This is a genomic window from Marinicella pacifica, from assembly GCF_014636635.1.
Taxonomy (GTDB): domain Bacteria; phylum Pseudomonadota; class Gammaproteobacteria; order Xanthomonadales; family Marinicellaceae; genus Marinicella; species Marinicella pacifica.
This window is the reverse complement of the sequence record NZ_BMEO01000002.1, coordinates 115,343-230,685: the sequence shown is the minus strand read 5'-3', so window position 1 is coordinate 230,685 and position 115,343 is coordinate 115,343. Positions and strand designations below refer to the sequence as shown.

The 115,343-nt window shown below is 44.6% G+C and carries 108 protein-coding genes and 1 pseudogene (1 of these 109 cut by a window edge); 53 read left to right on the top strand and 56 right to left on the bottom strand.

What is annotated here, in order from left to right; all coding sequences use genetic code 11:
- The 3 genes in view from IEV16_RS03100 to IEV16_RS03090 are tightly spaced (each overlapping or abutting the next) and all read left to right on the top strand, a layout consistent with a single transcriptional unit that may run on beyond the window.
- Positions 1–526, top strand: the 3' portion of a protein-coding gene (locus IEV16_RS03100) for an HlyD family secretion protein (RefSeq protein WP_188364208.1). 425 nt of this gene lie to the left of the window's left edge; 526 of the gene's 951 nt are visible here — the last part of the coding sequence; its start codon lies beyond the left edge, outside the window; its stop codon occupies positions 524–526.
- Positions 523–1,719, top strand: coding sequence for an efflux RND transporter periplasmic adaptor subunit (locus IEV16_RS03095; protein WP_188364207.1), 1,197 nt, complete (start codon positions 523–525; stop codon positions 1,717–1,719). Before IEV16_RS03100 ends, IEV16_RS03095 begins: the two co-directional genes overlap by 4 nt.
- Positions 1,716–2,957 carry an ABC transporter permease gene (locus tag IEV16_RS03090; RefSeq protein WP_188364206.1) on the top strand — a complete coding sequence of 414 codons (1,242 nt, stop codon included), beginning with the start codon at positions 1,716–1,718 and terminating at the stop codon, positions 2,955–2,957. The genes IEV16_RS03095 and IEV16_RS03090 overlap by 4 nt, the downstream gene beginning before the upstream one ends.
- A gap of 136 nt (positions 2,958–3,093) precedes the next feature.
- Here the strand turns inward: IEV16_RS03090 and IEV16_RS03085 are convergent, their stop codons facing one another.
- Positions 3,094–3,864, bottom strand: a complete 771-nt coding sequence (locus tag IEV16_RS03085) for a hypothetical protein (RefSeq protein ID WP_188364205.1) — start codon at positions 3,862–3,864, stop codon at positions 3,094–3,096.
- Positions 3,865–3,984: 120 nt separating this feature from the next.
- On the bottom strand, positions 3,985–5,568 hold the full coding sequence (locus IEV16_RS03080) for a tetratricopeptide repeat-containing sulfotransferase family protein (RefSeq protein WP_188364204.1): 1,584 nt from the start codon (positions 5,566–5,568) through the stop codon (positions 3,985–3,987).
- Positions 5,569–5,940: 372 nt separating this feature from the next.
- Between IEV16_RS03080 and IEV16_RS03075 the strand changes: the two genes are divergently transcribed.
- Positions 5,941–6,477 carry a hypothetical protein gene (locus tag IEV16_RS03075; RefSeq protein WP_188364203.1) on the top strand — a complete coding sequence of 179 codons (537 nt, stop codon included), beginning with the start codon at positions 5,941–5,943 and terminating at the stop codon, positions 6,475–6,477.
- Positions 6,478–6,602: 125 nt separating this feature from the next.
- Here the strand turns inward: IEV16_RS03075 and IEV16_RS03070 are convergent, their stop codons facing one another.
- The 8 genes from IEV16_RS03070 to IEV16_RS03035 form a co-directional block, all read right to left on the bottom strand.
- On the bottom strand, positions 6,603–8,372 hold the full coding sequence (locus IEV16_RS03070; protein ID WP_188364202.1) for a tetratricopeptide repeat protein: 1,770 nt from the start codon (positions 8,370–8,372) through the stop codon (positions 6,603–6,605).
- A gap of 219 nt (positions 8,373–8,591) precedes the next feature.
- A complete protein-coding gene (locus IEV16_RS03065; RefSeq protein ID WP_188364201.1) occupies positions 8,592–10,274 on the bottom strand; it encodes a BatD family protein in 1,683 nt (560 codons plus the stop codon).
- Between the two features lie 2 nt (positions 10,275–10,276).
- On the bottom strand, positions 10,277–12,142 hold the full coding sequence (locus IEV16_RS03060; RefSeq protein WP_188364200.1) for a vWA domain-containing protein: 1,866 nt from the start codon (positions 12,140–12,142) through the stop codon (positions 10,277–10,279).
- The gene (locus IEV16_RS03055; protein ID WP_188364199.1) at positions 12,139–13,116 is read right to left on the bottom strand and encodes a vWA domain-containing protein; all 978 of its coding nucleotides are present in this window, start codon (positions 13,114–13,116) and stop codon (positions 12,139–12,141) included. Before IEV16_RS03055 ends, IEV16_RS03060 begins: the two co-directional genes overlap by 4 nt.
- Positions 13,109–13,609, bottom strand: coding sequence for a DUF4381 domain-containing protein (locus tag IEV16_RS03050; RefSeq protein ID WP_188364198.1), 501 nt, complete (start codon positions 13,607–13,609; stop codon positions 13,109–13,111). The genes IEV16_RS03055 and IEV16_RS03050 overlap by 8 nt, the downstream gene beginning before the upstream one ends.
- On the bottom strand, positions 13,606–14,559 hold the full coding sequence (locus tag IEV16_RS03045; protein WP_188364197.1) for a DUF58 domain-containing protein: 954 nt from the start codon (positions 14,557–14,559) through the stop codon (positions 13,606–13,608). Before IEV16_RS03045 ends, IEV16_RS03050 begins: the two co-directional genes overlap by 4 nt.
- A 4-nt stretch (positions 14,560–14,563) precedes the next feature.
- The gene (locus tag IEV16_RS03040) at positions 14,564–15,547 is read right to left on the bottom strand and encodes an AAA family ATPase (RefSeq protein WP_188364196.1); all 984 of its coding nucleotides are present in this window, start codon (positions 15,545–15,547) and stop codon (positions 14,564–14,566) included.
- A gap of 107 nt (positions 15,548–15,654) precedes the next feature.
- Positions 15,655–17,295 (bottom strand): AMP-binding protein, encoded by a 1,641-nt coding sequence (locus IEV16_RS03035; protein WP_188364195.1) that lies wholly within the window; start codon positions 17,293–17,295, stop codon positions 15,655–15,657.
- Positions 17,296–17,442: 147 nt separating this feature from the next.
- Between IEV16_RS03035 and sufT the strand changes: the two genes are divergently transcribed.
- Positions 17,443–17,991, top strand: a complete 549-nt coding sequence (gene sufT / locus IEV16_RS03030) for a putative Fe-S cluster assembly protein SufT (protein ID WP_188364194.1) — start codon at positions 17,443–17,445, stop codon at positions 17,989–17,991.
- Between the two features lie 7 nt (positions 17,992–17,998).
- Here sufT and gorA read toward each other — a convergent pair whose 3' ends face one another.
- From gorA to IEV16_RS03000, 6 genes are all read right to left on the bottom strand, one after another.
- Positions 17,999–19,333, bottom strand: a complete 1,335-nt coding sequence (gene gorA / locus IEV16_RS03025) for a glutathione-disulfide reductase (protein WP_188364193.1) — start codon at positions 19,331–19,333, stop codon at positions 17,999–18,001.
- A gap of 19 nt (positions 19,334–19,352) precedes the next feature.
- A complete protein-coding gene (locus IEV16_RS03020) occupies positions 19,353–19,859 on the bottom strand; it encodes a hypothetical protein (RefSeq protein WP_188364192.1) in 507 nt (168 codons plus the stop codon).
- A 272-nt stretch (positions 19,860–20,131) separates the two neighbouring features.
- The gene (locus IEV16_RS03015; protein WP_229728226.1) at positions 20,132–21,628 is read right to left on the bottom strand and encodes an aldehyde dehydrogenase; all 1,497 of its coding nucleotides are present in this window, start codon (positions 21,626–21,628) and stop codon (positions 20,132–20,134) included.
- Complete coding sequence (locus tag IEV16_RS03010; RefSeq protein WP_188364191.1) at positions 21,582–22,370, bottom strand: SDR family oxidoreductase; 789 nt, start codon at positions 22,368–22,370, stop codon at positions 21,582–21,584. Before IEV16_RS03010 ends, IEV16_RS03015 begins: the two co-directional genes overlap by 47 nt.
- Positions 22,367–22,573: a hypothetical protein gene (locus IEV16_RS03005; protein WP_188364190.1), complete on the bottom strand. Its 207-nt coding sequence runs from the start codon at positions 22,571–22,573 to the stop codon at positions 22,367–22,369. Before IEV16_RS03005 ends, IEV16_RS03010 begins: the two co-directional genes overlap by 4 nt.
- 129 nt (positions 22,574–22,702) lie before the next feature.
- Complete coding sequence (locus tag IEV16_RS03000) at positions 22,703–23,020, bottom strand: DUF4389 domain-containing protein (RefSeq protein ID WP_188364189.1); 318 nt, start codon at positions 23,018–23,020, stop codon at positions 22,703–22,705.
- A gap of 144 nt (positions 23,021–23,164) precedes the next feature.
- On the opposite strand from IEV16_RS03000, the gene IEV16_RS02995 reads away from it, so the two are divergent.
- From IEV16_RS02995 to IEV16_RS02985, 3 genes are all read left to right on the top strand, one after another.
- Positions 23,165–24,523: a hypothetical protein gene (locus IEV16_RS02995; RefSeq protein ID WP_188364188.1), complete on the top strand. Its 1,359-nt coding sequence runs from the start codon at positions 23,165–23,167 to the stop codon at positions 24,521–24,523.
- A 132-nt stretch (positions 24,524–24,655) separates the two neighbouring features.
- Entirely contained in the window at positions 24,656–26,461 is a 1,806-nt protein-coding gene (locus tag IEV16_RS02990; protein ID WP_188364187.1) for a M2 family metallopeptidase, read from the top strand.
- 147 nt (positions 26,462–26,608) lie between these two features.
- Complete coding sequence (locus IEV16_RS02985; protein WP_188364186.1) at positions 26,609–26,812, top strand: dodecin family protein; 204 nt, start codon at positions 26,609–26,611, stop codon at positions 26,810–26,812.
- Positions 26,813–26,881: 69 nt separating this feature from the next.
- Here the strand turns inward: IEV16_RS02985 and IEV16_RS02980 are convergent, their stop codons facing one another.
- On the bottom strand, positions 26,882–27,610 hold the full coding sequence (locus IEV16_RS02980; RefSeq protein WP_188364185.1) for a YebC/PmpR family DNA-binding transcriptional regulator: 729 nt from the start codon (positions 27,608–27,610) through the stop codon (positions 26,882–26,884).
- A gap of 138 nt (positions 27,611–27,748) precedes the next feature.
- On the opposite strand from IEV16_RS02980, the gene IEV16_RS02975 reads away from it, so the two are divergent.
- Positions 27,749–28,174, top strand: a complete 426-nt coding sequence (locus IEV16_RS02975; protein ID WP_188364184.1) for a DUF6491 family protein — start codon at positions 27,749–27,751, stop codon at positions 28,172–28,174.
- 123 nt (positions 28,175–28,297) lie between these two features.
- Here IEV16_RS02975 and slyD read toward each other — a convergent pair whose 3' ends face one another.
- Complete coding sequence (gene slyD, locus IEV16_RS02970) at positions 28,298–28,759, bottom strand: peptidylprolyl isomerase (RefSeq protein WP_188364183.1); 462 nt, start codon at positions 28,757–28,759, stop codon at positions 28,298–28,300.
- A gap of 111 nt (positions 28,760–28,870) precedes the next feature.
- Complete coding sequence (locus IEV16_RS02965) at positions 28,871–29,110, bottom strand: DUF7218 family protein (RefSeq protein WP_188364182.1); 240 nt, start codon at positions 29,108–29,110, stop codon at positions 28,871–28,873.
- A gap of 130 nt (positions 29,111–29,240) precedes the next feature.
- Here IEV16_RS02965 and IEV16_RS02960 point away from each other — a divergent pair, with 130 nt between their 5' ends.
- Complete coding sequence (locus IEV16_RS02960) at positions 29,241–30,257, top strand: isoaspartyl peptidase/L-asparaginase family protein (RefSeq protein ID WP_188364181.1); 1,017 nt, start codon at positions 29,241–29,243, stop codon at positions 30,255–30,257.
- Between the two features lie 66 nt (positions 30,258–30,323).
- Here IEV16_RS02960 and IEV16_RS02955 read toward each other — a convergent pair whose 3' ends face one another.
- Positions 30,324–30,725 carry a hypothetical protein gene (locus IEV16_RS02955; protein ID WP_188364180.1) on the bottom strand — a complete coding sequence of 134 codons (402 nt, stop codon included), beginning with the start codon at positions 30,723–30,725 and terminating at the stop codon, positions 30,324–30,326.
- A gap of 90 nt (positions 30,726–30,815) precedes the next feature.
- Here IEV16_RS02955 and IEV16_RS02950 point away from each other — a divergent pair, with 90 nt between their 5' ends.
- Positions 30,816–31,631: a class I SAM-dependent methyltransferase gene (locus tag IEV16_RS02950; RefSeq protein WP_229728225.1), complete on the top strand. Its 816-nt coding sequence runs from the start codon at positions 30,816–30,818 to the stop codon at positions 31,629–31,631.
- A 4-nt stretch (positions 31,632–31,635) separates the two neighbouring features.
- Here the strand turns inward: IEV16_RS02950 and IEV16_RS02945 are convergent, their stop codons facing one another.
- Positions 31,636–32,733 (bottom strand): murein hydrolase activator EnvC family protein, encoded by a 1,098-nt coding sequence (locus IEV16_RS02945; protein ID WP_188364179.1) that lies wholly within the window; start codon positions 32,731–32,733, stop codon positions 31,636–31,638.
- Positions 32,734–32,954: 221 nt separating this feature from the next.
- On the opposite strand from IEV16_RS02945, the gene IEV16_RS02940 reads away from it, so the two are divergent.
- The 3 genes from IEV16_RS02940 to IEV16_RS02930 are packed head-to-tail and all read left to right on the top strand — an operon-like array spanning position 32,955 to position 34,888.
- On the top strand, positions 32,955–33,380 hold the full coding sequence (locus IEV16_RS02940) for a rhodanese-like domain-containing protein (protein ID WP_188364178.1): 426 nt from the start codon (positions 32,955–32,957) through the stop codon (positions 33,378–33,380).
- Between the two features lie 36 nt (positions 33,381–33,416).
- Positions 33,417–33,902: a protein-export chaperone SecB gene (gene secB / locus IEV16_RS02935; RefSeq protein ID WP_188364177.1), complete on the top strand. Its 486-nt coding sequence runs from the start codon at positions 33,417–33,419 to the stop codon at positions 33,900–33,902.
- Complete coding sequence (locus IEV16_RS02930; RefSeq protein ID WP_188364176.1) at positions 33,902–34,888, top strand: NAD(P)H-dependent glycerol-3-phosphate dehydrogenase; 987 nt, start codon at positions 33,902–33,904, stop codon at positions 34,886–34,888. Before secB ends, IEV16_RS02930 begins: the two co-directional genes overlap by 1 nt.
- Before the next feature lie 41 nt (positions 34,889–34,929).
- Here the strand turns inward: IEV16_RS02930 and IEV16_RS02925 are convergent, their stop codons facing one another.
- Entirely contained in the window at positions 34,930–35,973 is a 1,044-nt protein-coding gene (locus tag IEV16_RS02925) for an SRPBCC family protein (protein WP_188364175.1), read from the bottom strand.
- Between the two features lie 46 nt (positions 35,974–36,019).
- Here IEV16_RS02925 and IEV16_RS02920 point away from each other — a divergent pair, with 46 nt between their 5' ends.
- Positions 36,020–37,393 (top strand): DNA recombination protein RmuC, encoded by a 1,374-nt coding sequence (locus IEV16_RS02920; RefSeq protein ID WP_188364174.1) that lies wholly within the window; start codon positions 36,020–36,022, stop codon positions 37,391–37,393.
- Here IEV16_RS02920 and IEV16_RS02915 read toward each other — a convergent pair.
- From IEV16_RS02915 to pyrF, 3 genes are all read right to left on the bottom strand, one after another.
- Positions 37,390–40,521 carry an efflux RND transporter permease subunit gene (locus IEV16_RS02915; RefSeq protein ID WP_188364173.1) on the bottom strand — a complete coding sequence of 1,044 codons (3,132 nt, stop codon included), beginning with the start codon at positions 40,519–40,521 and terminating at the stop codon, positions 37,390–37,392. The two genes, IEV16_RS02920 and IEV16_RS02915, sit on opposite strands and share 4 nt — an antisense overlap.
- The gene (locus IEV16_RS02910; RefSeq protein WP_188364172.1) at positions 40,518–41,705 is read right to left on the bottom strand and encodes an efflux RND transporter periplasmic adaptor subunit; all 1,188 of its coding nucleotides are present in this window, start codon (positions 41,703–41,705) and stop codon (positions 40,518–40,520) included. Before IEV16_RS02910 ends, IEV16_RS02915 begins: the two co-directional genes overlap by 4 nt.
- A gap of 87 nt (positions 41,706–41,792) precedes the next feature.
- Positions 41,793–42,599, bottom strand: a complete 807-nt coding sequence (pyrF, locus tag IEV16_RS02905) for an orotidine-5'-phosphate decarboxylase (protein WP_229728224.1) — start codon at positions 42,597–42,599, stop codon at positions 41,793–41,795.
- A 124-nt stretch (positions 42,600–42,723) separates the two neighbouring features.
- Here pyrF and IEV16_RS02900 point away from each other — a divergent pair, with 124 nt between their 5' ends.
- Both IEV16_RS02900 and msrB read left to right on the top strand, forming a co-directional pair.
- The gene (locus IEV16_RS02900; protein WP_188364171.1) at positions 42,724–44,079 is read left to right on the top strand and encodes a DegQ family serine endoprotease; all 1,356 of its coding nucleotides are present in this window, start codon (positions 42,724–42,726) and stop codon (positions 44,077–44,079) included.
- 5 nt (positions 44,080–44,084) lie between these two features.
- Positions 44,085–44,471 (top strand): peptide-methionine (R)-S-oxide reductase MsrB, encoded by a 387-nt coding sequence (gene msrB / locus IEV16_RS02895; protein WP_188364170.1) that lies wholly within the window; start codon positions 44,085–44,087, stop codon positions 44,469–44,471.
- Here msrB and IEV16_RS02890 read toward each other — a convergent pair.
- The 4 genes from IEV16_RS02890 to IEV16_RS02875 all read right to left on the bottom strand — a co-directional run bounded on the left by IEV16_RS02890 (position 44,451) and on the right by IEV16_RS02875 (position 47,633).
- Positions 44,451–45,470 carry a glycosyltransferase family 4 protein gene (locus tag IEV16_RS02890; protein WP_188364169.1) on the bottom strand — a complete coding sequence of 340 codons (1,020 nt, stop codon included), beginning with the start codon at positions 45,468–45,470 and terminating at the stop codon, positions 44,451–44,453. The genes msrB and IEV16_RS02890 overlap by 21 nt on opposite strands.
- A complete protein-coding gene (locus IEV16_RS02885) occupies positions 45,467–46,147 on the bottom strand; it encodes an SPOR domain-containing protein (RefSeq protein ID WP_188364168.1) in 681 nt (226 codons plus the stop codon). Before IEV16_RS02885 ends, IEV16_RS02890 begins: the two co-directional genes overlap by 4 nt.
- 62 nt (positions 46,148–46,209) lie before the next feature.
- A complete protein-coding gene (locus IEV16_RS02880; RefSeq protein WP_188364167.1) occupies positions 46,210–46,983 on the bottom strand; it encodes a biotin--[acetyl-CoA-carboxylase] ligase in 774 nt (257 codons plus the stop codon).
- Complete coding sequence (locus tag IEV16_RS02875; protein ID WP_188364166.1) at positions 46,980–47,633, bottom strand: alpha/beta hydrolase; 654 nt, start codon at positions 47,631–47,633, stop codon at positions 46,980–46,982. Before IEV16_RS02875 ends, IEV16_RS02880 begins: the two co-directional genes overlap by 4 nt.
- A 66-nt stretch (positions 47,634–47,699) precedes the next feature.
- On the opposite strand from IEV16_RS02875, the gene lptM reads away from it, so the two are divergent.
- From lptM to IEV16_RS02810, 13 genes are all read left to right on the top strand, one after another.
- Positions 47,700–47,888, top strand: a complete 189-nt coding sequence (gene lptM, locus IEV16_RS02870) for an LPS translocon maturation chaperone LptM (RefSeq protein WP_188364165.1) — start codon at positions 47,700–47,702, stop codon at positions 47,886–47,888.
- Positions 47,863–48,657, top strand: coding sequence for a diaminopimelate epimerase (gene dapF, locus IEV16_RS02865; protein ID WP_188364164.1), 795 nt, complete (start codon positions 47,863–47,865; stop codon positions 48,655–48,657). Before lptM ends, dapF begins: the two co-directional genes overlap by 26 nt.
- Positions 48,650–49,387 carry a DUF484 family protein gene (locus IEV16_RS02860; RefSeq protein WP_188364163.1) on the top strand — a complete coding sequence of 246 codons (738 nt, stop codon included), beginning with the start codon at positions 48,650–48,652 and terminating at the stop codon, positions 49,385–49,387. The genes dapF and IEV16_RS02860 overlap by 8 nt, the downstream gene beginning before the upstream one ends.
- Complete coding sequence (locus IEV16_RS02855) at positions 49,362–50,288, top strand: tyrosine recombinase XerC (RefSeq protein WP_188364162.1); 927 nt, start codon at positions 49,362–49,364, stop codon at positions 50,286–50,288. The genes IEV16_RS02860 and IEV16_RS02855 overlap by 26 nt, the downstream gene beginning before the upstream one ends.
- A 154-nt stretch (positions 50,289–50,442) precedes the next feature.
- Complete coding sequence (locus IEV16_RS02850; RefSeq protein ID WP_188364161.1) at positions 50,443–50,820, top strand: ATP synthase subunit I; 378 nt, start codon at positions 50,443–50,445, stop codon at positions 50,818–50,820.
- Between the two features lie 8 nt (positions 50,821–50,828).
- A complete protein-coding gene (gene atpB, locus IEV16_RS02845) occupies positions 50,829–51,698 on the top strand; it encodes a F0F1 ATP synthase subunit A (protein ID WP_188364160.1) in 870 nt (289 codons plus the stop codon).
- Positions 51,699–51,739: 41 nt separating this feature from the next.
- Positions 51,740–52,015: a F0F1 ATP synthase subunit C gene (gene atpE / locus IEV16_RS02840; RefSeq protein ID WP_188364159.1), complete on the top strand. Its 276-nt coding sequence runs from the start codon at positions 51,740–51,742 to the stop codon at positions 52,013–52,015.
- A gap of 39 nt (positions 52,016–52,054) precedes the next feature.
- On the top strand, positions 52,055–52,525 hold the full coding sequence (locus tag IEV16_RS02835; protein ID WP_188364158.1) for a F0F1 ATP synthase subunit B: 471 nt from the start codon (positions 52,055–52,057) through the stop codon (positions 52,523–52,525).
- 2 nt (positions 52,526–52,527) lie between these two features.
- The gene (locus IEV16_RS02830) at positions 52,528–53,055 is read left to right on the top strand and encodes a F0F1 ATP synthase subunit delta (RefSeq protein WP_188364157.1); all 528 of its coding nucleotides are present in this window, start codon (positions 52,528–52,530) and stop codon (positions 53,053–53,055) included.
- A gap of 45 nt (positions 53,056–53,100) precedes the next feature.
- The gene (atpA, locus tag IEV16_RS02825) at positions 53,101–54,648 is read left to right on the top strand and encodes a F0F1 ATP synthase subunit alpha (protein ID WP_188364156.1); all 1,548 of its coding nucleotides are present in this window, start codon (positions 53,101–53,103) and stop codon (positions 54,646–54,648) included.
- 36 nt (positions 54,649–54,684) lie between these two features.
- The gene (gene atpG / locus IEV16_RS02820; RefSeq protein WP_188364155.1) at positions 54,685–55,545 is read left to right on the top strand and encodes a F0F1 ATP synthase subunit gamma; all 861 of its coding nucleotides are present in this window, start codon (positions 54,685–54,687) and stop codon (positions 55,543–55,545) included.
- A gap of 13 nt (positions 55,546–55,558) precedes the next feature.
- Positions 55,559–56,971: a F0F1 ATP synthase subunit beta gene (gene atpD / locus IEV16_RS02815; protein WP_188364154.1), complete on the top strand. Its 1,413-nt coding sequence runs from the start codon at positions 55,559–55,561 to the stop codon at positions 56,969–56,971.
- A 10-nt stretch (positions 56,972–56,981) separates the two neighbouring features.
- Complete coding sequence (locus IEV16_RS02810; RefSeq protein ID WP_188364153.1) at positions 56,982–57,404, top strand: F0F1 ATP synthase subunit epsilon; 423 nt, start codon at positions 56,982–56,984, stop codon at positions 57,402–57,404.
- Positions 57,405–58,047: 643 nt separating this feature from the next.
- Here IEV16_RS02810 and polA read toward each other — a convergent pair.
- The 5 genes from polA to IEV16_RS02785 all read right to left on the bottom strand — a co-directional run bounded on the left by polA (position 58,048) and on the right by IEV16_RS02785 (position 64,321).
- Positions 58,048–60,717 (bottom strand): DNA polymerase I, encoded by a 2,670-nt coding sequence (polA, locus tag IEV16_RS02805; RefSeq protein ID WP_188364152.1) that lies wholly within the window; start codon positions 60,715–60,717, stop codon positions 58,048–58,050.
- An 84-nt stretch (positions 60,718–60,801) separates the two neighbouring features.
- Positions 60,802–61,731: a GT-B fold glycosyltransferase domain-containing protein gene (locus IEV16_RS02800; protein WP_188364151.1), complete on the bottom strand. Its 930-nt coding sequence runs from the start codon at positions 61,729–61,731 to the stop codon at positions 60,802–60,804.
- Positions 61,724–62,674, bottom strand: a complete 951-nt coding sequence (locus tag IEV16_RS02795; protein WP_188364150.1) for an NAD-dependent epimerase/dehydratase family protein — start codon at positions 62,672–62,674, stop codon at positions 61,724–61,726. Before IEV16_RS02795 ends, IEV16_RS02800 begins: the two co-directional genes overlap by 8 nt.
- Entirely contained in the window at positions 62,667–63,317 is a 651-nt protein-coding gene (locus IEV16_RS02790; protein ID WP_188364149.1) for a glycosyltransferase domain-containing protein, read from the bottom strand. Before IEV16_RS02790 ends, IEV16_RS02795 begins: the two co-directional genes overlap by 8 nt.
- Positions 63,314–64,321, bottom strand: a complete 1,008-nt coding sequence (locus tag IEV16_RS02785) for a hypothetical protein (protein WP_188364148.1) — start codon at positions 64,319–64,321, stop codon at positions 63,314–63,316. The genes IEV16_RS02790 and IEV16_RS02785 overlap by 4 nt, the downstream gene beginning before the upstream one ends.
- A 494-nt stretch (positions 64,322–64,815) precedes the next feature.
- Here IEV16_RS02785 and IEV16_RS02780 point away from each other — a divergent pair, with 494 nt between their 5' ends.
- On the top strand, positions 64,816–65,622 hold the full coding sequence (locus IEV16_RS02780; RefSeq protein ID WP_188364147.1) for a sulfotransferase: 807 nt from the start codon (positions 64,816–64,818) through the stop codon (positions 65,620–65,622).
- On the opposite strand, the gene IEV16_RS02775 is transcribed toward IEV16_RS02780, so the two are convergent.
- On the bottom strand, positions 65,616–67,175 hold the full coding sequence (locus IEV16_RS02775; protein WP_188364146.1) for an LTA synthase family protein: 1,560 nt from the start codon (positions 67,173–67,175) through the stop codon (positions 65,616–65,618). The genes IEV16_RS02780 and IEV16_RS02775 overlap by 7 nt on opposite strands.
- 379 nt (positions 67,176–67,554) lie before the next feature.
- On the opposite strand from IEV16_RS02775, the gene IEV16_RS02770 reads away from it, so the two are divergent.
- Both IEV16_RS02770 and IEV16_RS02765 read left to right on the top strand, forming a co-directional pair.
- Entirely contained in the window at positions 67,555–68,313 is a 759-nt protein-coding gene (locus IEV16_RS02770) for a hypothetical protein (protein ID WP_188364145.1), read from the top strand.
- 100 nt (positions 68,314–68,413) lie between these two features.
- Positions 68,414–69,187 carry a sulfotransferase gene (locus tag IEV16_RS02765; RefSeq protein WP_188364144.1) on the top strand — a complete coding sequence of 258 codons (774 nt, stop codon included), beginning with the start codon at positions 68,414–68,416 and terminating at the stop codon, positions 69,185–69,187.
- A 7-nt stretch (positions 69,188–69,194) separates the two neighbouring features.
- Here IEV16_RS02765 and IEV16_RS02760 read toward each other — a convergent pair whose 3' ends face one another.
- The 3 genes from IEV16_RS02760 to IEV16_RS02750 are packed head-to-tail and all read right to left on the bottom strand — an operon-like array spanning position 69,195 to position 71,688.
- Positions 69,195–70,013: a sulfotransferase family protein gene (locus tag IEV16_RS02760; RefSeq protein WP_188364143.1), complete on the bottom strand. Its 819-nt coding sequence runs from the start codon at positions 70,011–70,013 to the stop codon at positions 69,195–69,197.
- On the bottom strand, positions 70,010–70,828 hold the full coding sequence (locus tag IEV16_RS02755) for a sulfotransferase (RefSeq protein WP_188364142.1): 819 nt from the start codon (positions 70,826–70,828) through the stop codon (positions 70,010–70,012). The genes IEV16_RS02760 and IEV16_RS02755 overlap by 4 nt, the downstream gene beginning before the upstream one ends.
- Positions 70,829–70,863: 35 nt before the next feature.
- Positions 70,864–71,688, bottom strand: a complete 825-nt coding sequence (locus IEV16_RS02750; RefSeq protein WP_188364141.1) for a hypothetical protein — start codon at positions 71,686–71,688, stop codon at positions 70,864–70,866.
- 243 nt (positions 71,689–71,931) lie between these two features.
- On the opposite strand from IEV16_RS02750, the gene IEV16_RS02745 reads away from it, so the two are divergent.
- On the top strand, positions 71,932–72,549 hold the full coding sequence (locus tag IEV16_RS02745) for a class I SAM-dependent methyltransferase (protein WP_188364140.1): 618 nt from the start codon (positions 71,932–71,934) through the stop codon (positions 72,547–72,549).
- Complete coding sequence (locus tag IEV16_RS02740; RefSeq protein ID WP_188364139.1) at positions 72,546–73,424, top strand: sulfotransferase family protein; 879 nt, start codon at positions 72,546–72,548, stop codon at positions 73,422–73,424. The genes IEV16_RS02745 and IEV16_RS02740 overlap by 4 nt, the downstream gene beginning before the upstream one ends.
- A gap of 22 nt (positions 73,425–73,446) precedes the next feature.
- Here the strand turns inward: IEV16_RS02740 and IEV16_RS02735 are convergent, their stop codons facing one another.
- Both IEV16_RS02735 and IEV16_RS02730 read right to left on the bottom strand, forming a co-directional pair.
- On the bottom strand, positions 73,447–74,328 hold the full coding sequence (locus IEV16_RS02735) for a DUF4915 domain-containing protein (protein ID WP_188364138.1): 882 nt from the start codon (positions 74,326–74,328) through the stop codon (positions 73,447–73,449).
- A 42-nt stretch (positions 74,329–74,370) separates the two neighbouring features.
- Complete coding sequence (locus tag IEV16_RS02730) at positions 74,371–75,063, bottom strand: class I SAM-dependent methyltransferase (protein WP_188364137.1); 693 nt, start codon at positions 75,061–75,063, stop codon at positions 74,371–74,373.
- Positions 75,064–75,384: 321 nt separating this feature from the next.
- Here IEV16_RS02730 and IEV16_RS02725 point away from each other — a divergent pair, with 321 nt between their 5' ends.
- Positions 75,385–76,071 carry a hypothetical protein gene (locus IEV16_RS02725; RefSeq protein ID WP_188364136.1) on the top strand — a complete coding sequence of 229 codons (687 nt, stop codon included), beginning with the start codon at positions 75,385–75,387 and terminating at the stop codon, positions 76,069–76,071.
- 146 nt (positions 76,072–76,217) lie between these two features.
- On the opposite strand, the gene yoaA is transcribed toward IEV16_RS02725, so the two are convergent.
- The 3 genes from yoaA to IEV16_RS02710 all read right to left on the bottom strand — a co-directional run bounded on the left by yoaA (position 76,218) and on the right by IEV16_RS02710 (position 80,841).
- Positions 76,218–78,140, bottom strand: coding sequence for a DNA repair helicase YoaA (gene yoaA / locus IEV16_RS02720; RefSeq protein ID WP_188364135.1), 1,923 nt, complete (start codon positions 78,138–78,140; stop codon positions 76,218–76,220).
- Complete coding sequence (locus tag IEV16_RS02715) at positions 78,140–78,604, bottom strand: tetratricopeptide repeat protein (RefSeq protein WP_188364134.1); 465 nt, start codon at positions 78,602–78,604, stop codon at positions 78,140–78,142. Before IEV16_RS02715 ends, yoaA begins: the two co-directional genes overlap by 1 nt.
- Positions 78,605–78,798: 194 nt before the next feature.
- Entirely contained in the window at positions 78,799–80,841 is a 2,043-nt protein-coding gene (locus IEV16_RS02710) for a transglycosylase domain-containing protein (RefSeq protein WP_188364133.1), read from the bottom strand.
- Between the two features lie 105 nt (positions 80,842–80,946).
- Between IEV16_RS02710 and IEV16_RS02705 the strand changes: the two genes are divergently transcribed.
- From IEV16_RS02705 to IEV16_RS02680, 7 genes and pseudogenes are all read left to right on the top strand, one after another.
- On the top strand, positions 80,947–81,705 hold the full coding sequence (locus IEV16_RS02705; protein WP_188364132.1) for a hypothetical protein: 759 nt from the start codon (positions 80,947–80,949) through the stop codon (positions 81,703–81,705).
- A gap of 92 nt (positions 81,706–81,797) precedes the next feature.
- A pseudogene (locus IEV16_RS13590) lies at positions 81,798–83,474 on the top strand (glycosyltransferase); the annotation flags it as partial.
- A 912-nt stretch (positions 83,475–84,386) separates the two neighbouring features.
- Positions 84,387–86,438, top strand: a complete 2,052-nt coding sequence (locus IEV16_RS13585) for a glycosyltransferase (RefSeq protein WP_443093942.1) — start codon at positions 84,387–84,389, stop codon at positions 86,436–86,438.
- Positions 86,439–86,492: 54 nt separating this feature from the next.
- Positions 86,493–87,554 carry a S1C family serine protease gene (locus IEV16_RS02695; RefSeq protein WP_188364130.1) on the top strand — a complete coding sequence of 354 codons (1,062 nt, stop codon included), beginning with the start codon at positions 86,493–86,495 and terminating at the stop codon, positions 87,552–87,554.
- Positions 87,551–88,879, top strand: coding sequence for an MATE family efflux transporter (locus IEV16_RS02690; protein ID WP_188364129.1), 1,329 nt, complete (start codon positions 87,551–87,553; stop codon positions 88,877–88,879). Before IEV16_RS02695 ends, IEV16_RS02690 begins: the two co-directional genes overlap by 4 nt.
- A gap of 67 nt (positions 88,880–88,946) precedes the next feature.
- Positions 88,947–91,106, top strand: a complete 2,160-nt coding sequence (locus tag IEV16_RS02685; protein ID WP_188364128.1) for a patatin-like phospholipase family protein — start codon at positions 88,947–88,949, stop codon at positions 91,104–91,106.
- 103 nt (positions 91,107–91,209) lie between these two features.
- Positions 91,210–91,590, top strand: a complete 381-nt coding sequence (locus IEV16_RS02680) for a hypothetical protein (protein ID WP_188364127.1) — start codon at positions 91,210–91,212, stop codon at positions 91,588–91,590.
- Here IEV16_RS02680 and ligA read toward each other — a convergent pair.
- Positions 91,580–93,607: an NAD-dependent DNA ligase LigA gene (gene ligA / locus IEV16_RS02675; RefSeq protein WP_188364126.1), complete on the bottom strand. Its 2,028-nt coding sequence runs from the start codon at positions 93,605–93,607 to the stop codon at positions 91,580–91,582. The genes IEV16_RS02680 and ligA overlap by 11 nt on opposite strands.
- A complete protein-coding gene (locus tag IEV16_RS02670; RefSeq protein WP_188364125.1) occupies positions 93,608–94,231 on the bottom strand; it encodes a cell division protein ZipA in 624 nt (207 codons plus the stop codon).
- Between the two features lie 360 nt (positions 94,232–94,591).
- On the opposite strand from IEV16_RS02670, the gene IEV16_RS02665 reads away from it, so the two are divergent.
- Together IEV16_RS02665 and IEV16_RS02660 are read left to right on the top strand one after the other, a co-directional pair.
- Positions 94,592–95,005, top strand: coding sequence for a hypothetical protein (locus tag IEV16_RS02665; RefSeq protein WP_188364124.1), 414 nt, complete (start codon positions 94,592–94,594; stop codon positions 95,003–95,005).
- 179 nt (positions 95,006–95,184) lie between these two features.
- A complete protein-coding gene (locus tag IEV16_RS02660; RefSeq protein ID WP_188364123.1) occupies positions 95,185–96,537 on the top strand; it encodes a hypothetical protein in 1,353 nt (450 codons plus the stop codon).
- Between the two features lie 56 nt (positions 96,538–96,593).
- Here IEV16_RS02660 and IEV16_RS02655 read toward each other — a convergent pair whose 3' ends face one another.
- The 7 genes from IEV16_RS02655 to IEV16_RS02625 form a co-directional block, all read right to left on the bottom strand.
- Positions 96,594–98,546, bottom strand: a complete 1,953-nt coding sequence (locus IEV16_RS02655) for an ATP-dependent helicase (protein ID WP_188364122.1) — start codon at positions 98,544–98,546, stop codon at positions 96,594–96,596.
- 4 nt (positions 98,547–98,550) lie between these two features.
- Positions 98,551–101,313 (bottom strand): bifunctional diguanylate cyclase/phosphodiesterase, encoded by a 2,763-nt coding sequence (locus IEV16_RS02650; protein WP_188364121.1) that lies wholly within the window; start codon positions 101,311–101,313, stop codon positions 98,551–98,553.
- Between the two features lie 94 nt (positions 101,314–101,407).
- Complete coding sequence (mutM, locus tag IEV16_RS02645; protein ID WP_188364120.1) at positions 101,408–102,223, bottom strand: bifunctional DNA-formamidopyrimidine glycosylase/DNA-(apurinic or apyrimidinic site) lyase; 816 nt, start codon at positions 102,221–102,223, stop codon at positions 101,408–101,410.
- 26 nt (positions 102,224–102,249) lie between these two features.
- A complete protein-coding gene (gene nudC, locus IEV16_RS02640) occupies positions 102,250–103,134 on the bottom strand; it encodes an NAD(+) diphosphatase (RefSeq protein WP_188364119.1) in 885 nt (294 codons plus the stop codon).
- Positions 103,131–103,460: an iron-sulfur cluster insertion protein ErpA gene (erpA, locus tag IEV16_RS02635; protein ID WP_188364118.1), complete on the bottom strand. Its 330-nt coding sequence runs from the start codon at positions 103,458–103,460 to the stop codon at positions 103,131–103,133. The genes nudC and erpA overlap by 4 nt, the downstream gene beginning before the upstream one ends.
- Positions 103,453–103,854: a bactofilin family protein gene (locus tag IEV16_RS02630; protein ID WP_188364117.1), complete on the bottom strand. Its 402-nt coding sequence runs from the start codon at positions 103,852–103,854 to the stop codon at positions 103,453–103,455. The genes erpA and IEV16_RS02630 overlap by 8 nt, the downstream gene beginning before the upstream one ends.
- Before the next feature lie 38 nt (positions 103,855–103,892).
- Positions 103,893–104,672, bottom strand: coding sequence for a DUF6776 family protein (locus IEV16_RS02625; RefSeq protein WP_188364116.1), 780 nt, complete (start codon positions 104,670–104,672; stop codon positions 103,893–103,895).
- Between the two features lie 70 nt (positions 104,673–104,742).
- On the opposite strand from IEV16_RS02625, the gene IEV16_RS02620 reads away from it, so the two are divergent.
- The 6 genes from IEV16_RS02620 (at position 104,743) to IEV16_RS02595 (ending at position 109,428) form a co-directional block, all read left to right on the top strand.
- A complete protein-coding gene (locus tag IEV16_RS02620) occupies positions 104,743–105,168 on the top strand; it encodes a CopD family protein (protein ID WP_229728223.1) in 426 nt (141 codons plus the stop codon).
- Between the two features lie 68 nt (positions 105,169–105,236).
- The gene (gene glyA / locus IEV16_RS02615) at positions 105,237–106,490 is read left to right on the top strand and encodes a serine hydroxymethyltransferase (protein WP_188364394.1); all 1,254 of its coding nucleotides are present in this window, start codon (positions 105,237–105,239) and stop codon (positions 106,488–106,490) included.
- A complete protein-coding gene (nusB, locus tag IEV16_RS02610) occupies positions 106,463–106,960 on the top strand; it encodes a transcription antitermination factor NusB (protein WP_229728222.1) in 498 nt (165 codons plus the stop codon). Before glyA ends, nusB begins: the two co-directional genes overlap by 28 nt.
- The gene (thiL, locus tag IEV16_RS02605) at positions 106,957–107,868 is read left to right on the top strand and encodes a thiamine-phosphate kinase (protein ID WP_188364113.1); all 912 of its coding nucleotides are present in this window, start codon (positions 106,957–106,959) and stop codon (positions 107,866–107,868) included. The genes nusB and thiL overlap by 4 nt, the downstream gene beginning before the upstream one ends.
- A 10-nt stretch (positions 107,869–107,878) precedes the next feature.
- On the top strand, positions 107,879–108,352 hold the full coding sequence (locus IEV16_RS02600; protein ID WP_188364112.1) for a phosphatidylglycerophosphatase A family protein: 474 nt from the start codon (positions 107,879–107,881) through the stop codon (positions 108,350–108,352).
- Positions 108,349–109,428, top strand: coding sequence for a saccharopine dehydrogenase family protein (locus IEV16_RS02595; RefSeq protein WP_188364111.1), 1,080 nt, complete (start codon positions 108,349–108,351; stop codon positions 109,426–109,428). Before IEV16_RS02600 ends, IEV16_RS02595 begins: the two co-directional genes overlap by 4 nt.
- 52 nt (positions 109,429–109,480) lie before the next feature.
- Here IEV16_RS02595 and IEV16_RS02590 read toward each other — a convergent pair whose 3' ends face one another.
- The 4 genes from IEV16_RS02590 to IEV16_RS02575 all read right to left on the bottom strand — a co-directional run bounded on the left by IEV16_RS02590 (position 109,481) and on the right by IEV16_RS02575 (position 112,348).
- On the bottom strand, positions 109,481–110,089 hold the full coding sequence (locus tag IEV16_RS02590; protein WP_188364110.1) for a hypothetical protein: 609 nt from the start codon (positions 110,087–110,089) through the stop codon (positions 109,481–109,483).
- 17 nt (positions 110,090–110,106) lie between these two features.
- Entirely contained in the window at positions 110,107–110,748 is a 642-nt protein-coding gene (locus IEV16_RS02585) for a hypothetical protein (protein ID WP_188364109.1), read from the bottom strand.
- Between the two features lie 18 nt (positions 110,749–110,766).
- On the bottom strand, positions 110,767–111,366 hold the full coding sequence (locus IEV16_RS02580) for a hypothetical protein (RefSeq protein ID WP_188364108.1): 600 nt from the start codon (positions 111,364–111,366) through the stop codon (positions 110,767–110,769).
- Between the two features lie 292 nt (positions 111,367–111,658).
- A complete protein-coding gene (locus IEV16_RS02575; RefSeq protein WP_188364107.1) occupies positions 111,659–112,348 on the bottom strand; it encodes an SDR family NAD(P)-dependent oxidoreductase in 690 nt (229 codons plus the stop codon).
- A gap of 294 nt (positions 112,349–112,642) precedes the next feature.
- Here IEV16_RS02575 and IEV16_RS13370 point away from each other — a divergent pair, with 294 nt between their 5' ends.
- The gene (locus IEV16_RS13370; RefSeq protein ID WP_229728221.1) at positions 112,643–114,889 is read left to right on the top strand and encodes a peptide MFS transporter; all 2,247 of its coding nucleotides are present in this window, start codon (positions 112,643–112,645) and stop codon (positions 114,887–114,889) included.
- Positions 114,890–114,943: 54 nt separating this feature from the next.
- On the top strand, positions 114,944–115,276 hold the full coding sequence (locus IEV16_RS02560) for an FmdB family zinc ribbon protein (RefSeq protein ID WP_188364106.1): 333 nt from the start codon (positions 114,944–114,946) through the stop codon (positions 115,274–115,276).
- Positions 115,277–115,343 lie beyond the last annotated feature (67 nt).

Below are 115,343 nucleotides of genomic sequence, written 5' to 3'. Positions count from 1 at the left end.
TGCATTGGCAAAACTACAACACCAACATGCACTGGATGACCTGGCACTGACGCGCGAAAAAATCGATACCGAAGAAGCCATTTTAAATGCCAATATTGCCAAATTGGAGGCTGAAGTGGAAGAGTTAAACGAAGCCATTGCCAGCATGCGTATTATCGCCAAAAGACGTGGTATCATCATGCACCAGAGCGATCACAATAACAATAAATACGCCGTGGGTGATCAGGTGTGGGGTGGTGCGCGGGTGATTGAAGTGGCCGATATGGACAACATCATCGCCCGATTGGAAATTAAAGAAAACGATTTATCACGGGTGCAACAAGGTCAGACCGTGACCTTTCGTATGGATGCTTATCCGGACATTGAATTCAATGGTGTGATCAAAGAATTATCCAAAGTGGTCCGCATCAAATCACAGAATCAGCCCTCAAAAATTCTAGACGCCCAGGTGGAAATCAGCAATTCGGATAAAGCCATTATGCGACCAAATATGAGTATTAAGGCAGAAATCAGCAGCGAATCATGAAAAATACACTGCTTCTTTTAATGGTTTGTGGATTACTGGCTTGCAGTGATCAGACAGAACAGAAACAACCCTTACCGACACTTACCCTGGAGAAAAAGGCGGTGACTTTATCGGTGCATGTCGGTGGCGAACTGGAAGCCACCCAATCGACGCCACTGACCGTACCCAGCGGTTCGCGGCGGCCACAAACCCTGGCTTGGATTATGCCGCAATTCAGTCGGGTTAACAAAGGCGATGTGGTGGCCCGTTTTGATGGCACTGATTTCCAGATTGAATTGGATAAAACCACCTATGAAATCCAAAAGCTCATGTATGACATGATGGCCAAAGAACGGGACATTGATAACACCCGCTTTTCTTTCAACACCGAAGCTGAAGTGGTGGATTATGAATATGAACTGGCCAGGCAATTTAATATAAATGATCCCTTGCTTTACACCAAAATTGAAATTATTGAAGCCGGGGATAACGAAGAATTTTTAAAAGCCAAAGCCGAACACATTGATAAGGTCAGTGAAAACTTTGAAGAAAAATCGGCCACCGAACTGGACGTTTTGCAAAGCTCAAAATCGGTGCAAGAAGCCAAAAAAGAACTCAACGAAACCAGTCTAAGTGCGCTTGAAGTGGTGGCACCGCATGACGGCTTACTGGTGTTGCAGCCCAGTTGGGACGGCTCCATGCCCGAACCCGGCAAAGCGGTGTTCCCGGGCACCAAACTGGCGGCGCTGCCGGACTTAAGTGAGATGCAGGCTTTGGTGTATGTACCTGAGGTGGAAGCCATTGGCATTCAGGCGGAACAAACCGTCAATATTCAACTGGATGCTTATCCTGATACGTCATTTAAAGGTCGGGTAAAATCCATCAGCCAAACCGCTCAACCCCGGGAGCGGGATAACCCGGTGAAATATTTTACCGTTACTGTGGCATTGGATGAGCAAGACGAACGCTTTATGCCCTCACAGCGGGTGTCGGCCGACATCATTGTGACCAACCAGGAGTCAGCCATTTCAGTGCCGATATTGGCGGTATTTCGTGATCAGGACCGCGCCTGGGTGTATAAACAAACCGGAGGCGGATTCCAACAACAGCCCATCACCACGGGATTTTGCAGCGCCGTCTTATGTGTTATCAAAAGTGGTTTAGAGGCCGGTGATGTGATTGCTTTGAGTCGACCGGCGGAAGCAGAACTATGAACAATACCTTGATAATCAATTTACGCCATGCAGTGGCTGAAATGCTGCACCACAAATTACGCACCCTATTGACCTTGTTGGGCATGGTGTTTGGTGTCGGTGCGGTGATTGCGATGTTGTCTATTGGCGAAGGCGCCCAGGCCGAGGCCACCCGTTTGATTGAAAAAATGGGTTTGCGCAATCTCGTGATTGAAGAAAAACAAATTGATCCTGAAACGTTAAAAGAAATGCGCTCCGATTCTTTGGGTTTAAACATGAACGATATCCGCGCTTTACAAAACAGCCTGCCGTTTATCAGCCAAAGCTGTGGCGAAAAAACCATTAAAACCTGGTCCTTGTTTTCTCAGCATGCCAATTCTGATGGTGCAGTCAAAGCGCTGTCGCCCAATTGCTTTGGCATGAGTAATTTGCAGGTGGACGCCGGTCGTTTATTTGGTGAAGAAGATAATCAGTCTTACGCACAGGTGGCGGTGATTGGTTCAGAAGTGGCGGCCGAATTGTTTCCCGATGGTACCGCACTGGGTCAACGCATCAAGGTTAATCATCTGTGGCTGGAAGTGATTGGCGTTTTGAAAAAAGACGCCTTAAGTAAAAATGAAATTCAGGGTATTAAACTCGGTGCCGAACACAACCAGGTCTTTTTGCCGATAGAAACGGCCTTTAAACGCCTGAAATGGGAAATGTTGGAGAGCCAGTTGGACACCATTCGGGTGACCATTGATGAAACCATCCGGCCGCAGGTGGCCTCGGTGGCCATTGATCGGTTGCTCAAACGCCGGCACGGCAACATCGATGATTACAACATCATTGTGCCGGCCAATTTATTGAATCAACAAAACCAGACCCAGCAAATTTTCACCATCGTGATGTCCAGTATCGCCGGCATATCCTTGCTGGTGGGTGGTATCGGCATTATGAATATTATGTTGGCCACGGTGCTTGAACGCACCAAAGAAATTGGTCTATTGCGGGCCCTGGGTGCGCGAAAAGTGGATATTAAAAATCAGTTTTTGATTGAAAGTGCCACCATTGCCGCCGTGGGTGCGGTCATTGGTATTGTTATGGGTGTGGTGCTGTCATTTTTGATTCAGTCCTTTGCCGACTGGCCGGTGGCCTGGAGCTTATTTTCAATCGTGCTGGCTGTCGGTGTGTGTTTATTGACCGGTGTGGTGTTTGGTTATTACCCGGCCAAACAAGCCGCCGAATTAGACCCCATCCGGGCGTTGCAAAAGAATTAAGTGAACAATCTATGTGCGAGTTAACAACGGCATCAGAGCCAAACGCACTCAAACACTTCGTTAGAGAATACGAAAAATTAATCCATAAAAAAACCCACGATTAACGCGGGTTTTTTTAAGCATCGAATCGTTTGAATTAAACGTTATTGGCTTTTCTTATAAAACGACGACCGAACAGGCCCAAGGTAAGAACCATTAAGCCCATGCCCAGCCAGTTCAGAGACGGCACAGGCGCAGCGGCCACAGGCGCATCTAACTGGGTACCGGATAAGTCAAACAAGAAGTCATAGGCTGGTGCACCGCCACCCACGCCACAAACAGTGCCGGCGGGTTGGAAAGTGGTACAACCTGATAAAAAGCCATCACCCGGGTTTATCCAATGGGCTTCATTACCCGCTACCGTGTCAGTGTTGGACCAGAAGTGTTGGCCGTTTGTGGCAAAATCCTGATTAACTTGAATCGCCACCCAATAAGTGCCGGCACCGATAATGCTACAAGCGCTTGGTAATGTGATGGATAAACTGCCGCTGGTATCAGTCACAGGAATGCTACTGTAACTACAGCCGGCCAAAGCAGTTGGATTGGGGCTGCCCGCATTATCTGCATGGAAAGAGACATTAACCGAGGAAGCGACACCACCAGTAGTACCAATGGTTTCAATTTCCTCAATCGACCAGCCGTAACCGGTGACGACAAAGTCATCGGCACCCACTGAATCATAAACATCCAAGGATGCTTCAAAGTTTTGATCAGGGGTACCATTACCACGTGGTGTGGCTCCCAACTGACTCCATAACAGGGCTCGGGATCCGCTGGAACTATGGTTTCCATCAACACCGCCAATACCGGCTTCAGTGGCCAATTGGGCACCGGCGACGGCCGATGCGCTCAATAATAAAGGCAACATGGCCTTCGTTAATTTATTTTTTTTTCATTGTTATCCTCAATTCTCAATTTATTCAAGACGTAAAAAAACCAGACAATTCTAATAATTGTTAATCCTATTGTATCCAGAATCGGGCGTGCTTCAATTGTTTTTTAACAAATTTTCGAATTTTGCCATTGAAATTTGGTATTTTTTGTGTAACTGCACAGAAGTGTCGTATATTTTCTGCGTCACCTGACCGGCACTGGCGGTTTTTATGTTTCGTTTGGTGTGATAAAACTGCAAACAAGTGTCTTGCCAGTCAAGCTTTAAAAAGGACAGTAACCGTTCAATTTCCAAGCGGGTGTCCTGAACCATATCTTCATAGCTTAGGGCGTAAATTTTATCCGGAAAGCAGTTTTTCCAGTAGGCCATGATATTCACTTGGTGCTGATAATTCGCCACCAGCTCTTCGATGTCATAGCTGTATTCATGACCATGGGCAAATAATTGTTTGTAACAACTCAGTAACACCGCTAAATCCCGGCGGGTGCAATGAATAATTCTGGCATTGGGAATGGCCATTAAAATGGCGCCCACAAAATTAAAATTAAGCGGTTGTTTATCGGTAAAAATGGTTTCCTTAAAATCTGTACCAACCGCGTTAAAATATTCATCAGCGATGTCAGCAAAATCATCCTTTTTCATTGAGGCGAGCGATTCTGGGTAGCTATTATTATTCTCACGACCCCGCACGGCCATGATATTTGGAAAATAAGGCAGTTCGGAGGCGCCGTAAACAGCCGAATGTGAGGCCAGAATTTGTTCGGTCAGGGTTGATCCTGATCGCGGCATACTGACGATAAATACAGGCTGCTTGGTGTTCGAATGGACATTGACGGTGTGGGCTTTGATAAATTCAGGATTAAAAACCCGTTGTATGGCTTGGGTTAAGCCGGACCAGTCGAAGGGCTTTCTCTGCAATTGTCGATAACGGAGTCGATTGGCTTGCTCAAGTTGTGCAAAAGCGGCATCATATTCACCGGCATGTTCCAGGGCATAGGCTTTGGCAAATAATAATTCCGGTGGTACCCGGTCACCGGCCTGAGCAATCATTTGATTCAGTGTGGCCAGTTCATGATCGTTAAATCGGTACTGTTTCAAGTTAGCCAGTGCCCAATAAATGTCGTGTTGATAAGGGTTGATGGCCAGTGCCCGGTGAAAATAGTCAATGGCCTGATCAATGCGACCTGTATTTTTCATCAAAAAGCCGAAAGCCACCAGCGCACCGAGGTGGTTGGGCTGTAATTTCAGACAGGCTAAGTAGGCAGATTCCGCCTGTGATATTTCATTCTGATCTCGGTATAAGTTAGCCAAATTATAGTAGAGCGGCGCATTGGTCGCACCCTGGTTAAGTAATTGTTGGTAGCATTGATGGGCTTGTGAATATTTTTTTTGGGCCTTGTATAAACTGGCCAAATTGAGCAAAGTCGGTCCGAAATTCGGCTTTAATTGATGGGCATGTTGCAAATGTTTTTCTGCCAGTGACCAGGTGTTTTGTTGTAAATAGATAACCCCAAGTAATCGATGGACTTCATGGTTTTGACTGTTTTTAGCCGCCATTTTTTTAAGCTTGACCAAAGCCCGCTGGCTCTGTCCGTTTTCAATCATTTGCTGAATATTTTGGATGTTCGACATGGTGCTTGGGTTCAGGTTGGAACGGGTATTATGCGCGATAATGTTCACAGTTTCAAAAAGCCCATTTGCAATTAGGGTGTTTAGCACTCATGCCATGCCAGATTATATGTTTGGGTAGTTACAGGTCAGATGGCCTGCTTTTATCAACTTTTTGAGGTGTGTCGATTGGTTGCGATGGCCAGTTGCTTCATTTTGGTCTTAAGTCGGCTGTATTTATTCAACAGATGGCTTTAATTAAATGGGTTTTGGTGCATTTATCCATGTGTTTTGGAATAAGCATTTTAAGGTCTTTATTGTAATTTTTCTTTTAATTTGAATAACTTAAATTGATACATTTGTTCCAGTTTGTTCCAGTGAATTTCTTTGGGTCTGGCGAAAATAGCGGTATGCTTGAAAGCCCTTATAACCTGGAGATAACAGATGAAAAAGCTTATTTTAATGGCATGTTGCTTATTCAGTGGCCATGTTTTTGCGCATGATTTTTTGACTGAAATACTTGTTTACAGCGATGATTATGACACCAACCCTTATCATGTGGCTGTCAGCTATGATCTTGTGGAGCAAGATATATTAATGGTCAGCCAGTTAAGACAGACCAGATCAGAGATGTCGAAATTGGTGAGTAAATCGCATATCAGAGAACTCAACCGATCGCAGGGTCAGGATGATTTTTCAAGCCACGATTATAATAGTGAATCAAAAATCAGGCGTAAAACCCATGGCGTTTTTGATCACGCCACAGAATCAAGGCTTGTGGCTATTGACTTATGTGATGCTTTTGCGGTGTCTAACTATATGACTTATCCAAATGGTCTGGTTCCGCAATTTACTGGTCCGGATACGTTCACCGATGGCGTGAGTGCAAGCCAGAATCATCATGAACTTTATCAGTATGCCGATGGCCTGCAATTTAATTGTGTTGAAGTCATTGATCACAAATTATCAACCAAAGACTAAATCTTATACCAAGAGACCTTTGCTTTAGATTAAGGGCCTTTGCAGCGTTATGGAAATAGTCTGTAAAGGCCTTTATTAAAATCTGTGACCCCATCAGAAATCGGAAGGCTTAACCGTTCGTCTTGTTAACTCTTCAGTGACAAAGCGCGCACTTCATCCATGATGCACTCAATATGCTTTTCTAAAATTTGTCTGTCCTGTTTTTGTAAATTGTCCTGACTCAAAATAAAGTGGTTGGTTTGAACCACATTCCGCCACCGGGGATTATCCGGTATTTTTTCAAGTGACAGGTATTTTTCCAGTGAGCGTGCGCGCAGCGTGCCATTATCAATGGACACCGTCCAGATTTTTGATTGTTCGGCCAATTCAATCTGAGATGTTTGGGTTGTTTTCTCCCAGATAATGGTGGCATCAATTAAGGATTCGACCAAAGCCTTTTTTAAAGCTTCTTTGTGGTTTTCAGTTGATACCGTCAACTCGGGTTTCTGTGTGGTTTGAAACATGAGTAACTGATGCTTATGGTAGCGAATGGATTGTATCAATGCTTGCTTTTCTTTTTTCCTTTTGTACTGATAAAAAATCATGAAAGCGGCCATAGAAATTAACACCATACCGGCGATTAATATCATGTTGGTCAAATGATGTAATTTTTGTTGTTGCCGGCTGTTAGTCAACTCTTGGTTTAAAAGTTGTTGTTGAATTTTTTGGGTTTCAATCTGGTGCTGTACAGTTTTTAGGTCAGTGTCATATTTTTGCTGTAAAAATTGTGATCTCAACTGCTGATATTGTTTAAAAGCCTGCAAGGCTTGTCGAGGACTTTGGTCCTCTAATAATTCTGCTTTTAAGTATAATAAATCAATCTTTAATGAGTCTTCATTCAAATCATTACTGATCAGAAGTCCGTTTTCAATGGCGGACAAAGCCTCAGGAATTTGATGATTTTGATGAAGCATTTTGGCTTGTAACAAATACCATTGTGTCAGCAACTCCGGATTGGTTTGATTTTGATCCATCAGGGCTTTGGCAGTTGTTAATAATTGATATAAGACATCTAAATGGCCATTATCTAAGTGCCATTGTGCCAGGTTGATTAAAGCCCGAACCTGTTCTGACGTGTTATTTTTTGTGCCCAGAGATTCAGAAATGGCCAGTGCGTAGTATTGAGCTTTTTGGGTATTGTTGGCCGCACTATAAGCTTTGGTTAAATCTTCATAAAGGTGAGCTATATCCATAAAAACACGGTGATCAATATCTTTTGATTCAGCGTATTTCAAATAATAATTGAGCGCAGATTCGTAGTAGCTGACGGCTTTATCGGGTTGTTCAAGGTACAAATGAATGCGGCCTAAATTATTCAGCGTTCTGGCTATCTGATAGTCAGATCCAAATTGATGCTTCAGTTTAAGGCTTTGCTGATAATGAGATAAAGCACTTTTATAATCACCTAATTTGAGCTCAACCAGTCCCATATCATTGTGACTTTTGCTGAGCCATTCCGGGTTGTTGTTATCCAGAGCCAGTTGGAAGGCTTGATTAAGGTGCTCTTTGGCTTTTACATAGTCTGCATCAAAATAATATTTCTGACCGACTTTGCGGTGCCAGTCGTATTGGGCGGTGGTGTCTGATGCAAATGCCGGGTGTTGAAAGGCTTGTTCAATGGTTTGCTTGAGTTGGGGTTTGTTTTGCAGGTGCTGATAAATGTCAATTAAACTCAGCAAAACGCCCAAAGCCTCGTCACTGTCCTTTGTGACCGCTTGGAGGCTGCGTTCACAGATTGTTCGGGCATGTGCATAGTCGCCCTGCTTTAAGCTGTTTTGACAATCTGTCAGGGGTGTTTGCGCCGTGGCCGTTAGGCACCACACAAATAACACAAATCCCCTCATTATTCTGTTCATTTTAGGTGGCAGCAAGGTGAAAATAGGCAGTTGTAAAAAAATTATCAGCCAAAAAAGCCGGTCGGCGTTCAATCAGTCATTATAGCCAAAATTTGTCCTGAATTCAGAGACTTGATAATTAAATTTACTCACCTGAGCCTGCACCAATCAAAACCGCATGACTTTGTTGATCTGGCCTAACCGACTCAACGCTGCGAGCAGCTCAGTCGCTTTCCAGATTTAACCATACAGTTGCGGTAAAGTCTCGCCGGTTTCTTGGCTTAAAGTTTTGGGTTTTAAATAATCTTTTTTAATCAGTTGTAACCAGTCAATTTCAGTATCGGGATGTTGGTTGTTGTACAACTGATGCTGGAGCTGTTGAAGTGCTTTCAGCGCTTTGGGATTGTCCAGTTGCTGTTGAATGTGACCTAAATGGGTAACTTGCTGGCCATGGTTTTGATTCCACCAATGAATCAACAGCCTTTGTTGCTCGGCAGGGCTGAGTTTATTGATGTGTTTAACGGAAACCTGCGGTTTGGGCGGTTCCGGTCGGCTTGGAGGCTGTTTTGACACCGGTCGTTTTAATTTCATCAAAAATAAAAACAGGGTCAATAACCACAAGCCACCAAATATAAGGGTACCGTAAAACCACACTTTATGACGGTTTTCCGGGATGGATGATGAAGTTTCTGCTACCGGCACCTGACTGGGGTTTTTCTCCGGTTCATCAAAATTGGCGGCTTTTGGCAGGGTTGTCTGTTGCTGACCGCCTGCGGCCGGTTTGATGTCTAAGGTGATGGCCGGTAGGCGTGTGGTTTCGGCCTCACCGGTCTCAGTGTTAAACCATTCTATATCAAATCCCGGAATCTGCAAAGAGCCCGCTTCACTGGGGATAACTGCCTGAGTGATGGTTTTTGAGGAAACCAGGTGGTTGCCGTTATTGCGGGTGATGGTGTCGCTTTTTTCCTGGTAGAGCCGTGCGCCGACCACATCCTTGACTTCTATATCCGGTAATTGGGTTTCTGCCAGCCCTTGTGCGGTGATGTCAATTTGACGGGTGATGGGCTCACCCACGCGGTACACCTGATTTTGCGGCCAGTTTTGTTCAACTTTAAATGTGGTGGCCGGTAACCAGGGTTTATGCACAAAAGCGGCCGGAATTTGTTTGATTTCAAGGCTCAGCATAGATGATGAAATGCGCACCGGACGGCCCTGGCGAAATAAACCCCATTGGTTTTGGCTTTGGTTGTCCATAACTTCACCCTGAAACACAATGGGTGGAATATCAAGCTGTCCGCTTTGTTCGGCAAATAAAGCGTATTTACGTTCCAGTACCTGATAATCGCTGCCATTTCTGCGGGTGGTGTACTGGATGGCTTTGTTGATCGGGTAAACAATCAACCCCGTTGCTTTGGGGTCTGTGAGACTGGCGTTACTCAAGCCCACCGCATAAAATAATTTGACCGTTAAAATGATTTCTTCCTGCACAAATGCGCTGTCTTTGTTGGTGGACCATTCGATAAACAAATCACCCCGGGCGGTGGCATTGGGGTCGGGTTTTTTCACCGTGATTTTTAATGCCCGGGTTTGTTCATTGCCCACGGTGAGCGGCGGAATAATGTGGCTGCCCAATGATTTGGGTACCAGGGTCACAGTCCAGCGGGTTTCGCTTGAAACCGCGCCATTGATGATTTTTGTGGACATGGAGCGCCCGCTTTCTCCCACCTCAAATACCGCAGACAACATATCAAAATCAGGATTGGCACGGCTTGCCTGGTCACTGGTGATGGTGAGGTTAACAGATTCGCCCAGTGTAATTTCATGGCGATCAACGCTGGCGCTGACTTCGGCTTTCACAACCGCAGGCCAGCCGCTAAACAAGGTACATAGGATAAAGACTTGAAACAATCGAATTAACGGCATAATCACCAATCCTCAGTGGTCTGGTTGTCGTAGGAATCGCCGTCCGGATTTCGGCGGTGGTATTGGTAAAGAAATTTACGTCGCATCAGTCCACCCGGGTCATCCTGAATGCGTCTCAGCCACTGTTCAATGGCCTGTTGTTCTTCAGCGTTTAAGGCATCCTGCTGAGCCAGTCGTTCGGCGTCCTCAGCTTGTTGTTGCTGTTCTTCTGGGCTGAGCGCTTGAGATGCTTTGTTAGGCTCTTCACTGTCCTGTTTTTCAGATTGTTCAGCGTGTTGTTGATTTTCCTTGGCGGCATCTTTTTGTGCCTGTTGTTGCTGTTGCTGAGATTCTTCTGGGTTTTGCTTGTTAGAGGACTGATTTTGCTGGTTTTGACTGTCCTGGTTGTCTTGCTGTTCACTGCTATCAGAGGACTGTTCAGATTCAGGGTTATTTTGTTGATCGCCATTTTGTTGTTGATCCTGGTTGCTGTCTGATTGCTCACCGGCTTGTTTTTTTTGCTGTTTTAGTGCTTCTTCAACAATGGCTTTATTGTGCTGAGTGTCTTCGTCATTAGGTTTAAGAGCGAGGGCCTGTTGATAGTGTTGCAAGGCCGCTTCTAACTGACCGGATTGGGCCAGGGCGTTGCCGAGGTTATAATGGTCATCGGCCCCGGTTTGAGGCAGGTTTTGCCATTGTTCGGCGGCTTGCAGATAATCTTCGGCGCGATAGGCGGCGGAGGCTTTGAGGCGCGGGTTTTGGGCCAGTTGTTGGGCCAAAGACGGATTGTCTTGTATGGCTTTATAGGCTTGTTGATCCTTATTAAGCCACAAATCCTGCCATTTAAAAGCATGGCTTACTTGTGGCTGCATAAAAAAGCCCAGCGCCAAAATCAGCAGCAATCCACGCCGATACAGCAGCAGTGTCATGGGGACAATCAAAATCAAAAGCCACACGCCGTCATCCACAAATTGATTGTGACCGGCCCGGCTGTCGTCACCGGATTGATCACCATCAATGGCTGTGGGCGGATCATACAATTGTTTGTCATTGCGTTGGTTGGAGAGTACGCTGAAACGGCCATTGCCGGCAGCGGCGGCTTGTTTTAAGGTGTTAAAGTTCACTTTAGGTATCACCACCTGACCGCGCAAGTCTTTGACAAAGCCACGATCTGTTTGAATGGGTGCGCCTTCGGCGGTGCCCACGGCCAGTACATGGGTTTTCATGTGTTTACTCGCAAGGCTTTTTAAGGTGTCTTCTGTTTTGTGTAATTTGATGTCATCGGTGATCAATAAAATTTGGCCTTTTGACAAGCCAGATTGGGTCAGTAGTTCACGGCTTTTTTCCAAAGCCGCAACGGTATTGGTACCGGTGGTGGGCATAATACCCGGTTCAAGCACATCCAGCAAGTTGACGATGGTTTCAGTGTCATCGGTCAGCGGTGTGACCACAAAAGCATCGCCCGAAAAAGCAATCAGTGCGGTGAGGCCGTCTTTTCGGTGGTCCAATAAGTCACGAATTTTGAATTTAGCCCGGGTCAACCGATTGGGTTTTAAATCATCGGCCAACATGCTGCGAGAAACATCCAGAGCAATGATCAAGGCGGCTTTATTTTTGATCACCGGAACATCCTTTTGTCTGACAGCGGGACCCGCCAGGGCGAGCAGACTGATGAAAACCACCGGCCACATCAAGTGACGCCAACGGCTGGCGGTTGTGGCGGTATTGATTTGCATGGCAGCCAACAAATCAGGATCACAATGCCGCTGCCAGCCGTCTTGGGCATGGCTTTGCCGATGCCAGCGAAGCAGCAACCAGACAGCCGGTATCAACAGCCACAATACATGGGGGCGCAAAAAATGAAAATTTGACCAAATAATTTCATTCATAACCAACGCCTTTGCATCCATAACGTCAATAATAACAGCCCCGCAAAAATCGCCAGCGGCCAATAGTAAAGCGCCCGTGTAGGTCGATAAAAACGGTCTTCTTCGGTTAAAGGCTCGAGTTCATTGAGTCGGTCATAAATGGCTTCAAGTTCACGGGTGTTGGTGGCCCGAAAGTACTGGCCACCGGTTAATTCAGCAATGCGGGTCATGGTCGCTTCGTCCAAATCAGAAGAAGGATTGATGCGGCGTTGCCCGCCAAAAAAGCTGTTAACAATCATTTCTTTCGCACCAAAACCAATGGTATAAATTTTCACATCTTCGGCTTTGGCTAATTGTGCTGCTTTTAAAGGAGTGATAACACCGGCTGTGTTGGCGCCGTCTGTTAATAAAATGAGCACGCGGTTACCGGAATCCATGGTACGCATTTTTTTTACCGCCAATCCGATGGCGTCACCAATGGCGGTGGACTTACCGGCCAGACCAATGGCCGCTTCTTGTAACAAACGGTTGACTGTTTGAATGTCAAAGGTAAAAGGTGCCTGTAAATAAGCCCGCTCACCGAATAAAATTAAGCCCAAACGATCACCCTGACGGCGTTGAATAAAATCGCCGGCCACTTTTTTTAAAGCGGTTAAACGATCTACCGGGCGTCCGTTTAATTGCATGTCCTGCTGTTCCATACTGCCGGATAAATCAATGGCCAACATCAGATCCCGGCCTTCCACCGGCAAAGCCACCGCTTCACCTATCCATTGGGGCCGGGCAGCGGCGGTTAATAAGGCCAGCCACATCAGCCATGCGGAGATTTTTAACAGATTATGAGCGCCACTTTTGGCTTGCTGTTCTGCGGTTAAGCGGTTGAATAAAGGAAAACGGATGGTGCTGATTTGACGGCTGTTAACACGCGGCAACACGGCCATGATGATTGGTAAAGGCAGTAAGACAAAAACCCAGGGCCACAAAACTTCAATCATGGGCGCTCCGGGATGGTTTTAAACAATGTTGTTGCAGAAATTGGTGTACGGCCTCAAACAGAGCCTTTGTTTCTATCTGAGCCTGCGGGCGGTAAAGATCGCGGGTGAGGGTTTCTTTGAAGGCTTCAAAGACTGGTTCGGACAAATCCCTGTTTAGAAACTGAATCCAGGATTGGCCGGATAAACCGGCTGCGACCGGGTCCTGTAGTTCATATCGGGTAAAGCGTCTGAGTAAATTCGATAAATCCCGGGCAAAGCGAACATCATCACCATGCGATTGGTGGTTTTGCCGGATGGTCAGCAACAACAGACGCATGCGTTGCCATTTATTGTGCCGGTAACGGTGTCGGCGCCACCAAAAACCGAAGCCAATTAGCAGAATCAACACCATCACAGCCAAAATCCACCACCCAGGCGCCGGTGGCCAAAAACCCGGTTCAGCGGGTAAATGCACATCACGTAAAGGCAGTTTTTGGGCGTTTTCGGGGTTCATACGCTGTCCTTGAGCCATTGTTGTATGGCGTTTTGTGGTCGGCTGAGACCCTGTTTGAGTTGTGTCACCCAATCCTGATCGGTGCTCATGGATAAAATGGGCACGCCGGCATGAATGATGTGGCTGACCAGTTTTTGTTGGTGCCGGTTGTGTTGTTGTGAAAGATGAGTCCGGACAGATCGGTTTTTGGTGTTGATGATTCTGCTACCTTGATCACCGTAAACGCCGTATAAAGCCGCCGGTGGTGTGTGTTGCTCAAATGGATCACTGACATAAACGGCCATAACATCATTGTGTTTTCGCAGTTGCACCAGGTGTTTTTTGCTGTCTGCACCCATGTCAAAAAAATCACTGATGACGATCACCAGACTGCCCGGTCTCAACACACTGCGCAGTTGTTTCAGGGCTTCATCCAACGGCACCTGACCGGATTCGGCCTGATCGGCTTTGATGAGTTGCTGAATCATGGTCATCATGCCGCGTTTACCGGCGGTGGCTTTAAGGATATCGATGCCGCCCGAGCCAAAAGTCATCACACCCACCCGATCGCCTTGATGTACCCCGGACCAGCCCAGAGTGGCAGCGATTTGGGCGGCCAGTACGGATTTAAACTGGCCGCGGGTGGCAAAGCGCATGCTTTGGTTGCAGTCAACCAGCAGATAAATCGGACGTTCGCGTTCTTCCTGAAATAATTTGGTATGAGCGATGCCGGTGCGGGCCGTTACCCGCCAGTCCATATTGCGGATATCATCACCGGCCTGATAGGCACGGGATTCCAGATAATCCATGCCGCGCCCCCGAAAACGAGAATCGTGTAAACCGGAAATGGCCGAAGTGGCTTTTTTGATGGCACTCAAGTTAAAAAGCCGCACATGACGCCGGGTATTGACCAGGGTTTTGGCCAGCACCCGGGTTTTGACATGGCTTGTGTCCGTCTGCTGGGTGGTCATGGTCTTAAGGCAGCGGTACCTTGTGTAATAACTGATCAACAACCTGATCAACCGTTAAACCTTCTGCTTCGGCTTCAAAAGTCAGAATAATGCGGTGCCTGAGCACATCATGAATCACCGCATGGATATCTTCGGGTAACAGGTGGTCACGACCTTGTAAAAAGGCATGGGCACGGGCGCACCGGTCAAGTGCAATGGTGGCACGCGGTGAGCCGCCAAAAGCAATTTTTTCAGCCAGCTTTGCATCATATGGGTTGGCATCACGGGTGGCCAGAATGAGGGCCACCAGGTATTGTTGCAGATTGTCTGCCACATAAATGTTGAGTACCGCCTGTTGGGCGGCAAACACTGTGTCCTGTGATAATGGCTCGGGTTTGTGCGTGGCTTGGCTATATTCCTGCCGACTTTGCTGTTGTGCCAGTTTAAGAATATCCATTTCTGTGGAGGCTTCGGGATAATCAATGGTGACATGCATTAAAAATCGATCCAGCTGTGCTTCGGGTAAAGGGTAAGTGCCTTCCTGTTCAATCGGATTCTGGGTCGCCATGACCAAAAATAAGCGCGGTAACTGATAGGTGGTTTTGCCGATGGTAATTTGCTGTTCACCCATGGCTTCAAGCAAAGCCGACTGGACTTTTGCCGGCGCCCGGTTCACTTCATCGGCCAACACCAGGTTGTGAAACAGCGGGCCTTTTTGGAATTCAAAACTGGCGGTTTCGGCGTGATACACATCGGTGCCGGTTAAATCAGCCGGCAATAAATCCGGAGTAAACTGAATACGGTGAAAATCACCCTCAATACATTCAGATAAGACTTTGATGGCGGTGGTTTTGGCCAAACCGGGTGCACCTTCCACCAGTAAATGACCGTGTGAAAGTAAAGCCATTAACAGGCGATCCACCAGCTTTTGCTGGCCTAAAATTTGGGTGCTGATGTGTTGTCTGGTTTGTTGAAAAGCTTGGCTAAGATGTTCGGTTGTTTGATCCATGGTTTTCCCGTGATTTTTTTAACGACTTTGACCTGTATAGGTTTTATAAGTTCAGATGTAATGCGGCCTGTATTATATTTAATTTAGCACACCATTACAGGGAAGGTTCAGATTATCACAACATCCTGTTTTTTCTTATGTGTGAGGATAGGCAAATAGTGCTGTTCAATGGTTGAACGTTTTATTTTTAAAGTGGGTGTCAGCAAACCGGATTCTGGTGTCCAAGCATCTGCACAAATAAAAATATGACTTATACGTTGATGAGGCTCTAACTGTCGGTTGATTTCAGGCAGTTGCTGTCGACAGAATTCTTGAAAGTTCTTCAGGTCATTTTGGTGCACACTCTCAGCCACAGATATCAGTAAAAAAGGCTGCCGATAACCCGACCCCATCGCGATAACATGATCTACATTCAGGTGCTTTTGGCACAGCATTTCGATGGGTGCCGGTGCGATATATTGGCCTTTGGCGGTTTTAAAAATATCTTTTGTGCGTCCGATAACGGCCAAAAAGCCCTTTTCATTGATTTGCCCCAGGTCGCCGGTGTGAAGCCAGCCCTCATTGTCGATGACTTTTGCGGTTAATTCTGGCTGTTTGTAATAGCCGGTCATCAGTGCTGGATTGCGTAATAATATTTCACCCGCATCACTGAGTGTACATTCACACCCAGGAATAACCTGACCGACATAGCCCAAACAATCCTGATTGGGTTTAACCATATGTGAGAGCCCGCAGGTTTCAGACAAACCGTATGCCTCATTGAGCTTTAAGCCCAATCGCCGGTACCATGACAGCACTTCTTTATCCACGGCGGCTGCTGCGCATAAGGCAAATCGAACCTCTGAAAAACCCAATTGTTTGCGTATTAACTTCGACAGCAATCGGTTGAGCAGTGGAATACAGAGCAAAGTGTTAAGAACTTTTGAACCACCTGATTGTTGTTCCACCGCATATTTTATGTTGCTCCAGATGCGCGGTACCCCGAAAAAAATTGTCGGTCTGGCCATTTTTACATGATCAGTGAAAGTGTCCAATGAGTGAATAAAAGACACTTGCGCACCATAAAAAACTGAGGCAAAAGCAATGGCCATCCGTTCAGCCACATGCGCCATCGGCAGATAGGAAACAAAGCGATCATCCGGGGTCACCACGATAATGTTTTTAATTAGATCCAAGGCCGCATTCACCGCCCGGTAAGACACCATCACACCCTTAGGATCTCCGGTGGTACCTGATGTGTAAACAATACTGATGAGGTCATCGGCTTTGACAGCAGCCGCTTGTTTCAGTGGTTGGTAGGTGTTGACAATGTCCGACCAGAAAGGTCTGTCGGGATGTTTTTGATAAAAGCTTAATTGTGCTATATCGTGAGGCAATTTATCTAATGTGATGTCCGCATCGGGTAGTTTCCCCACCATTAAAAGTGAAGCATCTGAATGCGACAGTATTTTTTTGATGGTCTCTTTGGATGCTGTTGGATAAATTGGAATGGTGATATGACCGGCCATTTGGATGGCCAAATCCGCCATCAGCCAATGGGCACAGTTTAACGAAAAAATAGCCATGTGGCTACCCGCCGGGTATTGGCTCAGATACTGAGCCATACGAGCCACCTGGTCATAAACCTCAGACCAGGTATAGGTGATGACATCGTCGGCTGTGGGTTGGCTTAAGTAAATGCGACCGGGTGTTTTTTGTGCCCAGTGACGTAACATGGATATGGGCATTTTGAGCTTATCAACAGGCATGAAAATATTTTAGCACAAAGATAAATGGAGACAGTCATCAAAAGAAAATCGCCGTGGAGTTGATTCATATCAATTATGCCCCCATTATTAACACAGCCGCCAATAATGCGTGCTAAGATGCGTTTTTTAATTTTCACCTTGAGAATCATGTACAGTCTCACCAGCGAACCCTTTAAACTTGAACGTGATGTGGAAGCCATTTCCGTGCCAAATGGTGATACCGTTGATTTGCCGGCCGGTGTGGTGGGTTATATAACCCAGGCCCTGGGCGGTAGTTTTACGGTGTTCGTTGATGGCAGTATGTTTATGATTTTAGGTCATAATGCCGATGCCCTGGGGCGTGAACCCTTACCGAAACCCCAATTGCCGGAAAACGCCACCTTTAAAGATGTGGAAGAGGCGGTTTGGGCACAGCTGGGCAATGTGTATGACCCCGAGATTCCGGTGAGTATCGTTGAATTGGGCCTGGTTTATAAATGCGAACTGACCCAATCAGATGAAGGCTATCAGGTGGATATTGACATGACCCTCACCGCACCGGGGTGCGGCATGGGTGAAGTCATTGTGGCCGACGCCCGTGAAAAAGTGAAGCTGATTCCGGAAATCAAAAAAATTAACTGTCAGATTGTGTTTGACCCGCCCTGGGATCACAGCATGATGTCGGAAGAAGCCAAACTGGAAACCGGCATGCTGTGAACACGGTTTACAGTGTCACCAGTTCTTCGGCTGAGGTGGGGTGGATGCCGATGGTTTTTTGCAGCTGGCTTCGGGTCAGTCCCTGTTTCATGGCCACCGCAAATCCCTGAATGATTTCGCCGGCATCGGCACCGACCACATGTATACCGAGCACCCGGTCTGAATCTTCACAAACAACGATTTTCATCAAGGTTTTTTCCTGTACCTCGCTCATGGCGAATTTCATGGCACGAAATTCACTGGTATAACATTTGACCTGACTGTAATGTTCGCAGGCTTCGGCTTCGGTAAGGCCGCAACGACCGATTTCCGGCATTGAAAAGACCGTACTTGGAATGTTGTCGTATTCCATCAATCGATGACTGCCTTTAAACAGCCGATCCACCAGCAAATGACCTTCTTTAATCGCCACCGGCGTCAATTGATCGGCATTGGATACGTCACCCACCGCATAAATATGACCAACCGTTGTGGCCTGTTTCTTATCCACCTGAATACGGCCATCGGATTGTGTTTTGACATCAATTTTATCTAAATTTAAGCCCTGCGAATTCGGTTTTCGACCCGTGGCAAAAAAGACACAATCGGCAGCTATGGTATCACCGTTTTCCGTGATGCATTGGTATTCCCTGGCTGTTTTTTCAACCGCACTTATGCTGGTTTGGGTGATGACTTGAATACCTGAATCGACAAAGGATTGTTGCGCAAACTGTGCCACTTGATCATCAAACCCGCGTAACAACTGAGGTCCCCGGTAAACCAATTTAACCGCCACACCCAGGGCATTAAAAATACCGGCAAATTCCACCGCTATATAGCCGCCGCCATAAATCACCATTGATTGAGGGAGTGCTTTTAATTCCAAAGCCTGGTTTGAATTGATCACATATTCAATCCCGGGTATGTCGGGCATATGCGGGGTGCCGCCTGTGGCGATAATAATGTGTTCGCCGCTGAAAGTTTTATCACCCGCTTTAATCGTGTGTTGGTCGATAAATGAAGCGTGGTGTGGAAATAAATCAACGCCGGCATTATCAATCAGACCGTGATAAATTGTATTCAGTCGTTTGATTTCCCGGTCTTTATTGTTTTGCAATGTCCTAAAATCAAATTCGGCATTGATATCCCACCCAAAGGCTTTGGCCGCTTTAAACATTTTCTGATAGGAGGCGGCATAGACCATCAGTTTTTTCGGAACACAGCCACGAATCACACAGGTGCCGCCGAGTTGATCGGCTTCACATAAGGCCACTTTTTTGCCGTAGCCACCGGCGATGCGGGCTGCCCGAACACCGCCGGAGCCACCGCCAATGACAATTAAATCATAGTCAAAACTTTTCATACAGATTCTCCAAAAGCCTCTAAAACGGAACGTACTGATTGGCCTGTTCAATCAGTTCTTGTTTACGTTCATCAATCACCGGTTCCTGCCAGTTAACGATTAAATGATCGTACTGGGTGTCTATAAAATTTTTGGCCATGCAAATCCGATAGGAACCGGTGTGACCGACATGGGCAAAAACCGCTTCATGGCCTGTCAGTTGTTGCAGTGATGAAGTGGCCATTATCATGGCCACCCCACCTTGCTGTTTGATGTCCTGTCGTTGCGTTTTAGATAAATAACGCAAAACCCGGGTGTTGACGCACATACCGCCACACAGGTAAATGCTTTGTTTGCGGGTGTAATGCAAATAACCCAGCGTTAATGAAATCCCCGGCGCAATTGTGGCCAGAAACACAAAATGTTTTGGAAAATCCGGAATGTCGGTATGAAATGAACGGTGAAACAAATCACCGGCCAGAGCATCGGCGTTGGACACTTCAAGGGTGCTTAATTGGGCCGTTTGTGAAGAAAAAAGGGTGGTCATGTTAAAAAATAGTAAAAAATGGTTGCTAATATACCCTTTCTTGCTTATAAAATATAAGCACAGGGACGGTTTCATACTTATTGCGTGCTGATTTAACAAATAAAGGGCTTGTGGCATCAATAAGTTTCGACATTGAACACAATAACATAAATTGAGGCTTGTTTAATGAGTCTCGTCATCAACAGTCGATATTCATGTCACATGCCGTGATACTTAGTAAAAAGAGGTGGGTGCAACAGCAATTTTGTGGGAAAAATTGCTGTTGCACCATTTTAATAACGGACACACACATTTTTTGTTTCGGTAAAAAACCGCATTGCTTCAAAGCCGCCCTCACGACCCAGACCTGACGCTTTCATACCGCCAAAAGGGGTTCGCAAATCCCGAAGTAACCAGTCATTGATCCATACAATACCGGATTCAATGTTTGCAGCCAAGCGGTGGGCGCGGCTTAAATCCCGGGTCCAGACACTGGCTGCCAGTCCATAAGCACTGTCATTGGCCAGTTGGATAACTTCATCATCGGCAGAAAACGGTTGTAGGGCCGCCACCGGTCCAAAAATTTCTTCCTGATTAAAGCGACAACGGTTATCAAGACCGGTTACTAAAGTCGGCTTGAGGAAATAACCTTGCAGACAATGTTGTGGTAAATCAAGTTGCGCATCGTAATTGATGAGTTCAGCACCTTCGCGCCGGGCAAAATTCAGATACGATTGTACTTTGCTCATGTGTTCTTTAGACACCAGGGCGCCAAAGTCAACCTTGGAATCACCGGGGTCGCCAATGATTAATTGTTGCATCTTTTCAGTCAAGGCCGCCAAAAAATCATCATAAATGGCCCGTTCCACATAAATACGAGACCCGCACAGACAAATTTGTCCCTGGTTAGTGAACGCGGCGCGACAGGCGGTCTCCACGGCACGCTCAAAATCACAATCGGCGAATACAATAAACGGGTTTTTACCGCCCAGTTCCAGTGAGATTTTTTTATGCTGACCCAGTACCGCCCGCTGAATGGCGGTGCCTGTTTGGGTTCCGCCGGTAAAACTGATGGCTTTGATGTCCTTATGGGTGGTTAAAGCCGCGCCAGTTCGGGTGCCGCTGCCGTGTACAATGTTTAAAACCCCGGGCGGAAAACCCATATCAACGCACAGTTCTGACAACAAATAAGCGGTGTAGGGCGTGATTTCTGAAGGTTTGGCCACCACTGTATTGCCGGCGGCCAGTGCCGGTGCAATTTTCCATGTGAGTAAATAAAGCGGTAAATTCCAGGGGCTGATACAGGCCACAGGACCCAGGGGTTGGCGCAAGGTGTAATTCAGTGTATGGGCATCGGTGGCGTGGGATTCACTGCTGAACTGGGTGGCCGCATGGGCGAAAAACCGCAGATTATCTCGGGCGCGGTTAATATCCACCTGGCGTGCCATTTTTATGGGTTTGCCGGTGTCTTTGGATTCGGCTTGTGCCAGCCTTTCGTGATTATCGGCAATCGCATCGGCCAATTGCTCCAGCCAACGGCTGCGTTCATCAGCCCGGTATGATGACCATTGGGGGAATGCCTTTTTGGCGGCATCAACAGCCCGCTCAATATCTTGATGGTCACTGTCCGGCAGACGGCTGTAAACCTGTCCGGTGGCCGGTTCAATATTGTCTAAAAAGCGTTGACCGGCCGGTGCGCACAGTTCGCCGTTGATGTAATTGTTTAAAGAAATCACCGACATTTTATAAACAAGCGGTGCGTCCGCCGTCCACCGGTAAATTAATGCCATTCACATAGGCGCCGGCTTCAGAAACCAGAAAACCCACCACGTTGGCAAATTCTTCAGGTTGCGCAAAACGCCGTAAAGGAATGCTGTCCTGTTCAGCGGCGATGACAGCGTCCAATGATTTGCCCTGTTGTTGGGCTTTATTTTCAAAAATAGCCGTCAGCCGTTGGGTGTTGGTGGCACCGGGTAAGACATTGTTCACCGTGATGTTATCAGGACCCAGTTCTGTAGCCAGCGTTTTGGCCCAACTGGCCACCGCGCCGCGGATGGTGTTGGATACCCCTAAATTGGGTATCGGTTGTTTCACCGACGTTGAAATCACATTAATGATCCGCCCCCACTGTTGTCGGCGCATATGCCCAATCAGTGCTTGGGAGAACAGTTGGTTGGCGATAAGGTGTTGATTAAATGCGCTTAAATAATCATCAGCCGTCGCCTGGTTTGCGGGGCCGGGTGGTGGTCCGCCACTGTTGTTGATGAGAATATCGATGGCAGGCTGATCACCCAAAAGTGACTTTAAATCAGATACAGCCTGTTGAGGTGTTTGTAAATCGGCAACTAAGTACAGGTGTTTTTGCTGATTGTCACAGGCCAATTGTTGGCAAGCTGCAATCAGCTTATCTTCGCTGCGAGCCATTAAAATAACCCGTGCACCCTGGCGCGCCAGTTGCCTGGCTACGGCAATCCCAATGCCCTGGGATGATCCGCCCACCAGAGCTGTTTTACCGGTTAAGTCAAGGTTCATAGGGTCGCCTCCTTAAGTGCTTTGGTTAATAACCCCCGCGCTAAAACCGCTTCCGCATGGTTGGGGAACTTAAATTGCAGTAAATCATCCGTCACTTTGACGTTAAACTGACTGCTTTTTTGATCGGCGGCCACAAACACCGCACTCACAAAAACCACCCGATTTAAAACCAAAGTAAAGCCTTTTATATCGTATAACTGCATGTGTGTCAGGTCATCAATAAAAACTTAATTGTAATGATTTAACCGGTCGATGTCAGTAAAAAACCCGATACGGTAAAACCATATCGGGTTTTAGACAGGATGGATGTAATTTAATGAGAAGTCATTAAATTAATTGTCCCCTTGATTGTTTTGCGGCCAGGCTTTGAAAGGAAATGGTTTTTCATCATTCTGCATGGCAATGTAAGTGAGCAACTGCTTCTGGTAAGACACCAGCTGACCACCAAATTGGGTCAGACGATGGTTCTTTTCCCCGTCAAAAACAAGAAAACCAAATTGAATTAAAACGATGGCCGCTAAAACCCATAGTGATAACCAGCCTAAAATTACAAACAATAATGTGAATAGAAACCGAAATAATGTGGTTTTATCATCACGTTTCTTTTCTTCATTAACACCATTGTCATGATTGAGTTCATGTGTTGTCATGTTGTGTACCTGTTGATGTAAGACATAAATTATTATCTCAAAAAAATCAATCTATATGACAGTGCCATAGGTCATAGCCATCAATTCAGTGTTTATTCAGAGACCACAGCGTATCATGAAGTCATGTTCAAAAATCCGATAACCATGATGAAACGACTTTTTCCTCTGGCGGCCTTATTTTTAGTGGCCTGCGCCAGCACTGATTATCGCTATGACGATGATTATTATTACAGTGATGATTACTATGGGTATGACAGTTATGATCCTTATTACGGTTATGGCAGTGATTACTCATCGGCCGGTGGCGGTGTTTATTACAACAATTATAACTACTATCCGGACCGCTGGGGTATCAGTTATAGTACGGTTTATTACAGCCCATACCGATATCCCCGGGCCGGGTTTTACTACAGCAGTTCGCGTTGTGGCTGGGGCTGGTATTATGATTGTTATCCCGGTTACGGATTTTACTACAACAGTTGGCCCCGATACGGTTTTGGTTGGGGTTTGGGCTTGAGCTACAACCATTATTCAACCCATTATTATAATCATTACGGATGGTATAACAATTGGCGTTATCACAGCTATAATCCTTACCGCTATGGTTCGCGTTATGACAGCAACTATCCAAGCAACCGCGGGTATTATTCAGCACGCAATGAAGCCAGACGTTTGGGTGAACGTCAACGTTCCAATATTTACAAAGATCAGTCTAACAACAGTTTGCGCAATAACAGCATCCGCCAATCGGCACCCAGTCGGCGTCCTGTGAACCGTCAGCGTTCATCGGGTCCGCGTTATCAGAACAGTTCGCCACGTTATAAAGACAATAACCGCTTTGATTCGTCGAGTCCGTTACCCAATCGAAACCGCTCATCATCAATTCGCGGCAGTCACAGCGAAGCACGACGAAGTGCCTACAACACGAACGACAATAATCAAAAACCGGCAGCTGTCAATGATCAAAGGGGTGAATCAGCGGCCAGCGAATTGATTAGACAGCGTTATAGGAATAATCGCATAACAGACCGTCAACAAAAACCGGCAATGATTTCCACCCGAAACAGTGCTGCAACAAACCGCACCAATTCGCGTTCAAGATCAACCTATTCAAATGCCGGCTCTGGAGGTATCAATCAACAGTCTGCCACTTCCTCTAATCAGCGCCCTGTAAACCGTGTGACTGAATCGCGCAGTAGGCAGGAAACTTCCGCAAACCATCGGCCGGTGTTGAGGTCTCAGCCTGATCAGAACCGTATTCATAATAGGACATATGCTCAACCCTCACGATCGAACCAGACGGTGCGAACCATGCCCGTCAGACCTCCCGTCAATACGGCCCCGAGACAACAGACGAGACCGGTAATGCCGCGTACCACAAAACCGGCATCACAAAATTATTCTAAGCCGGCGGTGGCTGCACCCAAAACCCACAGTCGGCCGTCTCATAGCCAAAACCGATCTCGCAACCGATCTTCATCTCGTCAAAGGGATCCGAACTAAGTCTTATCAGTCTCAAGCCGACCTAATTGCGGTCGGCTTTTTTGGTGTTTAAATATTCAAGACAATCATTGGGGCTGAATTTATCGTCGGCTTTGCGGTAGAATAGACTGAATTCACATTTTCCATTCAATCATGAAAAAACTTCTTCTTATGCTGTTGCTGTTCACGCTGGCGGCTTGTCAAACAAACCAGTCTAAACCTGAACAAAACAAACAGCTGACCCAACAAGATGCGGCTGAGTTCTTACAAATGGTAGAAGACACCTACATCAAAGAAAGCGAGTACGCCGCGCGGGTGGCCTGGGTTCAAGCCAACTTTATCACCGATGATACCGTGTGGCTGGGTGCCAAAAGTATCGAAAAAATGGGTGCTTTGCAGGTTAAGTTTGCCAATCAGGCGAAAAAATTTGATGATCTGGATTTGCCCGATGATATGCGCAGACGTCTGGAAAAAATCAAAGGTAGCCTGACATTAGCTGCACCGGATGATCCTGAAAAAAATGCCGAACTGGCACAAATCATGGCTAAATTAGAAGCCATGTACGGTGCCGGTAAATACTGTGTGGACGGTGAGTGCCGTGATTTGGGTGAACTCTCCAAAGTCATTGCCGAATCCAGAAACCATAAAGAGCTGCTTGATGCCTGGACCGGCTGGCGCACCATTGCCGTGCCCATGCGTGAAAAATACCAGCGTATGGTGGAACTGGCGAATGAAGGTGCCCGCGAGCTCGGTTTTGCCGACACCGGAGCCATGTGGCGTGCCGGTTATGACATGCCGGCTGATGACTTTGCCGAAGAATTAGACCGACTCTGGGGTCAGGTTGAACCGCTTTATGACGCCTTGCAATGTCATGTCCGCAGTGAACTCACTGAACAATATGGCGATGAAGTCATGGGTGATGACGGCATGATTCCGGCGCACTTGCTGGGTAATATGTGGGCTCAGGACTGGACGGCTGTCTATGATATGGTTAAGCCTGACAATGCCGGTGAAACCATTGACGTCACAGCTCGTTTAAAGGCGCATGATTATGATGCCAAAAAAATGGTAAAAACCGCCGAAAACTTTTTTGTATCCCTGGGACTTGATCCCTTGCCTGAGACGTTCTGGGAACGTTCTTTATTTTTAAAACCCAAAGACCGTGATGTGGTCTGCCATGCCAGTGCCTGGGATATTGATAATGAAGATGATATCCGCATAAAAATGTGCATTAAAGAAGACTATGAAGACTTCGTCACGGTACACCATGAACTGGGACATAACTTTTATCAGCGAGCCTATAAAGATAAAAGCATCGTTTATCGCACCGGTGCCAATGACGGTTTCCATGAAGCCATCGGTGACACCATTGCTTTATCGATGACGCCAAAGTATTTCAAAGACATTGGTCTTATAGACGAGATTCCGTCATCAGACAATGATTTGGGCATGCTGATGAAAAAAGCCCTGGAAAAAGTGGCTTTTGTGCCATTTGGTTTGATGATTGACCAGTGGCGTTGGCAGGTCTTTAACGGTGAAATCTCACCGGATGAATATAATGCCGGCTGGTGGCGTTTACGCAACCAGTATCAGGGCGTTAAAGCGCCGGTTGAGCGCACAGAAGATCAGTTTGATCCCGGTGCTAAATATCACATCCCGGGTAACACGCCATATACACGTTACTTCCTGGCCCATATTTTACAATTCCAGTTCCATCGTGAATTGTGTAAAACCGCCGGATTTGAAGGTGATTTACATCGTTGTTCAATTTACAACAACAAAGCCGCCGGCGAGAAGCTGATTAAAGTCTTGGAAATGGGGGCTGAAAAACCCTGGCAAGATGCCATGCAGGTGATTGCCAATTCCAGAGACATGGACGCCACCGCCATGCTGGATTACTTTGCACCCTTAAAGTTATGGTTAGATGAACAGAATAAAGACCGTCAGTGTGGTTGGTAACCATCCTTTTCATGGGTGATGTTAAAGGCCGGTTAAATACCGGCCTTTTTGCATGTTTTCATTAAAATTCGGTCCACAAAGCTCTGGAAAAAATGGCATTAAAATGATATTGTTATTGGTCATTAATAACAACAAAGGAGTCTTAAGATGAGTGTAGCCAAAGTCACAGAAATTATTTCCAGTTCCGACGACAGTTTTGAAGATGCCATCGAAAAAGGTGTTGAACGGGCCAACAAAACCCTTAAAAACGTGGCCGAAGCCTGGGTGGCCAGTCAGAAGGTGACCGTTGAAAACGGTCGCATTGATCAGTACCGCGTGGTGTTAAAAGTCAGTTTTGTACTGAAAGACTAAATTACTTAATAACCAACAAAAAAGCCGATCCGCAGTGTCGGCTTTTTTGTGTCTGACTCATGACGATTATCAGCGTTGAAGGATGGCATTGTGGTAAACATTTTGAACGTCCTCGAGTTCGTCCAGCATATCGATAAATTTATCGAATCTTGCAATCTCTTCCTCATCGCTGATGTCCACCGTGGTTTGCGGAACAAACTGGATTTCAGAAACCTGAAATTCAATGTCCGTATAGACATCTTGTAAGGCTTGTTTGGCTTTGTGAAACTCGGTATGCGGCGTAAAAACGCTGATGTAACCATCCTCCGATGATTCAATGTCCGTGACATCCACATCCGCTTCTAATAAGGCTTCTAACACGGCATCTTCATCATCGCCAGAAAAAACCAGAATGGCGCAATGATCAAACATATGCATGACTGTTCCCTGGGTACCGATACTGCAGTCAGTTTTCGTGAAACATAAGCGTACATCTCCGAAAGTGCGGTTGGGATTGTCAGTTAAACAATCTACAATCACCATACAATTTCCGGGGCCATAGCCTTCATAGCGCGCCACATCAAAGTCTTCACCGGCACCACCCTCGGCTTTATCGATGGCTTTTTTAATCACATGCGCCGGAACCTGACTTTTTTTGGCTTCATCCAATAAGCTGCGTAATTCTAAATTGCCATCCGGATCGGTGCCGCCTGATTTGGCGCATACATAAATTTTGCGGCTGTATTTTGAATAGACCCTGGCATTGGCATCCGATGTTTTTGCCATGGATTCTTTGCGGTTTTGGTAGGCTCGTCCCATGTTGTCCTCGACAATAAAAGGCACTATTTTACTCCGATGCCCGGAATTTGCAAAAAAAGGAATCAAAACCCTGCAAACATTCATAAAATATTCAACCTGAAAATGATAGGATTAACAATTAATGCAAGGAAACTCGTGATGAAAAATACAGTTATTTTATTCTTACTGGCCACACTGATGGCCTGTGCCGGCAACCGGGTGCGACCGGATTATCACCAATTTATCGTCGAGCAACAATTACAACCGATTAACCGGGTGCAACAATTTCGTTTCACCGGCTGGCAGCCTTTGAATACTGACCATCTCATTTTACTGGGCGTCCAAAATAAAGCTTATTTGCTTGAACTCATGTCACCATGTCAGGATTTGCCTTTTGCCCAACACATTGCGCTCAAACAAACTTCTCGCACCACCCTGGTGGCAAAATTTGATAAGGTCCTGGTACAAGATCAGATACCCGAGTCATGTAGTATTGATAAAATTTATGAACTCAGCAAAGACCAACACAAGTTATTGACCGATTTTTCAGGGGGGCATATCAAAGCGTCCAAAGCCATTCAATGAATGGCTTTGGATTGACTGTTGAGGGTTCAAAAGTTTATTTGAAAAGAAGCTGAGAAGTCCGGTATTAAAGCGGAACGGACGTCTGTATCTGCCGTGAGCTAAGACTAAACCCCGGCATGGCTTTTAATGAACGTGACCGTGATCAAGTTCCTCTGCTGTGGCTTGACGGACTTCTTCGACTTTGACATTAAAATGTAAGCGTTGACCGGCCAGTTCGTGGTTGCCGTCAACCGTCACTTCATCACCGTTGATGGCGGTGATTTTTACCGGTATTTGACCTTGCTGGGTTTCAGCCTGAAACTGCATGCCCACATTTAATTCATCGACTCCCTGAAAAGCGCTTTTGGGCACCTTTTGGATCATTTGCTCGTGGCGCACACCGTAAGCTTCTTCCGGTTCAACGGTCACATCAAACTGATCACCTGGCTGCTTGCCTTCCATGGCTTTTTCCAGGCCCGGAATGATGTTTTGAGCACCTTGAATAAACTTCAACGGCTCACGTCCTTCTGATGAATCCAGCACCTGACCTTGATCGTCGGTGAGTTTATAATGCATACCGACTACGCAATCTTTCTTAATTTCCATAATAACTTATTTTTTGGTTAAAGGCGCAAGGTTAACACATCGTGCGTTAGATTTTTATCAAAGTCCCCGGTTTTTAATGATTTTCTGCCCGTTTAAGACGATTGATTTTAATCAGTGTTGACGTAAAGCTTCAATCAGCGCCTGCTTATCCATCTCAGAACGGCCATCAATGCCGACCTTTTTGGCTTGTTTGTAAAGTTCATCTTTGGTTCTTTCTTCGTAGGGTTTGGCTTTGCCGCCTTTTTCACTTGCATCTTCGCTGTTGGCGATTCGGGCGGCTTTTTCTTTACTGTAACCCTGATCGCGTAAAGCCTGGTATTGGTCTTCGTTTTTGATCCGTGTGTTTGGCATAAGGTATTTGTTTAGGTCGAAAGTGTTATTAAAATAACACGTCAGGCCTTAAAATTTTGATAAAAGCGCTGTCCTGATTCATAATTTGTTAGAATCGGTGGTATGACCACGATTAATAAGAGGAAAAATCATGAAATTACTGTCTTCGTTTTTGATGACTTTTATGGCTTGTGCGGTGATGGCCGATAAACCGATTGCGATTGTTATTCATGGTGGCGCCGGCACCATTGAGCGCTCGCAGTTAAGTGCGGAAAAAGAAGCCGCCATTAAAAAGGACTTAAATCAGGCTTTGAATACCGGTTATGCGGCGTTAGAGGCCGGACAGGACGCCATGGAAGCGGTGGTTGCCGCGATTATGATTTTAGAGAATTCAGAGAACTTTAATGCCGGGAAAGGTGCGGTCTATACCCGTGAAAAAGGTCATGAATTGGATGCGTCGATTATGCGTGGCTCTGATTTACAAGCCGGTGCGGTGGCCGGGGTCAAGTACACCAAGAATCCGATTTTGGCAGCCCGGGCGGTGATGTTGCATTCTCCGCATGTGATGCTGGCCGGTGCCGGTGCCGATGCGTTTTCCAAAGCCCGGGGTTTGGATCAGGTGGAAAACAGTTATTTTGATACGGAAGCACGCTTTGAAGCCTGGAAGAAAGTGGATGAGAAGACCCGCCAAAAAGGCCGAAAAGAAGCCGCTGTCAGCGATGTGCTGGATCATGAGTTTAAATTTGGCACTGTCGGTGCGGTGGCCATTGATCGACAAGGCCATATTGTCGCCGGCACCTCCACAGGTGGCATGACCTATAAAGCTTGGGGTCGGATTGGAGATTCGCCGGTGATTGGTGCCGGCACTTATGCTGATGATAGAAGTTGCGGTATTTCAGCCACCGGTCACGGTGAATACTTTATCCGGTATGCGGTGGCGCATGATATTTGTGCGCGGGTACTGTATCAGGGTAAAAGTTTAGCGCAAGCAGCCGATGAAGTGATTAACCAAACATTAAAGTCAGTCGGTGGTGACGGCGGTATCATCGGCATGGATCCACAGGGCCGGCCGGTGATGATGTTTAATACCGCCGGTATGTACCGTGGTTTTAAAACCAGCGATGAAACCTATGTGGCCATTTACGGGGATGAGAAAGTGGCGGATTAAATCCTGATATTTTGACACAAATAAAGCGACCACTGCGGTCGCTTTATTAGTACAGAACAGATTAAATCAGTCTACTTTGTAAACAATTGGTTTCCAGTCATCATGTTTTTCGGGTCGGGCATCATAGGCCAGATAATACGTTTTACCGGCTTCAACGGTGAGGTTTAGTTTGTTTTCCCGGTCGCTCATCCCTCTGCGGTCTTTGATGCTGAGGTTGCTTTTAGCTTTATCACCAATATGGGCAGAAAGCGTTAATTCATACTGGCCGGGTTTAAGCCAAACCGCATGTGCCCGGACCGGCACATTTTCACCATTCACTTCGACCAGTTTAACCTGATACAATTGTTTGGCTTCACTGTAGTCGCTCAGTACCACTTTGCCTGATGGTTCGCTGGGTTTGGCAAAATCAAAGGCCAAAACGGCAAAGGGCAGAATCAATGCTAAAATCATAGCTATTAACTTTTTCATAAATCACCTCGTAAATTCCAAGTGCTGTCTATGATAATGATACAATCTGAATTAAAGGTGAACCTTAACTTAAAACCACAGGAGAAAAAAATGAACAAACTTATCATGACATGCGTTGTTTGTCTGGTCGTTATACCGCTGAGCAGCAGTATGGCACAGGAAAAATCCGGATTAACCGATCAAATTCTGGCCGGTGATCACCGCAGCGAACAAAATATCGCCCGCAATCAATTTAGACATCCGCAAGAAACACTCGCATTTTTCGGGATTCAGCCGGATATGACGGTGGTGGAGTTGTGGCCCGGCGGCGGTTGGTACACCGAAGTACTGGCACCTTATTTAAGTGATGACGGTCAATTGATTGCGGCTCATTTTGATCCCGACGGCGGCAGTGATTATTACAAAAAATCTCGTCTGGGTTTTGATCAGAAAATGGCAGAAAACCCGATTTATAAAAACGTCAAAACCATTGATTTTAATCCGGGTGAATCCGATCTGTCTGCCTTTAATCAAAAGGCCGATGCTGTGCTGACGTTTCGCAGTTTACACAACTGGATGCGGGCGGATAAGCTGGAGGCAGTGCTGGAGGATGTTTTTAATATGTTAAAACCGGGTGGCGTTTTTGGTGTGGTTGAACACCGCGCAGACGCCAAAGCGGAGATTGATCCACAAGCCAAAAAAGGCTATGTTAATCAGGGTTATGCCATTCAACTCATTGAAGCGGCGGGCTTTAAGCTGGTGGATATCAGTGAGGTGAATGCCAACCCCAAAGATTCAGCTGACCACCCTAATGGCGTCTGGACCATCCTGCCGACTTTGCGTGTACCGAAAGGTGCTGATAAAGCAAGCTATGAAGCCATTGGTGAGTCAGATCGATTTACTTTAAAGTTTATTAAACCTGAGTAAGGTGTTAGGGTGATTTCAGCCAGGGTTCTGGGTTTTGCGGGTCGGCTTGTTGCCGTATTTCAAAATAAACCCCACTTTCGCTGAGGTTGCCCGATTGACCGGCGGTGGCGATTTCTTGTCCCGATTGAACCCAGTCACCCACTTCTACCAGTACTGACTGGTTATGGCCATAAAGACTCATAAAATCATCACCGTGATCAATCACCACCAGTAAACCATAGCCACGCAGCCAGTCGGCAAATGCCACCCGTCCATAAGCGGTGGCTTTGACCGCTTGTCCCGACTCACCGGCCACCACAATGCCATCCCAGCGGCTGTGGCCTGCGCGCAGGGCACCAAAACGCCGAATAATATCACCGGAGAGTGGTTTATCTAATCGGCCTTTGAGCTGAGCAAAGTGGGCATTTGCCCCCAAATCTTCGGGTAAATCGTCCAATAACTGACTGATTTCAGCGAGTAACTGGTTAAGACGTTGACGGTCCTGGTTCAGGGTTTCGCTTTCATTCTGGTAGGCATTTATTGTTTGGCGCAAGTGGCTTAAAACCTGTGCACGCTGTTGTTTCTGGTTAATCAACTGATCCTGTGCTGTTTGTAAAACCTGTTGCTGTTGTTTAAGTTGTTGTTGTTTGTTTTGGGTTTGGATTTTGATATCTGACAATTGAGTGATGTGCTCGGCAATATCTTCTATCAAGCTGTATAGCCGGTGTTGTAAAAACTTGATTTGGTGTTGGGTGATGTCCACCGAACGGCTGTCACGGTTAAGCAGTATTTTTTTGATAAAGCGATCGTGGCTGATATAAATATGCAAGCGCAATAAACCGGCCATTTGTTGTTTTTGCTGATCAATACTTTGTTTTAAGTCGGTGATTTGTCGGGTCAGGCCTTCAATTTGATGACGGCTGAGGTCTATTTTTTGTTGGCTGGTGCGGATTAATTGCCCTTGTTCATTGATTTTTTGGTCCTGGCGTTCCAGTTCCTGCAGTAACCGGGCTTCTTCACCACGGGCAGAATTGAGTGCAGTTTTTAATTCAGACAGCCGGGTCTTGATGGTTTGCAGTTGCTGGTTAATGCTTGCTTCATCAGCTTCTTGCGCGTGCGACATTGTGCTCGCCATCAGGATGAATAACAATAAAGCAGCGAATTGACAGGGCATAAAAGCAATTATTCAGAAATCAGCGCTTATTATAAGCATGAACAAGCGGGTTGCCCACTGCTATTGAGCATTCATTGATAACAGGCAAGATACGTAAATATTTGGCGTAACACTTGATTTTTGCTGGTCATCCCTTATATTGTCTGTTTTCGATTTTCAGGTGATCTCTGATGTCCCAGTTGGCTGAATTTACCGGCAACCATCCGTTTTTGGTGATGTTATTTTTAATTGCGGCTTTTTTGTTCTTTTGGACTGTCTTGAAAGAACAAAGCAGTCAGTTAAAAACCATATCCACCGATCAGCTCACCCGATTGGTCAATCAACAAAATGCGGTGTTGGTTGATACCCGTTCAGCTGAGCAGTTTCAGGCAGGGCATATCGTCAATGCCGTTAATATTCCTGCCAATGAAATAGATCAGGCCACCAAAAAATTACCCAAGGGTAAAAAAAGACCGGTGGTGGTTTATTGTCAGGTGGGGCGGACATCCATGAAGGCCTGTCAACAACTGGAAAAACAAGGTTTTGAGCAAATTTTTAACTTAAAAGGCGGTCTCAACGCTTGGGTCAATGATAAATTGCCTTTAAGCAAAGCCTGATACTGCCTCATTTATTCACACAACAGGAATTAATTTATGACTGAAGAAAACAAGCAAGCCGCCAATGCACAGGGTCATGGCCCTAAAATGGCTTTTCAAAAAATTTATATTAAAGATGTGTCTTTTGAAGCCCCCAATGCACCCCGGGTTTTTCAGGAACAAGGTCAGCCCAACATTAAGTTGAACCTGAACCAAAAAGTGGATAAGCTTGATGACAACACCTATGAAGTCACCTTAACCGCCACCGTAACCTGTGAAGTGAATGAAAAAACCGCTTATCTGGCAGAAGTGGCTCAGGCCGGTATATTCTCTATGGAAAACTTCGAAGAGCAAGCGTTGCATCAAACGTTAGGAATTTACTGCCCCAATGTGCTGTTCCCGTATGTGCGTCAGGAAATCAGCAATTTAATCACCGCCGGTGGTTTCCAACCCTTGTTGTTACAACCGGTTAATTTCGAGCAAATGTACCAGCAACAAATGCAACAAGCGCAACAGCAAGCGGCTTCTGAAACCAAGCAATAATGCGTTTTGCGGTTCTCGGTGCCGGCTCCTGGGGCACGGCGCTGGCCATTCAACTGGCCCAAAATAACCCCACCATTCTGTGGGGTCGAGACCCTCAGAAAATGGCGTCCATGGCCGCTGTCGGCTGCAATAGGTTTTATTTACCGCAGCACCCGTTTCCTGATTATTTATCGGTTGAATCTGATTTACAGCGCGCCATCGACGCTTCTGAAGCGGTACTGGTGGTGTGCCCGTCCCATGCTTTTGGGGACATCTTAAATCAAATCAAACCGTTGTTAGGGAACAGGCCAGTGGCCTGGGCCAGCAAAGGCTTTGAGCCGGGAACCGGGCGTTTTCTACATGAAGTGGCGGCCGATATTTTGGGTAAGGATGTTCCCACCGCTTTAATCACCGGTCCATCCTTTGCCAAAGATGTGGCTGCCGGCAAACCCACTTTGGTGGCGGTGGCATCAGAACACCCTGAATTTGCTCAAAAGGTGGCATCAGCGCTCCACACCGATACCTTTCGGGTCTATTTATCCGATGACATCATCGGTGCTGAACTCGGCGGTGCGGTAAAAAATGTATTGGCTTTGGCCACCGGGATTGCCGACGGCATGCAATTAGGCGATAACACCCGCGCGGCTTTAATCACCCGCGGTATGGCTGAAATGATGCGCTTGGGTCAAGCTTTGGGCAGCCGGCCTGAAACCCTGATGGGCTTGTCCGGTCTTGGTGACCTGGTGTTGACTTCCACCGGAGATTTATCCCGCAACCGACGCATGGGCTTGGCGCTGGGACAGGGCAAAACCATTGAACAAGCCAAACAAGACATTGGGCAGGTGGTGGAAGGTATAGGCACCACTGATGAAGTATTGCGTCTGGCGCGAAGACACGCTGTTGATATGCCGATTACCGAGCATGTCTGGAAAGTGGTGCATGGAGAAATGACCACTGAACAAGCCCTGTCGGCGTTAATGGGGCGGGATATCAGACCGGAATTTTAATGCAACCCGTTGGCGGGTTGAAAAATAACGACCTGATGCGTTTACCTTGTTTGCTGAACCGGTTGATAGATGTGGGTGATTAAATCGGCTTCGGCCACTTCACCCGGATCATTGATATACACTTCCCAGGGATCGCCGTTGGCAACTAAACCTTGTTCTTCCATATAAGCGTCTATGATTTCATAGGATTTTTCGGCTTGGGAATAAGGCCCTGTCTGGACGTATTTAATCACGGAGCCGGCGGGTAATTGGCCCAGCTGAATTTCACCGGTGATACCTGATAAGGTTTCCACAGCCACACCCACGCCGACATCTATGTGCCAGCTGCCAAAACCACCTGAAACATCACCGCCGACCTGACGATAAACGGCCAGGGGCGGTGTGGCCATGGCTAATTGATTGCGCTGCATAAAGCCCATAATCTGACCATAAGCCGGACCCATCAGCGCATTGATCTCTGATTGTTTGGTGGCTTCTATGGGAATAAATAGAATATTCTGACTGTCTAAGGATGCTTCGCTGACGGCCGAAAAATCATACACGGGTTGAGATTCAATCACTTCTTTCAGTTTTTGCAGACCCTGTTCATATTGCGGTCCCAGCATACCGTCCAACATGCTGCCCACATAACGACCAATGATATCACCGTCAAAATCGGTTTCATATATCCACTCAACCCGGGTTTTGTCCTCGCTAACCGGTGTCAGTTGATAGGTGGTGTAAGACACTGCGTTGTCTTTGGATTTGAATACAGTTTTGGTTTTAACCTGTTGATTTTCAACGGTTTCCACGATGGTTTGCACGCCACTGCCTATCGACTGGTTACCGGACCAGCTCATTTGCGAGCCGACCCCGAATTTTGGCCCTGAAAAAATAAATTCGGCATCGGGATCCATTTTGGGCCATGGCGACCACTGGTTGAAATTGTGCATGGAATTCACGGTTTTAAAGACCACTTTAGCCGGCCGGTCAATAACAATATCGCGGCTTACCGTGACCTCATCCTTAAGCACAAATAAGCCATAAAGGTAAAAACCGATTATCAGAAACAGCAAAGCAAAAAATAAATATTTAAAAACCCGCATGTGAATATCCTTTGTTTTTGATCACGCTAATGATAGCATAAGCCGAATGCAAAGCCTGTTAAATTTCACCCTTGAATCACCCTTATTGAGCCTGCTCTCGGCTGCCACCACAGGGATTATACTGGGTGTGCTGCTAGCCTATTTATTTGTGCGAAAAGAACGTCAGGATAAGGACTTTCTAAAACAGCAATTAATCTCTGCTCAGCAAGACAACAAACAATTAAGCGATAGCCAATTGCAGTTAAATCGACAGCATGCCGAACTGGGTGAACGCATCAAGCAGTTACAAAAAGCGGCGTCCAGCGGAGAACAGTTTGAGCAACAGTATTATCAGCTGAAAAATCAACTGAGCACGCACCGGGCCCGTCTCGAAGAGCAGCAAAACAAGGTCAGGGAACAGGCTGAATTCATCAAAACATCCTCACAGCAACTGGCCAATCAATTCAGTCACATCGGGCAAAAAATTCTGGATGAAAAAGGGCAAAAATTCACCCAGCTGAACAAAGAGTCTTTGTCGCATCTGGTACAACCGCTGAAACAGCAATTAACCGAGTTTCAGCAACTGATTAACCTGACCACGAACCGCCAAACCGAACAACAGGCGACGTTACGCTCTGAAATCAAACAAATACTGCAACTCAATAAAGTCCTGTCCGAACAGGCAGAAAATTTAACCAAAGCCCTGACCGCGCAAAGCAAAGCCCAGGGCAACTGGGGCGAACTGGTGCTCAAGCGCTTGCTGGAAACCGCCGGTTTAACCCTTGGCCGCGAATTTGAAACCGAACAAAGTTTCACCCAAAACGGCAAACGTTATCGTCCGGATGTATTGATTCACCTGCCTGATGAAAAACAACTGATTATTGACGCCAAAGTCTCGCTGACAGCCTATGAGCGCATGATTAACAGCACCGACGAACAAGACCAGTCAAATCAGCTGCAACTGCATATCAGCAGCCTTAAAAATCACATGAATGCTTTGTCCGAAAAAAACTATGCCGCCATAGAAGAACTCAATACCCTTGGGTTTGTGGTGATGTTCGTACCGGTGGAAGGGGCTTTAATGACCGCCTTACAACACCAGCCTGACCTGCTGGAATATGCCTATAACCAACACGTCATTCCGCTGGCGGCATCCGGCTTACTGGTGACACTGCGTACCGTGATGCGTTTGTGGCAGATAGACAAACAAAATAAAAATGCCCAGGAAATTGCCAGTCGCGCCGGATTACTGATTGATAAATTCAGCGGCTTTTTGGATGATTTTAATGAAATCAAAGACCGCTTAAATCAGGCGCAACAAGCCTGGGACGGCGCCAACAACAAACTGGCCACAGGCCGCGGTAACCTGATACGACAAGCCGAGCAACTCAGCGAACTGGGTGCCAAACACAGTAAACAATTACCCAAACTGGATGATTAGTTTTGATTTGCTGCGGGTTCTTTTGTCTTAGAGAATCTTAACTTTAATCGCTCTAAAGCCACATACAAAGACGGTATCAATATCAGGGTAATGACAGTGGCAAACATAATCCCAAAAGCCAGGGAAACCGCCATCGGAACAATCACTTTGGCTTGCAAAGATTGCTCAAACATAATCGGCAATAAGCCAAAGAAAGTGGTCAGTGAAGTCAGCATTATGGCGCGAAAGCGGCGTTTGCCAGAATGCATCACCGCATGAACCAGCCCTTTGCCGTCCTGACGGTGGTTGTTGATATAGTCCACCATCACCAGTGAGTCATTCACCACCACCCCGAATAAGGCAATGATGCCGAATAAGGACATCATAGAAAAGGTCAGGCCCATGATCCAATGGCCGATAATGGCACCGGTGACGCCGAAGGGAATGGCCGACATGATAATCAGGGGTTGGCCGTAAGATTTTAACGGTACTGCCATGAGCACGTAAATCAACAATAAAGCCATACTGATGCCCCAGATGAAATTAATGCCGAGCTCTTTCATTTCTTTGCTCATGCCATCGAGATCAGATTTTATGGCAGGATACTCAGCAAGTATGGGTTGGTTAGGGTTTGCCGGCAAAATTTGTGCGGTAATGGCTTGCGGATTGGCCACGGCTTTGTCCACCTGGGCGGTAATCCGCGCAGCGCGTTTGCGGTTAACCCGTTCAATGCTGTTCGGGGCTTTGCCGATTTGTATGTCAGCCACGGTATTCAAGGGCACCTGATCGCCCTGTGGCGTGCGGATGCGCAATTCCTGCAGGGATTGCATGGATTCACGGGCAGCACGATCGTAACGCAACATTACCCTGATTTCATCGTTGCCGCGCTGTATGCGCTGCACTTCATCACCGTAAAAAGCCTGTCGTACCTGATGACCGATGTCATATTGGGTGAGGCCTAAATTACGACCGAGGGGTTTGATTTTGAGTTGAATTTCATCTTTACCGGCTTCCAAAGAGTTGCGCACATCATAAACCCCTTCGAAGGTTTTTAGTTTTTCGGCGACTTGTTCAGCGGCCAGGCGTAAATTATCCACATCCGGGCCAATCAGTTTTAAACTGATGTCAGGCCCCTGACCGGGACCGGCCAGTGCTACGGTGCCGACATAGGTGGCACCGACGATTTCACCGATGTTTTCCTGCCAGCGGCGCATCACGGTTTTACTGTCGATAAAGGCTTCTTCATCTTTGAGTAATTCGACAATCACCCGTCCGGAAGTCTGAGAACTTAAAAAAGCCAAACGGTGTTTAAAAACCGCGCCTTGTTGTAGCCCGTTTTCTTCACTGATCTCACGGTCCAGTTCAATTAAAGACTGTTGAACATGTGCCAGTACTTCCTGACTTCTTGATTGGGGCGTGCCCTGGGCCATGGCAAATTCGGCCTGCACAATATCCGAGGCAAAATCCGGCAGCATCACAAACCGCACCAGACCGTTATTGATTAAACTGATACTGAGAATAAAAATAGCTGCAAAGACGGTGAGAGTCAGACCCGGTCGAGACACGGCTTTTTCAATCACAGGTTGGTAGCGTCGGCTGATAAAATGCTGTAAGCCGGCATCTATTTTTCGCTGAATTTTAAGCAGTGGTCCCGGGTTGGGTTTATTTTGTTTAGCATTCATATGGGCTAAATGGGCCGGTAAAATCAGCTTGGATTCCACCAGTGAAAACAACAGGCACAAAATCACCACCCAGCCAACGGCTTCAAAAAAGGAGCCGAATAAAGTCCCCACAAACAACATCGGCGCAAAGGCCGCGACCGTGGTTAATACCCCGAAAGTGGCCGGCACCGCCACCCGCTGCGCACCTATCACCACATTTTTAAGTGAATGTCCCTTATCCTGAATTTCGGCATAGGCGCTTTCACCAATCACAATGGCATCATCCACCACGATACCCAGCACCAGTATCAAACCAAACATACTGAGCATATTCATGGTGATGCCGAGGTAAGGCATGAGCAAAAAAGCACCCAGGAAAGCCACCGGTAAGCCCAGCATCACCCAGAAGGCGACCCGTAATCGCATAAACAAGGTCAAAATAATCAGCACCAAAGCCGCACCCTGAATCATGTTACGCTGCATCATATCAAGACGGCCGCGGACATAAAATGAGGTGTCTAACCAGGCATCTATGGACACATTGGCCGGCAACTGCGGACGCACTTTATCAACAAACCGGTGCACCTGATCAGAAATATCCAGCACCGATTCAGATTCCACCGATGTGACCTGGATGCTGATGGCCGGTTGGCCGTCAAAAGTACCGAGCACGCGGTCTTCAACAAAAGCGTCTTTAATGGTGGCGATATCACCGAGGTACAAGCGGCTGCCGTCGGGGTTGGTGCGTATGACGGTATCGGCATATTCACGACCGGTGTAAGATTGTCCCACGGTTCTGAGCAGCACATCACCACGTTCGGTCTTGATGGCGCCGCCGGGGACATCCAGTGAAGCCCGTTTTAAAGCATTGGCGATTTCATCAAAGGTTATTTGGTATTGTCTTAAGGTGAGTTCTTTGACTTCAATTGAAATTTCATAGGGCCGGTAACCAATCAGTTCGGCCAGAGACACATCGGGTAAATCCACGATTTCATCACGAATATGCTGACTGATTTCCAAAAGCCGTCGTTCGGGCACCAGGCCATGGATGGAAACAAACATCACCGGCTGCTGCGGGATAATTTCACTGATGATGGGTTTTTCAGCCTGTTCGGGGAATGAGTTGACCCCGTCCACACGGTTTTTAATTTCAGCCATCACCGCTTTCACATCGTAAGCTGAATCAATTTCAACGTTGGTGCGTGCCACGCTTTCATTGGCGTTACAGGTGATTTTATCGATGCCCTCTAAACCGGAAATGGCATCTTCTAATTTAATACACAAGCCTTTTTCCACTTCATCCGGTGCGGCTCCGGGATAAGCCATGGTAACGGAGACCTGGTTAATCACGGTGGTGGGAAACATCTCCTTTTTTAAATTGATGGCAATCGCCAGACCCATCACCAGAATACACACCATCAACAAATTGGCGGCCACCGGATTGGATGCAAACCAGTGGATGATGCCGCGGTTCCATTGTTTACTCATGGGGACTCATCTGCCTGGCTGTTATTTTCAGATGTTGCTGACGGTGAATCAGCGGATATTGATTGGCGGCGCAAAACCATGCCTTGTTCAGGGAATTGAATGGGTGTGGTGATGATCTGGTCTTCGGTACTTAATCCCTCACTGATATAATCCAGTTCATCGCTTTGTTCGATGACTGTGACCGATTGAATATGTAAGCGATCATTGCGATAAAGAGGCAGTCTTTGTTTTGGAAGCAGCCATTCTGCGGGTACTGCAAACACATTGTCGTAGGTAGGCCCAATGATGTCAGCCTGAACGAAGGTGTTAAAACGCAATCCGAGATCAAAGGGTTCTCTTACTTCGACCACACCGTATGTCATCAGTGTTTGCGGGTCTTTTTCCGGTTCCAGACGCACCAATTGTGCCTCGCCTACCTTTGGTCCGTCAACCAGACTTAAATTGACCGGTAAGGGCAAGCGGTCAGAATGTGTTAATTTTAATTGTTCCAGCTGCCGGTCTGTTAAGGGTAACCGGATTTCTGCGACTTCACTGCCGGCCAGGCGGCCCAATTGTCCCGAGACATTGACAAACTGGCCGATGTCCACTTGTTTTGCCAGCACTGCACCTGCAAATGGGGCACGGATGGTGGTTTTACTCAGGTCTCGTCGGGCTTTTTGCAAATCGGCTTTGGCCGCATCCACAGCTGCCTGTGCCCCTTTGAGTTGGGGAATGTTTAACAGTAAGTCACTGGGTTTGGATTTTTTGCCAAAAGATTGCCAGTCTTTTTCAGCCTGTTCGGCTTTGGCTTGTTCTAAGTCTAAGCTGGCGCGCGCACTGGCCAGATTGGCTTCGGCGCGGGCCACAGCCACTTGATAATCATCGGTTTCAATTTGCAGCAGAACATCGCCTTGCTTAAACTGTCCGCCGACCACAAAACTGTCATCCACCGACACCACCCGACCACTGACTTCGGCCACCAGACTGATGCTGCGTTTTGGTATCAGCACACCCTGGGTGCTTACTTCAATGGTCAGTGATTGCGGTTCAAGCTGAACCGTTTCCACCAGGAATCCGGTTTCCTGGCGAGCTTGTGTTTGCGGTTCATCACGTAATAAGCGCATGACAAACATCAGGCCGATCACCACCAGAACGATGATGATAAAAGGTGTAATTTTTTTCCAAAATGATTGATTATTTTGCATGGTTAAATCCTGTGAGGATGTTAATGGCCCAACTTAGCTGCGTAAGTTTAATCATGACATGTGAAAGTATAAATAGGGCATGAGTCATTAATGAGTACGAAAATGATTGATGTCCATTTTTAATTGTTCAGCGGCCATTTCTGCCTGTTTGGCATAATCGGTTCCGTCACCTGCATAAATCACACTGCGTGAAGCTGAAATGATGAGGCCCAGCCCATCACTGCGTAACCCGGCTTCGAGCGTAGCGGCCAGATCACCGCCCTGGGCACCAATACCCGGTATCAATAACGGCATGTCACCCACCTGTTGCCGTACTGCGGCCAGTTGTTCGGGGTAAGTGGCACCCACCACCAGCAGAATATTCTGATTGTTATTCCAGTATTGGGCGGCCAATTGTGCCACCTGTAAAAAAAGTGGTTGCCCAGATTGTAAAACCAAATCCTGCAGTTGGCCGGATTGTTGATTGGAGGTTTTACACAAAACCACCACACCTTTGTCTTTGTATTGGGTGTAAGGAGAGAGGGTGTCACCGCCGAGGTACGGATTAACCGTCAAAGCATCGGCCTGATAACGCCCAAAAGCTTCTTCGGCATAGCGTTCAGCCGTACTGCCGATATCGCCGCGTTTGCTGTCTAATATAACCGGAATATCCGGATAATTTTGATGGATGTATTGAATGATATCGGTTAATGGCTGTTCGGCCGCCATCGCAGAAAAGTGGGCGATTTGGGGTTTAAAAGCACACACATGATCAGCGGTGGCATCAATGATATTTTTTAACCAAGGCAACAAATTAATACCCAAAGCCTCTATTTTTGTCGGTTGCGGGTCTAAGCCGACACAGAGTAATGAGTTGACTTGTCGTTGTCTTTGTTCTAATTTATCAATAAACATGATTCAAATAACCGCATTGGTGGTGTTCATCAAAACACAGTATTTTAAGTGAAGCCGTATTGTAGGGGAACTTTCGGCGCTTAAAAACCTCTTTTTAAACACTGCATAAGTCCGTTAAAATCAAATGAATAAACAAAAACACCATATTATCGGCCTACTTGTCGTTTTTTTGTCAATATCAATCACCGCACAAGCGGCTTTGCCCGTGGCCGTAGGCGATCAGCCGGTACCGTCTCTGGCGCCTGTTTTGGAACGTGTGACGCCGGCAGTGGTGAATATCAACACCCGATCGGTGCAATATGTGCGAAATTCCCGCAGTGAATTTTACCGCTGGTTTTATGGTTTGCCGAGTGCGCCACAGGAGCAAGTGTCACAATCTCTGGGTTCCGGGGTGATAGTGGATGCCAAACAAGGCTATATTCTGACCAACCACCATGTGGTCAAAGACGCAGACGACATTTCGGTGGCCTTGCATGACGGCCGTACTTACCGTGCCGAACTCATTGGCTCAGATGACGGTACCGATGTGGCAGTGATTAAAATTGATGCCGATAACTTAACCGCTTTAACCCTCGCCGATTCACGCCAATTAAAAGTCGGTGACTTTGTGGTGGCGGTGGGCAATCCCTTCGGACTGGGTCAAACGGTCACTTCCGGTATTGTCAGTGCATTGGGGCGCACCAGTTTAAGTGGCCTCGGTTATCAGAACTTTATTCAGACCGATGCTTCAATTAACCCCGGGAATTCAGGCGGTGCCTTAATTAATTTAAATGGTGCTTTGGTGGGTATTAACACCGCCATCTTTTCACCCTCCGGTGGTAATGTGGGGATTGGTTTTGCGATTCCATCCACATTGGCCAAACGCATGATGAACCAGTTGATTGAATACGGTGAAGTGCGGCGGGGTTCTTTGGGCGTGAGTGTTCAGGATATCACCGAACAGCTGGCCAGGGCCTTTGATGTGGGTCAAAAACACGGGGTGATTGTCACTGCTGTGGATCCCGATTCACCGGCGGAACGGGCCGGGTTGCAATCGGGTGATATCATCCTCAAGCTCAATGGCGATAAAATCAACAACCAGCAACAGTTTATAAACTTTGAAGGCCTGCTGCCTCTGAACTCGGCGGTGCTCATCGATTATTTGCGGGATAACAAAGCCCGCAAAACCGCCACAGAAATCACCGAAAATGACCGCAATGAGTTGGGTGGTCATGAATTGCATCCTTTACTCAAAGGCACCACCTTACGCAACCTACCGGCCAAATACCGACAACGCTATCAGGGGGTGCTGGTGGATGAGGTGGTACGCGGTTCATCGGCCTGGGAACTGGGTCTGCGTGCCGGTGACCTCATCACGGCGGTGAATAAAAAAGACATCAGCACTTTAAAACAAATGACCGTGAAAATGCAGAATCAAAAAAAATCACCGCTGCTAAACATATATCGTAACGGCCGCAATTATTTACTGGCTTTGGAGTAAATCTCATGAGAAAAGAACATAAAGACAAATTAAAAAATAAATTGGATGAAACCAGTTATGAAGTGATTGTCAACAAAGGTACCGAACGCCCCCACAGCGGACAATATAACCTCCACTTTGAAGACGGTACTTACACGTGCAAATCCTGCGGTGCGGCTTTATTTACCAGTGACAGCAAATTCGATGCCCATTGCGGCTGGCCCAGCTTTGACCGCGCCATCGCGGGTGACACAGTTAAAGAAGTGTTCGATGATTCCCACGGCATGCGCCGCACCGAAGTGGTCTGTGCCCAATGTGAAGGGCACCTGGGCCATGTGTTTAATGACGGTCCCACCGAAACCGGTCAGCGTTATTGCATTAATTCGGTGTCTTTAGATTTTCAGGGTAAGTAATTCAGACCATTGCCGATAAATTGACTGGTTGGCAAAGATATCTCGGTATTTTACAGGTGGCAATTTTTCTTGCCATTGTTGTAAAGTTTTAATGACAAGCTGGCTGTTATGGCAGTCAATCAGCGGGTTTTCGGGGTGTAAAACTTCTCTGGCAGCGCCGATGTCGTGCGCCAGCACCGGTGTGCCGAGTCCGTTGGCTTCGGCATAGATTAACCCGAATGTTTCTGCAAAAGACGTTTGTGGATAGAACACACACAGGCTTTCGGCCACATGTTGCCATAATTCAGTCTGGGGTAAGGCGCCTAAGATATGAACACCGGGTTGTTGAATGTCGGTTTGGTCTCGATAACCGGGGTTGGCGATGTGAAGCTGCATATCGGGCATCGCGGCTTTAACGTGTTTAAAGTGATTGAGAACTTCTGCCAGGCCTTTGTTTGGGGCCGATAAAAATATAAGTTTGTTGCAGTTGCGTTTGACTGGTTTAGAAACCATCGGTTTAGGCACCGGGTTATAGCCATAATTGACGTTTAATTTAGGTACACCGAGGGTTGTTAAAAGCCGGGCAAAAACGTTGTTATGCAGTTGTTGGTTCAGGTGCTTGGCGTGGGTATTTGAATTACCAATAATCGACGCCCGTCGGTTATGTTTGAACAGCCTTTTGAAGACAAATTCCCATTTTTTATAGGTGTGCAGCCACAAAAAAGTCCGGGCTTTTGGGAAGCGTTGTTGCCAGGATTTTAATTGCCGGTCTTTTCTTAACACCACAATCACCGCCACTTCTTTCAATGAGTCGAGGTGAGCGGCGCCGATAAAATGAACCTTGTTTTGTTGCCGCGCCCTTTGACGTGCTTGCTGGAAGACGCTGACCTGATGTCCTTGAGCCGCAAACAGTGCGGACAGGCGCAATAAGCTGGATTCTGTTCCGCCTGTGGCTTGCTGACTTAATGTGTCAAAATCATAACTTTTGGGATGGCTGCAGTCACAAAACAGTATGTTCACGAGGACTTATCACCCGGACAGATAATTTCATTGACGGCAATATTTTCACTTTGCAGCGTTTGCGGGTCAAATTCGCTGTCTTCACCAAGGCTGAAGTCCAGCCAGAATTCCGGCCATTGCTCTAAACGGGTTTCCTTTTCCACCGCAAAGCCTTTTTGTTTGAGTTGGTTGACGCGGTTGTCTGCATTAAACGGTTCCCGGTACAGCCCCAGTGAAATGGAGTTTTCGTTGTTTCCAGATGTGACCACATAATAGTCTTTGACGTAAGCAGCGGCCAGTTCACGGCCTTTTTTCAAGGCTTCGGCACGGCTGGGCAAGGCCGGAATATACACCCAGTAGCCTGCTTCCTGGGTGGTGGTAAGTCGCCGAATAGTGGATTTTAATACACTTGATTTGATGTTTTCCGCAGCGGTTAATACGTTGGCTTCATCACGATAAGGGCCGGCTGCAAAACAACGTAAATTAATCACTTCCCGGCTGTGGCTGTTGTCTTGGGTGTTGAAGCTGTCAATCGCTGAATCACCGGACGATGGGTCATTCAGTTCTGATAACAGCACCAGAGACCGGATGCCGGGGTCAACCGCTGTAAAGGTTTTTTGCGGTATTGCGCTGAAGCGCTCCAGCCAAATAAAAAAGCCGATATTGAGCAATAATAAAACAATGAATAAATAGCGCATAACTGACTGTAAAAATCTCCAACGAATGACAGGGTTTTTAAACCGCACTGCGAGCGTGCAAATTATAAAGCCCGAACACGGACTTCGCCACTGCCAAAACAGCGGATTTGGCCGTTTACCCGGATTTGCAATTCACCCCGCGGACTCAAGCCGGCATAATCGCCCTGCATTATCTGCCGGTCTTGTTTGAGTTCAATCCGGCTGTTTTGTAAGCTGTCCTGATGCGACCATCGTTTCAAAAAAGGTTTTAATCCATCATCACAAAACTGTTGATTGACCTGTTTGAGGCGACTTAACAATTGATCGATAAATAAGCCACGGTGCGGTTTGTTGGCAATCGGGATATTGCAAACCGGCTGGTCAATCTGAGTCAGGGTTTTTTCGCTGAGTGACCAGTTTAGACCAATGCCGACAGTTACATCGGTGCTTTGGCGGTCCTGGTTGGGACTGAGATTGATTAAAATACCGCCAAATTTACGTTGCTCAAAACACAAATCATTGGGCCATTTCAGCAAACGTTGCGGCGGACTGCCAAAATGCTTCATGACAGCCGTCACCGCCAAAGCTGTGGTTAACTGAAAACCACTGAGTTCAGTGGCTGTCAGCGGCAAACAAAAACGATACGACAAGCTGATGGACCGGCCCGCCGGACTGAACCACTGGTTGCCGCGCCGACCCACACCGGCTTGCTGACTGTCGGCAATAAAAACACTGTTAGGTTTAACCTGTCTTTGGGTGGAGTCGGTTTGGGCAACGATATCAATGCGGGTCTCGGGATGATTGTTTTGCAGGTGTTCTTTATAACAAAACAAGTCATCCTGATTGTGATGGGTCATGGCAGCGACAATAAGAATGATTTAATGTCGTTGAGTTCATTCATATCCACGCCATGTTGAATCGGGTAAGTATGCCAGTCCACCTTAAAGCCGGCTTTAATCAATAAATCCTTGCTTTGTTCACCCAGGGCATAAGGTACCACCGGGTCATGCTGGCCGTGAGCCATAAAAAAAGGTGTGTCTTTATGACTAAAATCACTTCGTTTGCTTATGACCCCGGGTACCGGCAAATAACAACTTAAGGCGATAACCGCAGCCAATTTGTGTTGGCCGGTGAGGGCCATATGCAATGCCAAAGCACCGCCTTGCGAAAAGCCTGCCAGTACAATTTGTTCGGCTTTAAAACCGTCTTTTAACTGCCGGTCGATTAATGCCTGGACCAGCCCTACGGACTGATTGATACCGTCTTCGTCCACATGTCTATGGATGTCCATGGCGGTGATGTCATACCAGGCACGCATCGCCATACCACCGTTGATGGTCACCGGTTGCACCGGTGCATGGGGAAAAATAAAGCGAAAACTGTGTTTGGGGTTTTTAAATTGCGGTACCACCGGTTCAAAGTCATGGCCGTCGGCACCCAAGCCGTGCAGCCAGATAATGACATAATCGGGGTTGTTGCCGGTATGGGCGGTGATGTATTCGAGCATATTTGGGTTGTCTTCATGAATGATGCGCTCTATTATAGCCTGTGATTATCAAGAAGACAGACAGCCATGAAATTTAAGCTAAAATACACCCGTTTAATAGCCAGTATTCATTTTGGATTTTTGCTGTTGCTTGTGGCGTCGCTCACAGCGTGTGGCAACAAAGGTGATTTATACCAGCCGCAGGATGTGGCAGTTGATAAGATTCATCAAGACCCAGAGTCTGAAAACAATGCGCAAAGCCAGCTACCGTTTTGAGAAAATGCACGGTCTGGGCAATGATTTCATGTTGCTCGATGCCGATTGCCAGCCTGCGGGATTGACTTTGCCGCCGGATGCTGAACGTATTCGGCTTTGGTCCGACCGGCGCCTGGGCGTGGGTTTTGATCAGTTAATTTATTTATTCAAAAAAAATAAGCTTCAATGCTATCAGTTTTACAATGCCGACGGCAGCGCGGCTGAACAATGCGGGAATGGCCAGCGTGCCATTGCTCTTTACTTTAAAAACAAACAAGTAGCAATGCCGATGACCATTCACGGTGTCGGCGGGCAGGTTGTGTTGGACCACAAAGCCGATGGCCGGTTGGCAATAACCCTGAATCAGGCATTTCATTATCAACAAAAAAACCTGCGTTTGCCGAATACCGAAATAAACGCGTATCTGGTGGATGTGGGTAACCCCCATTGCGTACTGATCAGTGATGATGTGTCGCAAGAACCATTGGCCGAAAACGCATCACGGATCGGTGCTTTATTTGAAGCCGGTGTGAATCTGGAAGTGATGCAAATCATTCGTGACAATCAGGTGCGAATCAGGGTCTATGAACGTGGAACCGGGGAAACACCGGCCTGTGGTAGCGGGGCCGCGGCCGCGGCGATTGTGCTGCGGCATTATTTTAAAGGTCAGGATCAAGTGACGGTTTCGATGCCGGGCGGTGATTTAACCGTTTTACTGAACAATGCGTGTGATAAGATAAGTCTGATTGGTCCGGCAAAATTCGTTTATCAAGGACAAATTTATGAGTGAATCTATTTCAAAACAAGACATCGTGGCTTATTTAAAAGACCACCCGAATTTTTTCGCAGACAATCCGTCTTTGTTACAGGAATTGCAGGTGGCCGATGAACAGGGTCAGTTACAGCAAATGGCCACTTACCGGGCCAAAACCCTGCAGCAGCAAAACCAACAGCTTAAAAACCAAATCAAACAGCTGATTCATCACGCCAAAATCAATGAGACACTGATGAACCGTGTTTTTGAATTGCTGGTGACGCTGGCGGTTTCTGAACAGGCCGAATTTTTGAATCGTTTTGTCGCGTTCGTACAACAGCATTTTGCCAGTGATTATTTTAAACTCAGTTGTCGTCAGGAATTTCTGCAGGCACTTCCCGGGCGTTACTGTGAGGCCCTGACAGCGGCCCAAAAAAGTCAGTTTACAGTTTTCCAGCATCAGTCAGAGCCCTTAGCCGGCCGTTTGCCCCAGTCGCAAATTGAAGCCATGTTCGGCGCCCATAAAGACATCCGTTCGGCCATTATCATTCCGCTTGGGCCACAGGCGGAGTTTGGGTTGCTGGGTTTTGCCAGTTGCGATGAGGATAAGTTTATGCCCCATGCGGCCAGTGATATTTTGCAGAAGCTGGGTCATATCATCAGTCAGTTTTTTGCGGTGAGTTCGGGACGCAAAACCCAGGAAAAAACCGCCACTATGACCACTTCCGATCAGCCAGAGAATGATTCAAATCAAGCCATGTCTTGACGCCTATCTGGCCTATTTGCAAGACACCCGTCATTTATCGCCTCACACGGTAACGGCGGCCAAACAGGACATATCACTTTTCAAAACAGACTTGTGCTTGTCAGATAAGAATGATGTTTGTGACATCGGCAGTGATCAGGTGCGTCAATTTTTGCGCCGACAATCAGGTCGCGGTAAATCGCCGAAAACCGTGGCCAGATACCGATCCAGTTTGCTGAATTTTTTTGATTTTCTCAAACAGGCCCCCAATTGTCCGCTTGATCATAATCCGGTGAGTCTTGTCAATGCACCGAAAGTTGGTCGAAAATTACCTGAAGTGCTGGATGTGGATCTTATTTTTCAGTTGTTGGATGTCCCGCAAAACTCCGCCATTGAACGCCGTGATAAAGCCATGCTGGAGTTGTTTTATTCATCAGGCTTGCGCCTTTCAGAGCTGAGCCGACTACAATGGGTTGATTTGAATTGGGGCGAAGGTCTTGTCAGGTTATTGGGCAAAGGCCAAAAAACCCGGGTGGTGCCGGTGGGTCGGGCCGCTTTAAAGGCCTTGTCAAACTGGCAACAGGACAGCCGTGATATGAATCAAAGCAGTGTGGACTGGGTGTTTGTTTCAAAACGTGGTGGTCGGCTTAAGCCACGCAGTATCCAGGCAAGGGTTAAGCATTGGGCGCAACAACTCGGCCTCTGGCAACGGGTTTACCCGCATTTATTGCGCCACTCGTTTGCCAGTCATGTACTGGAATCATCGGGAGATTTGCGGGCCGTCCAGGATATGCTGGGGCATGCGGACTTGTCCACTACCCAGATTTATACCCACTTAAATTTTCAGCATTTGGCTCAGGTTTATGACCGCAGTCACCCGCGGGCAAGAAAATCTTCAAAAAACCCAACAAAACAAGAGTAGAATAAGGTCGGCAACAGACTGAACAGGGCGTTTAAATTTGTGCTAAAAACATTGCTTTGGACGGGTGAAGCCTTTATAATGCACCCGCTTTTAGCAACGGCAATTGTGACGGCTTAATTGAGATGTCCATTGTCATGGGGATAAGAGGCCTTCAATGACCACCGAATTTTCCTGGCAAGAAGTGAAGAAAACGGTTTTTAAAATACCGCTTTATCAGGTGATAATCGGTGTTTTGACAGCCGTATTTTTTTGGCTGTTCCAAGGTCAAGCGGCCGCCGGATCAGCCATGGCAGGCGCTGTCATCAGCGCCCTTGGATCATTAACCTTTGCCTTTATAGTGGCCTGGCCGTTTTCACCGGATCAAGCCATGGTGGGGAAAATGGTGAAAGGAGAAATCCTCAAATTTATTGTGATTGGTGCTTTGTTTTATGTGGCCATCACACAGTTTTCGTTCCAGTTAATGGCTTTGTTGATTGGATTTATTATCACCCTGTTAGCATTTTGGGTGGCTTTGTTAACCTCTTTTAAGTGAGATAAACGATGGCAAGTGGCGAAAATGGCGGCAGCGCTGGTGATTACATCAGCCACCATTTGGTGAACAATACCAAGGAACTTGTTGAAGGCAGCAGTTTTTGGACCATCAATGCCGACAGTGTGTTTTATACCATTTTGTTGGCGGCAATCTATCTTTTATTCTTCCGCAGTGTGGCCAAAAAAGCCACTGCCGGTGTGCCTTCAAAAACCCAGAACTTTGTGGAAATGATTCTTGGCTTTGTCGATAAGCAGGTCACCGATGTCTTTACCGGTTCCAGCAAACTGGTGGCGCCGATGGCTTTGAGTATTTTTATCTGGGTCTGGCTGATGAACTTTATGGACCTGTTGCCGATTGATTTATTGCCCTGGTTAGGGACTCTGGTTGGTATTGAATATATGAAAATCGTGCCTTCCACGGATTTAAACATCGTGTTTGGTATGAGTTTCGGGGTGATGTTGTTGGTGTTTTATTACAGCTTTACCGTGAAAAAACCTGTGGTTCTGGGGTACGTGAAAGAGTTTTTAACCCATCCGTTTGCTGCACAAGGTTGGTTGGGTAAAATACTACTCGCCGGACCGAACCTGTTTTTGAATCTGGTGGAAACGCTGGCCAAACCGGTGTCTTTGAGTCTGCGACTTTTCGGCAACATGTATGCCGGTGAGCTGATATTCATATTGATTGCGGTTTTGACCGTTAATTACACTTTTGCTGATTTCTTTACGGCCGGTGGCATACTGGTATCAGTGATGCAATTTATTCTTGCTTTTGTGTGGGCCGTGTTCCACATTTTAATTATTACGTTGCAAGCCTATATTTTTATGATGTTGAGTGTGGTTTATATGAACATGGCCCATGAGACACATGAAGATCATTAACTTTAATATTTTTATTTAAAAAAGGTAAATCGGAGAAAACGATGGAAAATTTAGCTTTAATTGCACAAGTCCAAGGCATGACTGCCATTGCTGTTTCAATCATTCTGGGCTTAAGCGCCATTGGTACCGGTATTGGTCTGGGTATCTTAGGTGGTCGCTTACTGGAATCCACGGCACGTCAGCCTGAACTGGCCCCTATGTTACAAGGTAAGTACTTCCTGTTAATGGGTCTGCTTGACGCGGTTGCCATGATTGGTGTGGGTATCGCCTTGTTCTTTACATTCAACAACCCATTATTAGCGCCTATTACAGGTTAAGTTTAGCATCCCGCGACAGATAACCTCGGAGTACACAAGATGAGCATTAACGCAACATTAGTCATTCAAATGGTGGTCTTCTTCGCAGTGATCTGGATTACCATGAAGTACATCTGGCCGGTAATCTTGGGTGCCATGGAGGAGCGCGAGAAAAAAATCGCCGACGGTTTAGCGGCCGGCGATCGTGCTGAGAAAGAGCTGCAAACTGCCAAAGCCAAAGTCGAAACATTGATTATTGAAGCCAAAGATCAGGCCGGTCAGATTAAGGACCAGGCCAATCAGGTGGCCACCAAAGTCAAGGATCAGGCAAAAAATGAAGCCCTGGCAGAAAAAGAACGCCAACTGGCGGCGGCAGAAGCTGAAATTGAGCAACAGGTCAACCGTGCCCGTGAACAGCTCAGACAGCAAGTGGCTGCACTGGCTATAGCCGGTACTGAAAAATTAATCAGTCAAGAAATTGATGCCAAAAAGCACGCCCAATTATTGGATGAATTAATCGCAGAGATTTAAGCATGAGTGAGTTGATAACCTTAGCCAGACCTTATGCCAAAGCGGCCTATGAATTCGCCAAGTCGGTGGATCAGGTCTCCCAATGGCAAAAGCAATTGGCCGTGGCCGCCGGATTGGCGGATCACGATGACGTGGCAACGATATTCACTGACCCTGATGTCACTGACCAACAGCTGGTTGACCTCATTATCGGTGATACAAAAGACAGCCATTATGAGAATTTCATTCGCTTAATGATTGAAAACGACCGACTGCCCTTGCTGCCGGATGTGGCTGAACTTTATCAGCACTATTATGAGCAGGATTCAGGCGCACTGTCCGTACAGGTTCAGTCCGCAGCGCCTTTAAGTGAGGATCAGCAACAACGGTTAACGGCCGCTTTATCACGCCGCACAGGCAAAGACATCACTTTGTCCATCGAAGTGGATGCGTCTTTGTTAGGCGGGGCGAAAATTCACTGTGGTGATTTGGTCATCGATGGTACTTTAAGCGGTAAAATCGAGCGATTAAAAACAGAACTATTTAACTAATATTTTAGCGGATTAAACGCTGAAAAGAAGCAACGAGGAGCACCAATGCAAACGACATTGAATCCATCAGAAATAAGCGAACTGATTAAAGACCGCATTAAGGACTTTAAGGTTCAGTCAGAGGCCCGTACCGAAGGCACCATTGTGAGTGCGCAAGACGGAATCGTACGTATCCACGGCCTGGCCGATGCGATGCAAGGTGAAATGATTGAGTTGCCCGGTGACACTTATGCACTGGCCTTGAACCTGGAAAGAGACTCCGTTGGTGCGGTGATTTTGGGTGATTACGGTCATATTTCAGAAGGCGACAAAGCAAAATGTACCGGCCGCATTCTGGAAGTGCCGGTCGGCCCTGAATTGTTAGGCCGCGTGGTTGACTCACTGGGTAACCCCATTGATGGTCATGGACCAATTAAAACCAAACTGACTTCACCGATTGAAAAAATTGCCCCCGGCGTGATTGACCGTAAATCGGTTGACCAGCCGGTACAAACCGGTATGAAATCCATTGACGCCATGGTGCCAATCGGACGTGGTCAGCGTGAGTTGATTATTGGCGACCGCCAAACGGGTAAGACAGCCGTTGCCATTGATGCCATCATCAACCAAAAAGGCACCGGCGTGATCTGTATATACGTGGCCATCGGTCAAAAACGTTCATCAGTGGCTTCATTGGTGCGTAAACTGGAAGAACACGGCGCCATGGAACACACCATCGTGGTGGCGGCCACCGCTTCTGATTCTGCGGCCATGCAATACATTGCTCCCTATTCAGGCTGTGCCATGGGTGAATACTACCGTGACCGCGGTGAAGATGCCCTGATTACTTATGATGATTTGACCAAACAAGCCTGGGCCTATCGTCAGGTTTCTCTGTTGTTAAAACGTCCACCGGGCCGTGAAGCGTATCCGGGTGATGTGTTTTACTTACACTCCCGTTTATTGGAACGTGCCGCGCGAGTCAATGCGGACTACGTTGAACGATTTACCGACGGTGAAGTGAAAGGCAAAACCGGCTCATTAACCGCTTTACCGATTATTGAAACTCAGGCTGGTGACGTGTCTGCGTTCGTACCGACAAACGTGATTTCGATTACCGACGGCCAGATTTTCCTCGGCACTGATTTATTTAACTCAGGTATTCGACCTGCGATTGATGCCGGTTTGTCGGTCTCTCGTGTGGGTGGTGCAGCACAAACCAAAATCATCAAAAAACTCGGTGGTGGTGTGCGTCTGGCACTGGCTCAATTCCGTGAATTGGCCGCTTTTGCCCAGTTTGCTTCTGATTTGGATGAAACCACCCGAGCGCAACTGGAACGTGGTCAGCGTGTGACCGAATTGATGAAGCAAAAACAATATTCACCTATGAGTGTCGCTGAAATGGCGGTGTCTTTATATGCGGTTGACCGTGGTTATATGGACAAGGTCGAGCTGGATAAGATTGGTGATTTTGAGCATGCTTTGATTGATCACATGAACAACAACAGTGAAGCATTGATGAAAAAAATCAACGAAACCGGCGACTTTAATGATGAAATTGAAGCCCAGTTAAAAGCCGGGGTTGAAGATTTTATGAAAACAGGCAGCTTTTAAGCCGCCCGTTGATTAAACCAATAACAGGTAGTAGATATGGCAGTTGGCAGTGAAATCGTCACCAAAATAAAAAGCGTTAAGTCCACCCGTAAGGTGACCACCGCTTTGGAAATGGTGTCGGCGAGTAAAATTAAAAAAGCCCAGGACCAAATGGAAACCTCGCGTCCTTACGTGCGCAAAATCAAGGAAATGATTAACCACCTGGCTCAGGCAACACCCGAGTATAAACACCCGTTTATGCATGACCAGGCGGGTGATCGTGTGGGTTATATCATCATTTCCACCGATCGTGGTTTGTGTGGCGGTCTGAATGCCGGCTTGTTTAAACAAACCGTCATCAACATGCGTGAGTGGGAATCACAAGGCAAAAAAATTGACGTGGTCACCGTGGGTAACAAAGCCACCACCATGTTCAAAAACAGCAGTGTGAATCTGAAGGCCAATATTTCGTCGCTGGGTGATAACCCGAAACTCACCGAACTGATTGGTGTGGTCAAAGTGATGTTAGATGCTTACTCGGCCGGTGAATTAAGCCATGTTTACCTGGCTTATAATGATTTTATCAACACCATGACCCAAAAACCGACGGTGGATCAATTGCTGCCCTTACCGGCCGGTGATGAAGCGGTGTCACGGGCTAATTGGGATTACATTTATGAGCCCGATGCCAAAGAAGTGCTGGATAATTTGATGACCCGCTACATTGAATCATTGGTTTACCAAGGGGTACTGGAAAACCTGGCCTCTGAGCACGCCGCCCGCATGGTGGCGATGAAGTCGGCCACGGATAATGCCTCAGATTTAATTAAAGAACTGCAATTGGTCTATAACAAAGCCAGACAAGCAGCCATTACACAAGAAATTTCAGAAATTGTCGGCGGTGCCGCCGCCGTATAGGAGAAGTCAGACTATGAGTTCAGGTAATATTGTACAAATCATTGGTGCAGTGGTGGACGTGGAATTCCCACGTGATGCCGTGCCAAAATTATATGATGCCCTTAAAATTGGTGAGACCAACACCACCCTGGAAGTCCAACAACAACTGGGTGACGGCGTGGTCAGAACCATTGCATTGGGTTCAACTGACGGCCTAAAACGCGGTTTAAAAGTGGACAACACAAACCGAGCCATTTCTGTGCCCGTAGGTAAGAAAACCCTGGGTCGGATTATGAATGTGTTGGGCGAGCCCATCGACATGCAAGGTGACGTCAACGCCGAAGACACCTGGGAAATTCACCGTGAAGCCCCGGCTTATGATGAACAAGCTGCTTCTGATGAAATTTTGGAAACCGGTATTAAAGTTATTGACCTGGTTTGTCCGTTTGCCAAAGGGGGTAAAGTGGGCTTATTCGGTGGTGCCGGTGTGGGTAAAACCGTGAACATGATGGAACTGATTAACAACATCGCCACCAAACACTCAGGTTTGTCCGTGTTTGCCGGTGTCGGTGAACGTACCCGTGAAGGTAATGACTTCTATTATGAAATGCAGGAAGCCGGTGTTGTGAACATTGACAATCTGGAAGAATCAAAAGTGGCCATGGTTTATGGCCAGATGAATGAGCCGCCGGGTAACCGTTTACGGGTTGCTTTAACCGGTTTGACTATCGCTGAATACTTCCGTGATGAAGGCCGTGACGTTTTACTGTTTATTGACAACATTTACCGATACACCCTGGCCGGTACCGAGGTATCCGCGCTGCTGGGTCGGATGCCATCTGCGGTGGGTTATCAGCCGACACTGGCTGAAGAAATGGGTAAATTACAAGAGCGTATTACCTCCACCAAAAAAGGTTCGATTACCTCGATTCAGGCGGTTTATGTACCGGCGGATGATTTAACCGATCCGTCACCTGCGACCACCTTTGCGCACTTGGACGCCACGGTTGTGTTATCACGTTCAATTGCAGAATTAGGTATTTATCCGGCGGTGGATCCGTTGGATTCAACCTCTCGGCAACTGGATCCGCAGCTGGTGGGTGAAGAGCACTACCAAACAGCCCGTGCGGTTCAAGGTACCTTGCAACGCTATAAGGAATTAAAAGACATTATCGCCATTTTAGGGATGGATGAGTTGTCTGAAGAAGACAAGCAAACCGTTTACCGGGCGCGTAAAATTGAGCGATTCTTCTCACAACCTTTCTTCGTGGCTGAAGTCTTTACCGGAACCCCCGGTACTTATGTGCCATTAAGTGAAACCATCCGTGGTTTTAAAGGCATTATTGACGGTGAATACGACCACATCCCTGAGCAGGCTTTCTACATGGCCGGCAGCATTGATGAAGTGTTGGAAAAAGCCAAAAAAATGTCTGAAAAGGCCGCCTGAGGACAGCTAAATGAAGACCATTCAATGTGATATAGTCAGTGCCGAAAATGCCATTTATTCCGGTGATGTCACCATGGTCATTGCCAGTGGTGTGTCCGGTGAATTGGGTATTGCCCCACGCCACACACCTTTGATAACCCGCTTAAAACCGGGGCAGGTGCGGGTGCACCACACCGATGGTACTGAACAGGAGTTTTATGTGTCCGGCGGCATTTTAGAAGTCCAGCCAAATCTGGTGTCAGTGCTCGCCGACACCGCGATTCGTGCCAAAGACATCGACGAAGCGGCGGCGATTAAAGCCAAAGAAGAAGCTGAAAATCTTCTTCAAGACAGCAACAAGCAGTACGATCTGGCACAAGTCCAGGCCGACCTGGCCAAAGCCGTCGCCCAAATCCAGGCCATCAGCCGTCTGAAGAAAAAGCTTAAAAGATAAATTCAAATGAATTTCATCAAAGCCGGTATATGTTACCGGCTTTTTTGTTCCTGGAGAACTGCTCTGCAATGTATCCATAGTAAGTTAGGTAAGAATCAAAAAAACGGCAAACCTAACTCTCTCCAAAATATAAATAAATCGCACCTATTCTGCACCTTGGCGAGCGCAGCGAGTCAGACAGGGCTTCTCATAAAAGCCTGCGAAGCAGTTACGGTTTTTTTTCGGAGCAAAAAAGGCAACTACCGCGTCCTGCTAACGTTGCACACTTACGTCCTGTAAGCGGCAACTACCGCGTCCTGCTAACGTTGCACACTTACGTCCTGTAAGCGGCAACTACCGCGTCCTGCTAACGCTGCAGACCCACATCGATTTAAAAGGACGTAAGAAATGCATAGATTGTTGGGAACAATATATGCTATGTAGGCCAAGTGGCTGCGTAGCCCAACTAATTTAAAACAACGTTAAATTATCTTAATTCTAAAAAAATAAAGAGGTAAATCGCACCTATGATGCGCCTTGGCGAGCACGGCGAGTCTATCAGCGCAGCTCATTAAAGCCTGCGAAGCAAAAAAGGCAACTACCGCGTCCTTGCTCGCGTTGCAGACCTACATCCATGTAGGCCAAGTGGCTGCGAAGCAAACCTCTAATGGGCCTCGTCCCAATTCCCCCCCATCCCATACTCAACTTCTAACGGCACATCTAATGACACCACGTCTTCCATAATGGTTTTAATTTTTTCAGACCATTTTTGTGCGGAATCTTGTTTAATCTCAAACACCAGTTCATCGTGAACTTGCATAATCAGCTTAATATCATCAGCGTTTTTGATTTCCCGGTAAACTGCGAGCATGGCTTTTTTGATGATGTCGGCAGCAGTGCCCTGCATGGGGGCGTTAATGGCAGCGCGTTCGGCACCGGCACGGACACGGGCGTTACGGTTAGTGATGTCCGGAAAATATAAACGACGGCCAAATAAAGTATCTAAATAGCCTTGTTCCGCTGCCTGTTCTTTGATGCCTTCGATAAACGCCTCGACTTTGGGGAATTGGTTAAAATATTGCGCCATGTAACCGGCGGCTTCTTTGCGCGACACATGTAATTGCTTACTTAAACCAAACGCGCTCATACCGTACATCAGGCCGAAGTTAATGGCTTTGGCCGCTCGTCGCTGACTACCATCGACCTCATCCAGTGTCACGTTAAATACCTGCGAAGCTGTTTGGCTGTGGATATCTATGCCATTCTTAAAGGCCTTCAGTAACTGTTCGTCTTGTGATAAATGCGCCATAATGCGCAGTTCAATCTGCGAATAATCTGCCGCCATCACCTGCCACCCGGGTTCAGCGATAAAGGCTTTGCGGATTTTACGGCCTTCTTCGGTGCGAATCGGGATATTTTGCAGGTTGGGGTTGGATGAGGATAAACGACCGGTACTGGTCACCGCCTGATGATACGAGGTGTGCACCCGACCGGTTTGTGCACTGATTTCCTGCGGTAGTTTATCGGTGTAGGTGCTTTTGAGTTTACTTAAAGATCGGTGTTCCAAAATCACATCCGGAAGCTCATAATCAGCGGCCAAATCATGCAATACATCTTCGGCGGTGGATGGCTGGCCGCCCGGGGTTTTCTTTTTCACCGGTATGCCTTGTTCTTCAAATAAAATCTGTTGCAGTTGTTTGGGTGAGCCTAAATTAAATTCTTTACCGGCGATTTCATAAGCTTTTTGTTCCAGTTGCGTCATGGTTTCGCCCAATTCACGGCTTTGTTTATCCAGTTCACCTTTATCAATCAATACCCCGGTTTGCTCCATCGAGGCCAACACCGACACCAGCGGCATTTCTAATTCCTGAAAAACAGCACATTGCGGTAAGTCTTTTAAATCCGACCACAATTTATGGTGCAGTTGCCAGGTAATGTCCGCATCTTCCGCGGCGTAATGCGTGGCTTGCTGTATCGAAACCTCGGCAAAAGGAATTTGCTTCACACCCTTGCCACAGATGTCTTCATATTTCGTGGTTTGTCGATTCAGGTGAATGTCGGCCAACGTGTCCATATCATGCCGGTTGGCCGCCGGATCCAGCACATAGGATTCCAGCATGGTGTCGTATTCGAGCGTTTCCACCGATCGACCGTAATTAGACAACACATTCAAGTCATACTTAAAATGCTGACCGATAATTTTGACCTTATTTAACACCGGTAACAGCACATCCAACACGTCGGATAAATCCAACTGCTGACTGTCTTCAGTATGGCCAATCGGCACATACACCGCCTTGTTATCTTCACAACACAGCGATAAACCGACAATCTCAGCCCCAATCGGCTGCAGCGAGGTGGTTTCTAAATCCACCGCCACCAACCCGGATTGTTCGACGGTTTTTAAATAGCGCGCTAAATCCTTCAAATCATCAATACATTGATAATCGGTTTTCACTTCGGGTTCTTTTTTAACACCCTCTGCGGTTAACTCGGCAAACCGCTTCATGTCGTATTGTTGGCCGATTTGATTTAAGGTTTGAATGTCCTTGTCACCGATCAGAAAATCATCGGGTTCATACGCAATGTCACAATCTTGCTTAATAATCACCAGCTCCCGCGATAATTTAAGCTGATTAATGCCTTCACGCAGGTATTCGCCAACCTTGCCTTTAAACTCATCGGCATGTTTAATTATGTTATCGACACTGCCGTAATCGGCCAGCCATTTAGCCGCCGTCTTCGGTCCAACCTTATTCACCCCCGGAATATTGTCCGAAGAATCACCAATCAGCGCCAAATAATCAATAATCTGTGACGGCTTCACGCCAAACTTATCAAACACCGCAGCTTCATCCAGCACCGTATCACTCATGGTGTTAACCAAAGTCACATGCTTCGACACCAACTGCGCCAAGTCCTTATCACTGGTGGACACCAAGGTCTCAACCCCCCGGGCTTCGGCTTTTTTGGCGAGCGTACCGATGACATCATCCGCCTCCACATGCGGCACCTCAATCAGCGGGATGCCCATGGCTTTAATCACATCTTTGGTCGGCTGTAATTGCATGCGCAACTCATCCGGCATCGGCGGCCGGTTGGCCTTATATTCGGCATACATATCATGCCGAAAAGTTTTACCCTTGGCATCAAACACCACCGCCATATAAGTCGGATTATATTCATCCAGCATCCGCTGAATCATATTACTGACCCCATAAATAACCCCGGTCGGATGCCCGTCTTTACTGGTCAGTCGCCGTAAATTTGGCACAAAAAAAGCCCGAAACAAATAACTCGAACCATCGACTAAATACAGGGTTTTGTTGGTCATATTACAAATCGCAAACTAAAAAGGACATTGTAACCGATTAGCAAACTATCAGCAGGGGGGGGATTAATTTTAGAAAAGAAGACATCAACATTTAAACGGCCCATCTATGGTCGGTTGCAAAGGCAACTGCTCTTTCAGCCAACGATACTGTTCTGTCTTCTTGTCTTCATCAGTAGTCACATGATCTAAAAATCCCGGATGTTGAAACCATTTGTGGTAGTGGATATGGCATAACTCATTAAAATCTAAGGATCTTTTTTCACTCGATAAGTATGGTTGAAAAGGAATGGGATAGTTTAATTGTCTTGGAAAGAATCTTTTTTTATTGATTATCCTTTCAGTGGTTATAGAGAGAACCAATTGCTCAAAAAAGCCAAAATTTGTACCATCTCTGCCTACAAATTTTGGTCTAATATTTGACTTCATCAGCTCATCAAAATCTTTGAACCATTGCTGATAAAAGCCATCAATTCCATTAACAAGAACAAATCCTGAATTGTGATAGGGCCTAATCGTGTTATTTCTCACGGTTGTAGTCATATTTGCTTCAGGTAAATCAATATCAAAAAATTCAAACATTTGACGCCAAAAAATATCTTCTGGGTCATCATTGCCTTCTGAGCCTACGCCCTTATTGTCTGCAGGTGATACAAAGACAGTATTATTTTCAAATATCTCATTGGGTAAATTATTAATAAAAACCGTATCGGTGTCGGTCAGTAAAATTTTTGAATATTCAGGCTGCTCTCTTTCGAAAAACGAACTAGCATATAGTCCATTGGCAAGTGGAAAATCAGGATAATCAATATTTAAATCACTATTAAAGTGGTGGGTGACCTGATATTTTAAAAAAGATTCCATGTGGGATCCTGGCTTTCGATCAACACGTGGAGAAAATGTAAAAATATCAATTTCCGCAGTTAGATATTTATGAATAGATTTTATTAGTAGCTCGGCTTGTTGCTCTAATAGGCCTGGTTCAATAATAATTAAAATAGCTAATTTATTATTCATCTCTCTGTTTTTTTAAATATTCTAGGGTATGTTTGAGTCCCATTGAAAAAGGGGTCTTAGCGGTCCAATTTAATTCTTTTTCAGACCAGCTTGAGTCTATTTTAAAAATCGGATTATTATTTGCCTCATGCCAAGTTAGACGGGCTGAATCAGTTGCAACGAAATTTTGCGATTTTAAAATATCATGAATGGCTTTAATCACACCAATGACTGATATTTGGTTATTGGCACTTAAGTGATATCTTTTATGTTTGCCATTTTTCAATGCTTGAATTATACCTTCACATGTATCTTTGACAAATGTCCAAGTTCTTTGGCTTGACCCATCACCTTTTATAATAATTTTTTGATTTTTAATTAGTTTATTAAAAACAACCGGGATTAATTTATCGTTTGACTGCCCGGGGCCATAATTATTAGTGCATATTACATTTATAAAATCTACACTATTGCTGACTAATTGTTCAATTTCATTGACAGCCTGAGCTTTTGAATCAGCGTAAGCATTAAGTGGATTGGTGCTGGAAGATTCATTAAATCCATTCAAATCTTTGATATTTCCATATATTTCATAAGTGGATAAGTTTAAAAATTTCTTTTTGTTTTTGTTCTGATTTGATTCACAGTATTTTAAAAACTGGTTGGCTAAATTAAGTGTAGCATCACGATTGAATTGATAAAACATCGAATCATCTTGTTTGATTAACGCTGAAGGGTTTAAGCCAGCACAATGAATGATGGTATCTGGTTTAAACTTAATAAACTGATCATACAATGACTCGTGTTGTAAATTGCATTTAATTGAAGGTGTTGAATTATTAATAGCATGAACGTTATATATACAAATTACATCATATCCACTTTGAGATATGATCTTATGAAGATAACTTCCTATAAAACCTGACGCACCAGTAACAAAAATTCTTGATAGATTATTATGCATGAGGGTTTCTCATGAAGTATCTACCATCACCGATTCTTGTGGGAATTTCCCAATACTTAAAGTTCATTTTCCAACAGGCATAATTAAAACTAATTTGATCTCTTCTGCTATGGTTGTATATTTCACTCCACCAATTATTCATTAATTCAATAATTTGAGGGTCGTTATGCCTTCTTACAATCACGCCACTGGCAACTAATCCATTATTTTGAGGGTATCCGATTGATTTATAAGTATCAATTTGTTTCTCAATAACTTCTTTGCTGTCTTTGTTTTTATCAATACAATTATGTGCTGCCTGATATAAACAATTTCTTTTTGCATGTTTATATATAGCAAGTTTAGCTTTATTATTAATTGCTTCATTTAATAGTTTAATTAGGTCGTCGGTTATCAATAAGCTACCATCAACCCAGATACTCCAATCGTAATTTGGAAAGAATAAATGAGGATGAAGCTTGTAAAAGCGAGCAGTTCTGATAGGGTCATCATTAATAAGATCAATTTTTTTAGATTCCCATCGATTGGTATAGCCACCGGTAGAGTTTTGAAAACAGACCATCGGTAAAGTTTGATCTGTTTTAGGTGTTTTTACTGTGTCATAGCCATTAGTAATGGCTGTATAGATTATTCCTCTAATCATGAAGATTTGATGATTGCTGCAATTTTTTTAGTTTCATGAAAAAGTTGTGCTTGCTCCCAGACGTAACTTATCTCAGACTCCAACCGTTTAATTGTTTTTTTAATTCTTTTATCATTCGTGTTAATTGTCGGTTTGGCACCTTTGCCAATAATATGGTTTAAATAGCAATAGAAATATTTTCCGTAATGACGTTTTAAATTCTTTTCATACTCATTCCTAAAATTATATTTGTTGCCATTATCTCTATTTTTAGAAGGCAATTCAGAATCATCCAAAACAACTGAAGATGTGATGTCTAACTTTTGCAGGTATCTCCCACTCATACCTCCTATGTGTACTAAACCATCAAGTTCATCAAATGATTTCTTGTATCTTTCATAATGGTAAAGCACGCTTAGAAGTTTGCCAGTATCAAACATTTCATATTCGATTTCATACGCATCTATTATTTTTTTTGCCTTGTCTGGTATTTGGCTATCCAGTCTATATTGCTCAAAGCCAACTTTATATTTTAATAACGTTCTTTTTAAATGTTCTCTACTGTAGATACAAAAAAAACTTGTGGCTAAATCAATTTTACCATCAGGACTTTTGGTTGTTGCACCACCTTTAAATCCAGCGTAAATAGCCTCATCTTCATTTTCGATTCTACCGCCTGAAGAAAAAACCACTGCTTTACGCATGTATCTCAATAATTGCTTTTGTGATAAAGGTTTAAACAAAAAAAGATCAGAGTCACAAAAACAAAAATACTTGTTATTTTCAGAAATAAATAATAAGTCCAGCAATGTACCATGAGGGATAATCTGATCAGATTCGAAATTTGCATAAGTTAGTCTGTTAGAGCATTCACTGATTTGTTCTAACAATTTCGCTTCATTTTGATTTAAACTATTACCAACTAATCTGAAGTTTAAGTCAGTATTTTGCAACATTGAAATCAATGCAATTGACTGATAACTAACAGTTCCAGGAATAAAGATAATATTAAATTGTGGCAACATTCAAAAAAAAACCTTATAAAACTTTCTTATTAATATCTTCAAAAGATGAATTACCCAATGTAATTACTTCGACCAAAAAACTTATTGAAGTTTACCAAAATTCAACTGCCATAGTTGTTTTGATTAGTCAAAAACCTATAAACACTGACAAATATCATTTTAAAAATATTAATATCATACATTACCCTTCAAATAGAAGTATTGATGCTCATTTCATAATGATTAAATTTGCAAAAATAATGCCGCATTCTGAAATTTGTTTTTTGGGTGAGGGTGGGTATTTTAATCTGAACTTTAAAAGCTATCAAAAACACAACTCATATGTTAAAAAAGTATCGAATGGTCTCAATACGGCTTTTTTAATAGATTCAAATGCGCTCGTCAAGTCACTTAAACAAGACATCACGACCGCCAACACTCTAAAGAAATACTTACAGCACAATCATGTATAGCTCTTAAAATTACTGTTAGTTTTTTATTACAGGTTAAAGGATATGAATCATTTAAATACTATTTTACTAACAGGCATTCCTAGGTCGGGAACCTCTCTTTTAACCTCCATTTTAAGCAGCAACTCTTGTTTGTGCTTATCAGAGCCACCTTGGTTGAAAGAATTGAAGGAACAAAGTGATAATGCTGTTCAATTAAGTGATAACTTAGCACTTAAAATCTCTAATTTGAGAAGCAAAATTAAAAATAAACAACCTATAGAAATTGTATTTAAGAAAAACAGTTCTGAGTTGCCGGATAATTATTTTAAAAGAATTAATAAAAAAACCCAAAAAAACCAAAGAGAAATTAGAGCTGTGAAACTGCCTCAAAGTAGCGCTAATAATTTATTTATTATTAAGGCCAACGCCTTATTCACTGCCAATTTAGGTGGATTATTGAATGGTAACTGGCCTATAATTGCAGTTATTCGTGATCCTGTTTCTGTGATTATGTCATGGCGTTCAGTAAAAATTGCATCAAGCAAGGGGAGACTCCCAAATTTGGAAAAATATTCCATTGATTTGGCGGATATTGGAAAACAAAAACCTTTACTTAAAAGACAAGTATTGCTAATTGATTGGTATTTCAAGCAATTTTCAAAGAAAAGCAAAGTTAGTATAATTAGATACGAGGACTTGGTAGAAAACCCTAAGAAAATTGTGTTCGATTCGACAGGTCTTGAAATTTCTGGTAACTATAGCTTAAATTCTAAAAATAATCGTCCTGAATACAACCATAAAGAAAAAATTCAAATAACAGAGTACTTACACAAATATGGAAAACACTATTTAAGTTACTATAATTATTGAGAAAGAATTCTGTGTTGAAAATATTCATACTCTTGAAATAATTCTAATTGGCTTTGGTTTAGATTATCTTTAAAGTCGTAATTTCTTGACACTACTTTTAATCGCTTCATTAATATGTGATTAAATTTAAAAAACCCCTTTATGCTAACATTGGACTTTTCTAACACTTTTGCAGCTAAAAAGTTCATGCTTATCAATGTGTTATGCGTATTTTCATCGATCGATTTGTAATTTTGCCAAATTAAATAAGGAACCTTGTAGTTTTCATACTCCAAAAAATTATTATTATATTCAGCTAATTTTAAAGAAGGATGGTGATCACCCACAAATAATATTAAGGTGTTTTGATTGGAATTTGTAAAATAATCTACCAATATAACCAAAAGTTCTTCCACATGCCTTAATGCATTGAAATACGCAATTATCCTATTCTTGGTTTTTTTCCTAATATTTTTGTTATTAATAAGTTTTATTGTATTTTCAGGATAGTCACTAATCTTCCATGGCATGTGGCTGGTATTTGCAAAAGCATAAATGAAAGATTTGTTTTGTAATTTTGTAAATTTTATTATTTTTTCTGCCAGAACTTTACTCGATGCGTACTTCCCTGTTGGATCTTTATTTATGTCAGAACCAACCAAGGACACTACATTATCAAAACCCAAATACTCATAAATTTTCTCAAATCCAAATCCACTCATGGGAACTAGCTGGACTACATTTGTTATAAAGCCATTGCTACTAAGCACACTGGCTAAACTGGGTGTGGAATTTGATACCATTTCTCTATACGGTAAAGACTCTATGGGTGTAAAAAGTGTGGATAAGCCAGTCATTAGCTCAAATTCTGAATTAATTGACTTACCACCATAAACGGGCACAATGACGTTGCCTGCATTATGTTCAGATCTTAATTGACTGAATTTTTTTAATATTGTTTCAGATGTTTGCCATCCAATTTCATTAGGATCAATGAAAGACTCTGCAAGAATAACAATAACATTATCTGCACTTTGGCCATTTTGTGATACTTTTAGTGGCTCATTTAAATCATATTTATTAATTATTGAATCTACTTTTGCCATTTCAAACCCTATGGGCTTAATAGATTTTCTTTGTAGTACGGTTGCTTGAAAAAAATAATTTAAATATCCATTTCTAGCTGACCTATTAATTAAGTTAGTATTCTTCTTAATGAGCATATCTTGTGAATCCAAGAATAGCCTTATGGGTTCTCTAAAACTAAACAACAAAACAACAATCGCAATTACAGATAATAATGCAACCACCCGCGAGTAATTATTTACCAGTTCATTTTTCAGGTTATAATAAATAAATAGGCTCGAAATTATTAAAAAAACAATAAAATACCCTATATATTCTAATACCACCTCTTTAGTTCTCAATAAATCATCAATTTGAAACAAGTCTATTGGCATCAATGGTGCATTTAAAAAATTAATCTTAATAACAGAAGCGCTTAAGAATAAAAAATATACTAAAACAGATATCCAATAAGTCGATTTGGGCCTTCCTAGCAAAATCAGTAACATCAGATATATACTTAACAGCCAGATAAATTCAAGTAGCAGCGACAAAAAAGTAAACGATTGTGGCTTTTTTGTAGTGCCAAGTAAAGGGTTTAGAAATTGATAAAAAAACCAAATAACAAGAATAAGTAAAAACAAATATGAACCTAGCCTAAGTGTTCTTAGGAAATTTATTTTCTTAAGATATGAAAGTATCATGTTAAAAAAATTAATATACGTTGAAACGCTAATACTGATATATATACGACTATAGTTGAATAGTTAATCTGATAATATCACAACGACAAATAGATAATTTAAATTTATTTATTATTATTGACCGATTAAATTAATCTGTACGTTAATAGGATATAAATCAACTATTTTACTAGGAGAAGTTAAGATGAAAAAAGTATTGAAAGTATCCTTTGCTGTTGCAAGTATGGCATTCACTTCAATGTCATTCGCACAATGTGATGATACAAATCTGGATGCATGGGATCAAGTCCGTGAAGACGCAGCTGGACAGATGGATGTAGTCGCTGGTGGGCTTGATGGTACAGCATGTCGTTTAGAAGTATCTGCAACTACTGACAACTCTCAAAGAGCGCGGGTCCAAGACAGATCACCTTCGTGTGAGAACTCTTTCCGTGGTCGGTTTATGATAAATGCTGATAATTTTGGTGTATTAGCTAATAATCAAAGAAATAAGGTTCATAACATTCAATGTAATGTTAATGACAATGGCGGTGCAGTAGCTTGTGCTAATGTTGGTGTTCTACAATTAAGACTTCAAGGCGACAATGGTACTAATATTTTTAGAAGTTTCGTTACAGATGAAGGTCCTGCGACAGCAGCTGATAATAGAAGAAAGTTTGATGTACCTGTAAATTCTGGTGAACAAGCATTCGAATACCAGTGGATCCGTGCAAGTGCACCAGGAGCTTCTGATGGTGTCTTCAGAATGTGGGCTAACAGCAATACTACTGAAGCTTCACCAGATGTAGAGTATACTGATTTACAAAACTATAACTATTGTATAGATAGAATTAATTTAGGAATCATTGAGCCAACTAACGCTTGGGCAAACAACAAAACTAACGTTAAACTTCAGTTAGATGAATATGAGTCACGAAGACAAACTGCTATTGGCTTGAATTAAAAAATTTAAAATTAAAAAAAAACTGGAGTTCTGCTCCAGTTTTTTTTGGTCAAAAACAATTAAACAACAATCTTATCTGGATAAACTAGGGTTAATTTAAGTGACAATTAACTTCAGTAAAAGTGAAATTGAATCAATTACTAACCGTATTGATCCAAATCATCTGTCTAAAATTTCAAAATTTGTTTTGTTTGTCGGACACGCACATAGTGGGCATAGTATTATTGGCGCTACGCTTGATGCTCATCCGGAAATAGCTATAGCTAATGAAGTAAATATTGCGAAGCTAATTAGGGATCACAGGTGTACAAAACAGCAGATTGAATCAATATTATATTCAGAATCACTTAAAAATGCTAAACAAGAAAGTTGGCATAACTCAGAGTATCAATATAACATTAGCAAAGGTTTTCAGGGAAAAACTCAATTGCCGGAAGTTATCGGTGACAAAAAAGCAGGTGGTACCACGCGAATTTTATTAAACGATTATTGGATATTGGAATATTTGCAATCTATATATAAACAAAATTTTAAAGTCATATTCGTGAGAAGAAATCCGATTGATATTGTTGCTGCTTATGCATATTACATGAAACAAGCACCATCACAGTTTCATGTCGATAGATATAATGAAAATCTTGCAATAGTTAAGCGAATTAAAAAATCAATGGATAAAAGCTCTTTTATAGAAGTAAAACAAGAGGATTTTATTAATAATCCAACTCTGGTTTCTCAAAATTTAATTAACTTTTTTCATTTAAGTACAAATAATGAATTATTGGAGCAATGGACTCAAAATGTAAGAAGTGATTTAAAAGGTAAATCGCATCAAATTGATATCCCAGACAGCCTTTTAAGGCAATTGCCGAGCTAATAATTTTTTAATTATCATAATCGAAGTTGGACATGGTTTGTTGGGCTATCTCCATAATTTCGCTCAACTGTTCAGAATTTAACTGGGCATTCCATTTTTTTAATGAGTTATCATCAATCTTTCGATCTCGCTTTGTCTTTCCTGGACCCTTGCCATCCATATAACGATGATGCTGATTCATATTAGTCTCATATTTTATGTGACAGTGTCTTGCCATGATTTTAGCCACTTCGATTGGTTCACTTATAAGGTTCTCATACTTAACCAGAAGTGGGTTTAGATTATTTACCTTAAATTGTTTTATCAACAAACTTTTTATTTTCCAAATGATTGTAGCTTTTATATGTATTTCTGTGTTGTCATCCATAAGTTTTTTTAAATCAGCGGAGTAATTTTGATGGACATATTCAGATTTGTTAAAATGATTTATTTGATTGGTAATCATAGTTGGCTGTTTTCGTTGTAGCATTGATGCCACTACTGCGCGTACATCCCTAATTGGATATACTACTGAAATTTCATCATATAGTAATGATATTTCATTAGCATAAAAAGTTAAATTTGGTGCCTTTAGTACTAAAAACCGATCACTTAAATCATTAAATTCTTTTATTTTATGGCGTTTATCTACATATTTACTTGAAGCTTTTTTGATTGATTGATTCAATAGATCAAATTGATTTTTAGAATTATTTAACCACGCATTTGCCCACTGATAGATGCTATCATATTCATCAATCAAAAAACCTTGAGAATGAGCACCAAGCATTTGACCCATTAGTGTTGTACCGCTTCTTTGACAACCTGCAATGATGATAATTTTCATGAGTCATTTTTTTTCAATTGCCAGTTTTGTCTCGTGTAACCATACTTACTGGCAGTTTTTCCACAAATAGACCAAATTTTATTAATGTCTTTAGTATCAACACATTTAGTTTTCTGTGCCCTTTTTGAGTCAATTTCAATTTCAGATTGGAGTTTTGAAGAGTGACACAAAAAAATATTAATTCCTTCAAAAACTTTTTGTGGTGTTTTTATCATATCCTCAAATTTAACAACATGATATTGATGTGATGATAAATGTTTTTCTGTAAATTCTGTAATTATATCGAGCTGGTATTTCCAACTGATAGCATTGTTAATAATATTACTGGCATTGGATTGTTCAAAATTAAGACCCAAATATTTATAGGCTTGGGGTAGAACCCACTTACCAACTGGATTATCGAGCCTAGAAGTTATGTGTGTTCGCCGACAAGATAGTCCTATAGGATGTCTGATCAAATGAATTAACTTTGTGTTTGGGAATGCGGCAAAAAATTCTGGCAATATAAAAAGCATTTCTGGTAGTTTTATCCCCCAATTACTATAAGCTTTGGTTGAAGTGTTACAGGTTATTTGGGCCGCTAACTTTCTGAATTGGTCAATCCATTTATCATTATATGTATTGTTTGATAACTTTATATCATTAAACATCATTCGGCGATTGATATTGACCCATTCTAATGAATCACCCTGCCGGTTTAAGCGATTGCCAAGGAATAAATGGCTTTGTTGTAATAATTTAGACAACAAACGAGTGCCACTGCCTCCTCGTCCTGTTATCAAGACAGGGGCAGTCAAATCAAATTGTTCAGACATTGCATCTCCATTTCTTTCCTATAGATATAGGGTGATTACATAAAATTTTTATAAAAATACTGATCTGAATCTATCCATTTCAATACCCTTTTGTTCAATTTGTTGTTTTCTTTAAAAATTTTGTTGTAAGGGGAAAATAGCTTTTTGCTCAGCGTTAATGGTAATATTGATTTTGTAATATTAAATATTTTTCTCCGTTGGTTAAATCCCGGAGAATTCAAACGATCTATTCTTGAAGCCGGCTTTCTAAAGCCCATTCCATGGTGATAAACAGCATCATGATAAATGCCAAACATAACTTGGTGGAGATTGAATTTATTGCTTCTAATAAGTGGCATCCATTCAATGTTTTTTTCATTCAACATTTGCAACAATGTTCCACCGACATCATTGACATCCCAACCTTCATCGTTTTTCCAAGTGAAAGTTCCCTTTTGCCAATCTCCTTTGATGGCTTTCCAAAATTTCACAGTCGTCAGACAAAAACAAGGGTGAGGTTGCATATCACCTAAGTTTTCCTTTCTTTGTACCGCAATCAGTGGATATTGACTTAAATATTTTTTAGCAAGTAATCTGACATCGGTTATAGGAAAAGCATCTCCGTCCACAAATAAAAGAAGATCATCGTCTTTAGCATTTCTAACTATTATGTCTGCCAATAAATTAAGCTTTGTGCCATGGTCCTTGATGTTATCAGTGTTAATGTATTCAAATTTATCTTTATGGGGTTCAATGTCTATTCCATTAAGACAAGAATATACAGAATATGGTTTTGAAATAAATTTTTTAAAATATCGCTTCTGAATATCTATCCAATAATCTGATTGCCAATGAATTGTTGCTATATAAATTGTTTTCATAGGCTACTATAGTATTTAAATTAATTTGTAGGTGCGGTGTTAAGTGCTTAATTGGTTAGGTTTTTATTGAGATTAATGGTAGTTTTTTTTAATTATAGCAGATACTGTTTTAATTAGTAGAATGCGCATCGTCGCATAATAAATGTAACCAAAACAAAGATGTTTAATGCATATTGTAAAATATTTTAATATGTCACTACTATGATAGAATCATCATTTTATATATTGAAACTGCATTAAATTTTGTTAATTGATGATTTTAAAATAAAATTGAATATCGGTGCTGGCCGAACTAATATTGAGGGCTTTACAAATATAGATATTTCTGACCAAGCAGATATATCTCTTAATTTGAGCGAGGAGCCCTTACCATTTGAAGATAACAGTGTTGATTTAATTTTTTCGCATCACACACTTGAACACATTCCAAATTATTTATTTGCTCTGTCTGAGATATATCGGGTATTAAAACACAATGGAGTGTTTTTGTTGGGTGTACCGTACGTCACCTTGACAGAATATAATTTGGTAAATCCTTATCACTTGCACCACTTTAATGAACATTCTTTTAGTTTTTTTGATCCAAGTAAATTAAAAGGTAGTGCTATGGAAAAAAATCAAATCATATTTGAAAAAGTGTTTCATCGATTTCATTACATGGGTTGGTTCAAACATTGCCCTTCATTTTTTCGTAATTGGTGTCGCAGGCATTTATTTAATGTAGTAAAAAAAATTGATTTTGGTCTTATTGCCATAAAGAATCATGAAGAAAAAAACCCACCTGATTCATCTGATATGAAAGCATGGTTCGACATTTGTTTGAAGTCAAGAAAACGAAATAAAGCAAAAACGAACCGATGATCAAGCCAAAACTTTTATTTATTATAGGGATGCAAAAATCCGGCACTTCGTTATTTAATCGAATGCTTATGAAACAGCCATTTATAACGAACCCATTTTTGCCGGAGGGAGCCAGTTTTTGGGGGGATTTACCGCCTTTTACACCGATTGAGTCTCCTTGTGGTCAGTTGTATCAAAAGCATAAGGGACTAAAAGGTCACGCTCTTGATTCTGGTGACTTTAATAAAAAAGATAATGAATTGCTTCATCATAGAATTAAGAACGCAAAAGTTAAAACGCCAATATTGATGAGCAAGAATCCTTATAACTCAGTAAGAACTGAGTGGTTGAAAAAACACTTTCCAGAAGCAAAAATTTACGCGATTGTCAGAAACCCTATTGCAAATATTTATTCATTGCTTAAAAAATATGACGATAGAAATAGCCAGGGCATCGGCCCTGAAAATGGTTGGTGGGGAATTAAGCCAAAGTTATGGGAAAATCTTTTAAACAAAAATAAAGTAATTCAATGTACTCAACAATGGAATGCAGTTAATCAAAATATAATTGACGGTCAAACTCATATTGACCGCATAATAGATTATGAGTTAATCTGCGAAAAACCCACTGAAATTGTGAAAATTGTAACTGAAGAATTTAATCTAAATACATCCATTGCAGAATTACCACGTTGTAAGAGCTTTAATGATGAATATTTATATGGAAGTAGGTTGGTATCAAAAAATCAAGAGTTAAGACGCACAGGCCATTTTAACCTTTCGGAACTTGAAGAAGATATAGAGTTTTCCCCATTAACTCCTTCAGAAATTGAGTACATTAACAGACATAGCCGAGATCTATGGGTACAGTTAAAATCAAAATGTATGCAACTGTAAAGGCAGGATATGTCAGTTAAGATTAAGTTGGGATGATTTCAAAAATTTCCGTGGCTTTATCGTTTAAGTCAATAGACCGGATATTTTTACTTTTATTGAATAAAACTGAAATACCACACCACCCTGCCAGTCTGCCTGAGTCGCTTTTATTACTTATTTTTATGCCGGTTGAGTGAGAGACAACACGCCCTAATGAACTACCGCATACAGTTATAGTGTCATTCAAGTAAAGGCCTCTTGAATAGCCTGGTAAATTATTTATTAATTCACCTTGATTGAAAATAACCCGCTGGTTCGAAGAGTCACAACAGTAAATGTTACCTTTGTAGCTAAAAGATGAATGTGGATGCCAAATCGAGGTAAGAACACGTTCGCCTGTTTCGATATTAAAAACATACCCTTCATCGGCACTGGACCAGAGATTTGCTTTTTTTTCCCCAAATGCAGAAGCATACAGTTGCTGGTTATGAATACAAAGACTGTTTAAGTGAATGTGATCTGCCATTGTACCGTTTGTCCAAACTTCTTCAAGTGTGTCATCATTTTTTAATCTAACTATTCTGTCTTGGTTGGTGACTGATAAATAAATATTATTACGCCATGACAAAATAGTGTGTATGCCTTTTAATCCATCAAGGGGTAATACACGTTCAACAGTGAAATCCTTATTTAAAAAAACCAATGTTGAAGGCATTCGCTGAAGCAAAAGTACAATTTGATTTTGATGTATACACATACCTGTTATTCCATTGCCACGAATTCCATTCGGTAAGTTCAAAGGCAGATTTTGTGAGGTAATAGTTTCAGATTTCGTGTCGATTATTATCTGAGCTAAATAGTTTTGGTTTTTATTTATTTTCTTTTGGTTATTACAAAAAGAGACTATAAAAGAGTATTTGCTCATTATTTATTATATTTAAATTATTAATTTTCGGAATAAGTTCTATTAGTTTGAGAATGCTTTAATCAGTTCCTGTTCATCATTGATTATATTCAACAACACATGTCTATTGTTTTCAAGATAACTATAGTCCCAATTATCAATATCTTCATCGGAATAGTTAACCGAGTCGTTATACTTATTCTTTGAAATCAGTGGTTTTTTACTGATTATTGCTAGACCGCTATCCTGGTCAATCACAAAAATCGACAACTCTGGGTAATTTAGCTTTAATTTAGGTACGACTTTCCAAACATCACCACTCCATAAACCGTCAAACCCTGGGGGATTGATCTGTTTAACTTCTGCTATTGATGAGGCAGGATATGCTGCAGCACTTGAATGAGGGCTGCAATCATGAACAATCATAATCCCTGATGTTTTTAAATAAGGTAAGGTATTGATAATATCTTGATAAGATTGTTTAAAGGTATGTAAACCATCAATAAAAGCCATGTCTAAAAACTTTTTAGAAAAAATATTATCTGCTTGTTTTGCAAAAAACTCATCACTGGTGCATTCATAATATTGAGCAAAAAGGTTGAAAGGGTATTTAAAAATTTGCTTTCTTTTGTAAGAATTTTTAATTCTAAAAACAGGATCAACTGCATACTTGTTTCTTACCCTTATGGGCAGAAATGTTTTACCTCCTTTAACCCCTATTTCAAGATAATGTTTGACTTTGAGTTGTTTTGCCAAAAATGGCAACAATTTCCTTCTGTGAGAAAAATAATTCAATTTTATACCTATTAAAACAAAAATCTGATTCCAGTATTCTAACTTATCTAACCTATTAAACCATGTATATTTGGTATTATATGACCGAAATTTTAAGAACAAAACATGATAAGATTTTACTTTATGCAATTATTTAGCCATTATTAAATGATACACATTCTTACTATTCACTGGAAATCGGATAAATGGATTGATATTCAACTAAAGTACCTGAATCATTTCATAAGTGAGCCTTTTAGAGTCTATGCTTTTTTGAATCATGTGCCCCAAACTAAAAAGCATATGAAAAAATACTATTATTGTTCTAATGAAAACATAAAACAACATGCGATTAAACTCAATATTTTAGCTGATATTGCTAGCTTTGCTGCTGACGATGAAGAAGATTTTTTAATGTTTTTAGATGGAGACGCATTCCCAATTTCAGACATTACAGAATTTAAAGAGAAGGTTATGCGAGATTCACCATTGGCAGCAATTCAACGCTTAGATAATTGTGGGGACATACAACCGCACCCATGCTTTTGTATAACAAAAATTAAGTTCTGGAAACAAATCCAAGGTGACTGGAAGCCAGGAAATACTACTTGGATTAATAATAATGGGCAGAAAGTGGCTGATGTAGGTGGAACTATGCTATCAAAATTAAATAAGAATAATGTTTCATGGTATAAATTAAACAGGTCAAACATTCACTCTTATCACCCAGTACTATTTGGAGTCTATGATCAATTGATATACCATCACGGGGCAGGATTTAGAACACCCGGAATTAGAACGGATCAAAAAAAAATAAAGTTGTATTCAATCAGATTAGGCATGTTTAAATTTTTTAAAAAAATCATTCCTTTTCAATTAGCTAGAAAATGGTTTTTTCCAATGAACACAACCATAAAAATTAATCAGGCTAAAAGTAAGGAGATCTATCAGACTATACAAAATGACTTCAATTTTTATGAAAAACTATAAAAATATGCCTATTCCCAAATAATAAGCTAATAGCGACTACCCCTAAAGGCCAAAAGAAATAATTAAAACACCTTATAGTTTGATTTTTTTGAAATGTCTATTATTAAGTATCTAACAGAGTGTGTTCGCAAGACTGAGATAGAAAATTATTTTTTTCCCATAAACCTAATCGCATCATCCTGAGAATCAATTTGCGGGATTTCAGGGAGTGATTTTAGCAGAATTTGGCCGTAGGGTTTGGATTTGAATCGTGGGTCGCAGAGGATTAATAGGCCGTGGTCGGTTTCGCCGCGGATGAGGCGGCCGGAGCCTTGTTTTAGGGTGAGGGTTGCGTGGGGGATTTGCAGTTCTTTGAAGGGGTGTTTGCCCTGGTTTTTGAGGTGGTTTTCTTTGGCTTTTTGGATGGGGTCGTCGGGGTGCAGGAAGGGGATGCGGTCGATGATGACACAGCTGAGGCCGGTGCCGCTGACATCAACGCCTTCCCAGAAACTGTAGGTACCGAGTAACAAGCCGTTGCCGTCGTTTCTGAATTCTTCTAAGATTTGTGCGCTGTTGCTGTCGTTTTGGACGTAGAGGTTGCGTGCCAGGTTACTGTGTTCAAAGAAGGCTTTGGCGGCTTCGCGGTTCTTTTTTGCGGTGAATAGGAAGAATATACCGCCGGGGATATTTTCGATGATGGGGCGCAGGTATTGGAACAGTTCGTTGTTGTAATTAAAGTGATTCGGTTCGGGTAGGCTGCCGGGTTCGGGTAGTAAAAGCCGGGCTTGTTGACGGTAGTTAAAGGGGCTGTCAACAAACAGGGTTTGGGCGTCGTTAAAGCCGGTTTGGTTTTGGAAATGATCAAAGCGCTGATTGACGGTGATGGTGGCGGAGGTCATGATCCAGGCGGCGTCTATTTTGGCTTTAAAACGGCTTAATGGACCGGACACATCTAAAGGTGATTTGTGCAAGGCGAAGCGGTTGTTGTCGGCTTCGTACCAGTAAACATGGTCGCTGTCATCGGTGGTCATCATGTCTTTAAGTAAATCCAATAAGGCGGCGAGTCTCAGGTAGCCTTGTTCCACGGCTTTGTCGGCAGCGACCATGGGTTCTAAGGCATTGAGTAAATCATGGCCGTTTTGTTCGAATTGCCGGAGTTCGTTGTGAATGTCTTCGTTGTTGAGCAATTCTTCCATGGAACGGCGATTATCCAGTGACACCAGGGCGCTTTGGGTTTTTTTAAGGCTGATGTCAAAATCAAAATAGGCTTCCTGAATGGCATGGAAGCCACCTTTGACGTCGCCGACAGCGGTTTTGATGTCGGTCAGCAGGTCTTTGCATTGGCGGCTGGTGATGTTCTGGCTGAAAAAGCGTTCGGCGATGCCGGATAGTTGGTGGGATTCATCAATAACAATCACTTCTGCATGGGGTAGCAGCTCGCCAAAGCCGTCTTCTTTTAAGGCCATGTCAGCGAGCAATAAATGGTGATTAATCACCAATACATCCGCATTCAGAGCGCGGTTTCGGGCGCGATAAACAAAACAGTCGTTGTAAAAAGCACAGTCTTTGCCCAGGCAGTTTTCGGCGGTGGAGGTGATTTCATGACGGGCGATGCTGTTGTTCAGTTCATCGCTGAGTTCCACCAGATCACCGGTGTTTGTCTGTTCAATCCATTGTGGCAATACCCGGTACAGGGACTGGTTAGCAGGATAGCGTGACACGGCTTTATGCAGAGATTGCTGGTAGCGGTAATGGCACAGGTAGTTATTACGTCCTTTAAGTAAACGGATTTTTGGTTTGTGTTTGAATTCAAGGTGTGACAACAAAAACGGTATGTCTTTATTGAATAATTGTTCCTGCAGGTTTTTGGTGCCGGTGGAGATGATGGTTTTTTTACCGGACAATAAAGCCGGCACTAAATAAGCAAAGGTTTTACCCGTGCCGGTGCCGGCTTCGGCAATCAGGGTTTGGTTATCGGCAATGACATCGGCAATGGTCTGGGCCAAATCGAGTTGGGTTTGGCGCGGCTGAAAATCCTCCATGGCTTGTGCCAATAAGCCCTCTGCGCCCAGGACGTGTTCAATGTCCATCAAGGCTGTAAGCAATCGTTAAGCGCAGCCAAAGCCTGTGCCTGAGTGGGTAAATCACCCATGGCTTCTGCAGCCAGTGCCAGGGTTTGTCTGGATTGTCTGCATAAAGGTTCAGACTTGGGACCGGTACTCACCACGATGTCGGCCCAATAGGCGGCCTGGCGATAACGGCCATCGGCGAGGTAGGCTTCGGCAAGACGTTGTTGGATTTCCGCGGTGGCCGGGCTGATTTGCAAGGCCCGTTGTAGGTGATTGATGGCTTTTGTGGTTAAGCCTTCACGCAGGGCCAGATCGGCTTTTTGTAGCAAGGGTCTTACCGAATCCGGTGCTTCGTTTTGACCGGTGATACGCGGTTGTTCGCTGAGGTCTTTAACCTCTGCCTTGCTGCTATCCTGCCGTTGGCTGCAGTGGCTGAGCAAGAAAACAGCGATGATAAGACCGGTGACTTTAATTAGTTTGTTCATACTGGCTGGGAAGACTGTAAGGTCGATAGTTTAACGAATTTCAGGGGGATTTGTTATGGCTTGGGGTTTATATTTTTTATTTATCATAGGCCTCCGGGTGGCTTACACGACGTAAGTCTGCAGCGATAGCAGGGACGCGGTAGCTGCCAAGCCCGAAGACGTTGCAGCGATTGAGGTGTTGAGTAGAATTTTAATTACAAGTTTTTAAACAAATTCGCCCACAGAATCAGGGCGCCGTTGCTGCCGGTGTAGGGGGTGGGTTTGTTGTCATCGCGGCCGACCCAGACGGTCATGAGGTAATCCTGGTTGAAGCCTGAGAACCAGCTGTCGCGACCGTTGTTGGTGGTGCCGGTTTTGCCGAACAGGGGTTTGGGCAGATTAAAAGTGGTGGTGAGTCGGCGGGCGGTGCCGCGGGTGGTGATGGCATTGAGCGCCGTGTTAATGGTGTCAATGTTGGCAACGCTGAGTTGTTGTTTGCGGGGTTGCACGGCGCGTGACAGGGTTTGGTTATCTTGGTCGGTGATATTGATGATGGCGTTGATGTGGCTGGTGTTGCCACGTGAAGCAAACAGACTGAAGAGGTGCTGGACTTCAAAAGGGGTGAGTTCCAGGGCACCCAAGAATAGAGCTGGATGCGCATTGTGTTGAATGTTGAGGCCCAGTTTATTTAAAAATGTAAGCAGTCTGTCGAGTCCGATTTTAACGCCCAGATCGACGGTGGCTTGATTTCGCGATTGCACCAGCGCTTCCATGGCGGTGATGTCGCCCAGCCCCAGATTATCCCAGTTTTCAGGCTGCCAGGGACCTTGCGGTGTCCGGATACTTATGGGGCCGTCATGCAATTCGGTGTTTAAGTCAAAGCCGGGCATGGTTTCTAAAGCCGCCAGATAAATAAACGGTTTAATGAGTGAGCCGATTTGACGCTTGGCCAGTAGCGCACGGTTGTATTGCGAACGTGGGTTTTTGGAGCCGGTCAGTGCCAACAAGCCGCCTGTTTGACTGCTGCTGACAACGATGGCGGTTTCCAGCTGATCAGACAACCACTGATCGGTTTTATGCGCGGTTTGACTGGTGCGGTATTGGATGTAAGGATCCAGATGGGTGAATATTCGCAGACCTTTTTGTTTAAGCTCATCGCTTGAAAAACGGTCGCGAATCTGGCGTTTAACGACGTCAATGTAATTATCGTAATCCCCTTTGATCTGACGGCTTTGGGATAATTTCAAAGGTGTGTTTTTGGCTTTTTGATGGGTTTTGTCATCAATAATACCGGTTTCTAACCAGCTGTTGAGCACCACGTTGCGCCGTTGGGTGGCACGTTTGGGGTGTTTATAGGGGTTGTGCCATGACGGCCCTTTGATTAAACCGATTAAGGTGGCTTGTTCAGCAATCGTGAGCTGGTTGACATTTTTGGCAAAATAAAACCGGGCGGCTTCGACAAGGCCGTGTATCGCCACCCGGCCGTTTTGCCCCCAGTAAATTTCGTTGAAATACATGGCCAGAATTTCATGCTTATCCAATTTATTTTCTAATAAGGTGGCGGCCAGTAATTCGTGTAGTTTGCGCAAAAACGTTTGTTCGTGGTAATGTAGTTTATTTTTCACCAGTTGTTGTGTCAGGGTGCTACCGCCCTGAACAATACCGCCGGCCATTAGGTTTTTAAACGCAGCACGGGCAATCCCTGACCAGGACACGCCATGGTGATGTTTGAATTCGCGGTCTTCCACCGCTTGTAAGCCCATCACCAGGGTGTCGGGTATTTCATCGAGTGCTATGGGACGCCGACTCTCAAAATCCTGATTAAAAAAGTGACCGATAATTTTTGGTTCCAAGCGAGCCAGGGCCGGTTCTGCGGTGGCGATATGTTGGTTGTTCAGGGTTAATTGGATGCGGGTGGGTTGTTCCGTACCGTCCGGAAATAAAAATCCTTTCGTGTGAATTTCATAGCGTGCGCCTTGTTGCCTGTATTGACCAATTTTTGGGGGTGCTTGAACCGGCTGATAACCCAATAAATCCAGTTCATAATTTAACGCAGCGGCCGAGAGTCTGCGACCGGGGTATAATTCCAGGGCACGGGCATAAATCACCGAAGGCACTTCAAAAGTATCCTCGGCTATGGTGGTGGTGACATGATTGATATAGGCATACCAGGGTGCAATCAGTCCGAAGCCCATACCGGTTAAAAACAGCAGGCTGCGTAACAGCCAAAATTTAAGTTGTCGTTTGGGTTTTGTCAAAATGTGGGTCAAGTCACAAAAAATAAGGCAAAATATTAACACGAGATTAAAGCCTTGTGAGTACAATAAAGCGGATTATCAATTTAACGAGGAAAATATATGCGCATGAAAAAGCAATTTTTAACATTATTTGCGGCCGGTACGATGGTAGCCGGCAGTGCTTTTGCGGACACCACGCTCATTTATGGTAATGATCAGGGCCAGGAAACCACCCGCATGATGTTAACACCGGATGTGGTCAAGGTATCCACCAATGATGAGACCAATACCGATGTTATTTTTAACGGCAATAAAACTGAGTTCGTTGTGGTTAATCATGATGAAAAAAGCTTCATGGTCTTTGGTGAAAAGGAAATTGAGGCGTTATCCGATGTCTCTGCCATGATGGATCGTATGATTGAAAAACAAATGGCCAATATCCCTGAAGCCCAGCGTGAACAAATGCGTGGCATGATGGAATCCATGATTAAAAATCAAATGCCCAAACAAGCGGCGGCTCCGGTTTACAAGAAAAGTGGCGACAGTAAGGAGTACAACGGCTACAACTGCGATGTAGTGGTAAAAACTGTTGAAGGTCAAAGCAGTGGTAGCTTTTGTGTCACCGAGTACGGCAAACTGGATGTGGCTCCGGCTGAATATGCAGTAATCTCTAAGTTCATGAAAATTGCCGAAAAAATGGCTTCACAATTTGGCCAGGACAACAGCATGAATTTTGCCGCCATTGGTGAAGTTTTACCTGTTTATTTTAAAGACGCTGGTCAGACCGGTATATTAATGGACGTCGATAACGGTGATATCGATGCGGCACTGTTAACGGTTCCCGAAGGTTATAAACAACAAGAATTACCCAAAGAAATGTTCTAAAACGCCCTTTTGAGTATTTTTATAAAGCCCCGACTTTGTTTCGGGGCTTTTTTATTTCCAAATAAAGCCATCACTTTTGGTAGAATGCGCGCATGATGAAACAGTTTAATGTTGTTTATTACAACAGTCGTGAAGAGCAAACGACTGGTGAGGACTATCGATGCCTTGCGACTGAAATTAATGCTGATTTGGTGGCATGGATTGAGCGTCATTGTTCCGGCTCGGCGGTTATTTTAATCAATGCTGATACCATCTTGCCCGATTATTGGCAGCAACGATTATTGGCGCCGTTCAGTGACAAATCGGTATCGGCGGTGACTGCCTTAACCACTGAAGATTATCTGCTTTCTCCCTTGCCCTCTGACCATGCGTTTAAAGGTTCTGCCATTGAACTGGATGCCATGCTCAGTGTTTTAGCACCATCGCAAACTTATTTATCCAATAAATATAATCCCGCTCTATTGGCGTTAACCGATATAAATAAACTGCTGTCACTGGACATGGTTCATGTCACGACCAACTTATTGGCACAATCGGATGAGGTCTCATTGTTAACACCGGCGCCTGATATTGGTGATCAGCATCCACTGCCAGCCCATCCGATGGCCGCCATCCAATGGCAAATTTTAAAACAAAGCGCTGATTTTTCACCTGAAAAAAATTATCCTTTATTGAATGATAAACCGAATTTGTTACATATCATCATGGATTGGGGCGGTGGTATTCATCAATGGGTCGAGGACTATATCGCCTCGGATGGTTGTCATAATCACTTTGTATTGGTTAGTGAAGGCGAATTTTATCGCCAGCGTTATGGAGAAAAGTTTAGTCTTTATTATGGTGGTTGTGATGGTTTACTCGTCAGCCAGTTTGAACTAACTCCGAGTATAGAAGCTGTTTCAATCAGTCATAAATTGTATCGAGACAGGCTGAATAAGATACTTCTTAATTATGACATTGCTGGGGTGGTGGTTTCATCCTTAATTGGTCATTCTTTGGATTGTCTCAGCACCGGGTTACCCACAATTCGGGTGTTGCATGACTACTTCCCTCACTGGCCGGGGCTGGATGCCCGTTTAGATGCTGATGGCATTGGTGAAGATGAGCTAAGGGGGGCATTGTTAGCGAGTGAAGGTACACCTTTTGGTGACGTTGACCAGGCAGAAGTCAAAGCTTGGCAACAAGCCATAAATCAAAAACTATCTAATAAAAAGGTGCACATTGTGGCACCTGATCAATCGGTCATTGATAATCTAAAGAAACTACCTCACAGTCAGTGTTATGAAAAAGCAGTGGTTATTCCTCATGGTGTGTCTCAGTTTAAAGCCATTGATTATCAAGTCGATAAAAAACCGTTCACAGTTTTAGTTTTAGGTCGTTTAATTACGGGCAAAGGCAAACAATTACTTCAACAAATCATTGCCCAAAAAAAATTGGCTGATATTCATTGGTTGTTATTGGGTAGCGGTGATGATGGTGATGATTTTAAGCAATATGACAATGTTCAGCTTATTAAAAATTACCAGCGCTTGCAATTACCTGCGATACTTGAGAAACAGTCACCACAACTGGCCTTAATGCCCGCTAGTGTCTCTGAAACTTTCAGCTATGTATTGAGTGAACTTCAAATGCTGGGTATTCCGGTATTAGCAACGCGTGTGGGGGCTTTAAAAAACCGCATTGAAGATAATTTGACAGGTTTTTTAGCTGATGTAGATTGTGATGACATCACCGGCCGATTGTTGTCCCTAAAGCAGCACGCTGATAAAAGACAAGTAGTTCACAAGAATCTATTGACCTTAAGTGTGAAGTCTTTATCAGAGATGAATGCGGACTATCAAAGCCTTTGGGGTACGGTAAAAACAGCTAAACCAGCGTACAAATACGAGGGCATTATATCGATTAACATTCATGCTGAACGATTATTGCATCTGTCCCGTCGTCTCAATGAATTGCTTCAATTTAACAATCATTTGCAGATTGATTTAAATGAAAAGACCCAATGGGCAAACAAATTAGATCAAGAATTAAAAGAAAAAAATAATTGGGCTAAAAAACTAAATCAACAAATAAAGTCATTGGAAAGTGATTTAAAAGAAAGAACAAGCTGGGCCAGAAACTTAGATCAGGAATTAGAAGAAAAAACAAATTGGACTGTTAAATTAGATCAACAAGTGGCGACTTTGGAAAATGATTTAAAAGAAAGAACTCAGTGGGCTAAAAATTTAGATGGCGAAGTCCAAAGTCTACAAAACGAATTAAAAGAAAAGACAACGTGGGCAAAAAATTTAGATCAGCATGTGGCCCATTTAACCAAAAATTTGAAATTTGCGCGTAATGATAATGAAGCCTTACAGCATCAATTAGAGGTTTCTCAACAGGTTCATGAACAATCTATTCAAGTGTTGTCCACACAAATAGATAATCTTCACGTTAACTTAAATGAATTGTCAGATCGGTTTAATCAGGTCAAATCCGAGCTAAGCCAAGCGCAAGAAATTAATGCTCAACAACTACACCAGCAACAAATCATTACCCAAGAACGGGATCAGGCCCGTGATTTGGTTGATCAGATAATGCGTTCGCGTTCATGGCGTTTAACCCGCCCTTTGCGTGGTGCGGCGCGATTAGTCAGGCGTGTTAAAAATAAATTCATTTACCGTTTCAAGCAGATTACCGGCATGCCCAAACGGCTTATTAACAGTTTAAAAACCCGGGGATTTCGTGCCACCTGGCAACTGGCCAAAAGTAAATTGGGACAGCAACAAAAAACGTCAACTAACAAAGCCAAAGCCCTGGCCAGCGACTTCCGGCCGCTGCATTTAAGCACCACAAAACAACCCGTTGTGAGTGTCATCATTCCGGTTTATAACCACTACCGGCACACTTACCATTGTTTACGCTCAATCGCTGACATCACAGACCAAACGCCGTTTGAAGTGATTGTCGTGGATGACTGTTCCACGGATGATACCAGGCAATTGATAAAAGATGTTGCCGGAATTCGTTATCATCGCCAAGCCCAAAACGGTGGCTTTATTCGTTCCTGTAATCAAGGCGCCCAATTGGCACAGGGTGATTACCTTTTGTTTTTAAACAATGACACAGAAGTCAGAGACCACTGGTTAGACAGCCTGGTTGAGACCTTTGCGCAGCATAGCCATGTTGGTTTAGTCGGCAGCCAGTTACGCTATCCGGATGGTCGGCTGCAGGAAGCCGGCGGCATTGTTTTCAGTGATGCCTCAGGCTGGAATTACGGGCGCTTAGAATCACCGGATCAGCCTGAAGTGAACCATGTTCGGGCAGTCAGTTATTGCAGTGGTGCCAGTATCATGGTGCCAACGGCCTTGTTTAAAAAACTGGGGTGTTTTGATGAGCGCTATGTGCCGGCCTATTATGAGGACACGGATTTGGCTTTTGCGGTTCGCGCCTCAGGCCTGCGGGTTCTTTACCAGCCGCACAGTCGGGTGATTCATTTTGAAGGGATTTCTTCGGGCACTGATGTGTCAAGTGGTGTTAAAAAATACCAGGTGATTAATCAGCAGAAATTTGCCGATAAATGGAAAGACGCCTTACGACACCAACCCGCGCCCGGCTCCGCCATAGAACTGGCCCGTTTTCAGGAGTCCAAACCGCGTATTTTGATTGTGGATGCCTGTACGCCGACACCGGATCAGGATTCCGGTTCACTGCGTATGATCAATATGATTCAAATTTTAATGGAATTGAATTATCACGTCAGTTTTATGCCCGAAAATATGGCGTATTTTGGTGATTACACCGCGCAATTACAAAACCTGGGGGTTGAATGTGTTTATGCCCCGAAATACAGTTCACCGGTGGATTATCTGGAAAATAAAGGGCGCTATTTTGAGGTTGTTATACTGTCCAGATATTACGTGGCTCAACCCTTACTCAAGGCACTTAAAGACTATGCCCCCAAAGCCAGACTGTGGTTTGACACCGTAGATTTGCATTATTTGCGTGAACAAAGAATGGCTGAACTGGCCGCTGATAAATCAGCACTCAAAGTCGCCGGCCACACCAAAAGCAAAGAACTGGCAGTGGCCAAAGCCTGTGATCTGACATTGGTGGTGAGTCCATATGAACAAGCTGTTCTGGGACGGGAAATGCCTGAACTTAACGTGGCCGTTTTATCCAATATCCACGAAATTTACGGCTGCCATAAAAATTACCGGCAACGTCGGGATATTGTGTTTATCGGCGGTTATCAACACACCCCGAATGTGGATGGTATTTGCTGGTTTGTGTCCGATATCTGGCCCAAAATTCAGGCCGAATTACCGGATGCGGTGTTGCATATTGTCGGCTCAAAAGCACCTGATAAGGTCAAAGAACTGGGGCAAAAAGCTGGTATTGAGTTTCATGGATTTGTGGAAGATATTGCGCCGATGATGACCAATATTCGTATAGCTGTGGCGCCCTTACGCTTTGGTGCCGGGGTTAAGGGTAAGGTCAATATGTCGATGAGTTACGGCCAGCCGGTGGTGGGTACCACAGTGGCAGTTGAGGGCATGTTTACCCGTCACGGTGAGGATGTATTAATGGCTGACGATGCCGAAGAATTCGCCCGAGAGGTGATTCGGTTGTATCAGGATGAGGAATTGTGGAACCGCTTATCAAAAGGCGGTCTGGATAATGTCAGACATTATTTTTCTTTTGAAGCAGCCAAAAATGTTTTGGCCGGTTTGCTCCAAGTTCCCGCAGAATAAACTGGTTTTTAACGTTACTTTCGATAAAATGGATAATTTGTTGACGGAAAGGGTATGAAAGAGCACCTGACTTTTGTTCTTAAGTCAATTATTGTGGGTTTGGCACTTGGGTTTTTGTACCTGTGGTTTTTTGGTTCGAATGTCAAAAGTCCGTCTTCTTCAGAGGCGGCCCCTTTTTCCTACGCCTCGGCGATTCACCGCATTACACCGTCGGTGGTGAGTATTTATATTCAAAGCAATGAGCTGGTACCTAATCCGGGCGTGGGTATTTCACCACAACCACCCTATGTGAACAAAAATTACCTGGGGTCGGGCGTGATTGTGTCTGAAACCGGACATATTGTCACCAACCGACATGTTATAGATGATGCCAGGCGGGTGGTGGTGTCTTTATGGACCAATGAACAATTTGAGGCAAAATTTGTCGGCGCGGATGAATACACCGATCTGGCGGTGATTAAGATTGATGCCAAAAATTTGGTGCCGGCGCAATTCACGGACAGTGATATGATGAATACCGGTGACGTGGTGCTGGCGGTGGGTAATCCTTACGGCTTAAACCAAAGTGCCTCCATGGGCATTGTCAGCGGCACAGGCCGTCAGGGCTTAAACATCAGCACTGTTGAAAATCTGATACAAACCGACGCCGCCATTAATCAGGGCAATTCAGGGGGTGCCCTCATCAATTCTCTGGGTGAAGTGGTGGGCATCAGTACCGCCAGCTATAATCAAATCGGTGCCGAAGGCATTAATTTTGCGATTCCCGCCAACACCACCACCCAAGTGGTTCAGTCAGTGATTAAATACGGCAAAGTTATTCGAGTGTCATTGGGACTGGTTTTTCTTAACCCCTATGACCACATGCGTTTTCGCATCCCAAAACCCAAAAAAGGGATTATGGTGTCTGCGGTGGTGCCCAAAAGCCCGGCGGCCAAGCAAGGATTGAAAGCACGTGATGTGATTACCCATATCAATAACACCGAAATCAACTCGGCCCGTGAGTACCGTCAGGCGGCTTTAGCGTTCACGCTGGATGAAGAGGTCACTTTACGCGGTTATAATGATCAAGGCGAATTCACAAAAAAACTCATTGTTGAATTACCGCCGAATAATTGATTCCCTACTTTAAACAGATTCACCGCATTGCCTTGCCGATGATGGCGGCTTCAGTGAGTGTGCCCTTATTGGGGGTGGTGGACACCGCCATTTTGGGTCATTTGGACTCTTCTGAATACCTGGCAGCGGTTAACATCGGCGTAACTGCGATGAATATGTTGATTTGGGGTTTTGGTTTCTTGCGCATGAGCACAGTCGGTCTGGTGTCGCAGGCGACGGGTCAGGGCGATGATTCTTTGAGCCGTTCGCACCTGGCGCGTGCTTTGACAGTGGCGCTTGGACTTGGCTTGGTGGTGGTGATCAGCCAATGGCTGTGGCTGCCGGTTTTATTGACATTTCTGGCCGACGGCGGAAACAGCGAAAACCTGGCCCGAATTTATCTGGAAATACGTTTATGGTCGGCGCCCTTTCATTTGCTGTTATTTGTGGTCAACGGTTATTTTTTGGCGGTGAACAAGGCTCGTCTGGTTCTGGCTTTAACTTTAATCAGTCAGGTGAGCAATATGGGCCTCGATTATCTGCTGGTCATGGGATTTGGTTGGAACGTGCGCGGCGTTGCCTGGGGCTCATTCATCAGTCAGGGTCTGGCGTCCGCCATTGGTTTGTACTGGCTGTTCAAGCAAGGCCATTTATCCGCTCTTGTTTGGCAACAACGGCGTCAATGGTGGCAAGCTCTTCATTTAAAAGCGCTGTTTAATATCAATCGGGATGTGTTTATCCGAACCCTGTGTCTGATGACCGTGTTTGCACTGATGACACGATTCAGTGCGGCTCAAAGTGATTTGATTCTGGCGGTGAATGCGGTTTTGCTGAATTTTTTCTATTTAACTTCTTACGCTCTGGACGGTTATGCCCACGCGATTGAGTCCATCAGCGGGCGACTGTATGGTCAAAGAGACTTCTCGGCTCTGCATAGAGCCATGCAATCGGTGTTAAAAATATCTGCTTGGGTGGCCCTCATGATGAGTGCTTTGTTTATTATAAGTGGTTCAACCGTGATTACCGGATTGACGGACTTAACCGCGGTCAGAGCGGCGGCCAATGATTATTTAATCTGGGTGTATTTATTGCCGGTGGTCGCGATGCCGGGTTTTATTTATGATGGTCTTTGTGTGGGTATCACGGCCTCTAAAATAATGCGTAACGCGATGCTGGTGGCCACATTTCTGGCATTCATACCTGCCTGGTATGGTTCAGTATTCCTGTTGCCTGCTGTGGATGAAAACCACCGGTTATGGGCATGTTTCAGTTTGTTTTTTATTTTTCGCGGATGGATGATGCATATCATGGTACGACACAAGTATGCGCCACTTGTCACAAAATGACAGATTAATGTAAAGCAATCGGTGAAAATTTGCTAAAATTTTTAAATTCAAGGAACCCTCTGCTTCTATGATTGGATTAAAACGACTGATACTGCTATTTGCCTGTTTATACGGCTTTTCACTGAGCGCTGCCGAGCCACGCCCGAAAGTGGGACTGGTGTTATCAGGCGGTGGCGCCCGTGGCATTGCCCATGTGGGTGTGATTAAAGCCTTGCATGAAAAAAATATTCCGATAGATTACATTGCCGGCACGTCGATGGGTGCGATTGTGGGTGGTTTGTATGCCATCGGTATGTCACCGGATGATTTGGAATGGGCGGTCAAATCAGTGGATTGGGACAAAGCCCTCAATCCCGGCAGTCCGCGGGTGTTGAAAAATTACCGACAAAAACAGGAAGAAAAAGATTATTTTACCGAACTGGAAATCGGGATATCCAAAACCGGGGCAAAATCAAGCGTGGGTTTGGTGGGTGACCATCGGGTAATGCTTGAATTACAACGCCTGGTGGGTAATTTTAATGTGCAAAAATTTGATGACTTTCCGGTGCCGTTCCGGGCGGTGGCCACCGATTTAAATGCCGGTGTTCCGTATGTGATGGACCATGGCGATTTAGCCATGGCGATGCGCGCCTCCATGGCGGTGCCACTGGTGTTCGGTCCGGTCAGGCACCAGGACCGTTATTTGGTGGATGGCGGCATTTTAAACAACCTTCCGGTAGATGTGGCCAGAGCCATGGGTGCTGATATCATTATTGCGGTGAATATTTCATCGCCGCTTGGGCAGGTGGATGACAAATCATCGGTGCTGTCCGTGACCTATCAAAGTATCGATGTGGCTTTGGTGCAAAACACCAAGGAATCGGAAAAACTGGCTGATATTGTGATTAAACCGGCGCTCAAAAACATCCAACCCAATATGTTTAATCAGGCAGATGCCATGATCAATGATGGTTATTTGGCCACTTTCGCCAAGTCTGAGCTTTTGGCTTCGCTGGCCATGTCAGATTATGATTACAAAACCCACTTAGAAACCCGAAATTTTCTACCGCGGGAAATTCCCAGCCGCATACAGTTTGTTAAGTTTGAAGGCAATAACAGAACATCGACTGAACGGCTGCAGGAACATGCCCTGGCCATTATGGACAAAGATTTTCAGGCAGGGCTGGTACAGGATTTTGTTGATCAGGTGGTGGCCTCAGAACCGGATATTCAGAACATCACCTATAAAGTGGTAGAAAATGAATCCCAACGCGGTATTTTGTTCAGAGTCCAGGAAAAACGCTGGGGGCCTGATTACTTGCGCTTTGGTTTGAAAGTGGCGGATGATTTTGATTCCAATACACGCATTTCATTACTGGTTCGTCACCAACGTTTTAACATCAATTCCAAAGGCGGCCATTGGACCAATGATTTAAGTATCGGTTCGGTGCTTTCCTGGGAATCGGAGTTGTATCAACCTTTAGATTTTGGCAATGAATATTTTGCCACTTTTAACATCGAAGCAATCAAAGACACCAAGCGCTTATACGAGGGTTTGGATGCCATCGGAGAATATGATCATAAGCGTTACGGTGTGGGGCTGAATGTGGGTTATAACCCGACCCGCAACAGTGAACTGCGTGCGGGTTTGTGGTTCAAGGATGAAAGTGTGACACCGGTGATCAATGATCTCAGTTTTCAGACGGCGGTGGATGACACCGTGGGTCTAAAAATCAATTATGGCATTGATACCCTTGAGAAAACCATTGCGCCGCGTTATGGTTATGATCTGCAAACCGAAATAGGTATTTTCGATCGGGTGCAATATGTCAGTTTTGACGGTTTTCGCCGTTTTCCTTTCTATGACAGTTCAGCGGCACATTTACGTTTTAAATTTGATTTCACTGATTTAGTGCATGACAACGAATATTTTAAAGCCTATGGTGGTGTTGACGATTTTGCCGGCTATCCAACCCATTCATTATTGGGTTTAAATATGTTTATCATGGAAGTCGGTTGGTTTACTGACTTAGATCAATTGATGTTGCCGGTTCTGGGTGCACCGGATTTAAGTGTAAAAGCCCATTGGGGCAATGTTTGGCAACGTCATATTAACCTTGAGGACATGATTTACGGTTTATCTGCCGGTATTTCATTTGATATCCAGAATAATGTCTTGTATTTAGGTAGTGGTTACAGCCGCGATGGTGATTTGCGCTTTTATTTGCGCCTGGGTACCGGTTTTTAGTCTGAGAATACATTTTTGGGCTAAAAATGTGAACCGGTTTCCTTAAAATTAACATTTTGCTTGTTACACTTTGCGTACTCTTGAAAGAGAATGCGAAATGAGAATGAGAAATTTAATCCAACCGGCCGTCCTGGTGCTGGGGGCTTGTGCATTCACGTCTGTGTGCGCAGCCAATATAAACTTTGTGCTTGATGGTCATAAGTATGACACCCCCGGTGACATAATTTACCGGACCGACAACCAAAAAGTCAAAAATTCATTGATGACCAACTGCACCACCGGCGGAATACCCGTGCCCAATATACAGGTGGGGACCACACTTAAAACCGGTGATAATATTCACATCGCCTTAAATGCCGTGAATTACAGCTTATCACAGGGCCGTTTCTATTTAACTTCGGTATTTGGCAATGTGATTTGTCAGGACGGGGTCTATGAAGACAGTTTATTTACCGCCGGGTTTGAATCGTTGATTAACGGTTAGCCAACTGCCTGGCTAACCAGTTTTCATCAACCACCTGAATACCCAAAACCTCTGCTTTGGTCAGTTTAGATCCGGCATCGGCGCCGGCTATCAGAAAATCGGTGTTTTTTGACACCGATCCGGTGACCTGTGCACCTAAATTCTGTAAGCCTTGTTTGGCCTCACTGCGGGTGAACTGATTTAATTTTCCGGTGAGGACAACCGTGATGCCTTGGAGCGGTAAATCCGACTCAGAAGTTACAATGTCGGGCCAGTGAATGCCGCTGTCCAATAATTCACGGATGGTTTTGCGATTCGCTTGATTGTTAAAATAAGCCCGTATTTTCTGCGCCACCACAGGACCGATATCCGGCAACTGTTGTAATTCTTCTCGATTGGTGTTTTCCAGTACTTCCAGGCTTTTAAGCGCATTGGCGAGGGTCAGGGCGGTGGCCTCACCGACTTCACGGATGCCCAGGGCGTAGATAAAGCGGGGTAATGTCGTTTTTTTACTGTGTTCGATGGCGCGCAATAAATTGCGGGCTGATTTTTGACCCATGCGCTCAAGACCGCTGATTTGTGGCTCGGTTAATTGATATAAATCTGCAGCGGTGTCAATCAAACCGCTGTCAATCAACTGCTCGACCAGCTTATCACCCAAACCTTCAATGTCCATGGCTTTGCGTGAAGCGAAATGTTTGATGCTTTCTTTTTTCTGAGCATCGCAGGCTAAGCCGGCCGGACAGCGCCATACCGCTTCATCTTCCGGCTTGTACAAGTCACTGCCACACACCGGGCAATGGCGGGGCATCTTATAAGGCTGACTGTCATCGGGGCGTTTTGCAAGCACCACTTTGACCACTTCAGGGATGACATCACCGGCACGGCGCACGAAAACGGTGTCACCGGTGCGCACATCCTTGCGCCTTATTTCATCTTCGTTGTGTAAAGTGGCATTGGTGACAGTGACACCGCCGACTGTTACCGGTTTTAAACGTGCCACCGGTGTGATGCTGCCGGTACGGCCCACCTGAACATCAATGCTTTCAATGGTGGTGGTGGCTTCTTCGGCCGGAAATTTATAGGCTATGGCCCAGCGCGGTGCTTTGGTGATAAAGCCCAGGGTGTTTTGTAAATCGAGGTTATTAACCTTAAAAACCGCGCCATCAATGTCTATGTTTAATTCAGCCCGTTTGTTCTGCAGCATTTGGTAATAATCAAAACAGTCAGACAAACCGGATAATGTGGTCACCAGTTCATGGATCGGAATACCCGTTTTTTTGAGCCAGGTTAATGATTCTGAGTGGTTTTCGAAGCGTTCAGCAAATGGCGACTGTCCGATGCCGTAGGCGTAAAATTGCAAGGGTCGCCGGGCGGTTATTTTCGGGTCCAGTTGCCGCAGAGAGCCGGCGGCGGCGTTGCGCGGATTGGCAAAGGTTTTTTCGCCGTGTTGTTCGGCCCATTGGTTATAGCGCCGAAAACCGTCCCGGGGCATCACCACTTCACCGCGAATTTCTATTGTTTCGGGTAAATCTTTGCCTGTCAGTTGCAACGGTATGGAATGAATGGTGCGAACGTTGTGGGTGATGTCCTCCCCGGTTTGGCCATCTCCGCGGGTGGCACCACGAATCAGTCGGCCATTTTCATAGCTCAGGCTTAAAGCCAGTCCGTCAAACTTAGGTTCTGCTGAAAAGCCCATGTTATCAGTGTTATGTCCGGCTTTTTGCAGGCGCTTTTCAAGGCGTTGGTAAAAGGCTTCCATGTCAGTTTCGTTAAACACATTGTTCAGTGATAACATGGGACTGCGGTGTTGTACCTGCTGAAAAGCACCGGCGGGTTTATCGGCCACCCGCTGGGTCGGAGATATGGGCGTAATCCAGTTGGGGTGTTGTTGTTCGGTTTTTAGCAGCGACTGATAAAGCCGGTCATATTCAGCATCGGCAATGTGCGGATCATCCAGTACATAATAACGATGGGCGTGCTGATTGAGGGTATCGACCAGATCCAGATAGGCTTGCTTGGATGAACAAACGGACATTTAAGCTTTGGCTTCAGTACCGGCTTCAAAAAGCCGCATTTCTTCCCGCATTGAGGCGATGCGCTGGCGTGAAAAGGTGCTGTGATTTTCATCGGTTAAGGTGCCACCCAGTAATTCTTCCATGCGTTTGGCTACCGGGAACAAAGTGTCCCAGAGGTCCAGTGCGTCCATTTCTCCCGGCAGGGTCATGATAAAAACCAAACCGCTGGTGCGCATATCCACATCAAAAACCCCGGGTTTGAGCATGTTGGCCACCAGGAACAGGACTTTTTTGTCACTGCCTAAACGCCGGTATCGGTAAAATAAATGGTCATCGCCGTATTCAAGACCGGCTTTGTTGGCGGCGTCTTTAATCTGGTGCCAGTCAAACTGCAGACCGTCTTTGGCATGTAAAAACAAGGTCACAATTTTTTTTGGCGCAACAGCTTCATTATGGTCAACGCCGGTTTGTTTGTTGTCGGGTTTGACCGGTTCCAGACCCAAATCAGGATCAATATGAAACAGTTCGTCTTTATTTATATCGATTTCACCAGGCCGGGATGATTTGGTGTGAAAATAATAAATCAACACCAGAATAATAATTCCAATCAAAGCAATGATTAGGCGCAGTTCCCAAGGCGACACAGCGATATTTGTTTCCGAGCTAAGAAATAAGAATGATACAAAATCAAGGGCATTTGTACAAGCCCGTTACTACGTTTGACTGACAAATATTGTCAGTTAATCGCAATCATAACTAAGGTATATGGCCGTCAACGAATAAGTTGATTGTTGATTAAGTCATGGCCGTTTATTGGTTTTGGCTTTTTTGAGTGTATAGAAGAGAAGAAAAACCTAAAGGGGTGTCGCAACAGTTAAAATATCGTTAAAAAACAGAATAGCGGCAAGGCCTGTATTGAAATTTGCAAAACTGTGTCACAGTATTTAATTTGTATCATTTCTGCAGGTGGTATAAATTCATGAAATTGCTTTTTGGAGACAATTATGTTCAAACTAATGCCATTATTATTTAGTCTTGCTGCAACGTATAGTGTATCAGCCAAGACAATTTCAGACACTCGACTAACAGCTGAGGATCTATCTAATTTTTCTATGCAAGATCAACGGCTATTTAAAGCCAGTTTTCCGGACTTAATTGAAGAAAATGCCACGAAAGGCGCTGCGGTGGTGGCGACTATTGGTTTCAGCAGTAATTGTACTTTTAATGCATCTGTTCGAACAACACCCATTCAGGATGCAATCGATTTTACAATAAACACTTACACAGAGTTACGCCTGGTTGAAGGTGTGTATGACGAGGAAAATATCACACTCGATGATCGTGACATGGTGATTAAGGGGGCTATGCCAGTTGTCCAGACGCTGCCAATGATATCCAGACCAGTCCGGATTCTTTAAATACCATTTTTCAGTCTTCTGCAGATACCTACCCTGTTTTTAGAATTACCGGCAATAGCACCTCTAATAATGTCAGTTTTTATAATTTAACCATAAAAAACAGTGGCTCAAACAACTAGTATGGGGGTGCAATTCGGGTTGAGAGTGCGGATGCTTATGTCTCCGTTAATAAAGTGGCGATGAGTTACAATACCGGTTTACGTGGCGGCGCTTTGGCTATAGTCGGCAATTCAGGTAGCCCGAACGTGGTGTTGAACAGTGTCCAGGTCAACAATAATACGGCGTCTCAGGGTGGGGGGCTTTATTGTAATAACCCAAATGCCTATCTTACCATCAATGCCAGTTCCGGAAAAACCCACGGTATTTATAACAACACTGCCACAGCCGGAGATGGTGGTGGGGCTCTGATTACTAATCAATGTACTTTTACCAGCTACCAGGGGAATAAAACCCTCGACATATTTGGAGATGATTTCCGTGGATTCTACTACAACACGGCCACAGGTAACGGCGGTGGCTTGGCTTTACAAAACGGTGCTAAAGCCAATTTGTATGGCCGTAATTCATGTATACCTTTCCAGAACTTGTGGTTGTGTGTATTTGGTAATAATACCGAGCCTGTCAGTATGTTTTTTAATATCGCAGATAACGACGATGATGGCAGTGGCAATGGTGGGGCCATTTATGTTTCTCAAGGCGCTGAATTATTAGCAGAAAATGTTTATCTCGCAGCCAACTTCGCCATCAATGGTGGCGCGGTAGCCGCTGAAAATATCGCTACTGTCAATATAAAAACAGCCTTTGAAAATGAAGCCGGTGCAATTAGTTGTTGGCAACCCGGTGCCTGTGTGGATATTAACGCCAATATGGCTGAAACAGCCGGCGGTGGTTTTTATGCTGCATCAGGCGCTGTGATCAATGTTCGTAATGCGCAGGTCAGAAATCACCGGGCCAATGCGGGTGTGGCGGGTTATGTGCGTGACAGCAATTCGGTCGTTGATGTAGAAGGTAGTGTTCTGTTTGGCAATGGATCAGGCGGTAACGGTGACTATAATGATTTGTACTTATTCAGGGCTTTTATGGGTGGTGAGTCAAAACTGACGTATTCCACAGTGGGCGAGAATGATGTGGTCTCACGTTTCTTTGGCAATAATGATGGTCGGGTGTATTTAGGCAACAGTATTATTTATGATCCTGATGGTGTGGATATTTATACGGACTCAGGAGCCACTAACCCCAACCAATTTGGTGATTGTTTAATCGTACACGAAGATCAAACACCCGTCGGCACAAATATGTACACTCTGAATTCTCAGTTTGAAAATGTCGGTAACGATGATTATCGTTTGAAAGACGGGTCGCCGGCTGTGGATATGTGCGGTCAGCCGTGGTTTTCACCCACAGCGCCGGATATGGATGGTAATTTACGCCCGATTGATCTCCCCGGTATCGGCAATTTACATGGACTGGATGATGCCGGAGCTTTTGAAGCCACTTCGTCAGATATTATTTTTAAAGACGGCTTTGAATAAAATTTAAAGCACAGTTGGTCTATAAGCCTCGATCTAATCGGGGCTTTTTTTATGGCTTATTGGAGGCGCGCTTTTAAGGCGGCGAAGTTTTGTTTGGTTTTGGCTTTATGTGTCGCGCTGTCCGCTTTCATAATAAATTTTTCAGGGATTTCGGCGATAAACCGGCTGGGGCCAACAGTGATTCGCTCCTGGTTATGGCGTTGTTTGCGTTGGGTGACATAACTGAGTGTGAGCTTGGACTGTGCCCGGGTCATGCCCACATACATTAAGCGTCGCTCTTCAGCCAGGGCTGCGGTTTTGTCATCGGCTTCCTCAAGGCAGTTGGCATGGGGAAGCAGGCCTTCTTCAACGCCAATCATGTAAACCTGCTCAAACTCCAGGCCTTTGGCAGCGTGTAAGGTCATTAAGGCCACACCCGTTTTGGAATTCTCATCCGGTTCGTTTTGTAAGCTCAAAAAACCCACCAGGTCATCCACTGATACGTGTTTATGGGCGCACAGAGCATCGATCCAACGCATAAAATCAGTGATGAGTTTACGCTTGGTGATTTTGGCCGCCTGGTTGGCGGTGTTGTGTTGCGCCCAGTTCAGGTAGTCTATGTGGTTGATCAGTTGGGCAAATATTTTTTCAGCGGATTGTTTTGATTGCATCAAACCGGACATCATCTGTTGAAAGGCATGCAGTTTTTGAGCCACACGGGTTTCAAAGTGGTGTGAGAGTTTGGTTTGTGAAATAAACGCAAAAAATGGTTTTTGGGTTTGGCCGGCGCGTTCGGCTATGTGTTTGATGGTTTGCATCCCAAGGCCCCGCCGCGGGGTGTTGATGATGCGCAAAAAAGCCGTGTTGTCCTGCGGGTTAGCCAGTAAACGCAGGTAGGCCATCAGATCCTTGATTTCAGTGTAATCAAAAAATGAACGGCCGCCTGATATGTGGTAGGGGATTTGTTGTCGTCGCAAAGCCTGTTCAAGCAACCGCGCCTGTCGGTTGGAGCGGTACAAAATGCCATAATCGCCGGCACTGTGATGCCCGTTTTGTAACGCGAACTGAATATCGCTGGCAATTTGTTCGGCTTCCTGTTGGGCTGAATCAAAAGTTCGGATATCAATCAATTCACCTTCGCCCAAATCACTCCAGATGGTTTTGCTAAAAGGGTGCGGGTTGTTTTGTACCACCGCATCGGCGGCTTTTAAAATGGTGGCGGTTGATCGGTAGTTCTGTTCTAATTTAATGAGGGTCAGATCTTCAAAGTCATCGGCCAAAAGTGCTAAATTTTCCGGTCGTGCGCCGCGCCAGCCGTAAATAGACTGGTCGTCATCACCCACACAGGTTAAGCCGCGGTGGTGTGCGGTGAGTGCTTTAATCAGTTGGTACTGGCAGGCATTGGTATCCTGGTATTCATCAACCAACAAATAAGCGATTTTTTTTTGCCAGCGTTGTTGAATGGATTCGTTGTCTTGCAGTAACCACAAACTTCGGGCAATTAAGTCGTCAAAATCAACCGCATTGATGCTGTTCATATAATCGATATAACGTTGGTAAATGGCCCGGTTCAGCGGATTTTGACTGTAAACATCCGCCGGTTTCAGTCCGGCGTTTTTCCATTCAGAGATTTGCCATTGCAGTTCATAAACTAATTGTTTTTTTAAGCCCCTCGGTACCAGATTCTGTAATATCCGATTGCATTCAGATGGATCTAAAATACTGAAACCGCTGTGCAGATTAGTGTGCTTGACTTCTGTTTTAAGCAAATGAAGTCCCAAAGCATGAAAGGTGGAAATGTGAATCAAGCTGCTCTGCTGATAACGCTGTGATAACCGTTGTTGCATTTCACGGGCGGCTTTGTTGGTGAAAGTGATGGCATACAGGTTTTCAGGATCACAAAATCCGCTGTTGACAATGTGCAGCATTTTTTCAACAATCACCCGGGTTTTACCGCAACCGGCCCCGGATAAAACCAACAAGGGACTGCAAAGGTGCCGGACCGCGGCGTCTTGGTGTTGATTGAGCATGGTGTCAGGGTTGCCTGTCGTCTTTTATGGTGTGCAGGTCACCGGGTCTGCCAAATAAATAGCCCTGAAAATAATCACACCCCAGTTTTTTTAATAAACTGAACTGCTCTTCGGTCTCAACCCCTTCAGCCACGGTTTTTAAATTCAGGTTCTTGGCCATGGAGGTAATGGTGCGAATAATGACCTCGGCATTGTCGTTGGTTTGGACATCATCGATAAAACTTTTATCAATTTTAAGAAAATCAATGGGTAATTGTCTGAGGTACTGTAAGGAGGAGTAGCCGGTACCGAAGTCATCAATGGCTATTTGCACGCCCAAGTCGCTGAGGCGGTTAAATTTATACTGGATTTCATTAAAATTACCCACCACCACACCTTCGGTCAGTTCAATGGTTAAACTGTTGGGTTTGATATTAAATTGGTTGATGATTTGCTCAATGTATTTTATGAAACCTTGCTGGTGGAATTGTTTTGAGCTGACATTAATTGAAATGTTATGGCCTGATTCACTGGCGGTATAGCAGGCATTGGAAATAACCCACCGACCCAACGACTGTATTAAGTCAGTGTCTTCTGCCACCGGAATAAATTCATCGGGATAAATGGTGCGACCGTCCTGGAAAATACGAATCAGCGCTTCAAAACTGACAATCTGTCGATTGCTATCCACCATCGGTTGGTATTTTAAAATAAACTTATCTTCATTAACCGCATGACGTAATACCTGTTCGACATAGAGAATTTGGTCGTTGTGTTGTTTCATGCTCTGATGGTACATGGTCACCTGATTTCGACCTTGTTCCTTGGAGCGATACATGGCGACATCGGCTTGCCTGATAATGTCATTCACCGTATTGCTTTCATAAGGATAAATTGACACCCCGATACTGACAGTGCATATATGTTGATGGTGGTCAATTTGATAAGGTTTGGCCAGGGTTTGAATGATGTCTTCGGCCAGCATCACCACCTGTACGGCGGCATCGTTGGCGGTCTGGTATTCGCATTCAGTCACCAACACAAACTCATCGCCACCGAAGCGGGCAATCAGATTAAACTCATCCTGGTATAATTTCAGCCGGTTGCTGATTTTAAGCAGTAATTGGTCACCAAAGTGATGCCCCAGGGCATCGTTCAGCACTTTAAAGCGATCCATATCCAAAAACAGCACCGCGCCAAATTGTTGGGTACTCTGGCCCTGGCGTATCAGTTCATTGAGTACCTGTTGCAGTTGTTGTCGGTTGGGCAAATCAGTCAGCGGATCATGAAAAGCCAGGTGGCGAATTTTCTGGGCACTGGTTTTTTCTTCATTAATGTCCACCATCATGCCCATGATTTCATGGTCTTGGTCAAAACTTTCAGGTAAATACAAAGTGTCTTTAAACCAGCGATAATCGCCATTGGCATGGCGTATGCGGTAACTGATGGTGATGTTTTGATGTTTGAAAATTTTCTGAAACAGGGCTTCTTTAAAACGGCTGAGGTCATCGGGATGAATTTTATTCATCAGAAAATGTGATTCAGTCAGCCATTGTTTGACCGGATAACCTAACAATGTTTTGGCTTCGTTGCTGACAAACTTAATCTGATCCTGTTTGATATTCACCTTCCAGAAAATCACCGGGTGGCTTTCAATGATGCGTTTGTAATCTAAGTTGGTTTGCGCCAGTTTTTCGTTGATTTTATTCAGGTCTTTGGTGCGTTCGGCCACCATCAGTTCGGTGGTGTAATTCTTGCCGCTTAAGATTAACATAATAAAAGTAATAAATGCCGCAAAAAAAATACCGACCAGCAAAGTCAGCCACAAACTTTCGGGGGTGTTGGCCAAAAATAAATCATTGTTGGGGGCAATAAACAGAACGTAATCGCTGTCACCGATGCGAATGGATTTTTCATGCACATAATCCTTGAAACGAGAAACCCGCACGTCTTCATTAAAATAAATCAGTTCCCTTGTCTTAAGTTCTTCCCGGTAAACCCGAACCACATAATGCTTAGCCGCATAGACAGGACTTTGCTCACGCAGGTTTTCAAGCAATTGGTCGAGGTCTTGCGGTCCCTGTTTGAACTGGGTTTCCAGAACACTGAGCTGACTTTTAATACCTTCATTCACGCGGTCAATCTGAAATTGACGAAAAGAGTTAAACAATAAATAAATCAGCACAAATGACACCAGCACCGGCAGTGTTAAACTGACTATGCGGACCCGCCATAAAGAGCGGGGTCGGGCAAACAGGGTCAGCATAATGGGCGTAAAAATCAATACGCTCATAACATCGCCTAAATACCAGAGAAAACTTTTAGTGAAAAAATTATCGTCTGTAAAAAAGCCAATTTGGTTGAGTAGTAACACAAACAACAAACTGGCCACAGCCATGGGGATAACCGCGGCAAAGATAAAAAACTTTAACACCGATTTAAAATCAAGCAACAGCAATTTATTGCCGAGCACAGACAGCACCCAAAAACCGGCGACCATCGGTCGCAATACATTGAGGCTGTAAAACAGGGCATTGTACAAGGTGTCCACGTTCCAGCCAAATTGATGATGAACCTTGTATATAATCAAGCTGTTGAGTAATTCACCCAACAAGATGCCCGGAATAATACGACTGCGCCAGATAATAATGGCACCCACGCCGAGACCGGCCGCGGGCCATATTGCCAATGTGGGCCGCACAAAATAATAATAGGCGGCATAACAAACCGCGGCGTAAACCGCCGCGAACAGCACATTTGTTAAAATGGGTTTAAAGGTTTTAATCAAGGGTCCCTTTTGGTGGTCACTTTATTTGGATAATAACAAAAAATCATGGGGTTCAGGAACAAAAATATGGGTTTCGACCTTACATGGTGTTGTCTTAATGTTGACATTTTGGACAATAATAACTGCTGCGCTGACCGATACAGGTTTTTTTAATGGGGTGGCTGCACATCACACAGGCTTGGTTGACACGGCCATAGACATTGAGTTGTTGCTGAAAATAACCCGGTTTGCCGTCACTTTGGCTGAAATCCCTTAAGGTGGTGCCGCCTGAGCGGATGGCGTCATGCAAGACATCTTTAATTGCTTGAACCAAAAAACCATAGCGCCGGAGGCTGATGCGTGAAGCGGCGCGTTTGGGGTGAATGCCTGCCTTAAACAGGGCTTCTGAGGCATAAATATTACCGACACCTACCACCACCTCTGCGTTCATGATAAAGTTTTTCACCGCCACCATGCGGCTGTTGGCCTTTTGTTTCAGCCATTGTGCATTAAAATCATGGCTGAGCGGTTCAGGACCCAAAGAAGCCAGTAACGGATGCGTGAGCGGGTTGTCATCGGTCAGTAAAATACAGCCAAATCGCCTGGGATCATTAAAACGCAAGACGGCATTGTCTTTAAAATAAATAACGAAGTGGTCATGTTTTTTTAAAGGCGTCGATTTATTTAATACACCAATCGAGCCGGACATGCCTAAATGAACTATCAGGTGGAGGTCATTATTCAGTTCGAGTATCAGATATTTACCGCGACGGTCAATACGGGTAATTGTTTGGTTTTTAATGGCGCTGATGGTGTCCGGAATGGGCCAGCGCAAACGGGCATTACGAACCGCAATGTTTTCGATGATTTTATTGAGAATAAGGGGTTCTAAGCCCCGGCGCGTGGTTTCGACCTCCGGCAATTCAGGCATGGTGACTGATCCACACGGGCGTCATTTTATAAGGGCTGACCGACGAACTGGCTGATGAGGCTGTTGGCCACGGTAAAACGGGGTGCCAGAATCAATGAGCCGTCCTGATGGCATTGCAACAATTCATCCCGGGAAAACCAGCGCACATCTTCCATTTCATCGTCTAATCGAATGTCCTCTGAAATACCGTCGGCCTGGAAGGCGAGCATCAGTGAAGCGGGGAAAGGCCAGGGCTGGGAGCCAAAATAGCGCACATTTTTTATGCGGATATTAGACTCTTCGTAGACTTCCCGGTACACCGCATCTTCAATGGTTTCACCGGCCTCCACAAACCCCGCCAGGGTTGAATAAACCCCGGGTTTCCAGTTGTGCTTACGGCCCAGCAGACAGCGGTCGCCTTTGGTGACGAGAACGATGATGGCCGGTTCAATTCGCGGCCATTGGGCATGGCCATTGGAACACAGCATTTTATGACCGACACTTTCAATCTCATTGAGCTCACCACATATCGAGCAGTATTTCTTCTGTCGCTGCCACAAATCAAGTCCCCGGGAGTACAGGGCAATGTGACCCAAATCTTCATCCAGCGCCATGGCATACTCCCGCACCGATTCAAACTTTCCATTGAACTGTTGTTCTAAATAAGTTGCTTCATCTTCGCTTAAGCCGCAACTAAACCACAATTCATCATGCAGGATACCTAAAAAACTTTCTCTTTCAGGCTGACCCACAGGCTTGTCTGAAATATAAAACGGGTGTTTTTGATTGGGGTACAGATGTTTGCCCTCAAACACCGGCACATAATGACAGGTTTTGATTTTTTTAAGCTGCTCGATGCGATTTTTCTGGTTGCGCATATCAGCGCACCGATCCAGTTCAGTCCAGGTGAAATAGATTTGGTCGCTGTTCATAGGGCAAAGGAACTGCCACAACCACAGGTGGTTTTGGCATTGGGATTATTCACCACAAACCGTGAACCCTGCAAATCTTCCAGATAATCGATGGTAGATCCCATGAGATATGGGTAACTCATGGGGTCTATCATAACAGTCACACCTTCAGTTTCTATGGTCATGTCACCGTCTTCGCTGTTTTCTTCGAAGGCAAATCCGTATTGAAATCCCGAACAGCCACCACCGATGATATAGACCCTGAACTTAAGATCAGGATTCATTTCTTCCAGAACCAGTTGGTTGATTTTTTTGGCCGCCGGCGGGCTTAATGTAATGTCACTCATGCTTTTGGTTTTTTGATGGTTTTTCCTGTTGGTTGATGTGGGTAACTTCACCGCCCTGATAAATAAGTTGGCCGTTAACTTGTGAACCGGTTTCCATTTCGATGTTGACGTAGTAAATATTTCCACTAATACGGGCCTGACTGAGCACTTCAATTTTGCCGCTGGCGGTGATATCGCCGTCAATACTGCCGTTGATCACCAGGTTACCGGCTTTGATGGTGCCTTTTACCGCGCCATTTTCACTGATGGTCAGGGTGTCATTGTCGTTTTCGGCAATAATGGACCCTTCTACCCGACCATCTAAGTGCATCATACCGTTAAAGGTCATATCACCTTTTAATCGGGTGCTTTGGCCGATGAGGGTGTCTAATTGTTTCTGGTTGTTTTGTGCCATGGTTTTCTCTGGTTTGGTTTTTTTGCTAAACATGATTGTTAATTAGATTCAACTGAATCAACGTTCGGTTTTGGGTTCGGTGATGATTGCTTTTCATCACCACTGGTGGCCTGCCAAACATCTTGCCAGGCCAAGCGCTCTGTCACAATTTTGGGTCGGTTATCATCACTCTGTAATTCTACTAAAAGCGTGGTTGGAATGAAACCATCGGGTAAAGTGATGGCGTAGTTCTTGATCTGAAAATATTTGAAGGAAAAATGGTTATCCAGTTCAAATTGTTTGATTAAATCAATTTGGTGGGCTTTGTCATTTTGTATGCCCAGTAAATTCACCGAAAGCGTACCCGATTTGGTGCGGGCTTTTTCCAGTTTCTGCGCAAGCACAATTTTAAGTTGAATGTAATTGGCCGCCGGTTTGGCAATGGCTTCAAAAACACGCAATGTTTTGATGCTGTCTTTGTGGCTCAGCAGATTTTCATAAAATCCCACATCGGCTTTTAATTGTATAATTTCCTGATTGAGTCGGTCTAAATCCAATTTTAAGGTCTGTAAAGCCTGATCTTTGACTTTGAGTTCGGTTTGTAAACGGCTGATTAAAACAGATTGTTGCTGATTTTCTTCCGTGAGTTGCTGATTCACCTCGGTCCAGGTTTGTTTTTGGCCTTTAAAAGCTTTGAGTACATCAATGTCATAATAGCGACCGTAAAAGAACGCCGCCACCACCAGTAAAACCAAGCTGACCAAAAGCCAATGACGGCGTATAAAAGAACGGTTTTCGTCAGCAGCCCGAATGATATATTTGGGTGATTTTGTGGACACGTGGCTTGTTGTTTTCTTAAAAAGCAGGCATTATACCACCTGTCGGTGTCCGTCGAGTTTGTGTATGTTAATGATTAAATCCCTCCATATTTTTTTTGTGGTTAGTTGGTTTGCCTGTTTGTTTTATTTGCCGAGACTGTTTGTCAACCACGCCATGGCAGAAACCGGCAGCGATAAGGCTTTGTTGACCGGTTTGCAAACCAGATTAATCAAAATGATGCGGTTTACGATGTGGGGCACAGTGATTTCGGCGGTGTTTTTGGTGTACAGTTTGGCCGGTGGAGCCTGGTGGGCTTATGTGCAGCAGGGTTGGTTTGTCGCTAAAATGGTGCTGGTGGCGGCGCTCATTGGCTATCATTATTACTGTTTTGCGATTCACCATCAGTTTGTAAACGGCACCCAAAAACGCAGTCATGTGTGGTTTCGTTATTTTAATGAAATTCCCGCGATTATCTTATTGGTGGTCATTTATCTGGTGATTGCCAAGCCTTTTTGAAACAGGCGTGCGAATCATGGCTTGTTATGCGAAAATAGCCACTTTGTACCTGTCAGCTTAAAATCATGATGTTTAGCAAGACCCAAACTTTAGATAAAACTGATCCAGAATTAATGGCGGCCATTGCGCAAGAAAATCAGCGCCAGGAAGACCATATTGAGCTCATTGCTTCTGAAAACTACACCTCACCGGCGGTGATGCAGGCTCAGGGCTCACAATTAACCAATAAATACGCCGAAGGTTATCCCGGTCGGCGTTATTATGGCGGTTGTGAATATGTGGATGTGGCTGAGAATCTGGCCATTGAACGGGTTAAAAAATTATTTAACGCCGATTATGCCAATGTCCAACCACATTCAGGCTCGCAGGCGAATCAGGCGGTGTACATGGCATTGCTTAAACCGGGTGACACCATTTTAGGCATGTCGTTGGCGCACGGTGGTCATTTAACCCACGGCTCACCGGTGAATATATCGGGTAAACTTTTTAATGCCGTTCAGTACGGGATTGATGAGGCCACCGGTGAAATTGATTTTGCTGAAGTCCGGAGCATGGCGCTCAAGCACCAACCGAAAATGATTATTGGTGGTTTTTCAGCCTATTCAAAACGCATCGACTGGCAAAAGTTCAGAGACATTGCCGATGAAGTGGGTGCCTATTTTATGGTGGATATGGCGCATGTGGCCGGTTTGGTGGCCGCCGGTGTCTATCCGTCGCCGGTCAACATCGCTGATGTGACCACCTCAACCACCCACAAAACTTTACGTGGGCCTCGCGGTGGGATTATTCTCGCCAAAGCCAATAAAGACATAGAGAAGAAGCTCAATTCATTGGTTTTTCCGGGCATTCAAGGTGGCCCTTTGATGCATGTGATTGCCGCCAAGGCCACGGCATTTAAAGAAGCCTTGCAGCCTGAATTTAAAACCTATCAGGAGAATGTGATTAAAAATGCGCAAGCCATGGCGCAGGTCTTTATGGATCGGGGATTTACGGTGGTTTCGGGCGTGCCTGAAAATCATTTGTTTTTGCTGGATTTGGTGGACAAGGACATCACCGGAAAAGACGCCGAAGCCCGCTTGGGTGAAGCCCATATTACGGTGAATAAAAACTCGGTACCCAATGATCCGCGCTCACCTTTTGTTACCAGCGGCTTACGCATTGGTACGCCGGCTGGTACCACGCGCGGTTTTACGGCGTCTGATTTCAGTAATATTGCGCACTGGATATGTGATATTCTAATAGACATGGACAACGATGCGGTGCTGACACAGGTGAAAGACAAGGTGGCGCAATTATGTGCGAATCACCCGGTTTACCGGTAGGACAGACTGAGATGACCCAGAAAAGAAAAAATAAACGTTTACCCGAGCCTTTGGCGCGCAAGCACCGGGCTCGCAAGCGCTTGGTTCAGGCCCTTTACCAGATGCATTACAATGATGAATCGGTGTCCTCGGTGATTAATCAATTTGTCGAAGAGCAGGACTTTAAAAAAGTCGATATGGCCTTTTTTGAAAAGGCTTTGCGTTATATTGCGGCGAATCGTACGGCTCTTGAAGCCTTAATTGATCCGCATTTAGGTCGTGAAAAAGCCTCTTTGGGTGCGGTGGAATATGCGGTACTTTTGGTGGCGGCCTATGAATTGTCACAAAGCATTGAAACGCCTTTTAAAGTGGTGATTAATGAAGCGGTTATTCTCACCACAGAATTTGGCGCTGAAGGCGGGCACAGCTTTGTTAATGGCGTGTTAAAGCAGGTGGCCGGACAAACGCGCCCGAATGAACTGGGTGTGTGATTAACGAATTTGAACTCATTAAGCAGTTACAAAGTTTGGTTCAAGGCCTGGACCAAACAGTGGCTTTGGGCATTGGCGATGATGCCGCAGTCATTGACCCGCAATTAATCCCCGCAGGTCAAAAAATCGTGATCGCCACCGATACCTTAGTGTGTGGCCGGCATTTTCTTGAACAAGATAAGCCCGAAGATATTGGCTATAAAGCGCTGGCAGTGAACTTAAGCGATATGGCCGCCATGTGCGCACAGCCCAAGTGGCTCTTAATGAACTTAACACTGTCTGACATTGATGAACAGTGGTTAACAGGTTTTAAATGCGGCGTCGGGGATTTGTTAAAAAAATATCACGTTGAACTCATCGGTGGGGATACCACTTCGGGGCCGTTAGCCATTGGTTTTACTGTTTTAGGCTTATCATCCCAACCAAAAAAACGCTCTGATGCACAGGCAGGTGATCTGATTGTGGTCAGTGGCGAATTGGGCTCAGCGGCTTTTGCGCTGAATAACCCAGGTCACAATGCAGATTGTGACACGCAGCTTAAACGCCCTTTACCCCGTTTTGATGTCTCTGAAGCCGTTAAAGATTTTGCCCGGGCGATGATTGATGTGTCCGATGGTTTAGTCGCAGATTTGGGGCATATAAGCGAGGCATCCGAATTAGGCGCGACCATTCATTTGGAAAAAATACCTGTTCATGCGGCCATTAAAAATGATCCGCATTGGCGAAATTATGTGCTCGCCGGGGGTGATGATTATCAGCTGTGTTTCACCATTTGCCCTAAAGACGTGGATAAACTGCCGGCTGATTGTGCAGTGATTGGTCATATGGAATCAGGTGCAGGTGTGCATGTTTATGAAAACGAACAAAAGCTGGATTTAGAACAGACGGGATTTGATCATTTTGGGTAATTAAAAAACGATGCATAAAACACAAAAAATCGCCCTGACCACGCCGTCGGGATTTTTGGCCTTTGGTTTCGGTAGTGGCTTGGCGCCGGTGGCGCCGGGGACTTTTGGAACGCTGATGGCAATTCCTTTGTATATGGTTTTGCAAACTTTGCCACCTTTAATGTATTTATCTGTCATTGTGGCGGGGTTTATCGGTGGTGTCTGGATTTGTGGCCGTGCCGGCGAAGCCTTGGGCGTGCATGATCATGGTGGGATTGTCTGGGATGAGTTTGTCGGTTTTTGGATCACCATGTGGCTGGTGCCTTTTGAATGGACCTGGCTGATTGCCGGTTTTATCTTGTTTCGCTTCTTCGATATTATTAAGCCTTTCCCAATCGGTTGGATCGACAAAAAGGCCTCCGGCGGCTTTGGCGTGATGATTGATGATGTGGTGGCGGGCTTGTATGCCTGGATTGTATTGATGGTGGCAGGATTTTTGCTATGAAAAAAGTTATTGTACTTGGTGGTGGCCGTATTGGCCGCGTGATTGCCTTGAATTTGAGTGAAGACCATGTCGTGAGTTTGGCGGATATACAAAAACCCGATGATTTATCTTCCAACATTGAATTTAAACCATTTGATGTTACCGACCAAGCGGCGCTACAAAAAGCTGTTTCGGAGTTCGATTTGGTGGTGGGTGCTTTACCCAGTGTATTGGGGTTTCAGGTTTTAAAAGCAGTACTGGAAACCGGGCAATCGATGGTGGATATTTCTTTTTTTACCGAAGACCCCTTGCAGTTAGATGATTTAGCCAAAAAACATCAGGCCACGGCCATTGTCGATATGGGTCTGGCTCCGGGGCTCACCAATTTAATGGCCGGACATTTTATCGCCACCTATGAGCAGGTAGATGAACTGGTCTGTTTAGTCGGCGGTTTACCGGTTGAACGCACTCTACCGTTTCAATATAAAGCCCCGTTTGCACCTTTAGATGTGATGGAAGAATACACCCGACCGGCCCGGATGCGGCGCAACGGACAGGCTTTGACCTTGCCGGCATTAACAGAAATCGAAACACTTTATGTCCCAGGAATCGGTGATTTAGAAGCCTTTAACACCGATGGCTTGCGGACTTTGCTGGACACTGTCGACATTCCCACCATGGCGGAAAAAACCATCCGCTATCCCGGTCACGCCCGGTTTATCTCACAATTAAAAACGGCCGGATTCTTTGATAATGAACATCGTGACAATACCGCGCAGGTGTTACAAAAGCAATGGCAATTTAAACCCGGCGAGCAAGATTTAACGGTGTTGGAAATTCGGGTAAAAGGTATTCAAAATGGTCAGCCAAGCCGTGAAACATATAGCATGGTGGACCATTACGACACCGAAAATCAGATCAGTTCCATGGCACGCACCACCGGCTATACCTGTGCTGCCGCCGCCCGTTTGGTGCTAAACAAATCATTGAAGTCGGGTATTTTTGCGCCTGAACATTTGGGTCAGGAGACATGTTACTTTGAATATCTTTTATCTGATTTAGCCCAGCGCAACATCGAAATTAAGTCTTGCCGATAAAAAAGGGCTTCAAAAAGAAGCCCTAATTATAAGTTTAAAAAATACCGTTATTCTACGGATTTGAATCCATCCATAGTCGAACCCCGCATATTTTTTGGTTACTGCCCGTTTCTCCGGTGCTAAAGCGAATGCCATATCTGTAATTAAAATTATCTACCAAGGTGGTTGCGGGCATGCTCGCATATATAGCGCCGTAGCCAGTGTCTCCTGTTGAGGTAATGGATAATTCATTACTAAATGTTCCCGTATTATCTATTGTGTATAAAAATGCCGTACTCGATGAAGCACTGCTATCAGAATAATAATAACGAAATCCTTTTATTTCATGGCCGTCAGGCATCTGTAATTGTAAATCATAATAACCTGAAGAGCTGCTGCGTTGAATACAACCTGCGCCCCCATAGGCTGCAGTCGAAGATTTGCTGTAGGGTGTGATACCCGAAGCCGGTAAATAAACAAAGTAGGATCCCAATGGTTCGCCATAGGTTTTTAAATAATCAGGATCATCCGGATTGTCTTTAAATTCACTCGGCCAATCGGTGTTTAATAATGACTCACCGGGCTGCAACATCAGTTCATCGTCTAAAGCGGATTGGCTTAAAGCGATACCGGAAATCAACAAACCACCGGTGATGCAAAGTTTAGTTATAAATTGTTTCATTGTATTTCTCCTGTGGTTTAGCGGTAAAAGTTATTAACAAAAATCACATCGTCTGCCACATCCGGTGGCACATAACCGATACGAAAACCGCATAATTCGATCACGGGATCTGAAAAATAGAACCGCACCAATGTGCCTTCCCCTGAAGAAAGAGAGTGATCGATAAATTCCCCGGCACTGAAGCGCCCCGGCTGTTCCGTGTTTCCACTTGATGCATAGGCAATAGCGGTGTAATTTCCGGAATTATCAACCCTCGCCAAGGTACCCGAACCGGATTCGGTGTTGCTGTTGTCTAAACCCAACACGGTAAAAGAGACGATTTTTGAGCCATCCGGTAAATCAATGGCTTCATCCATAGATATGCCGAAGGTGGTTGGCGCAGTACAGCCGGCACCTTTGTATTCATAACTTGCACCACTAAGCGCCTGCATGCCGGCTGCTGAGGAGGAATAATAGCGAATTGACGTGCCGCCAACCGGTCGATTTTCGTCAACCATGGTTTTGGTATGGGCGGGTACAATTTCACCAGCTCTGTTGAGTGTGACGCCCGGCGGCGCCTTGGCTTCCATGGATAAAACGTTTTCCTCGGCGATGGTTGTTCCACCTGCGAACATCAGGCCACAGGCGATTAGGCTGGATATTTTAATTGAATTTTTCATAATCATAACTCCTGATAATTAGGGTGTGGCTTCAATCCAAAGCCGTGCACCACACATGGACTGGCTGCTACCGGTTTGCCCAGAATTAAAACGCAAAACATAAAAATACTCGGCATTATTGACATAGTGACTTGTGGAAAGGGCTTCATACTCACTCGAATAGTTGCCACTGTCTCCGGTTGATTCCACTTGAACTAACTGTGAATAAGTGCCGTCACCGTCCATTCTCATCAGAAATACATAACTTGAGCTTGCATCACCATCTTTAAAATAGTAGCGTAATCCGGCAATTCGATGTCCGTCCGGTAAGTGTAAATTAACGTCATAAGAGCTGGTTAAGTTATTTTCATAGATACAGCCGCTATTGTTATATGAATAGTCACCGGCTGTATCAGTGGGAGTAGAACCTGAAGCTGCGATGTTCAAGTAATAAAAACCATTAAAACTTTTATCATTTCTCTCATCTTCAGCCTGATATTTAACTTTGCTGATGGTGAATTGATCGGTTAGGTTGGTGACCTCTTCGGCCGCCGTCGATTGGGCCGAAATTGAGGTGGATACCATGGCGACCAGAATGGCAATGCCTGGGACCATGGATTTAGTGGATAGGTATTTCATTGTTTTCTCCTCCAAAAAAATAAATGTCAAATAACATACTTGACAGCATTTACTATACGCCTCTTCAGAATGATTGACAATTAAGAAACAGTGAAATGGGTCACAAAAATAGAATAAAACCAGAAAAATAACGTTAGTTTTCCAGAAAAATTTTGATTTTAGGATTATTCTTGAAAAATTGGATGCCCAAACGACCGCTTAGGTTTTTATAAATACGCTGTTCATGATGCGCTTTTAAGCGGCATAATAAAAACGCTGATCGGCATCGGTGCGTGAATTTTTGTGGTTCTGCCTAGGGTGCGGTTGACAGTATATCCAGGTACAGATTCGCCACTTCGGTGGGCTTGGAGAGTTTGGAGGCGTCTTCTGAGGGCCAGACTTTGGCGCGTAAAGCTGTGGGCATAGGGGGTGGGGTGAGGGTGCTGACTGTGACGCCCTGGTTTTCGCATTCCTGGCCCAGGATTTTGGCAAACTGGCTGATAGCGGCTTTACCGACACCGTATTGTCCCCAGTAGGCTTTGGCGGTTAAATTCAGATCATCCAGGGTAAAGATAATATGGCCTTTGGCTTTCAATAATAGCGGCAACAGCGCCTGGGTTAAGAAAATAGGTGAATTAACGTTGACCTGCATTTCTTTCAGCCAGCGGGAGGCTTCATACAATATAAAAGGCGATAAGCTGCTGAATTCAACGGCAGTGTGGATCAGACCGTCTAATTTTTTAAAATGGGTTTCTAATTGTTTGGCCAGTTTTATGTAGTCATTGGGGGTGGCACCGATCAGATTCATGGGATAAATCACCGGCTCGGGACAATCACGTTTCACCAGCTCGTCACAGAGTCGATCCAGGGCTTTGGAATTTTTATCACTGATAATTAAATTAACGTTTTGGCGTGATAATTGCAGGGCTAAAGCGGAACCCAACCCGCCACAAGCGCCGGTTAAGAAAATGGTTTTTCCGTTCAGTTGTTGGTATTTGTCCATGTCAGCCTCTTATCGATGTGTCTGAATTTTAACAGCTTTACAAAAGAGTTGAAAAACTATTTCATGAATACCGGCTGTCCAAGGCCGTTATTGTCTGAGGAAAGTTGCTGAGCAGCCTTCCAGTGAATAACAACCTAAAACGGCTTGTTATAAACGCGTTAAATATTTCGACCGGATGGTGTTTTTTTTATGATACTATTTATGCCTTTCGTGAATTGGGTGTTAGGATGGCGTTCGATTTAATCTCAATACACCTATGTACTTGCGGTATTTTACAAACAGAGGAGTGAATAAATGACAGCAGATGTAATAAATGCCACCACCGGTGATGGTAAAGATTATAAGACTTTGTGGGGGCATCCCATTGGTTTGTATGTGTGTTTTGCCACGGAATTGTGGGAGCGTTTTTCATTCTATGGGATGAAGTACCTGCTACTATTATATTTAACCAAATACCATTTATTTACCGATGAAAACGGTTTGAGTATTGTCGGGGCTTACGCCGGACTTGTCTATGCCTTGCCGTTGGTGGGCGGCTTATTGGCCGATCGCTATCTGGGCATGCGCAAAGCAGTGATTTTTGGCGGTATTTTATTGGTGATGGGTCACTTGTTGATGGCGGTGGAAGGCACCAAGGCAACCATGGTCGCCGGTGAAGTGATCCGTGATAACTTTGCCATTAATGTGTTTTATCTGGCCCTGGCTTTGATTGTACTGGGCGTGGGGTTCTTAAAACCCAATATTTCCACCATTGTCGGTAAACTGTATCATGAAGATGATCCACGCCGGGATTCGGGTTTCACGATTTTTTATCAAGGCATTAACATCGGTTCTTTTGTGGCCACCATCATCTGCGCCTGGTTGGGTGAGACTTATGGCTGGAGTTATGGTTTCGGTGCCGCCGGTTTGGGGATGCTGATTGGCCTGGTGACTTTTTTGTGGGGCCAAAAATACCTCTATGGCCATGCTGAGCCGAATAATCCCAAGGTACTGAAAGAATCGTTCTTAGGCCCTGTTAATAAGGAGTGGGGCATTTATATTGTATCCACCCTGTCCTTAATTCTGGTGTGGTTTTTGGTGCAGAAAATTGCCATTGTGTTTTTCACGCAGAACTTATTTCTGCTGATGTCGGTGGTGGGTTTAACTTATTATGCCATGTTTTATAAAAATGAAGATCAGAACCGCGGACTGGCGAAAATTTTTGCCACAGTGATTGTGCTGTTTGGTCTGATGGCGGTGATTGGTTTTACCATTGATCACTTTCCTGATTCAATGTTAAGCCATGTGGCTTTGTTCAATCAATTTGAAACATGGATTGAACCCTTGGCTTATGTGTTGCTGGGCATGATTATTGCCTTTAGTATTTACGGTTTTTTGAAAACTTCCGGGGAAAGTTATTCCCGCATGATTGTGTTGATGTTTTTAATTGTTTCCACCATTGTGTTTTGGGCATTGTTTGAGCAATCAGCCAGTTCCATGACCTTATTTGCCGATCGGGTGGTGGATCGCCGGCTAATCAATGCCCAATTAACCAATGGGGATGCCTGGATATTTTATGTGCTGGCGGTGCTTTCTTTTGCTGTGGCCGGTTTTGGTTTTAAAACCGCCAATGCTTATCGCCGGATTCATAACAGCCCGTTAAAATCTGTGCTGATGCCAACCGTGTTAATCGGTTTAATTGATATTGTGTTGGTATTGGGTGTGGTGATTTATCAGTTTGGCGGTGAATGGATTACCTACTTTTCCTATTTGGGGATTTTCTTACTGCTGTTGACTTCGGTGGTGAAAGCCATGTCGCTGGCCTTTATTCTTATCGGGTTTTTCTTTAACCGCGATAAAGCCACCACCGTCACCAAAACTGACGCCACTTCTTCGGCGGCCAGCATCAGCATTATTGCGGTCACCATGTTAATCGTGGGTGCCATATGCGCTTATTATGGTCTGGTGCATTTGGGTGGGTTGGCGGATGGCCAGGTTGAAAATCTGGTGATTGAGCCCACCGCGGGTCAGTTTGGTTCCCTGAATGCCTTATTTATCTTTACCCTGGCACCGTTGTTTGCGGCTTTGTGGGTGAAACTGGCGCGGGTCAATTTAGACCCCAATACACCGGTTAAATTTTCATTGGGTTTGATCCAGGTCGGTTTGGGTTTTGGGGCTTTATTGATTGGTGCGCTGACACCCAATGAAGCCGGCAAAGTGGCCTGGGTGTGGTTGATGTTGGCTTATTTACTGCACACCACCGGAGAATTAAGTTTGTCACCGGTGGGTTTATCGGCGGTGACTAAACTGTCGATTAAGAGTGTGGTCAGTATGGTCATGGGTGTATGGTTCCTGGCGACATCGCTGTCCGAAGTGGTGGCCGTATTGCTGGCCAAAATTGCTGCTTTGGATCAACAAGAATTGTTGACCTTGACCGTGTCTGAACAGCTGGACAAGTACAATGATCTGTGGACCACCTTACTCTATCTGGGTGTTGGCTTTGGTTTAGTTTTGTTATTACTGAGTCCGCTGTTGAAAAAAGGTATGAAGGGCATACATTAATCATTATTCTTCATTGTACAAAGCCCTTGGAGACATGTCTTTAAGGGCTTTTTTATGAGTCCCCAAGTCCAATCAACTATGCCGCCTGTTTATTGTTATCAACATGCTGAAAAAACCGCTTGTGATTTATGTCGCAAGGGTTTTGAGGTGCGTCAAAAATTAACTGATACACCTTTGCAGGCCTGTCCCGAATGTGGCGCAAAACTTAAAAAAATTATCACCAAGGTGAATGTCCACACCGGCTTAACCAGCGCTGGGGGGCATACCTTAAGCGAAAAGAACATCACACAACAAGGTTTTACCCAATACCGAAAGGTGGGGCCGGGTCAGTATGAAAAAACCGCCGGCAAACAAGGACCTGATCAGTTTAATGCCAAAGATCTTTAGAGACCTCTGCATAAGTCTGGAGCTTTGGAAAAAAGAGTTGAAAAGCTAAAGTTCAAGGCAGGAAACG

Coding starts and splice junctions, on each gene's coding strand:
- IEV16_RS03095 (WP_188364207.1), top strand. CDS start 523: ATGAAAAATACACTGCTTCTTTTAATGGTTTGTGGATTACTGGCTTGC.
- IEV16_RS03090 (WP_188364206.1), top strand. CDS start 1,716: ATGAACAATACCTTGATAATCAATTTACGCCATGCAGTGGCTGAAATG.
- IEV16_RS03085 (WP_188364205.1), bottom strand. CDS start 3,864: ATGTTGCCTTTATTATTGAGCGCATCGGCCGTCGCCGGTGCCCAATTG.
- IEV16_RS03075 (WP_188364203.1), top strand. CDS start 5,941: ATGAAAAAGCTTATTTTAATGGCATGTTGCTTATTCAGTGGCCATGTT.
- IEV16_RS03070 (WP_188364202.1), bottom strand. CDS start 8,372: ATGAACAGAATAATGAGGGGATTTGTGTTATTTGTGTGGTGCCTAACG.
- IEV16_RS03065 (WP_188364201.1), bottom strand. CDS start 10,274: ATGCCGTTAATTCGATTGTTTCAAGTCTTTATCCTATGTACCTTGTTT.
- IEV16_RS03060 (WP_188364200.1), bottom strand. CDS start 12,142: ATGAATGAAATTATTTGGTCAAATTTTCATTTTTTGCGCCCCCATGTA.
- IEV16_RS03055 (WP_188364199.1), bottom strand. CDS start 13,116: ATGATTGAAGTTTTGTGGCCCTGGGTTTTTGTCTTACTGCCTTTACCA.
- IEV16_RS03050 (WP_188364198.1), bottom strand. CDS start 13,609: ATGAACCCCGAAAACGCCCAAAAACTGCCTTTACGTGATGTGCATTTA.
- IEV16_RS03045 (WP_188364197.1), bottom strand. CDS start 14,559: ATGACCACCCAGCAGACGGACACAAGCCATGTCAAAACCCGGGTGCTG.
- IEV16_RS03040 (WP_188364196.1), bottom strand. CDS start 15,547: ATGGATCAAACAACCGAACATCTTAGCCAAGCTTTTCAACAAACCAGA.
- IEV16_RS03035 (WP_188364195.1), bottom strand. CDS start 17,295: ATGCCTGTTGATAAGCTCAAAATGCCCATATCCATGTTACGTCACTGG.
- sufT (WP_188364194.1), top strand. CDS start 17,443: ATGTACAGTCTCACCAGCGAACCCTTTAAACTTGAACGTGATGTGGAA.
- gorA (WP_188364193.1), bottom strand. CDS start 19,333: ATGAAAAGTTTTGACTATGATTTAATTGTCATTGGCGGTGGCTCCGGC.
- IEV16_RS03020 (WP_188364192.1), bottom strand. CDS start 19,859: ATGACCACCCTTTTTTCTTCACAAACGGCCCAATTAAGCACCCTTGAA.
- IEV16_RS03015 (WP_229728226.1), bottom strand. CDS start 21,628: ATGGCATTAATTTACCGGTGGACGGCGGACGCACCGCTTGTTTATAAA.
- IEV16_RS03010 (WP_188364191.1), bottom strand. CDS start 22,370: ATGAACCTTGACTTAACCGGTAAAACAGCTCTGGTGGGCGGATCATCC.
- IEV16_RS03005 (WP_188364190.1), bottom strand. CDS start 22,573: ATGCAGTTATACGATATAAAAGGCTTTACTTTGGTTTTAAATCGGGTG.
- IEV16_RS03000 (WP_188364189.1), bottom strand. CDS start 23,020: ATGACAACACATGAACTCAATCATGACAATGGTGTTAATGAAGAAAAG.
- IEV16_RS02995 (WP_188364188.1), top strand. CDS start 23,165: ATGATGAAACGACTTTTTCCTCTGGCGGCCTTATTTTTAGTGGCCTGC.
- IEV16_RS02990 (WP_188364187.1), top strand. CDS start 24,656: ATGAAAAAACTTCTTCTTATGCTGTTGCTGTTCACGCTGGCGGCTTGT.
- IEV16_RS02985 (WP_188364186.1), top strand. CDS start 26,609: ATGAGTGTAGCCAAAGTCACAGAAATTATTTCCAGTTCCGACGACAGT.
- IEV16_RS02980 (WP_188364185.1), bottom strand. CDS start 27,610: ATGGGACGAGCCTACCAAAACCGCAAAGAATCCATGGCAAAAACATCG.
- IEV16_RS02975 (WP_188364184.1), top strand. CDS start 27,749: ATGAAAAATACAGTTATTTTATTCTTACTGGCCACACTGATGGCCTGT.
- slyD (WP_188364183.1), bottom strand. CDS start 28,759: ATGGAAATTAAGAAAGATTGCGTAGTCGGTATGCATTATAAACTCACC.
- IEV16_RS02965 (WP_188364182.1), bottom strand. CDS start 29,110: ATGCCAAACACACGGATCAAAAACGAAGACCAATACCAGGCTTTACGC.
- IEV16_RS02960 (WP_188364181.1), top strand. CDS start 29,241: ATGAAATTACTGTCTTCGTTTTTGATGACTTTTATGGCTTGTGCGGTG.
- IEV16_RS02955 (WP_188364180.1), bottom strand. CDS start 30,725: ATGAAAAAGTTAATAGCTATGATTTTAGCATTGATTCTGCCCTTTGCC.
- IEV16_RS02950 (WP_229728225.1), top strand. CDS start 30,816: ATGAACAAACTTATCATGACATGCGTTGTTTGTCTGGTCGTTATACCG.
- IEV16_RS02945 (WP_188364179.1), bottom strand. CDS start 32,733: ATGTCGCACGCGCAAGAAGCTGATGAAGCAAGCATTAACCAGCAACTG.
- IEV16_RS02940 (WP_188364178.1), top strand. CDS start 32,955: ATGTCCCAGTTGGCTGAATTTACCGGCAACCATCCGTTTTTGGTGATG.
- secB (WP_188364177.1), top strand. CDS start 33,417: ATGACTGAAGAAAACAAGCAAGCCGCCAATGCACAGGGTCATGGCCCT.
- IEV16_RS02930 (WP_188364176.1), top strand. CDS start 33,902: ATGCGTTTTGCGGTTCTCGGTGCCGGCTCCTGGGGCACGGCGCTGGCC.
- IEV16_RS02925 (WP_188364175.1), bottom strand. CDS start 35,973: ATGCGGGTTTTTAAATATTTATTTTTTGCTTTGCTGTTTCTGATAATC.
- IEV16_RS02920 (WP_188364174.1), top strand. CDS start 36,020: ATGCAAAGCCTGTTAAATTTCACCCTTGAATCACCCTTATTGAGCCTG.
- IEV16_RS02915 (WP_188364173.1), bottom strand. CDS start 40,521: ATGAGTAAACAATGGAACCGCGGCATCATCCACTGGTTTGCATCCAAT.
- IEV16_RS02910 (WP_188364172.1), bottom strand. CDS start 41,705: ATGCAAAATAATCAATCATTTTGGAAAAAAATTACACCTTTTATCATC.
- pyrF (WP_229728224.1), bottom strand. CDS start 42,599: ATGTTTATTGATAAATTAGAACAAAGACAACGACAAGTCAACTCATTA.
- IEV16_RS02900 (WP_188364171.1), top strand. CDS start 42,724: ATGAATAAACAAAAACACCATATTATCGGCCTACTTGTCGTTTTTTTG.
- msrB (WP_188364170.1), top strand. CDS start 44,085: ATGAGAAAAGAACATAAAGACAAATTAAAAAATAAATTGGATGAAACC.
- IEV16_RS02885 (WP_188364168.1), bottom strand. CDS start 46,147: ATGCGCTATTTATTCATTGTTTTATTATTGCTCAATATCGGCTTTTTT.
- IEV16_RS02880 (WP_188364167.1), bottom strand. CDS start 46,983: ATGACCCATCACAATCAGGATGACTTGTTTTGTTATAAAGAACACCTG.
- IEV16_RS02875 (WP_188364166.1), bottom strand. CDS start 47,633: ATGCTCGAATACATCACCGCCCATACCGGCAACAACCCCGATTATGTC.
- lptM (WP_188364165.1), top strand. CDS start 47,700: ATGAAATTTAAGCTAAAATACACCCGTTTAATAGCCAGTATTCATTTT.
- dapF (WP_188364164.1), top strand. CDS start 47,863: ATGCGCAAAGCCAGCTACCGTTTTGAGAAAATGCACGGTCTGGGCAAT.
- IEV16_RS02860 (WP_188364163.1), top strand. CDS start 48,650: ATGAGTGAATCTATTTCAAAACAAGACATCGTGGCTTATTTAAAAGAC.
- IEV16_RS02855 (WP_188364162.1), top strand. CDS start 49,362: ATGATTCAAATCAAGCCATGTCTTGACGCCTATCTGGCCTATTTGCAA.
- IEV16_RS02850 (WP_188364161.1), top strand. CDS start 50,443: ATGACCACCGAATTTTCCTGGCAAGAAGTGAAGAAAACGGTTTTTAAA.
- atpB (WP_188364160.1), top strand. CDS start 50,829: ATGGCAAGTGGCGAAAATGGCGGCAGCGCTGGTGATTACATCAGCCAC.
- atpE (WP_188364159.1), top strand. CDS start 51,740: ATGGAAAATTTAGCTTTAATTGCACAAGTCCAAGGCATGACTGCCATT.
- IEV16_RS02835 (WP_188364158.1), top strand. CDS start 52,055: ATGAGCATTAACGCAACATTAGTCATTCAAATGGTGGTCTTCTTCGCA.
- IEV16_RS02830 (WP_188364157.1), top strand. CDS start 52,528: ATGAGTGAGTTGATAACCTTAGCCAGACCTTATGCCAAAGCGGCCTAT.
- atpA (WP_188364156.1), top strand. CDS start 53,101: ATGCAAACGACATTGAATCCATCAGAAATAAGCGAACTGATTAAAGAC.
- atpG (WP_188364155.1), top strand. CDS start 54,685: ATGGCAGTTGGCAGTGAAATCGTCACCAAAATAAAAAGCGTTAAGTCC.
- atpD (WP_188364154.1), top strand. CDS start 55,559: ATGAGTTCAGGTAATATTGTACAAATCATTGGTGCAGTGGTGGACGTG.
- IEV16_RS02810 (WP_188364153.1), top strand. CDS start 56,982: ATGAAGACCATTCAATGTGATATAGTCAGTGCCGAAAATGCCATTTAT.
- polA (WP_188364152.1), bottom strand. CDS start 60,717: ATGACCAACAAAACCCTGTATTTAGTCGATGGTTCGAGTTATTTGTTT.
- IEV16_RS02800 (WP_188364151.1), bottom strand. CDS start 61,731: ATGAATAATAAATTAGCTATTTTAATTATTATTGAACCAGGCCTATTA.
- IEV16_RS02795 (WP_188364150.1), bottom strand. CDS start 62,674: ATGCATAATAATCTATCAAGAATTTTTGTTACTGGTGCGTCAGGTTTT.
- IEV16_RS02790 (WP_188364149.1), bottom strand. CDS start 63,317: ATGATTAGAGGAATAATCTATACAGCCATTACTAATGGCTATGACACA.
- IEV16_RS02785 (WP_188364148.1), bottom strand. CDS start 64,321: ATGTTGCCACAATTTAATATTATCTTTATTCCTGGAACTGTTAGTTAT.
- IEV16_RS02780 (WP_188364147.1), top strand. CDS start 64,816: ATGAATCATTTAAATACTATTTTACTAACAGGCATTCCTAGGTCGGGA.
- IEV16_RS02775 (WP_188364146.1), bottom strand. CDS start 67,175: ATGTTACTGATTTTGCTAGGAAGGCCCAAATCGACTTATTGGATATCT.
- IEV16_RS02770 (WP_188364145.1), top strand. CDS start 67,555: ATGAAAAAAGTATTGAAAGTATCCTTTGCTGTTGCAAGTATGGCATTC.
- IEV16_RS02760 (WP_188364143.1), bottom strand. CDS start 70,013: ATGAAAATTATCATCATTGCAGGTTGTCAAAGAAGCGGTACAACACTA.
- IEV16_RS02755 (WP_188364142.1), bottom strand. CDS start 70,828: ATGTCTGAACAATTTGATTTGACTGCCCCTGTCTTGATAACAGGACGA.
- IEV16_RS02750 (WP_188364141.1), bottom strand. CDS start 71,688: ATGAAAACAATTTATATAGCAACAATTCATTGGCAATCAGATTATTGG.
- IEV16_RS02740 (WP_188364139.1), top strand. CDS start 72,546: ATGATCAAGCCAAAACTTTTATTTATTATAGGGATGCAAAAATCCGGC.
- IEV16_RS02735 (WP_188364138.1), bottom strand. CDS start 74,328: ATGAGCAAATACTCTTTTATAGTCTCTTTTTGTAATAACCAAAAGAAA.
- IEV16_RS02725 (WP_188364136.1), top strand. CDS start 75,385: ATGAAAAAATACTATTATTGTTCTAATGAAAACATAAAACAACATGCG.
- yoaA (WP_188364135.1), bottom strand. CDS start 78,140: ATGGACATTGAACACGTCCTGGGCGCAGAGGGCTTATTGGCACAAGCC.
- IEV16_RS02715 (WP_188364134.1), bottom strand. CDS start 78,604: ATGAACAAACTAATTAAAGTCACCGGTCTTATCATCGCTGTTTTCTTG.
- IEV16_RS02705 (WP_188364132.1), top strand. CDS start 80,947: ATGAAAAAGCAATTTTTAACATTATTTGCGGCCGGTACGATGGTAGCC.
- IEV16_RS13585 (WP_443093942.1), top strand. CDS start 84,387: ATGCCCAAACGGCTTATTAACAGTTTAAAAACCCGGGGATTTCGTGCC.
- IEV16_RS02695 (WP_188364130.1), top strand. CDS start 86,493: ATGAAAGAGCACCTGACTTTTGTTCTTAAGTCAATTATTGTGGGTTTG.
- IEV16_RS02685 (WP_188364128.1), top strand. CDS start 88,947: ATGATTGGATTAAAACGACTGATACTGCTATTTGCCTGTTTATACGGC.
- IEV16_RS02680 (WP_188364127.1), top strand. CDS start 91,210: ATGAGAAATTTAATCCAACCGGCCGTCCTGGTGCTGGGGGCTTGTGCA.
- ligA (WP_188364126.1), bottom strand. CDS start 93,607: ATGTCCGTTTGTTCATCCAAGCAAGCCTATCTGGATCTGGTCGATACC.
- IEV16_RS02665 (WP_188364124.1), top strand. CDS start 94,592: ATGTTCAAACTAATGCCATTATTATTTAGTCTTGCTGCAACGTATAGT.
- IEV16_RS02660 (WP_188364123.1), top strand. CDS start 95,185: ATGAGTTACAATACCGGTTTACGTGGCGGCGCTTTGGCTATAGTCGGC.
- IEV16_RS02655 (WP_188364122.1), bottom strand. CDS start 98,546: ATGCTCAATCAACACCAAGACGCCGCGGTCCGGCACCTTTGCAGTCCC.
- mutM (WP_188364120.1), bottom strand. CDS start 102,223: ATGCCTGAATTGCCGGAGGTCGAAACCACGCGCCGGGGCTTAGAACCC.
- nudC (WP_188364119.1), bottom strand. CDS start 103,134: ATGAACAGCGACCAAATCTATTTCACCTGGACTGAACTGGATCGGTGC.
- erpA (WP_188364118.1), bottom strand. CDS start 103,460: ATGAGTGACATTACATTAAGCCCGCCGGCGGCCAAAAAAATCAACCAA.
- IEV16_RS02630 (WP_188364117.1), bottom strand. CDS start 103,854: ATGGCACAAAACAACCAGAAACAATTAGACACCCTCATCGGCCAAAGC.
- IEV16_RS02620 (WP_229728223.1), top strand. CDS start 104,743: ATGATTAAATCCCTCCATATTTTTTTTGTGGTTAGTTGGTTTGCCTGT.
- glyA (WP_188364394.1), top strand. CDS start 105,237: ATGTTTAGCAAGACCCAAACTTTAGATAAAACTGATCCAGAATTAATG.
- nusB (WP_229728222.1), top strand. CDS start 106,463: ATGTGCGAATCACCCGGTTTACCGGTAGGACAGACTGAGATGACCCAG.
- IEV16_RS02600 (WP_188364112.1), top strand. CDS start 107,879: ATGCATAAAACACAAAAAATCGCCCTGACCACGCCGTCGGGATTTTTG.
- IEV16_RS02595 (WP_188364111.1), top strand. CDS start 108,349: ATGAAAAAAGTTATTGTACTTGGTGGTGGCCGTATTGGCCGCGTGATT.
- IEV16_RS02590 (WP_188364110.1), bottom strand. CDS start 110,089: ATGAAACAATTTATAACTAAACTTTGCATCACCGGTGGTTTGTTGATT.
- IEV16_RS02585 (WP_188364109.1), bottom strand. CDS start 110,748: ATGAAAAATTCAATTAAAATATCCAGCCTAATCGCCTGTGGCCTGATG.
- IEV16_RS02580 (WP_188364108.1), bottom strand. CDS start 111,366: ATGAAATACCTATCCACTAAATCCATGGTCCCAGGCATTGCCATTCTG.
- IEV16_RS02575 (WP_188364107.1), bottom strand. CDS start 112,348: ATGGACAAATACCAACAACTGAACGGAAAAACCATTTTCTTAACCGGC.
- IEV16_RS13370 (WP_229728221.1), top strand. CDS start 112,643: ATGACAGCAGATGTAATAAATGCCACCACCGGTGATGGTAAAGATTAT.
- IEV16_RS02560 (WP_188364106.1), top strand. CDS start 114,944: ATGAGTCCCCAAGTCCAATCAACTATGCCGCCTGTTTATTGTTATCAA.